This is a genomic window from Streptomyces sp. SAI-170, from assembly GCF_049739565.1.
Taxonomy (GTDB): domain Bacteria; phylum Actinomycetota; class Actinomycetes; order Streptomycetales; family Streptomycetaceae; genus Streptomyces.
Genome location: NZ_JBMGQD010000001.1, coordinates 6,920,403 through 7,034,805 on the forward strand (window position 1 = coordinate 6,920,403; position 114,403 = coordinate 7,034,805).

Annotated in this window: 103 protein-coding genes, 1 pseudogene and 1 riboswitch (2 of these 105 only partly in view); of the genes and pseudogenes, 73 read left to right on the forward strand and 31 right to left on the reverse strand. The window is 72.1% G+C overall.

The window, feature by feature from the left end; genetic code table 11:
• On the forward strand, positions 1-445 hold the final stretch of the coding sequence (locus tag RKD23_RS31160) for a replication-associated recombination protein A (protein WP_424856715.1). It extends 911 nt beyond the left edge of the window; 445 of the gene's 1,356 nt are visible here — the last part of the coding sequence; its start codon lies beyond the left edge, outside the window; it ends in the stop codon at positions 443-445.
• 292 nt (positions 446-737) lie between these two features.
• Positions 738-1,352 carry a 30S ribosomal protein S4 gene (gene rpsD, locus RKD23_RS31165; RefSeq protein WP_031161776.1) on the forward strand — a complete coding sequence of 205 codons (615 nt, stop codon included), beginning with the start codon at positions 738-740 and terminating at the stop codon, positions 1,350-1,352.
• 31 nt (positions 1,353-1,383) lie between these two features.
• Here rpsD and RKD23_RS31170 read toward each other — a convergent pair whose 3' ends face one another.
• Positions 1,384-3,564: an ATP-binding protein gene (locus tag RKD23_RS31170; RefSeq protein WP_424856716.1), complete on the reverse strand. Its 2,181-nt coding sequence runs from the start codon at positions 3,562-3,564 to the stop codon at positions 1,384-1,386.
• Between the two features lie 154 nt (positions 3,565-3,718).
• Between RKD23_RS31170 and RKD23_RS31175 the strand changes: the two genes are divergently transcribed.
• The 14 genes from RKD23_RS31175 (at position 3,719) to nusB (ending at position 18,049) form a co-directional block, all read left to right on the forward strand.
• Positions 3,719-4,174, forward strand: a complete 456-nt coding sequence (locus tag RKD23_RS31175; RefSeq protein WP_424856717.1) for a DUF948 domain-containing protein — start codon at positions 3,719-3,721, stop codon at positions 4,172-4,174.
• A 9-nt stretch (positions 4,175-4,183) separates the two neighbouring features.
• The gene (locus tag RKD23_RS31180; protein ID WP_424856718.1) at positions 4,184-4,546 is read left to right on the forward strand and encodes a hypothetical protein; all 363 of its coding nucleotides are present in this window, start codon (positions 4,184-4,186) and stop codon (positions 4,544-4,546) included.
• Positions 4,546-7,218 carry an alanine--tRNA ligase gene (alaS, locus tag RKD23_RS31185; protein ID WP_424856719.1) on the forward strand — a complete coding sequence of 891 codons (2,673 nt, stop codon included), beginning with the start codon at positions 4,546-4,548 and terminating at the stop codon, positions 7,216-7,218. Before RKD23_RS31180 ends, alaS begins: the two co-directional genes overlap by 1 nt.
• Positions 7,218-7,682: a Holliday junction resolvase RuvX gene (ruvX, locus tag RKD23_RS31190; protein WP_404043125.1), complete on the forward strand. Its 465-nt coding sequence runs from the start codon at positions 7,218-7,220 to the stop codon at positions 7,680-7,682. The genes alaS and ruvX overlap by 1 nt, the downstream gene beginning before the upstream one ends.
• A 125-nt stretch (positions 7,683-7,807) precedes the next feature.
• Positions 7,808-9,529 (forward strand): endolytic transglycosylase MltG, encoded by a 1,722-nt coding sequence (gene mltG / locus RKD23_RS31195; RefSeq protein ID WP_424856720.1) that lies wholly within the window; start codon positions 7,808-7,810, stop codon positions 9,527-9,529.
• Complete coding sequence (locus tag RKD23_RS31200) at positions 9,510-10,349, forward strand: shikimate dehydrogenase (RefSeq protein WP_424856721.1); 840 nt, start codon at positions 9,510-9,512, stop codon at positions 10,347-10,349. Before mltG ends, RKD23_RS31200 begins: the two co-directional genes overlap by 20 nt.
• Positions 10,350-10,510: 161 nt before the next feature.
• Positions 10,511-10,840, forward strand: coding sequence for a hypothetical protein (locus RKD23_RS31205; protein ID WP_424856722.1), 330 nt, complete (start codon positions 10,511-10,513; stop codon positions 10,838-10,840).
• A gap of 175 nt (positions 10,841-11,015) precedes the next feature.
• A complete protein-coding gene (gene aroC / locus RKD23_RS31210) occupies positions 11,016-12,200 on the forward strand; it encodes a chorismate synthase (protein WP_404043133.1) in 1,185 nt (394 codons plus the stop codon).
• Complete coding sequence (locus tag RKD23_RS31215) at positions 12,197-12,712, forward strand: shikimate kinase (protein ID WP_424856723.1); 516 nt, start codon at positions 12,197-12,199, stop codon at positions 12,710-12,712. The genes aroC and RKD23_RS31215 overlap by 4 nt, the downstream gene beginning before the upstream one ends.
• Complete coding sequence (aroB, locus tag RKD23_RS31220; protein WP_404043137.1) at positions 12,709-13,791, forward strand: 3-dehydroquinate synthase; 1,083 nt, start codon at positions 12,709-12,711, stop codon at positions 13,789-13,791. The genes RKD23_RS31215 and aroB overlap by 4 nt, the downstream gene beginning before the upstream one ends.
• Before the next feature lie 152 nt (positions 13,792-13,943).
• Positions 13,944-14,765 carry a Pro-rich N-terminal domain-containing protein gene (locus RKD23_RS31225; RefSeq protein ID WP_424856724.1) on the forward strand — a complete coding sequence of 274 codons (822 nt, stop codon included), beginning with the start codon at positions 13,944-13,946 and terminating at the stop codon, positions 14,763-14,765.
• A gap of 1,132 nt (positions 14,766-15,897) precedes the next feature.
• Positions 15,898-17,004, forward strand: coding sequence for an aminopeptidase P family protein (locus RKD23_RS31230; RefSeq protein WP_424856725.1), 1,107 nt, complete (start codon positions 15,898-15,900; stop codon positions 17,002-17,004).
• 47 nt (positions 17,005-17,051) lie between these two features.
• Complete coding sequence (gene efp / locus RKD23_RS31235) at positions 17,052-17,618, forward strand: elongation factor P (RefSeq protein WP_404043143.1); 567 nt, start codon at positions 17,052-17,054, stop codon at positions 17,616-17,618.
• 2 nt (positions 17,619-17,620) lie between these two features.
• Positions 17,621-18,049, forward strand: coding sequence for a transcription antitermination factor NusB (nusB, locus tag RKD23_RS31240; RefSeq protein ID WP_404043145.1), 429 nt, complete (start codon positions 17,621-17,623; stop codon positions 18,047-18,049).
• A gap of 201 nt (positions 18,050-18,250) precedes the next feature.
• On the opposite strand, the gene bldD is transcribed toward nusB, so the two are convergent.
• Positions 18,251-18,751 carry a transcriptional regulator BldD gene (gene bldD / locus RKD23_RS31245; RefSeq protein ID WP_071364425.1) on the reverse strand — a complete coding sequence of 167 codons (501 nt, stop codon included), beginning with the start codon at positions 18,749-18,751 and terminating at the stop codon, positions 18,251-18,253.
• A 253-nt stretch (positions 18,752-19,004) separates the two neighbouring features.
• Between bldD and pyrR the strand changes: the two genes are divergently transcribed.
• The 14 genes from pyrR (at position 19,005) to RKD23_RS31315 (ending at position 35,742) form a co-directional block, all read left to right on the forward strand.
• The gene (gene pyrR / locus RKD23_RS31250) at positions 19,005-19,586 is read left to right on the forward strand and encodes a bifunctional pyr operon transcriptional regulator/uracil phosphoribosyltransferase PyrR (RefSeq protein ID WP_424856726.1); all 582 of its coding nucleotides are present in this window, start codon (positions 19,005-19,007) and stop codon (positions 19,584-19,586) included.
• A 122-nt stretch (positions 19,587-19,708) separates the two neighbouring features.
• Complete coding sequence (locus tag RKD23_RS31255) at positions 19,709-20,689, forward strand: aspartate carbamoyltransferase catalytic subunit (protein WP_404043149.1); 981 nt, start codon at positions 19,709-19,711, stop codon at positions 20,687-20,689.
• 3 nt (positions 20,690-20,692) lie between these two features.
• A complete protein-coding gene (locus RKD23_RS31260) occupies positions 20,693-21,979 on the forward strand; it encodes a dihydroorotase (RefSeq protein ID WP_424856727.1) in 1,287 nt (428 codons plus the stop codon).
• Positions 21,976-22,545 (forward strand): hypothetical protein, encoded by a 570-nt coding sequence (locus RKD23_RS31265; RefSeq protein WP_424856728.1) that lies wholly within the window; start codon positions 21,976-21,978, stop codon positions 22,543-22,545. The genes RKD23_RS31260 and RKD23_RS31265 overlap by 4 nt, the downstream gene beginning before the upstream one ends.
• Positions 22,542-23,681, forward strand: coding sequence for a glutamine-hydrolyzing carbamoyl-phosphate synthase small subunit (carA, locus tag RKD23_RS31270; RefSeq protein ID WP_424856729.1), 1,140 nt, complete (start codon positions 22,542-22,544; stop codon positions 23,679-23,681). Before RKD23_RS31265 ends, carA begins: the two co-directional genes overlap by 4 nt.
• On the forward strand, positions 23,674-26,982 hold the full coding sequence (gene carB, locus RKD23_RS31275) for a carbamoyl-phosphate synthase large subunit (protein ID WP_424856730.1): 3,309 nt from the start codon (positions 23,674-23,676) through the stop codon (positions 26,980-26,982). Before carA ends, carB begins: the two co-directional genes overlap by 8 nt.
• A gap of 55 nt (positions 26,983-27,037) precedes the next feature.
• Positions 27,038-28,144, forward strand: a complete 1,107-nt coding sequence (locus tag RKD23_RS31280; RefSeq protein WP_424856731.1) for a quinone-dependent dihydroorotate dehydrogenase — start codon at positions 27,038-27,040, stop codon at positions 28,142-28,144.
• Entirely contained in the window at positions 28,141-28,986 is an 846-nt protein-coding gene (gene pyrF / locus RKD23_RS31285) for an orotidine-5'-phosphate decarboxylase (RefSeq protein ID WP_424856732.1), read from the forward strand. The genes RKD23_RS31280 and pyrF overlap by 4 nt, the downstream gene beginning before the upstream one ends.
• A 276-nt stretch (positions 28,987-29,262) precedes the next feature.
• On the forward strand, positions 29,263-29,586 hold the full coding sequence (locus RKD23_RS31290; RefSeq protein ID WP_003977346.1) for an integration host factor: 324 nt from the start codon (positions 29,263-29,265) through the stop codon (positions 29,584-29,586).
• A gap of 61 nt (positions 29,587-29,647) precedes the next feature.
• On the forward strand, positions 29,648-30,241 hold the full coding sequence (gene gmk / locus RKD23_RS31295) for a guanylate kinase (RefSeq protein ID WP_424856733.1): 594 nt from the start codon (positions 29,648-29,650) through the stop codon (positions 30,239-30,241).
• A gap of 57 nt (positions 30,242-30,298) precedes the next feature.
• Positions 30,299-30,571, forward strand: coding sequence for a DNA-directed RNA polymerase subunit omega (gene rpoZ, locus RKD23_RS31300; RefSeq protein WP_003988945.1), 273 nt, complete (start codon positions 30,299-30,301; stop codon positions 30,569-30,571).
• Between the two features lie 104 nt (positions 30,572-30,675).
• On the forward strand, positions 30,676-31,878 hold the full coding sequence (coaBC, locus tag RKD23_RS31305; protein WP_404043163.1) for a bifunctional phosphopantothenoylcysteine decarboxylase/phosphopantothenate--cysteine ligase CoaBC: 1,203 nt from the start codon (positions 30,676-30,678) through the stop codon (positions 31,876-31,878).
• 240 nt (positions 31,879-32,118) lie between these two features.
• Complete coding sequence (gene metK / locus RKD23_RS31310) at positions 32,119-33,327, forward strand: methionine adenosyltransferase (protein ID WP_404043165.1); 1,209 nt, start codon at positions 32,119-32,121, stop codon at positions 33,325-33,327.
• A gap of 261 nt (positions 33,328-33,588) precedes the next feature.
• Positions 33,589-35,742 carry a primosomal protein N' gene (locus RKD23_RS31315; RefSeq protein ID WP_424856734.1) on the forward strand — a complete coding sequence of 718 codons (2,154 nt, stop codon included), beginning with the start codon at positions 33,589-33,591 and terminating at the stop codon, positions 35,740-35,742.
• 194 nt (positions 35,743-35,936) lie between these two features.
• On the opposite strand, the gene RKD23_RS31320 is transcribed toward RKD23_RS31315, so the two are convergent.
• The gene (locus RKD23_RS31320; protein ID WP_424856735.1) at positions 35,937-36,473 is read right to left on the reverse strand and encodes a hypothetical protein; all 537 of its coding nucleotides are present in this window, start codon (positions 36,471-36,473) and stop codon (positions 35,937-35,939) included.
• Positions 36,474-36,741: 268 nt separating this feature from the next.
• On the opposite strand from RKD23_RS31320, the pseudogene RKD23_RS31325 reads away from it, so the two are divergent.
• From RKD23_RS31325 to RKD23_RS31335, 3 genes and pseudogenes are all read left to right on the forward strand, one after another.
• A pseudogene (locus RKD23_RS31325) lies at positions 36,742-37,214 on the forward strand (methionyl-tRNA formyltransferase); the annotation flags it as partial.
• Between the two features lie 69 nt (positions 37,215-37,283).
• Complete coding sequence (locus RKD23_RS31330; protein WP_424858379.1) at positions 37,284-37,676, forward strand: methionyl-tRNA formyltransferase; 393 nt, start codon at positions 37,284-37,286, stop codon at positions 37,674-37,676.
• Between the two features lie 74 nt (positions 37,677-37,750).
• Positions 37,751-39,172 (forward strand): RsmB/NOP family class I SAM-dependent RNA methyltransferase, encoded by a 1,422-nt coding sequence (locus RKD23_RS31335; protein ID WP_424856736.1) that lies wholly within the window; start codon positions 37,751-37,753, stop codon positions 39,170-39,172.
• A gap of 67 nt (positions 39,173-39,239) precedes the next feature.
• On the opposite strand, the gene RKD23_RS31340 is transcribed toward RKD23_RS31335, so the two are convergent.
• Positions 39,240-41,345 (reverse strand): MMPL family transporter, encoded by a 2,106-nt coding sequence (locus RKD23_RS31340; protein WP_424856737.1) that lies wholly within the window; start codon positions 41,343-41,345, stop codon positions 39,240-39,242.
• A gap of 59 nt (positions 41,346-41,404) precedes the next feature.
• Between RKD23_RS31340 and rpe the strand changes: the two genes are divergently transcribed.
• The 7 genes from rpe to RKD23_RS31375 all read left to right on the forward strand — a co-directional run bounded on the left by rpe (position 41,405) and on the right by RKD23_RS31375 (position 47,924).
• Positions 41,405-42,088: a ribulose-phosphate 3-epimerase gene (rpe, locus tag RKD23_RS31345; RefSeq protein WP_404043177.1), complete on the forward strand. Its 684-nt coding sequence runs from the start codon at positions 41,405-41,407 to the stop codon at positions 42,086-42,088.
• A 78-nt stretch (positions 42,089-42,166) separates the two neighbouring features.
• Positions 42,167-43,210 (forward strand): sugar-binding transcriptional regulator, encoded by a 1,044-nt coding sequence (locus tag RKD23_RS31350; protein ID WP_424856738.1) that lies wholly within the window; start codon positions 42,167-42,169, stop codon positions 43,208-43,210.
• 85 nt (positions 43,211-43,295) lie between these two features.
• Positions 43,296-43,589: a barstar family protein gene (locus RKD23_RS31355; protein ID WP_424856739.1), complete on the forward strand. Its 294-nt coding sequence runs from the start codon at positions 43,296-43,298 to the stop codon at positions 43,587-43,589.
• Between the two features lie 133 nt (positions 43,590-43,722).
• The gene (locus tag RKD23_RS31360) at positions 43,723-45,165 is read left to right on the forward strand and encodes a GuaB1 family IMP dehydrogenase-related protein (protein ID WP_404043183.1); all 1,443 of its coding nucleotides are present in this window, start codon (positions 43,723-43,725) and stop codon (positions 45,163-45,165) included.
• A gap of 79 nt (positions 45,166-45,244) precedes the next feature.
• Positions 45,245-45,763 (forward strand): GNAT family N-acetyltransferase, encoded by a 519-nt coding sequence (locus RKD23_RS31365; protein ID WP_424856740.1) that lies wholly within the window; start codon positions 45,245-45,247, stop codon positions 45,761-45,763.
• 213 nt (positions 45,764-45,976) lie between these two features.
• A complete protein-coding gene (locus RKD23_RS31370; protein ID WP_424856741.1) occupies positions 45,977-47,461 on the forward strand; it encodes an amino acid permease in 1,485 nt (494 codons plus the stop codon).
• A 10-nt stretch (positions 47,462-47,471) separates the two neighbouring features.
• On the forward strand, positions 47,472-47,924 hold the full coding sequence (locus RKD23_RS31375; RefSeq protein WP_093551890.1) for an Lrp/AsnC family transcriptional regulator: 453 nt from the start codon (positions 47,472-47,474) through the stop codon (positions 47,922-47,924).
• 56 nt (positions 47,925-47,980) lie between these two features.
• Here the strand turns inward: RKD23_RS31375 and RKD23_RS31380 are convergent, their stop codons facing one another.
• Together RKD23_RS31380 and RKD23_RS31385 are read right to left on the reverse strand one after the other, a co-directional pair.
• Positions 47,981-48,457 (reverse strand): SRPBCC family protein, encoded by a 477-nt coding sequence (locus tag RKD23_RS31380; protein ID WP_424856742.1) that lies wholly within the window; start codon positions 48,455-48,457, stop codon positions 47,981-47,983.
• 104 nt (positions 48,458-48,561) lie between these two features.
• A complete protein-coding gene (locus RKD23_RS31385; protein ID WP_424856743.1) occupies positions 48,562-49,095 on the reverse strand; it encodes a Repetin in 534 nt (177 codons plus the stop codon).
• A gap of 289 nt (positions 49,096-49,384) precedes the next feature.
• On the opposite strand from RKD23_RS31385, the gene RKD23_RS31390 reads away from it, so the two are divergent.
• Together RKD23_RS31390 and RKD23_RS31395 are read left to right on the forward strand one after the other, a co-directional pair.
• Positions 49,385-50,173, forward strand: a complete 789-nt coding sequence (locus RKD23_RS31390; RefSeq protein ID WP_424856744.1) for a carbon-nitrogen hydrolase family protein — start codon at positions 49,385-49,387, stop codon at positions 50,171-50,173.
• 44 nt (positions 50,174-50,217) lie between these two features.
• Positions 50,218-51,915, forward strand: a complete 1,698-nt coding sequence (locus tag RKD23_RS31395) for a flavin monoamine oxidase family protein (RefSeq protein ID WP_424856746.1) — start codon at positions 50,218-50,220, stop codon at positions 51,913-51,915.
• A gap of 35 nt (positions 51,916-51,950) precedes the next feature.
• On the opposite strand, the gene RKD23_RS31400 is transcribed toward RKD23_RS31395, so the two are convergent.
• From RKD23_RS31400 to RKD23_RS31410, 3 genes are all read right to left on the reverse strand, one after another.
• Complete coding sequence (locus tag RKD23_RS31400) at positions 51,951-52,880, reverse strand: LLM class F420-dependent oxidoreductase (RefSeq protein ID WP_424856747.1); 930 nt, start codon at positions 52,878-52,880, stop codon at positions 51,951-51,953.
• Between the two features lie 90 nt (positions 52,881-52,970).
• A complete protein-coding gene (locus tag RKD23_RS31405; RefSeq protein ID WP_424856748.1) occupies positions 52,971-53,657 on the reverse strand; it encodes a DUF5995 family protein in 687 nt (228 codons plus the stop codon).
• A 71-nt stretch (positions 53,658-53,728) separates the two neighbouring features.
• A complete protein-coding gene (locus RKD23_RS31410) occupies positions 53,729-55,120 on the reverse strand; it encodes a uracil-xanthine permease family protein (protein ID WP_424856749.1) in 1,392 nt (463 codons plus the stop codon).
• 116 nt (positions 55,121-55,236) lie between these two features.
• Between RKD23_RS31410 and RKD23_RS31415 the strand changes: the two genes are divergently transcribed.
• Positions 55,237-55,698 carry an acyl-CoA thioesterase gene (locus tag RKD23_RS31415; protein ID WP_424856750.1) on the forward strand — a complete coding sequence of 154 codons (462 nt, stop codon included), beginning with the start codon at positions 55,237-55,239 and terminating at the stop codon, positions 55,696-55,698.
• Here RKD23_RS31415 and RKD23_RS31420 read toward each other — a convergent pair.
• Positions 55,655-56,869, reverse strand: coding sequence for an MFS transporter (locus RKD23_RS31420; RefSeq protein ID WP_424856751.1), 1,215 nt, complete (start codon positions 56,867-56,869; stop codon positions 55,655-55,657). The two genes, RKD23_RS31415 and RKD23_RS31420, sit on opposite strands and share 44 nt — an antisense overlap.
• A 109-nt stretch (positions 56,870-56,978) precedes the next feature.
• On the opposite strand from RKD23_RS31420, the gene RKD23_RS31425 reads away from it, so the two are divergent.
• On the forward strand, positions 56,979-58,160 hold the full coding sequence (locus RKD23_RS31425) for an ROK family transcriptional regulator (RefSeq protein WP_424856752.1): 1,182 nt from the start codon (positions 56,979-56,981) through the stop codon (positions 58,158-58,160).
• A 9-nt stretch (positions 58,161-58,169) separates the two neighbouring features.
• Here RKD23_RS31425 and RKD23_RS31430 read toward each other — a convergent pair whose 3' ends face one another.
• From RKD23_RS31430 to RKD23_RS31440, 3 genes are all read right to left on the reverse strand, one after another.
• The gene (locus RKD23_RS31430; protein WP_424856753.1) at positions 58,170-58,913 is read right to left on the reverse strand and encodes an SDR family oxidoreductase; all 744 of its coding nucleotides are present in this window, start codon (positions 58,911-58,913) and stop codon (positions 58,170-58,172) included.
• 103 nt (positions 58,914-59,016) lie between these two features.
• Entirely contained in the window at positions 59,017-59,910 is an 894-nt protein-coding gene (locus tag RKD23_RS31435; RefSeq protein ID WP_424856754.1) for an RNA polymerase sigma-70 factor, read from the reverse strand.
• A 100-nt stretch (positions 59,911-60,010) separates the two neighbouring features.
• Positions 60,011-62,362 carry a chitinase C-terminal domain-containing protein gene (locus tag RKD23_RS31440; RefSeq protein WP_424856755.1) on the reverse strand — a complete coding sequence of 784 codons (2,352 nt, stop codon included), beginning with the start codon at positions 62,360-62,362 and terminating at the stop codon, positions 60,011-60,013.
• Between the two features lie 185 nt (positions 62,363-62,547).
• Positions 62,548-62,678, forward strand: a riboswitch (FMN riboswitch).
• A gap of 147 nt (positions 62,679-62,825) precedes the next feature.
• Here RKD23_RS31440 and RKD23_RS31445 point away from each other — a divergent pair.
• The 9 genes from RKD23_RS31445 (at position 62,826) to RKD23_RS31485 (ending at position 70,153) form a co-directional block, all read left to right on the forward strand.
• Positions 62,826-63,431, forward strand: a complete 606-nt coding sequence (locus RKD23_RS31445) for a riboflavin synthase (RefSeq protein ID WP_424856756.1) — start codon at positions 62,826-62,828, stop codon at positions 63,429-63,431.
• Complete coding sequence (gene pnuC / locus RKD23_RS31450) at positions 63,428-64,069, forward strand: nicotinamide riboside transporter PnuC (protein WP_404043217.1); 642 nt, start codon at positions 63,428-63,430, stop codon at positions 64,067-64,069. Before RKD23_RS31445 ends, pnuC begins: the two co-directional genes overlap by 4 nt.
• Complete coding sequence (locus tag RKD23_RS31455) at positions 64,066-65,358, forward strand: bifunctional 3,4-dihydroxy-2-butanone-4-phosphate synthase/GTP cyclohydrolase II (protein ID WP_424856757.1); 1,293 nt, start codon at positions 64,066-64,068, stop codon at positions 65,356-65,358. Before pnuC ends, RKD23_RS31455 begins: the two co-directional genes overlap by 4 nt.
• Before the next feature lie 25 nt (positions 65,359-65,383).
• On the forward strand, positions 65,384-65,869 hold the full coding sequence (gene ribH, locus RKD23_RS31460; RefSeq protein WP_424856758.1) for a 6,7-dimethyl-8-ribityllumazine synthase: 486 nt from the start codon (positions 65,384-65,386) through the stop codon (positions 65,867-65,869).
• 34 nt (positions 65,870-65,903) lie between these two features.
• The gene (locus tag RKD23_RS31465) at positions 65,904-66,176 is read left to right on the forward strand and encodes a phosphoribosyl-ATP diphosphatase (RefSeq protein ID WP_004990764.1); all 273 of its coding nucleotides are present in this window, start codon (positions 65,904-65,906) and stop codon (positions 66,174-66,176) included.
• A gap of 53 nt (positions 66,177-66,229) precedes the next feature.
• Positions 66,230-67,078 carry an ATP phosphoribosyltransferase gene (hisG, locus tag RKD23_RS31470; RefSeq protein WP_404043221.1) on the forward strand — a complete coding sequence of 283 codons (849 nt, stop codon included), beginning with the start codon at positions 66,230-66,232 and terminating at the stop codon, positions 67,076-67,078.
• Between the two features lie 15 nt (positions 67,079-67,093).
• Entirely contained in the window at positions 67,094-67,537 is a 444-nt protein-coding gene (locus tag RKD23_RS31475) for a PH domain-containing protein (protein WP_424856759.1), read from the forward strand.
• Positions 67,538-67,739: 202 nt separating this feature from the next.
• A complete protein-coding gene (locus RKD23_RS31480) occupies positions 67,740-69,065 on the forward strand; it encodes a hemolysin family protein (RefSeq protein ID WP_424856760.1) in 1,326 nt (441 codons plus the stop codon).
• Positions 69,062-70,153, forward strand: coding sequence for a hemolysin family protein (locus RKD23_RS31485; RefSeq protein WP_424856761.1), 1,092 nt, complete (start codon positions 69,062-69,064; stop codon positions 70,151-70,153). Before RKD23_RS31480 ends, RKD23_RS31485 begins: the two co-directional genes overlap by 4 nt.
• A 1-nt stretch (position 70,154) precedes the next feature.
• On the opposite strand, the gene RKD23_RS31490 is transcribed toward RKD23_RS31485, so the two are convergent.
• Together RKD23_RS31490 and RKD23_RS31495 are read right to left on the reverse strand one after the other, a co-directional pair.
• The gene (locus tag RKD23_RS31490) at positions 70,155-72,023 is read right to left on the reverse strand and encodes an AAA family ATPase (protein WP_424856762.1); all 1,869 of its coding nucleotides are present in this window, start codon (positions 72,021-72,023) and stop codon (positions 70,155-70,157) included.
• 460 nt (positions 72,024-72,483) lie between these two features.
• Positions 72,484-73,089 (reverse strand): uridine kinase family protein, encoded by a 606-nt coding sequence (locus RKD23_RS31495; RefSeq protein ID WP_424856763.1) that lies wholly within the window; start codon positions 73,087-73,089, stop codon positions 72,484-72,486.
• A 278-nt stretch (positions 73,090-73,367) separates the two neighbouring features.
• Between RKD23_RS31495 and RKD23_RS31500 the strand changes: the two genes are divergently transcribed.
• The 3 genes from RKD23_RS31500 to RKD23_RS31510 all read left to right on the forward strand — a co-directional run bounded on the left by RKD23_RS31500 (position 73,368) and on the right by RKD23_RS31510 (position 75,777).
• Positions 73,368-74,726 carry a peptidase C39 family protein gene (locus RKD23_RS31500; protein WP_424856764.1) on the forward strand — a complete coding sequence of 453 codons (1,359 nt, stop codon included), beginning with the start codon at positions 73,368-73,370 and terminating at the stop codon, positions 74,724-74,726.
• A 74-nt stretch (positions 74,727-74,800) separates the two neighbouring features.
• Positions 74,801-74,941: an SCO1431 family membrane protein gene (locus tag RKD23_RS31505; protein ID WP_424856765.1), complete on the forward strand. Its 141-nt coding sequence runs from the start codon at positions 74,801-74,803 to the stop codon at positions 74,939-74,941.
• A gap of 176 nt (positions 74,942-75,117) precedes the next feature.
• Positions 75,118-75,777, forward strand: a complete 660-nt coding sequence (locus RKD23_RS31510; RefSeq protein WP_424856766.1) for a TetR/AcrR family transcriptional regulator — start codon at positions 75,118-75,120, stop codon at positions 75,775-75,777.
• A 57-nt stretch (positions 75,778-75,834) separates the two neighbouring features.
• On the opposite strand, the gene RKD23_RS31515 is transcribed toward RKD23_RS31510, so the two are convergent.
• On the reverse strand, positions 75,835-77,064 hold the full coding sequence (locus RKD23_RS31515; RefSeq protein ID WP_424856767.1) for a glycoside hydrolase family 18 protein: 1,230 nt from the start codon (positions 77,062-77,064) through the stop codon (positions 75,835-75,837).
• A gap of 340 nt (positions 77,065-77,404) precedes the next feature.
• Here RKD23_RS31515 and RKD23_RS31520 point away from each other — a divergent pair, with 340 nt between their 5' ends.
• From RKD23_RS31520 to RKD23_RS31530, 3 genes are all read left to right on the forward strand, one after another.
• Positions 77,405-78,577, forward strand: coding sequence for an acyl-CoA dehydrogenase family protein (locus RKD23_RS31520; protein ID WP_424856768.1), 1,173 nt, complete (start codon positions 77,405-77,407; stop codon positions 78,575-78,577).
• A 377-nt stretch (positions 78,578-78,954) separates the two neighbouring features.
• The gene (locus RKD23_RS31525) at positions 78,955-80,070 is read left to right on the forward strand and encodes a hypothetical protein (protein WP_424856769.1); all 1,116 of its coding nucleotides are present in this window, start codon (positions 78,955-78,957) and stop codon (positions 80,068-80,070) included.
• 6 nt (positions 80,071-80,076) lie between these two features.
• Positions 80,077-81,165 (forward strand): phosphotransferase family protein, encoded by a 1,089-nt coding sequence (locus tag RKD23_RS31530; RefSeq protein WP_424856770.1) that lies wholly within the window; start codon positions 80,077-80,079, stop codon positions 81,163-81,165.
• A gap of 10 nt (positions 81,166-81,175) precedes the next feature.
• Here RKD23_RS31530 and RKD23_RS31535 read toward each other — a convergent pair whose 3' ends face one another.
• Positions 81,176-81,625: a hypothetical protein gene (locus RKD23_RS31535; RefSeq protein WP_424856771.1), complete on the reverse strand. Its 450-nt coding sequence runs from the start codon at positions 81,623-81,625 to the stop codon at positions 81,176-81,178.
• Between the two features lie 316 nt (positions 81,626-81,941).
• Here RKD23_RS31535 and RKD23_RS31540 point away from each other — a divergent pair, with 316 nt between their 5' ends.
• From RKD23_RS31540 to fxsA, 4 genes are all read left to right on the forward strand, one after another.
• Entirely contained in the window at positions 81,942-82,382 is a 441-nt protein-coding gene (locus tag RKD23_RS31540; RefSeq protein WP_399648219.1) for an Lrp/AsnC family transcriptional regulator, read from the forward strand.
• Between the two features lie 46 nt (positions 82,383-82,428).
• A complete protein-coding gene (locus RKD23_RS31545; RefSeq protein ID WP_424856772.1) occupies positions 82,429-84,030 on the forward strand; it encodes an amidohydrolase in 1,602 nt (533 codons plus the stop codon).
• A gap of 526 nt (positions 84,031-84,556) precedes the next feature.
• Positions 84,557-85,348, forward strand: coding sequence for a polyprenol monophosphomannose synthase (locus RKD23_RS31550; protein ID WP_424856773.1), 792 nt, complete (start codon positions 84,557-84,559; stop codon positions 85,346-85,348).
• Between the two features lie 43 nt (positions 85,349-85,391).
• On the forward strand, positions 85,392-85,940 hold the full coding sequence (fxsA, locus tag RKD23_RS31555) for an FxsA family membrane protein (RefSeq protein WP_424856774.1): 549 nt from the start codon (positions 85,392-85,394) through the stop codon (positions 85,938-85,940).
• Between the two features lie 109 nt (positions 85,941-86,049).
• Here the strand turns inward: fxsA and RKD23_RS31560 are convergent, their stop codons facing one another.
• The 4 genes from RKD23_RS31560 to RKD23_RS31575 all read right to left on the reverse strand — a co-directional run bounded on the left by RKD23_RS31560 (position 86,050) and on the right by RKD23_RS31575 (position 89,564).
• Positions 86,050-86,424 (reverse strand): RNA polymerase-binding protein RbpA, encoded by a 375-nt coding sequence (locus tag RKD23_RS31560; protein ID WP_003977404.1) that lies wholly within the window; start codon positions 86,422-86,424, stop codon positions 86,050-86,052.
• 278 nt (positions 86,425-86,702) lie between these two features.
• On the reverse strand, positions 86,703-88,085 hold the full coding sequence (locus RKD23_RS31565; RefSeq protein ID WP_424856775.1) for an MFS transporter: 1,383 nt from the start codon (positions 88,083-88,085) through the stop codon (positions 86,703-86,705).
• Between the two features lie 49 nt (positions 88,086-88,134).
• Positions 88,135-88,905, reverse strand: a complete 771-nt coding sequence (locus tag RKD23_RS31570) for a glycerophosphodiester phosphodiesterase (RefSeq protein WP_424856776.1) — start codon at positions 88,903-88,905, stop codon at positions 88,135-88,137.
• Positions 88,902-89,564: a YczE/YyaS/YitT family protein gene (locus RKD23_RS31575; RefSeq protein ID WP_424856777.1), complete on the reverse strand. Its 663-nt coding sequence runs from the start codon at positions 89,562-89,564 to the stop codon at positions 88,902-88,904. Before RKD23_RS31575 ends, RKD23_RS31570 begins: the two co-directional genes overlap by 4 nt.
• A 101-nt stretch (positions 89,565-89,665) precedes the next feature.
• Between RKD23_RS31575 and RKD23_RS31580 the strand changes: the two genes are divergently transcribed.
• Entirely contained in the window at positions 89,666-91,174 is a 1,509-nt protein-coding gene (locus RKD23_RS31580; RefSeq protein WP_424856778.1) for a PLP-dependent aminotransferase family protein, read from the forward strand.
• A gap of 75 nt (positions 91,175-91,249) precedes the next feature.
• On the opposite strand, the gene RKD23_RS31585 is transcribed toward RKD23_RS31580, so the two are convergent.
• Both RKD23_RS31585 and RKD23_RS31590 read right to left on the reverse strand, forming a co-directional pair.
• Positions 91,250-92,932 (reverse strand): hypothetical protein, encoded by a 1,683-nt coding sequence (locus RKD23_RS31585; protein ID WP_424856779.1) that lies wholly within the window; start codon positions 92,930-92,932, stop codon positions 91,250-91,252.
• Positions 92,933-92,972: 40 nt separating this feature from the next.
• A complete protein-coding gene (locus RKD23_RS31590) occupies positions 92,973-93,167 on the reverse strand; it encodes a hypothetical protein (protein ID WP_105974144.1) in 195 nt (64 codons plus the stop codon).
• Between the two features lie 262 nt (positions 93,168-93,429).
• Between RKD23_RS31590 and RKD23_RS31595 the strand changes: the two genes are divergently transcribed.
• From RKD23_RS31595 to RKD23_RS31615, 5 genes are all read left to right on the forward strand, one after another.
• On the forward strand, positions 93,430-93,822 hold the full coding sequence (locus RKD23_RS31595) for an ankyrin repeat domain-containing protein (protein WP_404043265.1): 393 nt from the start codon (positions 93,430-93,432) through the stop codon (positions 93,820-93,822).
• Positions 93,823-94,146: 324 nt separating this feature from the next.
• Entirely contained in the window at positions 94,147-95,565 is a 1,419-nt protein-coding gene (locus tag RKD23_RS31600; RefSeq protein WP_424856780.1) for a HEAT repeat domain-containing protein, read from the forward strand.
• A 323-nt stretch (positions 95,566-95,888) separates the two neighbouring features.
• Entirely contained in the window at positions 95,889-97,022 is a 1,134-nt protein-coding gene (locus RKD23_RS31605; protein ID WP_424856781.1) for a glycosyltransferase family 4 protein, read from the forward strand.
• A complete protein-coding gene (locus tag RKD23_RS31610; RefSeq protein WP_424856782.1) occupies positions 97,019-98,224 on the forward strand; it encodes a glycosyltransferase in 1,206 nt (401 codons plus the stop codon). The genes RKD23_RS31605 and RKD23_RS31610 overlap by 4 nt, the downstream gene beginning before the upstream one ends.
• The gene (locus RKD23_RS31615; RefSeq protein WP_424856783.1) at positions 98,221-99,090 is read left to right on the forward strand and encodes an SGNH/GDSL hydrolase family protein; all 870 of its coding nucleotides are present in this window, start codon (positions 98,221-98,223) and stop codon (positions 99,088-99,090) included. The genes RKD23_RS31610 and RKD23_RS31615 overlap by 4 nt, the downstream gene beginning before the upstream one ends.
• Before the next feature lie 17 nt (positions 99,091-99,107).
• On the opposite strand, the gene RKD23_RS31620 is transcribed toward RKD23_RS31615, so the two are convergent.
• From RKD23_RS31620 to RKD23_RS31645, 6 genes are all read right to left on the reverse strand, one after another.
• The gene (locus tag RKD23_RS31620) at positions 99,108-99,977 is read right to left on the reverse strand and encodes a biotin-dependent carboxyltransferase family protein (RefSeq protein WP_424856784.1); all 870 of its coding nucleotides are present in this window, start codon (positions 99,975-99,977) and stop codon (positions 99,108-99,110) included.
• Positions 99,974-100,150, reverse strand: coding sequence for a hypothetical protein (locus tag RKD23_RS31625; protein WP_424856785.1), 177 nt, complete (start codon positions 100,148-100,150; stop codon positions 99,974-99,976). Before RKD23_RS31625 ends, RKD23_RS31620 begins: the two co-directional genes overlap by 4 nt.
• A gap of 14 nt (positions 100,151-100,164) precedes the next feature.
• Positions 100,165-100,794, reverse strand: coding sequence for a 5-oxoprolinase subunit B family protein (locus RKD23_RS31630; protein WP_424856786.1), 630 nt, complete (start codon positions 100,792-100,794; stop codon positions 100,165-100,167).
• Positions 100,791-101,552, reverse strand: a complete 762-nt coding sequence (locus tag RKD23_RS31635) for a LamB/YcsF family protein (protein WP_424856787.1) — start codon at positions 101,550-101,552, stop codon at positions 100,791-100,793. Before RKD23_RS31635 ends, RKD23_RS31630 begins: the two co-directional genes overlap by 4 nt.
• 84 nt (positions 101,553-101,636) lie before the next feature.
• The gene (locus RKD23_RS31640) at positions 101,637-102,458 is read right to left on the reverse strand and encodes a putative hydro-lyase (RefSeq protein WP_424856788.1); all 822 of its coding nucleotides are present in this window, start codon (positions 102,456-102,458) and stop codon (positions 101,637-101,639) included.
• On the reverse strand, positions 102,455-103,747 hold the full coding sequence (locus tag RKD23_RS31645; RefSeq protein ID WP_424856789.1) for an MFS transporter: 1,293 nt from the start codon (positions 103,745-103,747) through the stop codon (positions 102,455-102,457). Before RKD23_RS31645 ends, RKD23_RS31640 begins: the two co-directional genes overlap by 4 nt.
• Positions 103,748-103,909: 162 nt before the next feature.
• On the opposite strand from RKD23_RS31645, the gene RKD23_RS31650 reads away from it, so the two are divergent.
• The 4 genes from RKD23_RS31650 (at position 103,910) to RKD23_RS31665 (ending at position 111,835) form a co-directional block, all read left to right on the forward strand.
• Entirely contained in the window at positions 103,910-104,602 is a 693-nt protein-coding gene (locus RKD23_RS31650; RefSeq protein WP_424856790.1) for a GntR family transcriptional regulator, read from the forward strand.
• 96 nt (positions 104,603-104,698) lie between these two features.
• Positions 104,699-106,225 (forward strand): hypothetical protein, encoded by a 1,527-nt coding sequence (locus RKD23_RS31655; RefSeq protein WP_424856791.1) that lies wholly within the window; start codon positions 104,699-104,701, stop codon positions 106,223-106,225.
• A 76-nt stretch (positions 106,226-106,301) separates the two neighbouring features.
• Positions 106,302-107,180 (forward strand): hypothetical protein, encoded by an 879-nt coding sequence (locus RKD23_RS31660; protein ID WP_404043291.1) that lies wholly within the window; start codon positions 106,302-106,304, stop codon positions 107,178-107,180.
• A 38-nt stretch (positions 107,181-107,218) separates the two neighbouring features.
• Positions 107,219-111,835: a hypothetical protein gene (locus RKD23_RS31665; RefSeq protein ID WP_424856792.1), complete on the forward strand. Its 4,617-nt coding sequence runs from the start codon at positions 107,219-107,221 to the stop codon at positions 111,833-111,835.
• A 15-nt stretch (positions 111,836-111,850) separates the two neighbouring features.
• Here the strand turns inward: RKD23_RS31665 and RKD23_RS31670 are convergent, their stop codons facing one another.
• Together RKD23_RS31670 and RKD23_RS31675 are read right to left on the reverse strand one after the other, a co-directional pair.
• Positions 111,851-113,401: a GMC family oxidoreductase gene (locus tag RKD23_RS31670; protein ID WP_424856793.1), complete on the reverse strand. Its 1,551-nt coding sequence runs from the start codon at positions 113,399-113,401 to the stop codon at positions 111,851-111,853.
• A gap of 16 nt (positions 113,402-113,417) precedes the next feature.
• Positions 113,418-114,403, reverse strand: the 3' portion of a protein-coding gene (locus RKD23_RS31675) for an APC family permease (RefSeq protein WP_424856794.1). Its footprint extends 580 nt past the window's final position; the window shows 986 of its 1,566 coding nt (coding positions 581-1,566); the start codon falls outside the window, past its right edge; it ends in the stop codon at positions 113,418-113,420.

Genomic DNA, 114,403 nt, shown 5'->3' on the forward strand with positions numbered 1-114,403 from the left:
GATGATCTCCGCCAGCGAGGACATCGGCCTCGCCGACCCGAACGCCCTGCCGATCGCGGTCGCCGCCGCCCAGGCCGTCGCCATGATCGGCTTCCCCGAGGCCGCCCTCACCCTCAGCCACGCCACGATCGCCCTCGCCCTCGCCCCGAAGTCCAACTCCGCGACCACCGCGATCGGCGCCGCCCTGGACGACGTACGCAAGGGAATGGCCGGCCCCGTGCCGCCGCATCTGCGGGACGGGCACTACAAGGGCGCGGCCAAGCTGGGGCACGCGCAGGGGTATGTGTATCCGCACGACCTCGCGGAGGGCATCGCCGAGCAGCAGTACGCGCCGGACGCCCTGAAGGACCGCGAGTACTACACCCCGACCCGGCACGGCGCGGAGGCGCGCTACGCGGACGCCGTGGAGTGGACCAGGAACCACCTCGGTCGCAGGCGGTCGTGACCACCCTGTAAACTCGCTCGGAGTGCTGAGTCCCGCGCAGTCAGAGCGGGACATCCAGCCGGAACCCCCAGCGGGTTCCAGGAGCGTCGCGCACCGTCGAACGGTGTCGCGGGCAGCCCACCACCACCCCGGAGCCCGGGACAGGTCGGTGGGCCACTCGCGTGCTGCACGTATGTGCCCAGACCAGGGGAGCGGCTGCCCACCAGGCCCGGCAACGGACCCGGAGGGTTTCCCCGGCTGCGGATGCGACCTCCCACGACTCTGACAAGCCGAATCAAGGAAATGAGAAACAGTGGCGAACCAGTCCCGCCCCAAGGTCAAGAAGTCGCGTGCCCTCGGCATCGCGCTGACCCCGAAGGCCGTCAAGTACTTCGAGGCCCGTCCCTACCCGCCGGGTGAGCACGGCCGTGGCCGCAAGCAGAACTCGGACTACAAGGTCCGTCTGCTCGAGAAGCAGCGTCTGCGCGCTCAGTACGACATCTCCGAGCGCCAGCTGGTCCGCGCCTACGAGCGTGCGTCCAAGGTCCAGGGCAAGACCGGTGAGGCCCTGATCGTCGAGCTCGAGCGCCGCCTCGACGCGCTGGTCCTGCGTTCGGGCATCGCCCGCACGATCTACCAGGCCCGCCAGATGGTCGTCCACGGCCACATCCAGGTCAACGGTCAGAAGGTCGACAAGCCGTCCTTCCGTGTCCGTCCGGACGACGTCGTGCAGGTCCGCGACCGCTCCAAGGAGAAGACCCTCTTCACGATCGCCCGTGAGGGTGGCTTCGCCCCCGAGGGTGAGACCCCGCGCTACCTCCAGGTGAACCTCAAGGCCCTGGCGTTCCGCCTGGACCGTGAGCCGAACCGCAAGGAGATCCCGGTGATCTGCGACGAGCAGCTCGTCGTCGAGTACTACGCCCGCTGATCCCAGCAGGCGTCGTACCACCAGCGGTACCTCAGCCCGTCGTCTCCCCGCCCCCGCGGGTGGGGGAGGCGGCGGGCTTCCGCGTGTCCGCGGCACCTCGCGGCGAGGGCACCGGCCCGCGGGAGGCCGGCGGCGAGCCGTCCGCGGTCGGTGACGGCGCCCCGCCCAGCGCCCGGGCCACCGCCGCCCGCCGCTCCAGCCGTCCGCCGAGCCGCACGCACTCCTCGTACCGCTCGTCGCCCAGCGCCTCACGGGCCCCGGCCTCGCACAGCTCGTGCGGCTGGTTGTAGTAGGCCGAGCCGAACAGCGGCAGCCCCACCGACGGCCACATCCCGGCCGCCGCGCCCTGCAGCACGGCCGCCTCGGCCGCGTCGCCCTCCGCCAGGGTCACCAGGGCGAGCAGCTCCACCACGAGCACCGTGCCCAGCAGGTCGTTGAAGCCGTCCGCGCCGGCCAGGCAGTCCGTCAGCAGGTCCCGGGCGCGCGCGAGCTCGCCGGCGCCCCAGGCCGCGTACGCCAGCACGAACAGGGCGTAGGAGCGGGCCCAGCGCTCCCCGTGGTCCTCGCACACCCGGCGCACGTCCTCGCTCAGCCGCACCGCGTCCGGCAGATCGCCCTGGAAGGCGCGGGCCATGGCCAGCTCCACCTGCCCCATCAGCACATTGCTGTTGAGCTCGCCGATCTCCCGGTAGCGCTCCAGCGCCGACCGCAGCAGCGTTTCTGCGCGCGGCATGTCGTCCGTGACCAGCGCGAGACAGCCTGTGCGGTGCTCGGCGTACGCCGCCGCGGTCGCGTTGCCGAGGCGCTCGGCGTCCTCCCGGCACTCGTGCAGCGCCGCCAGCGCGGCGACCGAGTCGCCCTGGAGCACGCACACATAGCCGAGCACCCACAGGGCCTTCAGCCGGGACTGCTCGTGCGTGGTCTCCTCGGCCGGCGGCAGCTCGACGCTGCGCTCCAGCCAGCGCCGGCCCTCCGACAGACGCCCGCAGCCCACCCAGCAGAACCACAGCGCCCCCGCCAGGTACTGGCCCAGATGCGCCTCGTCCGGGTCGGACAGGCTGAACTCCAGGGCGAGCCGCAGATTCGGCAGCTCCGCCTCGACGCGGGCGGCGACCTCGCCCTGCCGCCGCGAGAACCAGTCCAGCTCGCACCAGGTCGCCAGGCCCAGATACCAGTCCCGGTGCCTGCGCCGCAGCCGCTCGGCGTCGCCCATGGCCTCCAGCCACTCGGCGCCGTACTCGCGCACGGTGTCCAGCATCCGGTAGCGCACCCCGGCCGGGGTCTCCTCGCGGGCCACGACCGACTGGGCGAGCAGCGCGGTGAGCACATCGAGGACGTCGTCGGCGTGCAGTCCGTCGCCGCTGCACACGTACTCCACGGCCTCCAGGTCGAACTGCCCGGCGAACACCGAAAGACGCGACCACAGCAGCCGTTCCTCCAACGTGCACAGCTCGTGGCTCCAGCCGATCGCGGTGCGCAGCGTCTGATGGCGGGGCAGTCCGTCCGGCCCGCCGCCGGTCAGCAGCCGGAACCGGTCGTCGAGCCGGTCGAGCAACTGCGCCGGGGACAGTGCCCGCAGCCGGCCCGCGGCCAGTTCGACCGCGAGCGGGATGCCGTCCAGGCGGCGGCACAGCTCGCGCACCCGCTCGTCGGGCCGCAGCACGACCCCGTGCGCCGAGGCGCGCTCCACCAGCAGGTCCACGGCGTCGTCCGGGCCGAGCGGCGCCAGCGGGAACAGCCGCTCCCCGGCCACCCCCAGCGGCCGGCGCCCCACGGCCAGCACACTGAGGCCGGGCAGCCGCCGCAGCAGATCGCCCACCAGGGCCGTGCACGGCTCAAGCAGATGTTCGAACCCGTCCAGGAGCAGCAGCAGTTCGCGCTCGGCGAGCTGGTCGAGGAGGGTCTCGCGCGGCAGCCGCGTGGTGTGGTCCGTCAGCCGGAGCGCCTCCACGACGGCGTACTCGACGAACTCCGGATCGCGCAGCGCGGCCAGCTCCACTCGCCACACCCCGTGCGGCGGCCGCCGCCGCGCGGCCGCGTGCGCCGCGAGCCGGGACTTGCCGACCCCGCCGCCGCCCGTCACCGTCACCAGCCGCGCGGCGTCGAGCGCGGCGGCAAGCCCGGACAGTTCGGCCGTGCGGCCGACGAACGCGTCCAGCTCCGCCGGGAGGTTGCCCCGTACAGGGTCGTCGTCGCGCTGTTCCACTCGCATGGGACACGGAGCGTACTGAAGCGTAATCACTCCGTACAATCGCGTCCGGCGATCGCGGCCTCGGCAGGGCCCTAATCGGGTACGGTGCGGTACCCCCGGCGCGATAGGCTCGGTCCATTACTTATTCGATGTTCAGGCATGTTTCAGGGAGCGGGTGCGCAAGGTGTCCGGTGGAGAGGTGGCCGGGATCCTGGTGGCCGTCTTCTGGGCGATCCTGGTCTCCTTCCTCGCGGTGGCTCTCGCGAGGCTGGCCCAGACGCTCAGGGCGACCACCAAGCTGGTCGCGGATGTGACCGAACAGGCCGTCCCGCTGCTGGCCGACGCCTCCGCGACGGTGCGCTCCGCGCAGACCCAGATCGACCGGGTCGACGCGATCGCCTCCGACGTGCAGGAGGTCACGTCGAACGCGTCCGCGCTGTCGACGACCGTCGCCTCCACCTTCGGCGGCCCCCTGGTCAAGGTCGCCGCCTTCGGCTACGGCGTGCGCCGGGCCCTCGGCGGCCGCAAGGGCGACGCACCCGCCAAGGCGCCCCGACGGACCGTCGTCGTGGGCCGCACGATTCCGGCCTCCCGGCGGGACAAGCGAGACTCCAGCAGGAAGAGGGGCTGAGAGCGACCGATGTTCCGCCGTACGTTCTGGTTCAGCACGGGCGTCGCCGCCGGTGTGTGGGCCACCACCAAGGTCAACCGCAAGCTGAAGCAGCTGACGCCCGAGCATCTCGCCGTCACCGCGACGAACAAGGCGATCGAGGCCGGACACCGCCTGAAGGACCGCGCGGTCGGCTTCGCCCTCGACGTCCGCGACAACATGGCCCAGCGGGAGGCCGAACTCGAAGAGGTGCTCGGCATCCACGAGGATCCGAGCGCCCCGGAGTTTCCCGCGCCCCGGCGCTACACCGCCATCGAGAACGACCACAAGCCGAAGTACATCGAATCCACGGTGTACTGGAACAACAAGAACGACCGGAATGGGGACCACTGATGGAGTCGGCTGAGATCCGCCGCCGCTGGCTGAGCTTCTTCGAGGAGCGCGGGCACACCGTCGTCCCTTCGGCGTCGCTCATCGCGGACGACCCGACTCTGCTCCTCGTCCCCGCCGGCATGGTGCCGTTCAAGCCCTACTTCCTGGGTGAGGTCAAGCCGCCCTTCCCGCGCGCCACCAGCGTGCAGAAGTGCGTGCGCACGCCCGACATCGAAGAGGTCGGCAAGACCACGCGGCACGGCACCTTCTTCCAGATGTGCGGCAACTTCTCGTTCGGCGACTACTTCAAGGAAGGCGCCATCAAGCTCGCCTGGGAGCTGCTCACCAGCCCCCAGGACAAGGGCGGTTACGGCCTGGAGCCGGAGAAGCTCTGGATCACCGTCTACCAGGACGACGACGAGGCCGAGCAGATCTGGCACGAGGTCGTCGGCGTGCCCAAGGAGCGCATCCAGCGCCTGGGCATGAAGGACAACTTCTGGTCCATGGGCGTGCCCGGCCCGTGCGGCCCCTGCTCCGAGATCAACTACGACCGCGGACCCGAGTTCGGCGTCGAGGGCGGCCCCGCCGTCAACGACGAGCGGTACGTGGAGATCTGGAACCTCGTCTTCATGCAGTACGAGCGGGGCGAGGGCACCGGCAAGGACAAGTTCGAGATCCTCGGCGACCTGCCCAGCAAGAACATCGACACGGGCCTCGGCCTGGAGCGCCTCGCCATGATTCTGCAGGGCGTGCAGAACATGTACGAGATCGACACCTCCATGGCCGTCATCGAGAAGGCCACCGAGCTGACCGGCGTCCGCTACGGCGACGCCCACGCCTCGGACGTGTCCCTGCGCGTGGTCACCGACCACATGCGCACCGCCACCATGCTCATCGGCGACGGTGTCACCCCGGGCAACGAGGGCCGCGGCTACGTCCTGCGCCGCATCATGCGCCGCGCCATTCGCAATATGCGCCTGCTGGGCGCCACCGGTCCGGTCGTCCAGGACCTGATCGACGTCGTGATCGGCATGATGGGTCAGCAGTACCCCGAGCTGATCACCGACCGCGAGCGCATCGAGAAGGTCGCCCTCGCCGAGGAGAACGCCTTCCTCAAGACGCTGAAGGCCGGCACCAACATCCTCGACACCGCCGTGACGGAGACCAAGGCCGCCGGCTCCGCCGTGCTGCCCGGCGACAAGGCGTTCCTGCTCCACGACACCTGGGGCTTCCCGATCGACCTCACCCTGGAGATGGCCGCCGAGCAGGGCCTCTCCGTGGACGAGGACGGCTTCCGCCGCCTGATGAAGGAGCAGCGGGAGCGCGCCAAGGCCGACGCCCAGGCCAAGAAGACCGGCCACGCCGACATGGGCGCCTACCGCGAGATCGCCGACACCGCCGGCGAGACCGAGTTCATCGGCTACGGCGACACCGAGGGCGAGACCACCATCGTCGGCATCCTCGTCGACGGCGTGTCCTCCCCGGCCGCCACCGAGGGCGACGAGGTCGAGGTCGTCCTGGACCGCACCCCGTTCTACGCCGAGGGCGGCGGCCAGATCGGCGACACCGGCCGGATCAAGGTCGACTCGGGCGCCGTCATCGAGGTCCGCGACTGCCAGAAGCCGGTCCCGGGTGTGTACGTCCACAAGGGCGTCGTCCAGGTCGGCGAGGTCACCGTCGGCGCCAAGGCCCACGCCTCGATCGACAACCGTCGCCGCAAGGCCATCGCCCGCGCTCACTCGGCCACCCACCTCACCCACCAGGCGCTGCGCGACGCCCTCGGCCCGACGGCCGCCCAGGCCGGTTCGGAGAACCAGCCCGGCCGCTTCCGCTTCGACTTCGGCTCCCCGTCCGCCGTTCCCACGGCCGTGATGACCGACGTCGAGCAGAAGATCAACGAGGTCCTCGCCCGCGACCTGGACGTGCACGCGGAGGTCATGGGCATCGACGAGGCCAAGAAGCAGGGCGCCATCGCCGAGTTCGGCGAGAAGTACGGCGAGCGCGTGCGCGTGGTCACCATCGGCGACTTCTCCAAGGAGCTGTGCGGCGGCACGCACGTGCACAACACCGCCCAGCTGGGCCTGGTGAAGCTGCTCGGCGAGTCGTCCATCGGCTCGGGGGTGCGCCGTATCGAGGCCCTCGTCGGCGTGGACGCCTACAACTTCCTCGCCCGTGAGCACACGGTCGTCGCCCAGCTCCAGGAGCTGATCAAGGGCCGCCCGGAGGAGCTTCCGGAGAAGGTCTCCGCCATGCTCGGCAAGCTGAAGGACGCCGAGAAGGAGATCGAGAAGTTCCGCGCCGAGAAGGTGCTGCAGGCCGCCGCCGGTCTCGTCGAGTCCGCCAAGGACATCAACGGCGTCGCCGTCGTCACCGGTCAGGTCCCGGACGGCACCACGCCGGACGACCTGCGCAAGCTGGTCCTCGACGTGCGCGGCCGCATCCAGGGCGGACGGGCCGCGGTCGTGGCCCTGTTCACCGTGAACAACGGCAAGCCGCTGACGGTCATCGCCACCAACGAGCCCGCCCGCGAGCGCGGCCTCAAGGCCGGTGACCTGGTCCGCGCCGCCGCCAAGACCCTCGGCGGCGGCGGTGGCGGCAAGCCGGACGTCGCCCAGGGCGGCGGCCAGAACCCGGCCGCCGTCGGCGAGGCCGTCGACGCCGTCGAGCGCCTCGTCGCGGAGACGGCCAAGTAATGCGCAGAGGACGACGTCTCGCCATCGACGTCGGGGACGCCCGCATCGGGGTCGCCTCGTGCGACCCCGACGGGATCCTCGCCACGCCGGTGGAGACCGTCCCCGGCCGGGACATCCCCGCCGCCCAGCGCCGGCTGAAGCAGCTCGTCGAGGAGTACGAGCCGATCGAGGTCGTCGTCGGACTCCCTCGCTCCCTCAAGGGGGGCGAGGGCCCCGCCGCCGTCAAGGTCCGTGGCTTCACCCAGGAACTGGCCCGCATGATCGCGCCGGTTCCGGTGAGGCTCGTCGACGAGCGGATGACGACCGTGACGGCCAGTCAGGGCCTGCGCGCCTCGGGCGTGAAGTCCAAGAAGGGCCGTTCCGTCATCGATCAGGCAGCCGCTGTGATCATCCTCCAGCAGGCACTCGAATCCGAACGGGTGTCAGGTAAAGCTCCGGGCGAGGGCGTCGAAGTGGTCATCTGATCGCGATACGGTAACGTTCCGCGCGATGCGGCGGCGTTCGAACAGCCACCGCACAGCAAGAGGCGGAACGGAACCCGGGCCCCCCGAGCCCCGGCGAGCCGCCGCCTCGCGGCTCTAGGGGATCGATGACTGAGTATGGCCGGGGCCCTGGCTCCGAACCGTGGCATCCGCAGGACCCGTTGTACGGGGACGGCGGATGGGAAGGGCAGCAGGCCGCCCAACCGGGCCACCAGTCTGCCTACGGCGGCCAGCAGCAGCACTACCCGCAGCAGCCGCACCAGCCGTACGACGAGTGGGGCACCGGCCAGCAGGCCTACGGCCAGACGCAGCAGCACTACCCGCAGCAGCCGCAGCAGTACGGCGGTCAGCAGCAGCCGTACGACACCAACGGCGGCGGTCAGTCATACGACACCAACGGTGGGCAGCAGTCGTACGGCGACGGTTCCTGGGCCACGGGCACCCAGCCGCACCTGCCCTATCCCGGCGACCCGGCAGACCCCTACGGGCAGCAGGCCGCGGCCTACGGCGACCAGCAGCCGGACTTCTACCAGACACCGGACGCCTACCCGCCGCCCGAGCCGCCCGCCCGCAGGCGCCCCGAACCCGAGCCCCGTACCGACTGGGACCCGGGCCCCGACCAGGGCGAGAGCGACTTCTTCGCGAGCGGGAACGACGACGACGGCGACGACGACTTCGGGGACGAGCCGGGGGACCGGCGCGGACGCGGTGAGCGCAGGGGCCGCGGCGGCAAGGGCGGCAAGAGCAAGAAGAGCCGCAACGGCTGCGCCTGCCTGGTGGTCGCGCTGGTCTTCGGCGGCGGTCTGGCCGGTGTCGGTTACTTCGGGTATCAGTTTTACCAGGATCGTTTCGGCGCAGCCCCGGACTACGCCGGGGACGGTACGAGCCAGATGGTCACCGTGCAGATCCCCAAGGGCGCGCTCGGCTACGAGATCGGCCGACGGCTGAAGGAGGCCGGCGTCGTCAAGAGCGTCGACGCGTTCGTCTCCGCCCAGTCGCAGAACCCCGACGGCGACACCATCCAGGCCGGTGCCTATCTGCTCAGGAAGCAGATGTCCGCCGCGAGTGCCGTCGAGATGATGCTCGACCCCAAGAGCCAGAACAATGTGATGGTCGCGCCGGGGCAGCGCAACCTGCGTGTCTACAAACTGATCGACGAAAAACTCGGCCTGCCCGCGGGCACCACGAAAAAGGTCTCCGAGACGAAATACGACAGTCTCGGCATGCCGGACTGGGCGAACGACAACAAGGACATCAAGGACCCGCTCGAGGGCTTCCTCTATCCCGGCACCTATCCCGCGGCCAAGGGCATGAAGCCGGAGAGCGTCCTCAAGGAGATGGTCGGCCGCGCCACCGCGAAGTACGAGGAGTACGACCTCGCGGCGAAGGCCGAGGCGCTGAATCTGAAGGACCCGCTGGACGTCCTCACGGTCGCCAGCCTCGTCCAGGCCGAGGGCAAGACGGAGGACGACTACCGCAAGATGGCGGAGGTCATCTACAACCGTCTCAAGCCCACCAACACCGAGACGAACCAGAAGCTCCAGTTCGACTCGACGTACAACTACCTGATGAACCAGAGCGACATTCACATCGGGGAAGACGAGATCAACAGCAACCCGGACCCGTACAACACGTACAAGTACCGAGGTCTGCCGCCGGGTCCCATCGGCAACCCCGGTGAAGAGGCCATGCGGGCGACGCTGAATCCCACCGACGACGGCTGGCTCTACTTCGTGGCGACCGACGGTATGCACAACACCGAGTTCGCCAAGACGTACGCGCAACACCAAAGGCTCCTGGACAAATTCAATGCCAACACCGGAAACTGACGCCCGCCGGGCCGCCGTGCTCGGCTCGCCCATCGCCCACTCCCTCTCGCCGGTGCTGCACCGCGCCGCGTACGAGGAGCTGGGGCTCGCGCACTGGTCGTACGACCGGTTCGAGGTGGACGAGGGGGCGCTGCCGGGGTTCTTCGCGGAGCTCGGTCCCGAGTGGGCCGGGCTGTCGCTGACCATGCCGCTGAAGCGGGCGGTCATCCCGCTGCTCGACGAGATCAGCGAGACGGCTCGCTCGGTCGAGGCGGTCAACACCGTGGTGTTCACCGAGGACGGCCGTCGCGTCGGCGACAACACCGACATCCCCGGGATGGTGGCCGCGCTGCGCGAGCACGGCATCGACAAGGTCGACGCCGCCGCGATCCTCGGCGCGGGCGCCACCGCCTCCTCCGCGCTGGCCGCGCTGGCCCGCGTCTGCACCGGCGAGATCTCCGTCTACGTCCGCAGCGAGGCCCGCGCCGCCGAGATGCGCCAGTGGGCCGAGCGGCTGGAGGTGGAGGTCCGCATCGCCGACTGGGCGGACGCCGAGGAGGCCCTGCGCGCCCCGCTGGTCATCGCCACCACCCCGGCCGGCGCCACCGACGCGCTGGCCCCGCTGATCCCCGAACGCCCGGCTGCCCTCTTCGACGTCCTCTACGACCCGTGGCCCACCCAGCTCGCGGCCCGCTGGTCGGCGTACGGCGGGGCCGTGGTGAGCGGCCTCGACCTGCTGGTGCACCAGGCGGTGCTCCAGGTCGAGCAGATGACGGGCCGCTCTCCCGCACCGCTGGCGGCGATGCGGGCGGCGGGCGAGCGGAGCCTTGCCCGGGAATAGTTCCTTATGCGAATGCCCGCCTAGCGGAATCCTCACTTCCAGATGATCTGGGCGTGCAAAGGCCCCGCTTTCGGCAGACCCGGAATTTGCCGGGCGGACCCCGTGGGCCGTTAAGATCCGCGGGGTTCCGCAGGGGGCGGAACCGGGAGGGAAAACGCCGTATGTCCTTTGCTGTGCCTTTGGCGTCCGGAAAGAGCGAGATATTCGAGGCGCTGCTCAAGTTCATGCCCGATTGGGTGCAGATCACCGTGCTGGCGCTGGCGATCCTGGCCCTCGTCGTCTCCTGGGGCTTCAAGCTGAAGCGCAGGATCGACCACCGCCGCGCCCTGCGGTCGGGCGTGCCGGTCCCCGTGCCCGCACAGCGCAGCGGCGCCGACTTCCTGGGCCAGTACGCCTCGCAGCCCCAGGCCCAGGCCCAGCCGCAGCGCAGCGGCGCCGACTACTTGGGCGCCTACGCGCCTCAGCAGACCCGCCAGGACGGCACGGTCTGAGCTCCCGGCCCGTCCACGAATCGTCCGCCAGATGGACCGGCGGCCGGTTCTCGGCCGTGGACATGGGAGGATCGGAGACGGCGGGCCCCAGGCCGCGCACCGGGTCCCGCCGTCGCCGTACGCGCGCACATGCGTACGCCGGGCAGTACCGGGGCGCGAGCACTGAGGAGCACCGTTGAGCAGGTTGCGCTGGCTGACCGCGGGGGAGTCCCACGGTCCCGCACTCGTGGCGACGCTGGAGGGCCTTCCCGCCGGCGTGCCGATCACCACGGAGATGGTGGCGGACCACCTGGCCCGGCGCCGGCTCGGTTATGGACGCGGTGCCCGGATGAAGTTCGAGCGGGACGAGGTCACCTTCCTCGGCGGCGTCCGGCACGGCCTCACCCTCGGCTCCCCGGTCGCGGTCATGGTGGGCAACACCGAGTGGCCCAAGTGGGAGAAGGTCATGGCGGCCGACCCGGTCGACCCGGACGAGCTCGCCCAGCTGGCCCGCAACGCGCCGCTCACCCGGCCCCGCCCCGGCCACGCCGACCTCGCGGGCATGCAGAAGTACGGCTTCGAGGAGGCCCGCCCGATCCTGGAGCGCGCCTCCGCCCGTGAGACCGCGGCCCGGGTCGCGCTGGGCGCGGTCGCCCGCTCCTACCTCAAGGAGACGGCCGGCATCGAGATCGTCTCCCACGTCGTCGAGCTGTGCTCCGTGAAGGCCCCGCAGGGTGTCTACCCGACCCCGGCCGACGTCGAGAAGCTGGACGCCGACCCGCTGCGCTGCCTGGACGCCGACACCTCCAAGGCGATGGTGGCCGAGGTCGACCAGGCCCACAAGGACGGCGACACCCTGGGCGGTGTCGTCGAGGTCCTGGCGTACGGCGTTCCGGTCGGTCTCGGCTCGCACGTGCACTGGGACCGCAAGCTGGACGCCCGTCTGGCCGGAGCCCTCATGGGCATCCAGGCCATCAAGGGCGTCGAGATCGGCGACGGCTTCGAGATGGCGCGGGTCCCCGGCTCCAAGGCGCACGACGAGATCGTCAACACGCCCGAGGGCATCCGGCGCGTCTCCGGCCGCGCGGGCGGCACCGAGGGCGGTCTGTCCACGGGCGAGCTGCTGCGCGTGCGGGCCGCGATGAAGCCGATCGCGACCGTGCCGCGCGCCCTGCGGACGGTGGACGTCACCACCGGCGAGCCGGCCCAGGCCCACCACCAGCGCTCCGACGTCTCCGCCGTCCCGGCCGCGGGCATCGTCGCCGAGGCGATGGTCGCCCTTGTCCTGGCCGACGCGGTCGCGGAGAAGTTCGGCGGCGACAGCGTGGCCGAGACCCGCCGCAACGTCACGTCGTACCTCGACAACCTGCACATCCGATGACCGGTCCGGTGGTCGTCCTGATCGGCCCGATGGGTGTGGGCAAGTCCACCGTCGGGCAGCTCCTCGCCGACCGGCTCGGCGTCGGCTACCGGGACACCGACGACGACATCGTCACCGCCGACGGCCGTGCCATCTCCGACATCTTCGTCGAGGAGGGCGAGCCCGCCTTCCGCGCTCTGGAGAAGCAGGCCGTGGCCCGGGCGCTCGCCGAGCACGAGGGCGTCCTCGCGCTCGGCGGCGGTGCGATCCTCGACGCGGACACCCGCGCACTGCTGGCCGGCCATGCGGTCGTCTACCTCTCGATGGACGTCGAGGAGGCGGTCCGGCGCACCGGCCTGAACGTGGCCCGCCCGCTGCTCGCGGTCAACCCCCGCAAGCAGTGGCGCGAGCTGATGGAGGCGCGACGGCATCTGTACGAGGAGGTCGCCACGGCGGTGGTGCCCACGGACGGCCGTACGCCGGAAGAGGTCACCCAAGCAGCCCTGGACGCTTTGGAGTTGAAGGAAGCATGAGCGAGTCGGTGACACGGATCCACGTCGGCGGCGCCGACCCCTACGACGTCCTGGTGGGCCGTCAGCTCCTGGGTGAGCTGGGCGGGTTGATCGGCGACAAGGCCAAGCGGGTCGCCGTCGTCCACCCCGAGGCGCTGGCCGAGACCGGTGAGGCGCTGCGCGCCGACCTGGCCGGCCAGGGCTACGAGGCCGTCGCGATCCAGGTGCCGAACGCGGAGGAGGCCAAGACCGCCGAGGTCGCCGCCTACTGCTGGAAGGCGCTGGGCCAGTCCGGCTTCACCCGCACGGACGTGGTGGTCGGTGTGGGCGGCGGCGCCACCACGGACCTGGCGGGCTTCGTGGCCGCGACCTGGCTGCGCGGCGTGCGCTGGATCGCCATCCCCACCACTGTCCTGGCGATGGTGGACGCGGCCGTCGGCGGCAAGACCGGTATCAACACGGCCGAGGGCAAGAACCTGGTCGGCGCCTTCCACCCGCCGGCCGGCGTCCTGTGCGACCTGGCGGCGCTGGACTCCCTTCCCGTCAACGACTACGTCTCCGGACTGGCGGAGATCATCAAGGCCGGCTTCATCGCCGACCCGGTGATCCTCGACCTGATCGAGGCCGACCCCGAGGGCGCGCGCACCCCGGCGGGCCCCCACACGGCGGAACTCATCCAGCGCTCCATCCAGGTCAAGGCGGACGTGGTGTCCTCCGACCTGAAGGAGGCGGGCCTGCGGGAGATCCTCAACTACGGACACACCCTCGCCCACGCCATCGAGAAGAACGAGCGCTACAAGTGGCGCCACGGCGCCGCGGTCGCGGTCGGCATGCACTTCGCCGCCGAACTCGGCCGCGTGGCGGGCCGCCTGGACGACGCCACGGCGGACCGCCACCGCACGATTCTGGAGTCGGTCGGGCTGCCGCTGCACTACCGCTACGACCAGTGGCCCAAGCTGCTGGAGACGATGAAGGTCGACAAGAAGTCCCGCGGCGACCTGCTGCGCTTCATCGTGCTGGACGGTCTGGCCAAGCCCACCGTGCTGGAGGGTCCGGACCCCGCGGTGCTGCTCGCCGCGTACGGCGAAGTGGGCCAGTAAGCGGGAGTCCGCCCGATTCGCCTGCGCATCCGGGCACTTGTGACCGCCCCCGGCCGTTCACCAAAGGACGGCCGGGGGCGGTACCGTTCGGTAGGGAGCGGGCCTGCCCCGCCGCAACCGCCAATTGCCTGTACGAGACGGAGTGGCACCGGATGCAGCACGCAGTGGGGTCTCCGCTGCCGCCGCCCCACCAGCCGGGGCACGGACCGGCCGCCGACTGGGCGTCGGCCGCACACCAGCAGGGCCGTCACCACCCGGTTCCCCCACCACCCCCGGTCCCCGGCTTCAGCGCTCCGCCCCCCGGGCAGATGCCGCCCGCCCCGGTGGACACCACCGGCCATGTCGCGCTGCCGCCCGGCGGCCCGGTGCCTGTGCCGAGTCCGCCGCCTCCCGCCAACGCGGCGCCGGACCCCATGACCACCACGATGGCCGTGCTGCTCATCGGCCCCGCCGGAGCGGGCAAGACGTCCGTCGCCAAGTACTGGGCCGACCACCGCCGGGTGCCCACGGCCCACATCAGCCTCGACGACGTCCGCGAATGGGTCCGCTCCGGCTTCGCCGACCCCCGGTCCGGCTGGAACGACCACTCCGAGGCCCAGTACCGCCTCGCCCGCCGCACCTGCGGTTTCTCCGCGCGCAACTTCCTTGCCAACGGCATCTCCTGCATCCTCGACGACGCCGTCTTTCCCGACCGGCCGGTCGTCGGCCTCGGCGGCTGGAAGCGCCATGTAGGTCCCGGCCTGCTGCCGGTGGTCCTTCTTCCCGGACTCGAGATCGTCCTGGAGCGCAACGCCGAACGCTCGGGCAATCGCCGCCTCTCGGACGAGGAGGTCGCCCGCATCCACGGCCGTATGGCCGGCTGGTACGGCTCCGGCCTCCCCATCATCGACAACTCCCAACTCGACGTCCCCGGCACGGCCCGCGTCCTCGACGAGGTCCTCGCCCGCTCGATCGCCAGCCCACCCAAGTGGTGACCCCCCCGGACTCCGGCTTCCCCGCCGTCTCGCCGCTCCGCGGCCTTCTCCCACCCACGCACCACCCGTGACAGCCGGCCAAGAGGCTGGGCTCTCCTTCTGTGGTTGCTCGCCGTCGGCGGCTAGCCCGCCGTGGCGGGTCATCGCTGGTGGCCACATGCGACGATGGCGAGACAGCCCGGAGGCCACAGCGGTGGGTCGGATGCGGTGCTGACCTCACGGCGGCGGTGCGGCCGCCCATGGCAGGAGTGAAGACAATGCCACGGCGGCGGTGCGTCCGCCCACCGGCGGGACTTGGGGCGTTCGCAAGGACGGCGGTGCGGCCGCCCACCGGCGGGAGTGGGGCGTGGGGGTGCGGCGCAGCCCGGCGCTTAGCTGGTTACCACCCAAGTTCGACGCGTAGATGCCCTAGGGGCCAGACCCGCGCCGGGCTCGCCGCGCCCCCACGCCCCCGAACCCCCCACCGGCAAAGGCATCGCCCCACCGGCGCCGAGGCCGCCACCGGCGGTAGCGACGACACCCCGCACGGCCCGGAAGCCGCCCACCGGCGCCGAGCCCGCCCACCGGCACAGGCAGCGCCCCACCGGCGCCGAGGCCGCCCACCCGGGGTAGCGACGACCCCGCACGGCCTGGAAGCCCCCACCGACGCGGAGCCCGCCCACCGGCACAGGCATCGCCCCACCGGCGCCGAGGCCGCCACCGGCGGTAGCGACGGCACCCCGCACGGCCCGGAAGCCGCCCACCGGCGCCGAGCCCGCCCACCGGCACAGGCAGCGCCCCACCGGCGCCGAGGCCGCCCACCGGGGGTATCGACGACCCAGCACGGCCTGGAAGCCCCACCGGCGGGGAGCCCGCCCACCGGCACAGGCAGCGCCCCACCGGCGCCGAGGCCGCCCACCGGCGGTAGCGACGACCCCGCACGGCTCGGATGCCGCCCACCGACAAGCCGCCCCACCGGCACAGGCAGCGCCCCACCGACGCGGAGCCCGCCCACCGGCAGAAGCCCGCCCACCGGCGCCAGGCCCGGCCACCGGCGCCAAGCCCGCTCACCCGCAGAAGCGACGCCCCCCGCCCGAACCCCGTATGGCGGTCCCGACCGGCGACATCCGGCCACCCCTCGTACGCTCGGTTCATGTCAGAGGTGCACGCATCACGCCGAACGCGGCTAAGAGAGCGCTGCAACGCGGCCGGCAGCGCGGCGGCGCTGATCTCCCGCCCCGCCAATGTGCGGTACCTCGCGGGCGCGGCCCCGCAGGGTGCCGTACTCCTGCTCGGAAAGCACGAGGACCTCCTCGTCTGCACGGGCCCCCCGGACGACCGCCCCTCCGACGGCCGCCCGGACGAGGCGCTGCGCGTGCACACGCTGCCCGTCCTCACCGGCGACGCCGCGGTGGCCGCGGCCGACCTCGCGCAGAGCCAGGGCGCCGACTCCCTGGCCGTGGAGGAGCACCACCTCACCGTGGCCCGACACCGGGCCCTCCGCTCCGTGGCGCCCGAGCTCCGCCTGGCCGACCTCGGCGGAGCCGTCGAGCAGCTGAGGGTCGTCAAGGACGAGGAGGAGATCTCCTGCCTCCGCATCGGCGCCGAGATCGCCGACCAGGCGCTCGGCGAGCTGCTGGAGTCCATCCTCGTCGGCCGCACCGAACGCCACCTCGCGCTCGAACTCGAACGCCGTCTCGTCGACCACGGCGCCGACGGCCCCGCGTTCCCCACCTCCGTGGCGACCGGCCCCCACGCCGGCCGAAGGGCCCACCGCCCCACCGACCGCCGCGTCGAGGAGGGCGACTTCCTCTCGGTGTGCCTGGGTGCCACCTACCGCGGCTACCGCTGCGAGATCGGCCGCACCTTCGTCATCGGCACCACCCCGGCGGACTGGCAGATCGAGCTGTACGACCTCGTCTTCGCCGCCCAGCGCGCCGGACGGGAGAGCCTCGTGCCGGGCGCCGCGTACCGTGACGTGGACCGCGCGGCACGCCACGTACTGGACTCGGCGGGCTATGCGGAAGGCCTCCCACCGCTCACCGGTCACGGCGTGGGACTCGAAATCGACGAGGACCCTCAGCTGACCCCCGCGGCCATGGGTAAACTGGACGCTTGCGTGCCGGTCACCGTCGAACCGGGGGTCCACCTCCCGGGCCGGGGCGGCGTCCGGATCGATGACACGCTCGTCGTACGCCCTGAGGCGGACGGCGGACCCGAGCTACTCACCATCACGACCAAGGAGCTGCTCGCGCTGTAGGCGCTTGCCCCGGGGTCGTCCACGTCAGTCCAGGAGATTCCGCAACCGTGGCTTCCACGAACGACCTCAAGAACGGCATGGTGCTCAAGCTCGAAGGCGGCCAGCTCTGGTCCGTCGTCGAGTTCCAGCACGTCAAGCCCGGCAAGGGCCCGGCCTTCGTGCGCACCAAGCTCAAGAACGTGCTCTCCGGCAAGGTCGTCGACAAGACCTTCAACGCCGGCGTCAAGGTCGAGACGGCCACTGTCGACAAGCGAACCATGCAGTTCTCGTACATGGACGGCGAGTACTTCGTCTTCATGGACATGGACACCTACGACCAGCTCATGGTCGACCGCAAGGCCGTCGGCGACGCCGCGAACTTCCTGATCGAGGGCTTCGAGGCCACGGTCGCCCAGCACGAGGGCGAGGTGCTCTTCGTCGAGCTGCCGGCCGCCGTCGAGCTGACGATCCAGGAGACCGAGCCGGGCGTCCAGGGCGACCGCTCCACCGGTGGCACCAAGCCCGCCACGCTGGAGACCGGCCACCAGATCCAGGTCCCGCTCTTCATCACCACCGGTGAGAAGATCAAGGTCGACACCCGCACCAGCGACTACCTCGGCCGGGTGAACAGCTAACCGTGGCTGCCCGCAACACGGCCCGCAAGCGCGCCTTCCAGATCCTCTTCGAGGGCGACCAGCGCGGCGCCGACGTCCTGACGGTCCTCGCGGACTGGATCCGGCTCTCCCGGGCCGACACCCGGCAGCCGCCGGTGAGCGAGTACACGATGCAGCTGGTCGAGGGGTACGCCGAGCACGCGACCCGCATCGACGAGCTGATCGCGCAGTACTCGGTCGGCTGGACGCTCGACCGGATGCCGGTCGTCGACCGCAACATCCTGCGCCTCGGTGCGTACGAGCTGATCTGGGTCGACGAGACGCCGGACGCCGTGGTGCTCGACGAGATGGTGCAGCTGGCCAAGGAGTTCTCCACGGACGAGTCGCCCTCGTTCGTCAACGGCCTCCTGGGCCGCCTGAAGGAGCTCAAGCCGCAGCTCCGCCGAGGGTAGGCAGCGGCACATCAGCTAAAGGGGCGCTGGGGAGCGCCGACGGCCGCGGGTAGTCCGTGGCTGGTCGCGCGGTTCCCCGCGCCCCTTCGGCATGCCGTCCCTCGCAGCGTCACCAGCGCACACAAAACACCGCCGGGGTCGTGGGACCCGTACGGTCCCACCACCCCGGCGGTACGTTTCTGCTCAACCGGCAGAGCGCGCTCAGCTCTCCTCGTGGGAGACCGCGCGCCGCGCGTCCGCGTCCAGGACACCCCAGCTGATCAGCTGCTCGGTGAGGACCGACGGGGACTGGTCGTAGATGACGGCGAGGGTGCGCAGGTCGTCCTGGCGGATCGACAGCACCTTGCCGTTGTAGTCACCGCGCTGGGACTGGATCGTCGCCGCGTAGCGCTGCAGGGGGCCCGCCTTCTCGGCCGGCACCGTGGCCAGCCGCTCCAGGTCCAGGACCAGCTTCGGCGGGGGCTCGGCGGCGCCGCCCGGGGTCGTGCCCGGAAGCAGCTCCTGCACCGGCACGCCGTAGAAATCCGCCAACTCGGCGAGGCGCTGCACGGTCACGGCTCGGTCGCCGCGCTCGTACGAACCGACCACGACGGCCTTCCAGCGCCCCTGGGACTTCTCCTCCACACCGTGGAGGGAAAGGCCCTGCTGGGTGCGGATGGCCCGGAGCTTGGCCCCGAGCTGTTTGGCGTATTCGCTGGACATATAGCTCCCCGGCACTGGGTCGACGCGGCCGGCTTGGTTTCCGTGCCGCGCGGCTGGTAACTCACTGTGAGGTTACGCAGCGTTACTCTGCCGCGTCAAGCCGAATGGTCCGCACCGGCTCTTCCGTGGTCGTGGGGGCCCATTGGGCCAAGGGGGTGACGCGAGGTGCCCCAGGGGCCTGCTACGGTGGATGGCGCAATCTCGACGTCCTTTAAGGTCCGTCCCGTGAGGCGGAGAAGGAGGTCCGTTTCGTATGGACAAGAACGACAAGAACGACGATGCGCAAGCATCCGATGCACGGCCCGTTCTCGAAGGCCCTGACATCGCGCGGGTACTGACCCGCATCGCCCACGAGATCGTCGAACGCGCCAAGGGCGCCGACGACGTGGTGCTCCTCGGCATTCCGACCCGCGGCGTCTTCCTCGCCCAGCGGCTCGCCGTCAAACTGGAGCAGATCACCGAGCGCAAGGTCCCCGTCGGCTCGCTGGACATCACCATGTACCGCGACGACCTGCGCATGCACCCGCCGCGCGCGCTGGCCCGCACGGAGATCCCCGGCGACGGCATCGACGGCAAGCTCGTCGTCCTCGTCGACGACGTGCTCTTCTCCGGCCGCACCATCCGCGCCGCTCTCGACGCCCTGAACGACATCGGGCGCCCCCGCGCGGTGCAGCTCGCGGTCCTCGTCGACCGCGGCCATCGCGAACTGCCCATCCGCGCCGACTACGTCGGCAAGAACCTCCCCACGTCGCTGCGGGAGACGGTCAAGGTCCAGCTCGCCGAGGAGGACGGTCGCGACACCGTGCTGCTCGGTGTGAAGCCGGCCGCCCAGTAGCAGAGCAGGCGCACGGCGCGCTTCGGCGTGCCCGCGTATGCGCCGATCTGCCCTACTGCGCCCTCTGGGGGCATCCCCCAGACCCCCGGATCCCGACTTAACTGCCTTACGGAGCCTGACAGATGCAGCGTCATCTCATCTCGGCCGCCGACCTCACCCGCGACGACGCCGTCCTGATCCTCGACACCGCCGAGGAGATGGCCCGGGTCGCCGACCGGCCGATCAAGAAGCTGCCGACCCTGCGCGGCCGCACCGTCGTGAACCTCTTCTTCGAGGACTCCACCCGCACGCGTATCTCCTTCGAGGCCGCCGAGAAGCGGCTGTCGGCGGACGTCATCAACTTCACCGCCAAGGGCTCGAGCGTCTCCAAGGGCGAGTCCCTGAAGGACACCGCCCAGACGCTGGAGGCCATGGGTGTCGACGCCGTCGTCATCCGGCACGGCGCCTCCGGAGCGCCGTACCGCCTGGCCACCTCGGGCTGGATCGACGCCCACGTCATCAACGCCGGCGACGGCACCCACCAGCACCCCACCCAGGCGCTGCTCGACGCCTTCACCATGCGCCGCCGCCTGGTCGGCCGGGACGCCGGCCTCGGCCAGGACCTGTCGGGCAGGCGCATCACGATCGTCGGCGACGTCCTGCACAGCCGGGTCGCCCGCTCCAACGTGGACCTGCTGCACACCCTCGGCGCCGAGGTCACCCTGGTCGCCCCGCCCACCCTGGTGCCGGTCGGCGTCGAGACCTGGCCGTGCGAGGTGTCGTACGACCTGGACAGGACGCTTCCCAAGTCCGACGCGGTGATGATGCTGCGCGTGCAGCGCGAGCGGATGAACGCCGCCTTCTTCCCCACCGAGCGCGAGTACTCCCGCCGCTACGGCCTCGACGGCGACCGCATGGCGCGGCTGCCCGAGCACGCCATCGTGATGCACCCCGGCCCGATGGTCCGCGGCATGGAGATCACCGCCGAGGTCGCCGACTCCGACCGCTGCACCGTCGTCGAGCAGGTCGCGAACGGCGTGTCCATCCGGATGGCCGTCCTGTATCTGCTGCTCGGCGGAAACGAGCCCGCCGTCACCCACGCCCGCACCACTGAGGAGAAGTAAGACATGAGCAAGATCCTGATCCGCGGTGCGAAGGTGCTCGGTGGCGAGGCGCAGGACGTCCTGATCGACGGCGAGATCATCGCCGAGGTCGGCCAGGGCCTGTCCGCCGAGGACGCCGTGGTCGTCGAGGCGGCCGGCCAGGTGCTGCTGCCGGGCCTGGTCGACCTGCACACCCATCTGCGCGAGCCCGGCCGCGAGGACTCCGAGACCGTCCTGACCGGCACCCGCGCGGCCGCCTCCGGCGGCTACACCGCCGTGTTCGCGATGGCCAACACCTTCCCGGTCGCCGACACCGCCGGTGTGGTCGAGCAGGTCTACCGGCTCGGCCAGGAGCACGGCTACTGCGACGTGCAGCCGATCGGCGCCGTCACCGTCGGCCTGGAGGGCAAGAAGCTCGCCGAGCTGGGCGCCATGCACGAGTCGGCCGCCGGGGTCACCGTCTTCTCCGACGACGGCAAGTGCGTCGACGACGCCGTGATCATGCGCCGCGCGCTGGAGTACGTGAAGGCCTTCGGCGGAGTCGTCGCCCAGCACGCGCAGGAGCCGCGGCTGACCGAGGGCGCCCAGATGAACGAGGGCATCGTCTCCGCCGAGCTGGGCCTGGGCGGCTGGCCGGCCGTCGCCGAGGAGTCGATCATCGCCCGCGACGTGCTCCTCGCCGAGCACGTCGGCTCGCGCGTGCACATCTGCCACCTGTCGACCGCCGGCTCCGTCGAGATCGTCCGCTGGGCCAAGTCCCGCGGCATCGACGTCACCGCCGAGGTCACCCCGCACCACCTGCTCCTCACCGACGAGATGGTGCGCAGCTACAACCCCGTCTACAAGGTCAACCCGCCGCTGCGCACCGAGCGTGACGTGATGGCGCTGCGCGAGGCGCTCGCCGACGGCACGATCGACATCGTCGCCACCGACCACGCCCCCCACCCGCACGAGGACAAGGACTGCGAGTGGGCCGCCGCCGCCATGGGCATGGTCGGCCTGGAGACCGCGTTGTCAGTGGTCCAGGAGACGATGGTGAAGACGGGCCTGCTGGACTGGGCCGGGGTCGCCGACCGGATGTCCTTCAAGCCTGCCCGGATCGGGCAGGCGAGGGGCCACGGGCGTCCCGTCTCGGCTGGTGAGCCCGCCAACCTCACGCTCGTCGACACGGAATACCGTGGCCAGGTGGACCCCGCGGGCTTCGCCTCCCGCAGCCGCAACACTCCGTACGAGGGGCGTGAGCTGCCGGGCCGTGTCACGCACACGTGGCTGCGGGGCAAGGCCACCCTCGTCGACGGGAAGCTCACGTGACACCTGTAATCCTGCTGGCCGCCGAGAAGAAATCGGCCGAGGTCACCGACTGGGCCGCCCGGCTCGGCTGGGTGATCGGGCTCGCGCTCTTCGTCGCGCTCGTCTACTGGCTGATGCGCGAGGGCTGGAAGTGGCGCGGCACGCTCCAGAGCGACCTGCCGGAGCTGCCCAGCGCGCCGGAGTCGACCGGCCCGGTGAAACTGAAGCTGAGCGGCCGCTACCACGGCTCCACCACCGCGGGTCAGTGGCTCGACCGCATCGTGGCGCACGGCCTGGGCACCCGCAGCCGGGCCGAGCTCACGCTGACCGACGCGGGACTGGACGTCGTACGACCGGGAGCGACGGACTTCTTCGTCCCCCGTGAGGCGCTGCGCGAGGCCCGGCTGGACAAGGGCATCGCCGGCAAGGTCCTCACCGAGGGCGGACTGCTCGTGGTGACCTGGGCGCACAGCGGCAAGCTGCTCGACTCCGGGTTCCGCTCCGAGCACGCCGCCGAGCACAACGAGTGGGTCGCCACCCTCAACTCCATGATCGAATCCAACAGCACGGAAGGCGCCGAACGATGACGACCTCCACAAGGGGAACGAAGGTTCCCGCCGTACTCGTCCTGGAGGACGGCCGGACCTTCCGCGGCCGCGCCTACGGGGCCGTGGGGGTGACCTTCGGCGAGGCCGTGTTCTCCACCGGCATGACCGGCTACCAGGAGACCCTCACCGACCCCTCGTACCACCGCCAGGTCGTCGTGATGACGGCCCCGCACGTCGGGAACACCGGCGTCAACGACGAGGACCCCGAGTCGAAGCGCATCTGGGTCGCCGGCTACGTGGTGCGCGACCCCGCGCGCGTGCCCTCCAACTGGCGCTCCCGGCGCTCGCTGGACGAGGAGCTGCGCGAGCACGGCGTCGTCGGCATCTCCGGCGTCGACACCCGCGCCCTCACCCGCCACCTGCGCGAGCGCGGCGCCATGCGCGTCGGCATCTTCTCCGGCAACGCCCTGCCGGACGAGGGCACCATGCTCGCCGAGGTCCGCCAGGCCCCCGAGATGGAGGGCGCGAACCTGTCGGCGGAGGTCGCCACCAAGGAGGCGTACGTCGTCCCCGCGATCGGCGAGAAGAAGTTCACCGTCGCCGCCGTCGACCTCGGCATCAAGGGCATGACCCCGCACCGCATGGCCGAGCGCGGCATCGAGGTGCATGTGCTGCCCGCCACCGCGACCGCCGAGGACGTGTACGCGGTGAACCCCGACGGCGTGTTCTTCTCCAACGGACCCGGCGACCCGGCCACCGCCGACCACCCGGTCTCCGTGATGCGAGCCGTCCTGGAGCGGGGCACCCCGCTGTTCGGCATCTGCTTCGGCAACCAGATCCTCGGCCGCGCGCTCGGCTTCGGCACCTACAAGCTGAAGTACGGCCACCGCGGCATCAATCAGCCGGTGCAGGACCGTACGACCGGCAAGGTCGAGGTCACCGCGCACAACCACGGCTTCGCCGTCGACGCCCCGCTCGAGAAGGCGACCGACACCCCCTACGGCCGCGTCGAGGTCTCCCACGTCTGCCTCAACGACAACGTGGTGGAGGGTCTCCAGCTCCTCGACAAGCCGGCCTTCAGCGTCCAGTACCACCCCGAAGCGGCCGCCGGTCCCCACGACGCCGCGTACCTGTTCGACCGCTTCGTGAAGCTCATGGAGGGCCAGCGTGCCTAAGCGCACCGATATCCAGTCCGTCCTGGTCATCGGCTCCGGCCCGATCGTCATCGGCCAGGCCGCCGAGTTCGACTACTCCGGCACCCAGGCGTGCCGGGTCCTGAAGTCCGAGGGCCTGCGGGTCATCCTCGTGAACTCCAACCCGGCGACGATCATGACCGACCCGGAGATCGCCGACGCCACCTACGTCGAGCCGATCACCCCGGAGTTCGTCGAGAAGATCATCGCCAAGGAGCGGCCCGACGCCCTGCTGCCCACCCTGGGCGGCCAGACGGCCCTGAACACCGCGATCTCCATGCACGAGCAGGGTGTGCTGGAGAAGTACGGCGTCGAACTGATCGGCGCCAACGTCGAGGCCATCAACAAGGGCGAGGACCGCGACCTCTTCAAGGACGTCGTCGAGGAGGTCCGCAAGAAGATCGGGCACGGCGAGTCCGCCCGCTCGGTCATCTGCCACTCCATGGACGACGTCCTCGCGGGCGTCGAGACGCTCGGCGGCTACCCGGTCGTCGTGCGCCCCTCCTTCACCATGGGCGGCGCCGGTTCCGGCTTCGCGCACGACGAGGAGGAGCTGCGCCGCATCGCAGGCCAGGGCCTCACGCTCTCCCCGACCACCGAGGTGCTCCTGGAGGAGTCCATCCTCGGCTGGAAGGAGTACGAGCTGGAGCTGATGCGCGACAAGCACGACAACGTCGTGGTCGTCTGCTCCATCGAGAACTTCGACCCGATGGGCGTGCACACCGGTGACTCGATCACCGTCGCCCCGGCGATGACCCTCACCGACCGCGAGTACCAGGTGCTGCGCGACGTCGGCATCGCGATCATCCGCGAGGTCGGCGTCGACACCGGCGGCTGCAACATCCAGTTCGCGGTGAACCCCGAGGACGGTCGCGTGATCGTCATCGAGATGAACCCGCGCGTCTCCCGGTCGAGCGCCCTCGCCTCCAAGGCGACCGGCTTCCCGATCGCCAAGATCGCCGCCAAGCTCGCCGTCGGCTACACCCTCGACGAGATCCCGAACGACATCACGCAGGAGACCCCGGCCTCCTTCGAGCCCACGCTCGACTACGTGGTCGTCAAGGCCCCGCGCTTCGCGTTCGAGAAGTTCCCGCAGGCCGACTCCACGCTGACCACCACCATGAAGTCGGTCGGCGAGGCCATGGCCATCGGCCGCAACTTCACCGAGGCCTTCCAGAAGGCGCTGCGCTCGCTGGAGAAGAAGGGCAGCCAGTTCACCTTCGTCGGCGAGGCGGGCGACAAGGACACGCTGCTGCGCGAGTCCGTCCGCCCCACCGACGGCCGCATCAACACCGTCATGCAGGCCATCCGAGCGGGCGCCACCCCGGAGGAGATCTTCGAGTACACGAAGATCGACCCCTGGTTCGTCGACCAGCTCTTCCTCATCAAGGAGATCGCGGACGAGCTGGCCGAGGCGCCCGAGCTGACCCGCGAGCTGCTCGCCGAGGCCAAGCGACACGGCTTCTCCGACCAGCAGATCGCCGAGATCCGCGGCCTGCGCGAGGACGTCGTCCGCGAGGTCCGGCACGCCCTCGGCGTCCGCCCGGTCTACAAGACGGTCGACACCTGCGCCGCCGAGTTCGCCGCGAAGACGCCGTACTTCTACTCCTCCTACGACGAGGAGACCGAGGTCGCCCAGCGCGAGAAGCCGGCCGTCATCATCCTGGGCTCCGGCCCGAACCGCATCGGCCAGGGCATCGAGTTCGACTACTCCTGCGTCCACGCCTCCTTCGCGCTGTCCGACGCCGGGTACGAGACCGTGATGGTCAACTGCAACCCGGAGACCGTCTCCACGGACTACGACACCTCCGACCGCCTGTACTTCGAGCCGCTGACGCTGGAAGACGTGCTGGAGATCGTCCACGCCGAGCAGCAGGCCGGCCCCGTCGCGGGCGTCGTCGTGCAGCTCGGCGGCCAGACCCCGCTGGGCCTGTCGCAGGCGCTGAAGGACAACGGCGTGCCGATCGTCGGCACCTCCCCGGAGGCCATCCACGCCGCCGAGGACCGCGGCGCCTTCGGCCGCGTGCTCGCCGAGGCGGGCCTGCCCGCCCCCAAGCACGGCACCGCCACCACCTTCGCCGAGGCCAAGGCCATCGCCGACGAGATCGGCTACCCGGTCCTGGTGCGCCCGTCGTACGTCCTCGGCGGCCGTGGCATGGAGATCGTCTACGACGAGACGCGCCTGGCCAGCTACATCGCCGAGTCGACCGAGATCAGCCCCTCCCGGCCGGTCCTCGTCGACCGCTTCCTGGACGACGCGATCGAGATCGACGTCGACGCCCTCTACGACGGCCAGGAGCTGTACCTCGGCGGCGTCATGGAGCACATCGAGGAGGCCGGCATCCACTCCGGCGACTCGGCGTGCGCCCTGCCCCCGATCACCCTCGGCGGCTTCGACATCAAGCGCCTGCGCGCCTCCACCGAGGCCATCGCCAAGGGCGTCGGGGTGCGCGGTCTGATCAACATCCAGTTCGCGATGGCCGGCGACATCCTCTACGTCCTGGAGGCCAACCCGCGCGCGTCGCGCACGGTGCCCTTCACCTCCAAGGCGACCGCGGTGCCGCTGGCGAAGGCGGCCGCCCGTATCTCGCTGGGCGCGACCATCGCCGAGCTGCGCGCCGAGGGCCTGCTCCCGGCCAACGGCGACGGCGGCGAGCTGCCGCTGGACGCGCCGATCTCCGTCAAGGAGGCCGTCATGCCGTGGTCGCGCTTCCGCGACATCCACGGCCGCGGCGTGGACACCGTCCTCGGCCCGGAGATGCGCTCCACCGGTGAGGTCATGGGCATCGACTCGGTCTTCGGCACGGCGTACGCCAAGTCGCAGGCCGGCGCCTACGGCCCGCTGCCCACCAAGGGCCGCGCGTTCATCTCCGTCGCCAACCGCGACAAGCGCTCGATGATCTTCCCGGCGCGCGAGCTGGTCGCCCACGGCTTCGAGCTGCTCGCCACCTCCGGCACCGCCGAGGTCCTCAAGCGCAACGGCATCAACGCCACCGTCGTGCGCAAGCAGTCCGAGGGCACCGGCCCGAACGGCGAGAAGACCATCGTCCAGCTCATCCACGACGGCGAGGTCGACCTCATCGTCAACACGCCGTACGGCACCGGCGGCCGCCTCGACGGCTACGAGATCCGTACGGCGGCCGTGGCACGGTCGGTGCCGTGCCTGACGACGGTCCAGGCGCTCGCCGCGGCCGTCCAGGGCATCGACGCACTCAACCACGGGGACGTGGGCGTCCGATCGCTCCAGGAACACGCCGAACACCTGACCGCGGCCCGCGACTAGCAGCCAAGAGGGGGACACCGGAAACGGTGTCCCCCTCTTCATGAGGACAGACACCATGTACAAGCTTCTGTTCAACCTCCTCTTCAGGCGCATGGACCCCGAGAAGGCCCACTACCTGGCCTTCCGCTGGATCCGCCTCGCCGCCCGCATCCCGGTGCTGCGCACGTTCGTCGCGGCCGTCCTGGCACCCCGTCACAAGGAGCTGCGCACGGAGGCCTTCGGGCTGCGCATGCACGGCCCCTTCGGACTCGCGGCCGGGTTCGACAAGAACGCGGTGGCGATCGACGGGATGTCGATGCTGGGCTTCGACCACGTCGAGATCGGCACGGTCACCGGCGAGCCGCAGCCGGGCAACCCCAAGAAGCGGCTGTTCCGCCTGGTCGCCGACCGGGCGCTGATCAACCGCATGGGCTTCAACAACGACGGCTCGCTGGCCGTCGCCGCCCGCCTGGCCTCCCGCAACCCGGTCTTCAGGACGGTCGTGGGCGTCAACATCGGCAAGACCAAGGTCGTCCCCGAGGACGAGGCGGTCCTGGACTACGTGAAGTCGGCCGAGCGCCTCGCGCCGTACGCCGACTACCTGGTCGTGAACGTCTCCTCGCCCAACACGCCCGGCCTGCGCAACCTCCAGGCCACCGAGGCGCTGCGCCCGCTGCTGAGCGCCGTACGCGAGGCCGCCGACCGGATGGTCACCACGCGCCGGGTGCCGCTGCTGGTCAAGATCGCGCCGGACCTCGCCGACGAGGACATCGACGCCGTCGCCGATCTCGCGGTGGAGCTGGGCCTGGACGGGATCATCGCCACGAACACCACCATCGCGCGCGAGGGCCTCGGTTTGAAATCCGAACCCTCGCTGGTCAAGGAGACCGGCGGCCTGTCCGGCGCGCCCCTGAAGGCCCGCTCCCTGGAGGTGCTGCGCCGCCTCTACGCGCGCGTGGGCGACCGGATCACCCTGGTCGGCGTCGGCGGCATCGAGAACGCCGAGGACGCCTGGCAGCGCATCCTGGCCGGCGCCACGCTGGTCCAGGGCTACAGCGCCTTCATCTACGAGGGCCCCTTCTACAGCCGCGCCATCCACAAGGGCCTCGCCGCCCGGCTGCGCACCAGCCCGTACGCCACCCTCGCCGACGCTGTCGGCGCCGACGTGAGGAAGTCCGCATGAGCCCCCTCGAGCCCTTCGGTGCCCGACTGCGCCGCGCCATGGACGAGCGCGGCCCCCTGTGTGTGGGCATCGACCCGCACGCCTCCCTCCTGTCGGAGTGGGGCCTGAACGACGATGTGGCGGGCCTGGAGCGGTTCAGCCGTACCGTCGTGGAGGCCACGGCCGACCGGGTCGCCGTCCTCAAGCCGCAGAGTGCGTTCTTCGAGCGCTTCGGCTCGCGCGGGGTCGCCGTCCTGGAGAAGTCCGTCGAGGAGGCCCGCGCGGCCGGTGCCCTGGTCGTGATGGACGCCAAGCGCGGCGACATCGGCTCGACCATGGCCGCCTACGCCGAGGCCTTCCTGCGCAAGGACTCGCCGCTGTTCTCGGACGCGCTGACGGTGTCGCCGTACCTCGGCTACGGCTCGCTGAGCCCGGCCGTCGCGATGGCCCGGGAGACCGGCGCGGGTCTGTTCGTCCTCGCGCTGACCTCCAACCCGGAGGGCGGCGAGGTCCAGCACGCGGTGCGCGCCGACGGGAGGAACATCGGCGCGACCATGCTGCGGCACCTGGCCGCAGAGAACGCGGGGGAGGAGCCGCTGGGCTCCTTCGGCGCGGTGGTCGGCGCCACGCTGGGCGACCTGTCGTCGTACGACCTGGACATCAACGGTCCGCTCCTCGCGCCGGGCATCGGGGCTCAGGGGGCGACTCCGGCGGACCTTCCGCGGGTGTTCGGGTCGGCCGTGCGCAACGTGGTGCCGAACGTCAGCCGGGGGGTGCTGCGGCAGGGTCCCGACGTCAGCGCGCTGCGGGCGGCCGCGGACCGGTTCGCGGAGGAGATCCGGACGGCGGTCGCGGCCGGCTGAGTGCGCCTGGACGCGCGTTCGAGGGGTCGGATGAGCGGTCCGGGACGGACTTGAGCCTGGATACATTCTCAAATCCGGGGCAGTATGTCTGAAATATCCTGTCCTGACAGAGGCTGACCAGGACTTTTCCTCTGTTCTCGCTGACTCTGGCGGACTTGACCGCTAGTCTCCGACGAGAGAGCGGGCAAGCGTGTTGCTCGTGGCTCCCCAGGTGTGGGGCGACTAGGTTCCTCACCGGTCCGTATCCGACAGTTCGACATCCGAGGTGACGTAGGCGTGGCTCTTCCGCCCCTTACCCCCGAACAGCGCGCAGCCGCGCTCGAAAAGGCCGCCGCGGCTCGCCGGGAGCGGGCCGAGGTCAAGAATCGACTCAAGCACTCCGGCGCCTCCCTTCACGAGGTCATCAAGCAGGGCCAGGAGAACGACGTCATCGGCAAGATGAAGGTCTCCGCCCTGCTCGAGTCCCTGCCGGGCGTGGGCAAGGTCCGCGCCAAGCAGATCATGGAGCGACTCGGCATCTCCGAGAGCCGCCGCGTGCGTGGTCTCGGGTCCAACCAGATCGCCTCCCTGGAGCGCGAGTTCGGCAGCACCGGTTCCTGACGTTCGGGGCTCTCCGGGACCGACGTCCCGGGCACCCCGCGATTGCTGGAATAATCGCTGCATGGCTGCAACATTCCGGGGGACGACCCCCGAGCCCCCGGACGTACGTCCGCGGCTGACCGTGCTCTCCGGCCCCTCGGGGGTCGGCAAGAGCACGGTCGTCGCCCATATGCGCAAGGAACACCCCGAGGTCTGGCTCTCGGTGTCGGCGACGACCCGCAAGCCCCGCCCCGGCGAACAGCATGGTGTCCACTACTTCTTCGTCACCGACGAGGAGATGGACAAGCTGATCGCCAACGGCGAGCTGCTGGAGTGGGCCGAGTTCGCCGGCAACCGCTACGGCACCCCGCGCGCCGCGGTGCTGGAGCGCCTGGAGTCGGGCGAGCCCGTCCTCCTGGAGATCGACCTCCAGGGCGCCCGGCAGGTCCGCGAGTCGATGCCCGAGGCCCAGCTGGTGTTCCTGGCCCCGCCCTCCTGGGAGGAGCTGGTGCGCAGGCTCACCGGCCGGGGCACCGAGCCGCCCGAGGTCATCGAGCGGCGACTGGACGCGGCGAAGGTCGAACTGGCGGCCGAGCCGGAGTTCCACGAGACCCTGGTCAACACCTCCGTCGAGGATGTGGCGCGTGAGCTGCTAGCCTTGATGGATGTTGTGTGATCGTTTCCGGTCACCCTCGCTGAATCTGCATCTTTCCCATCCATCGGAAGGTAGAGCGTGTCCTCTTCCATCTCCGCGCCCGAGGGCATCATCAACCCGCCGATCGACGAGCTCCTCGAGGCCACCGACTCGAAGTACAGCCTCGTGATCTACGCGGCCAAGCGGGCCCGCCAGATCAACGCGTACTACTCGCAGCTCGGCGAGGGCCTCCTCGAGTACGTCGGTCCCCTCGTCGACACCCACGTCCACGAGAAGCCGCTCTCGATCGCCCTGCGCGAGATCAACGCGGGTCTGCTGACGTCCGAGGCCGTCGAGGGCCCGGCGCAGTAATATCAGCAGCTTGCGGCTGACTTTTCCCACAGGCCCGGCGGTGTGTCCGCCGGGCCTGTGGTGTGTCATGGGGGTTGTACGTTTCCTAGGTCCGGGGAGTGACGGTGGACAAGCCGAAGGTCGTTCTGGGGGTCAGCGGTGGCATCGCCGCCTACAAGGCGTGCGAGCTGCTCAGAAGGCTCACCGAGTCCGGCCATGACGTCCGGGTCGTGCCGACCGCCTCCGCGCTGCACTTCGTCGGCGAGGCCACCTGGTCGGCCCTGTCCGGCAACCCCGTCTCCACCGAGGTCTGGGACGCCGTCCACGAGGTGCCGCACGTCCGCATCGGGCAGCACGCCGACCTGGTCGTCGTCGCCCCCGCGACCGCCGACATGCTCGCCAAGGCCGCCCACGGCCTCGCCGACGACCTGCTGACGAACACCCTGCTCACCGCCCGCTGTCCGGTGGTCTTCGCGCCCGCCATGCACACCGAGATGTGGGAGCACCCGGCCACCCAGGAGAACGTGGCCACGCTGCGCCGCCGCGGCGCCGTCGTCGTCGAACCGGCCGTCGGCCGCCTCACCGGCGTCGACACCGGCAAGGGCCGGCTGCCCGATCCGGCCGAGATCTTCGAGGTCTGCCGCCGGGTCCTCGCCCGCGGGGTCACCGAACCGGACCTCGCCGGGCGCCATGTCGTCGTCAGCGCCGGCGGCACCCGCGAGCCCCTGGACCCGGTGCGCTTCCTCGGCAACCGCTCCTCGGGCAAGCAGGGCTACGCCCTCGCCCGTGCCGCCGCCGCGCGCGGCGCCCGCGTCACCCTGATCGCCGCCAACACCGCCCTTTCGGACCCGGCGGGTGTCGACGTCGTGCAGGTCGGCACCGCCGTCCAACTGCGCGAGGCCGTGCTGAAGGCGGCCGCCGACGCCGACGCGGTGGTGATGGCCGCGGCCGTCGCCGACTTCCGGCCCGCGGCCTACGCCTCCGGGAAGATCAAGAAGAAGGACGGCCAGGAGCCCGAGCCGATCGTGCTCGTGCGCAACCCCGACGTCCTCGCCGAGATCTCCGCCGAGCGCGCCCTGCCCGGACAGGTGGTCGTCGGCTTCGCCGCCGAGACCGACGACGTCCTCGCCAACGGCCGCGCCAAGCTGGAGCGCAAGGGCTGCGACCTGCTCGTCGTCAACGAGGTGGGGGAGCGCAAGACCTTCGGGTCGGAGGAGAACGAGGCCGTGGTCCTCGGCGCCGACGGCTCCGAGACCGCCGTACCGCACGGGCCGAAGGAGGCGTTGGCCGAAACCGTGTGGGATCTTGTGGCCGAACGCCTTCGCTGAGCGCCTCATACGCTTCAGGGCGCCCGTCGGCCACGCAACTTTGGCGCGTGGCGCCCCTGGCCAATGCCGCTCGGGATTGGGCAGAATGCCCGTGCCGCAGGTCACAGCGCTCCCGAGAGGCGAGACACGTGAGCCGGTGGCCGAGCGCGACCGATAAACTGTTCTCGGACGACGCCGGGCGCAGCCCCCAGCCCGTCCGCCCATGATCAGCCAGCAGCCGCTGCAAACCCAGGGAGCGTTGTGTCCCGTCGCCTGTTCACCTCGGAGTCCGTGACCGAGGGTCACCCCGACAAGATCGCTGACCAGATCAGCGACACCATTCTCGACGCGCTGCTGCGCGAGGACCCCACGTCCCGTGTCGCCGTCGAGACCCTCATCACCACCGGCCTCGTGCACGTGGCCGGCGAGGTCACGACCAAGGCCTACGCGCCGATCCCGCAGCTGGTCCGGGAGAAGATCCTGGAGATCGGCTACGACTCCTCGAAGAAGGGCTTCGACGGCGCCTCCTGCGGTGTGTCGGTGTCGATCGGTTCGCAGTCCCCGGACATCGCGCAGGGTGTCGACACGGCGTACGAGAACCGTGTCGAGGGCGACGACGACGAGCTGGACCGCCAGGGCGCCGGCGACCAGGGCCTGATGTTCGGCTACGCGTCCGACGAGACGCCCACCCTGATGCCGCTGCCGATCTTCCTCGCGCACCGCCTGTCCAAGCGGCTGTCCGACGTCCGCAAGAACGGCACCATCCCCTACCTGCGCCCCGACGGCAAGACGCAGGTCACCATCGAGTACGACGGCGACAAGGCCGTCCGCCTCGACACGGTCGTCGTCTCCTCGCAGCACGCGTCGGACATCGACCTGGAGTCCCTCCTCGCTCCCGACATCCGCGAGTTCGTCGTGGAGCCGGAGCTGAAGGCGCTGCTCGACGAGGGCATCAAGCTCGACACCGAGGGCTACCGCCTGCTGGTCAACCCGACCGGGCGCTTCGAGATCGGCGGCCCGATGGGCGACGCCGGCCTCACCGGCCGCAAGATCATCATCGACACCTACGGCGGCATGGCCCGCCACGGCGGCGGCGCCTTCTCCGGCAAGGACCCGTCCAAGGTCGACCGCTCCGCCGCCTACGCCATGCGCTGGGTCGCGAAGAACGTGGTGGCGGCCGGCCTGGCCTCCCGCTGCGAGGTCCAGGTCGCGTACGCGATCGGCAAGGCCGAGCCGGTCGGTCTGTTCGTCGAGACCTTCGGCACCCACAAGGTCGAGACCGAGAAGATCGAGAAGGCCATCGACGAGGTCTTCGACCTGCGTCCGGCCGCGATCATCCGCGACCTCGACCTGCTGCGCCCGATCTACGCCCAGACCGCCGCGTACGGCCACTTCGGCCGCGAGCTCCCCGACTTCACCTGGGAGCGCACGGACCGCGTGGACGCCCTGCGCAAGGCGGCCGGCCTGTAAGGCCCCGCACTGCCCGCCGAGGCCCGGCATCCCTTCGGGGGCGCCGGGCCTCGTCACGTGAACGGGCTGGCACGCCACCTGGACGATCTCTACGCTGAGGGGCGCCTCCCGGTGCGCAGGCCGCGGTTCCTTCGGTGGAGTGCGCTTCGCGCGTGCGGTGAATCCGAGTTCCTGTGACCCGCCGCCGACCTGATCTCGGGAGGCACCTTTCCCTCTCCCGTCGTGGCGCCGCTGTCAGTGGCGTTTGGTAAGAATGCAAGCGTGAGCGGGGAGAACGGGTCGGTGAGCGGCGGGGCCGAGGGAGCGCCGCCCGAGCAGCTTGCGCTGATCCGGGAGAGTGTGCGCAACGCCAAGGCGCCGCGGGCGAAGCCGCGCACCTGGCGGGGGGCCGCGCTGGCCAAGGAACTGCCGGTCGCCCGGGTGCTGGTCGACAAGGGCGTGCTGCATCTCGACCGGTACTTCGACTACGCCGTGCCCGAGGAGCTGGACGCCGAGGCGCAGCCCGGGGTGCGCGTGCGGGTGCGGTTCGGGGCCGGGCGGCATCGGGTGCGCGACGGGCGGCGTGAGGGCGGCGGGCTGATCGACGGGTTCCTCGTCGAGCGGCGGGCCGAGTCCGACTACTCCGGGCCGTTGGCCGCGCTGGCCCAGGTCGTGTCGCCGGAGCCCGTGCTGAGCGAGGAGCTGCTCGGGCTCGCCCGAGCCGTCGCCGACCGGTACGCGGGCAGTCTCGCCGACGTTCTGCAGCTCGCCGTACCGCCACGCAGTGCCCGGGCCGAGCAGCGGCCCTCGCCCGCGCCGCTGCCGCCGCCTCCACGCCCGGAGCCGGGGTCGTGGGCGCGGTACGAGCGTGGGGGCGCCTTCCTGGAGGCACTGGCCTCCGGAGGGTCTCCACGGGCCGTGTGGAACGCGCTGCCCGGGCCCCAGTGGGGCGAGGAGCTTGCCCGGGCCGTCGCCGCGACCCTCGCCTCCGGGCGCGGCGCGCTGGTCGTCGTACCGGACGGGCGGGCCGCCGCGCGGGTCGACGTCGCGCTGACCGAGGTGCTCGGTGAGGGGCGGCACGCGCTGCTCACCGCGGACGCGGGGCCGGAGAAGCGGTACCGGGAGTGGCTCGCCGTGCGGCGCGGGTCCGTGCGGGCCGTCGTGGGGACGCGGGCCGCCATGTTCGCGCCCGTCCAGGACCTCGGTCTGGTGGCCATCTGGGACGACGGCGACGACAGCCACAGCGAGCTGCACGCCCCGCAGCCCCATGCGCGCGAGGTGCTGCTGCTGCGCGCCGCGCAGGACAGGTGCGGCTTCCTGCTCGGCAGCCTGAGCTGCACGGTGGAGGCCGCGCAGCTCGTGGAGAGCGGCTGGGCCAAGCCGCTCGTCGCCACGCGCGAGCGGGTGCGGGCGCTCACGCCGCTGGTGCGGACCGTCGGGGACCAGGACCTGGCCCGGGACGAGTCCGCGCGGGCCGCCCGGCTGCCCAGCCTCGCCTGGCAGGCCGTCCGCGACGGGCTGCGGCACGGACCCGTGCTGGTGCAGGTGCCCCGGCGCGGCTACGTACCGCGGATGGCCTGCGCGCAGTGCCGTACGCCCGCCCGGTGCCGGCACTGCGCCGGGCCGCTGGAGGCACGGGACGGCGGGGCGCTGGTGTGCGGCTGGTGCGGCCGCGAGGAGACCTCCTGGCACTGCCCGGAGTGCGGGTCCTTCCGGCTGCGGGCGCAGGTCGTCGGCGCCCGGCGCACCGCCGAGGAGCTGGGGCGGGCCTTCCCCAAGGTGCCGGTGCGCACCTCGGGGCGCGAGCATGTGCTGGACACCGTGCCGGGGACGCCCGCGCTGGTGGTGAGCACGCCGGGCGCCGAGCCGGTGGCCGAGGGCGGCTATGCCGCGGCCCTGCTGCTGGACGGCTGGGCGATGCTGGGGCGGCCCGACCTGCGCGCCGGGGAGGACGCGCTGCGGCGGTGGATCGCGGCGGCGTCCCTGGTGCGGGACCGGTCGGCCGACGGCACGGTCGTCGTGGTCGCCGACCCCGCCCTGCGGCCCGTACAGGCACTGGTGCGGTGGGACCCCGTCGGGCACGCGGTGCGTGAACTCGCCGAGCGGGCCGAACTGGGCTTCCCGCCGGTCTCCCGGATGGCCGCGGTCTCCGGCGTCCCCGAGGCGGTCGCCGACTTCCTCGCCACCGCCGGCCTGCCCGGCGACGCCGAGGTGCTGGGACCGGTGCCGCTCCCCGTCACCCCGCCCGGACGCCCCCGACGGCCCGGCGCACCGCCGCCTGGCGAGCAGTGGGACCGCGCGCTGGTCCGCGTACCGCCGGGCAGCGGCGCGGCGCTGGCGGCCGCGCTGAAGGCCGCGCAGGCGGCACGGATGGCCCGCGGTGCGGGCGGTGGGGAGCCGGTGCGGGTGCGGATCGATCCGGCGGACATCGGGTGAGGTGTCCGGGAGGCGTCGGTAGGCCTGAGAGAGCATCTGAGAGCTCGGGTGGCCCGGGCGATTGCGCGGCTACTGGTTCGTCGTGGCTTGTCGCGCCCACGCGGCGGTAGCCGCAGATCGAGCACAGCCCCGCGCCCCTGAGACGCACTGCCCTCCTGGTCGGTGTGTACCAGGAGGGCAGTCGGGGAAGGAGCTCAGCCGTTGCGCGGGCCGGGGACGGCGGAGGGCCTGGGGTCGTCGCGCAGGGACGGGCTGCCCGCGGTCGGCTGGGTCGGCATGGAGCGGGCCGCGGGGACCGTGGGCGTGGGGAGGCTGGTGACGTTGAGCGTGCGGGTGCCCGACGGCTCCTGCGTGCGCTCGGCCTCGGCGGCAGCCTGGGTGGCGGCGCGGCGGGAGCCGTAACGGCGGTGCACCGCCTGCTTGGTGACGCCGAGTGCGGAGCCCACCGCGTCCCAGGAGAAGCCGAGCGAGCGGTCGAAGTCGACCGCGGCGGTGACCAGAGTCTCGACACTGTCCCGCAGTTCCTGGGCGAGGCGGACCGTGGGGGCGGGGGCGCGTCCGTAGACGACGAAGCCCGTGGACGGGCCGGAGCGGCGCGGGCGGTAGACGTTGCCCAACTGGGCGGTGAGGGTGCGCAGTGCGTCCACCTGCCGGCGGACCCGCTCGATGTCCCGCACCAGCAAGTGCAGGCTGGCCCGAGCCTGGGCGTCGTGGGTTGCGTGGTCGGCCATGAACAAGCCTCTCGAACCGGCGTTGAGGAGAAAGGATCGGGCCGCGAAGCGGCCCGTTGTGGTCAACTCTTTCTTGACCAACGCGCCTGCGCTCCGCTGGTCACGGGGTGGGGGCGCAAGGGCATATGCATACGCCCCCACAGGCCCGCGTGCGCGGGGAGCCCGGCGCCATAGACTGGTGCGCTGCCCGTGTCCGACGGGCGCGCTGCCCACGTCCGATGCGTGTGCTGTCCGCGTCAACCCCCGCCCGAGAGGCCCGAACCCACCCATGAAGCTCGTCTTCGCCGGTACCCCCGAGGTCGCTGTTCCCGCCCTGGACGCCCTGCTCGCCTCCGGGCGGCACGAGGTGGCCGCCGTCGTCACGCGCCCGGACGCGCCGGCCGGGCGAGGACGCCGGCTGATCGCGAGCCCCGTCGCCGAGCGGGCGGAGGAGGCCGGCATCGAGGTGCTGAAGCCGGTGAAGCCGCGCGACCCGGAGTTCCTGGAGCGGCTGCGCGCGATCGCGCCCGACTGCTGCCCCGTCGTCGCCTACGGCGCCCTGCTGCCGCGCGTCGCCCTCGACATCCCCGCGCACGGCTGGGTCAACCTGCACTTCTCCCTGCTGCCCGCCTGGCGCGGCGCCGCGCGCCCGTGCAGCACGCCCTCATGGCGGGCGACGAGATCACCGGCGCGTCCACCTTCCTGATCGAGGAGGGGCTGGACTCCGGGCCCGTCTACGGCACCGTCACCGAGTCGATCCGCCCCACCGACACCAGCGGCGACCTGCTCACCCGGCTCGCCTTCGCCGGTGCCGGGCTGCTCGCCGCGACCATGGACGGCATCGAGGACGGCAGCCTGAAGGCCGTACCGCAGCCCGCCGACGGCATCTCCCTCGCGCCGAAGATCACCGTCGAGGACGCCCGCGTCGACTGGGCCGCGCCCGCGCTGCGCGTCGACCGGGTCGTGCGCGGCTGCACCCCCGCGCCCGGCGCGTGGACGACCTTCCGCGGCGAGCGCCTGAAGCTCATCCAGACCGCCCTCGCGCCCGACCGCACCGACCTCACGCCCGGACAGCTCGCCGTCGGCAAGAACAGCGTCCACGTCGGCACCGGCTCGTACGCCGTGGAGCTCCTGTGGGTGCAGGCCCAGGGCAAGAAGCCGATGAAGGCCGCGGACTGGGCACGCGGGGTGCGCATCGCCGAGGGCGAGACCGTCGGGGCCTGAGGCCTCGCACGGGCGGTTCGTGGCCGACGTACGCTGGTCGGACACCGTACTTCAGAAATCCGGAGCACCTTTTCGTGAGCGACACCTCCCGTCGGCCCCGCACGTCCGGCAAGCCCTACCGGCGGCCCAAGAAGGACCCTGTCCGCATCCTCGCCTTCGACGCGCTGCGCGCCGTGGACGAACGGGACGCGTACGCCAACCTCGTGCTGCCGCCGCTGCTGCGGAAGGCCCGTGAGAACGGCGATTTCGACGGGCGGGACGCGGCGCTGGCCACCGAGCTGGTGTACGGGACGCTGCGCCGGCAGGGCACGTACGACGCGATCATCGCGCAGTGCGTCGACCGGCCGCTCCGCGAGGTCGACCCGCCCGTGCTCGACGTACTGAGCCTCGGCGCGCACCAGCTGCTGGGCACGCGCATCCCCAGCCATGCGGCCGTGTCCGCCACCGTGGAGCTGGCCCGGGTGGTGCTCGGCGACGGGCGCGCCAAGTTCGTCAACGCGGTGCTGCGCAAGATCGCGCAGAGCGACCTGGACGGCTGGCTCGCCAAGGTCGCCCCGCCGTACGACGAGGACCCCGAGGACCATCTGGCCGTCGTGCACTCCCACCCGCGCTGGGTCGTCTCCGCGCTGTGGGACTCGCTCGGCGGCGGGCGCGCGGGCATCGAGGAGCTGCTGGCCGCCGACAACGAGCGGCCCGAGGTGACCCTGGTCGCCCGGCCCGGCCGGGCCACGACCGAGGAGCTGCTCGGCGAGGAGGCGGCGGAGCCGGGCCGCTGGTCGCCGTACGCCGTGCGGCTCACCGAGGGCGGCGAGCCGGGCGCGATCGGCGCGGTGCGCGAGGGCCGGGCGGGCGTCCAGGACGAGGGCAGCCAGCTCGTGGCGCTCGCGCTGGCGAACGCGCCGCTGGACGGCCCCGACGAGAAGTGGCTCGACGGCTGTGCCGGGCCCGGCGGCAAGGCCGCGCTGCTCGGTGCCCTCGCGGCCGAGCGCGGGGCCACGCTGCTCGCGAGCGAGAAGCAGCCGCACCGGGCCGGCCTGGTCGCCAAGGCCCTCGCCGGCAATCCGGGGCCGTACCAGGTGATCGCCGCCGACGGCACCCGGCCGCCGTGGCGGGCGGGCACCTTCGACCGGGTGGTCATGGATGTGCCCTGCACCGGGCTCGGTGCGCTGCGGCGGCGGCCCGAGGCGCGGTGGCGGCGTCGGCCCGAGGACCTGGACGGGTTCGCGCCGCTGCAGCGGGGGCTGCTGCGTACCGCGTTGGAGTCGGTGCGGGTGGGGGGCGTTGTCGGTTATGCGACCTGCTCGCCGCATCTCGCCGAGACGCGAGCTGTTGTCTCCGATGTGCTGAAGCAGTTCCCCGGCGCCGAGTTGATCGATGCGCGGCCGTTGCTGCCTGGGGTGCCGGAGCTGGGGGACGGGCCTGATGTGCAGTTGTGGCCGCATGTGCATGGGACCGATGCGATGTATCTGGCCCTTGTTCGGAAGACCGCGCCGTAGGGGTTCCGTCGTCTTGTGTCCTCGCGTCCGTCGTGGTTGCTCGCGCCCGCGCGGCGGTAGCCGCAAATCAAGCACTGCCCCGCGCCCCTAGGGCACCCATGCCTGGCCACCACACCTTGTCTCCTGCATCCAGGAAAAGCGCCGTCACCAGCACCGAGCGGACGATGAAGGTGTCCAGGAGTACGCCGAGCGCCACCGCGAAGCCGATCTCCGCGAAGGCGACCATCGGCAAGGTGCCCAGGGCCGCGAAGGTGCCCGCGAGCACCAGGCCGGCCGAGGTGATGACCGCGCCGGTGGCGGCGAGGCCGGTGACCACGCCGGGGCGGGTGCCCTGGCGGGCCGCCTCCTCGCGGATGCGGGTCGTCAGGAAGATGTTGTAGTCGATGCCCAGCGCGACCAGGAACACGAAGACGAACAGCGGGAAGTCCGTCGACTCGCCCGCGTAGTCGAAGAGGTGCCGGAAGGCGAGCGCGCTGATGCCGAGGGCCGCCGCGAAGGACAGGATCACCGTGCCGATCAGCAGCAGCGGGGCGATCAGGGCGCGCAGCAGGGCACACAGAATGAGCAGCACCACGACCAGCACCAGCGGGATGATCAGCAGGTTGTCGTGCGTGGTGGCCTCGTCCATGTCCAGCAGGGCCGCCGTACCGCCGCCCACCTGAGCGTCGGCGTCCGGCACCGCGTGCACGGCGTCGCGCACCCGCTCCACGGTCTGTTTCGCGGCCTCGCTGTCTGCCGGGGCGGTCATCGTCGCCTCGAACAGCACCTTCCCGTCGACCACCGGCCTGGTGCCCGGCGGCAGCCCCAGTGAGGCCGGCACCACGCCCTCGGTCCCGGCGACGGCCCGGCCCACCTGCCGGGCCTGTTCCTGGTTCGAGATGATCACGAGCGGATCTCCGCTGCCGGCCGGGAAGTACCGCGCCGAGACCTCCTGACCGGTGATCGAGTCGGGTTTCCCGGTGAACGCGTCCGCGTTGGAGATGCCCTCCGCGCGCAGCTGGATCAGGCCCAGGGAGCAGACCGCGAGGATCACCGCGGTGACACCCCAGACCATGCGCGGGCGTGCGGCGATACGGCGGCCCATGCGCGCCCAGACGCCCCGCTCGTGCGGGTTCGGCGCGCCCAGGTGCGGGATCACCGGCCAGAAGATCCACCGGCCGAAGATCACCAGCAGGGCCGGGAACAGCGTCAGCATCGCCAGCAGCGCGACGGCCACGCCGATGGCGGCCACCGGACCCAGGCCCCTGGTGGAGTTCATCTCGGCCGCCAGCAGCACCAGCATGCTCAGGACGACGGTGGCGCCCGAGGCGATCACCGCCGGGCCCGCCCGGTGCAGGGCGAGGGCCATCGCCTCGTGCCGGTCCTCGTGGGCGCGCAGCTCCTCGCGGTAGCGGGCGACCAGCAGCAGGGCGTAGTCGGTGCCCGCGCCGAAGACGAGGACGGTGAGGATGCCCGCGCTCTGGCCGTTCACGGTCAGGCCCGCGTGCTGGGCCAGGAAGTAGATCAGCGCCTGCGCGGTGAACAGGGCGGCGATCACCCCGAGCAGTGGCACCAGCAGCAGGGTCGGGCTGCGGTAGGTGATCAGCAGCATCACGATCACGACCGCCATCGCCGACAGCAGCAGGGTGGAGTCGATGCCCTCGAATGCCTCGGAGAAGTCCGCGGAGGTGCCGCCGGGGCCGGTGATGTGCACGGCCAGGCCGTCCCGGCTTTTCCCCACGTCGTCGCGGATGGAGTCGACCGCGGGTGCGATCCGCTCCCAGCCCTTCTCGTCCATGGTGATCGGCACGTAGACCTGGGCGGCCCGCGGATCGGCCGGGCGGTCGTAGACGGGGCCGCGCGTGCGGTCGCCGATGATCCCGTGGTCGGTGAGCTGCTTCAGTTGCTGGACGTCCTGCTCGATCTCCGCCCGGTCGCGGACGGTCAGCCCGCCGTCCCGGGCGTAGATCACGACGGCCGGGATCTGCTCCGGCCGGAAGTCCTCGGACATCTCCAGCACTTGGGTCGACTCCGCGGATCCCGGCAGCCAGGACGCCGCGTCATTGTCCTGCGCGTCGGTCAGCTTCTGCGCGAAGGGCGCAGTGAGGAACAGCCCCACCAGCCACAACACCAGCACGACCCACTTCGCCCGCCGCCCGCAGACCAGATGGGCGACACCCCGGCCACGCGTCATGGGGACCACCGACCGGACGAGGACGACCCGTAGCCGAAGTAACCGCATAGTCTTGGGCCATGGCGCAGATCAACCCCAGCATCCTGTCCGCCGACTTCGCCCGCCTCGCGGCCGAGGCCGACGCCGTCCAAGGAGCCGACTGGCTCCACGTCGATGTGATGGACAACCATTTCGTCCCGAACCTCACGCTCGGCGTGCCGGTCGTGGAGTCCCTGGCCCGTGCGACGGACACTCCGCTGGACTGCCACCTGATGATCGAGGCCCCCGATCGGTGGGCGCCCCAGTACGTGGAAGCGGGTGCCTCCTCCGTCACCTTCCACGTCGAGGCGGCCGCCGCTCCGGTGCGGCTCGCCCGTGAGATCCGGGCGAAGGGCGCGCGCGCCTCCATGGCCCTGAAGCCGGCGACGCCCATCGAGCCGTACGAGGACCTGCTGCCCGAGCTCGACATGCTGCTGATCATGACGGTCGAACCGGGCTTCGGCGGCCAGGCGTTCCTCGACATCATGCTCCCGAAGATCCGCCGCACCCGCGAGTTGATCAGCAAGCACGGCCTCGAGCTCTGGCTCCAGGTCGACGGCGGTGTCTCGGCCTCGACGATCGAGCGGTGCGCCGAGGCCGGGGCCGATGTCTTCGTGGCCGGCTCCGCGGTCTACGGGGCCGACGACCCGGCCGAAGCGGTCCGTGCGCTGCGCGCTCAGGCGGAGTCGGCGACCGCCAAGGCGTCGTGGGCGTGCGACCACTGAGCGTCAGGAACATGAACGGCGCCCATCAGGGCGGATCGACCGCGCCACATCTGCAAGGATGAACGGCGAATCCAGAGTGTGAACAGCAGTGAGGAGATCGCCGTGTCGGGTATGTCGGCGGGCCGGTCAGCCATGCGGATGGGACCCGCTGAGCTGGTGCAGGCGGCGGCCATGGCCCGCCGCTTCTACCTCGAGGGCAAATCCAAGATCCAGATCGCGGAGGAGTTCGGCGTCAGCCGCTTCAAGGTGGCCCGGGTCCTGGAGACCGCCCTCGAACGGGATCTCGTACGCATCGAGATCCGCGTGCCGGCCGAACTGGACGCCGAGCGCTCCGACGCGCTCCGCGCCCGCTACGGCCTGAGGCACGCCGTCGTGGTCGAGTCCCCGCCCGAGTCCGAGGAGACCCCCGACCCCGAGAACCTCGGCGAGGTCGCCGCCGACCTGCTCGGCGAGCTCGTCAACGAGGGGGACGTCCTGGGGCTGGCCTGGGGCCGCTCCACGATCCACATGGCGGCGGCGCTGGACCGGCTGCCGCCCTGCACCGTGGTGCAGCTGACGGGCGTGTACGACGCCGGGACCGCCGAGCGCGGCTCGGTGGAGGCCGTGCGGCGTGCCGCGCAGGTCTCCGGCGGCGACGCGCACCCCATCTACGCGCCGATGCTGCTGCCGGACGAGGCCACCGCGGCCGCGCTGCGGCACCAGACCGGTATCGCCCGGGCCTTCGAGTACTTCGACAAGGTCACCGTCGCCTGTGTGTCCATCGGCTCCTGGGAGCCGGGCATCTCCACGGTGCACGACATGCTCAGCGACGAGGAGCGGGCGCACTACGCCTCGCTCGGGGTCGCCGCCGAGATGTCCGCGCACCTCTTCGACGCGCAGGGCCGCCGGGTGGGGCGCGACCTGGGGGAGCGGTGCATCACGGTCAAGGCCGACCAGCTCCGCCGTATCCCCGAGGTCGTCGCGATCGCGGGCGGACAGCGCAAGGCGGCCGCGATCGACGCCGTGCTGCGGTCCGGGCTCGTCACCTCGCTGGTGACGGACACCTCGGCCGCGGACTACCTGATGACGGCCGGCCCGACGCCGAAGCCCGCCCTGAACCGGGCCGACCCGGACGGAGCCTGACAGCGGATATCCCGGGGAGGGCCGTGGCGGCATCGACATGCTGCCGCGGTCCGTCCCCGATTCCTGCGGCGAAGGCGGTGCTCAGATGACCAAGTACGTCGTCACCCTCGACCTCGACGGAGTCACCGACAAGGCCGGCCTGATGGACCGCTGCGCCCATGACCTGCGGCTGCCGGACTGGTTCGGCCGCAACTGGGACGCGCTGGCCGACTGCCTCTCCGACCCGGGCCTGTGGCCCGAGGACGCACCCGTGCTGGTCCTCGTACGCAATTGGGGGCCGTACGCCGAGGCGCGGCCGCAGGAGTGGGAGACCGCCGTCGACGTCTTCTCGCAGGGCTCGGCGGTCACCGTGGCCCTCGCCCTCGGAGGATCCTCCTAACGCACCCTGCGTAGCCTGGATGAACTGACCGTGCACGGCATTCCTGCCGACATGGGACAATGAAGTACGTGCTCTTCGCCCCCCTGGCTGTCCTGTCCGGGGGCCACCTCTGATCGACTGGGATGTGCAGCACGTGCGTTTCCTCAACGACATCCAGCCCTCGTACGACCTGACGTACGACGACGTCTTCATGGTCCCGAGCCGCAGCTCGGTCGGCTCGCGGCAGGGTGTGGACCTCAGCTCCCCGGACGGCACGGGCACCACGATCCCGCTCGTCGTCGCCAACATGACCGCCATCGCCGGCCGCCGCATGGCCGAGACCGTGGCCCGGCGCGGTGGCCTCGTCGTCATCCCGCAGGACATCCCGATCGAGGTCGTCACCGAGGTCGTCTCCTGGGTCAAGAGCCGGCACCTGGTGCTGGACACCCCCATCGTGCTCGCCCCCCACCAGACCGTCGCCGACGCGCTGTCCCTGCTGCCGAAGCGGGCGCACAACGCCGGTGTCGTCGTGGACGAGGACCAGCGGCCCATCGGTGTCGTCACCGACCGGGACCTGTCCGGCGTCGACCGCTTCACCCAGCTCGAAGAGGTCATGTCCAAGGACCTGCTGCTGCTCGACGCGGACATGGACCCGCGCGAGGCGTTCAACACCCTGGACCACCACAACCGCCGCTACGCCCCCGCAGTCGACGGTGACGGCCGCCTCGCCGGCATCCTCACCCGCAAGGGCGCCCTGCGTGCCACGCTGTACAAGCCCGCCGTCGACGCCAAGGGCAGGCTGCGCATCGCGGCCGCCGTCGGCATCAACGGCGACGTGGCCGGCAAGGCCAAGCAGCTGCTCGACGCGGGCGTCGACACGCTCGTGATCGACACCGCGCACGGCCACCAGGAGTCGATGATCAGCGCGGTCAAGGTCGTGCGGGCGCTCGACCCGCAGGTGCCGATCGTCGCGGGCAACATCGTCTCCGCAGAGGGCGTCAAGGACCTGATCGACGCGGGCGCGGACATCATCAAGGTCGGTGTCGGCCCCGGCGCCATGTGCACCACCCGCATGATGACCGGCGTGGGCCGGCCGCAGTTCTCCGCGGTCCTTGAGTGCGCCGCCGAGGCGAAGAAGTACGGCAAGCACGTGTGGGCCGACGGCGGTGTCCGCCACCCGCGTGACGTGGCGATGGCCCTCGCGGCCGGCGCGTCCAACGTGATGGTCGGCTCCTGGTTCGCCGGCACCTACGAGTCCCCGGGCGACCTTCAGCACGACGCCCAGGGGCGCGCCTACAAGGAGTCCTTCGGCATGGCCTCCGCGCGTGCCGTGCGCAATCGCACCTCCGAGGAGTCCGCCTACGACCGCGCCCGCAAGGCGCTGTTCGAGGAGGGCATCTCCACCTCGCGGATGTTCCTCGACCCGGCCCGCCCGGGCGTCGAGGACCTGATCGACTCGATCATCGCGGGCGTCCGCTCCTCCTGCACCTACGCCGGTGCCGGCTCCCTGGAGGAGTTCGCCCAGAAGGCCATCGTCGGCATCCAGAGCGCGGCCGGCTACGCCGAGGGCAAGCCGCTGCACGCCAGCTGGAGCTGACGCGCCCTCAACTCACCTGTGGACGGCCCCCGGTGGAAAACCGGGGGCCGTTTCGCGTTCCTGTGCCTACCGTCGGGGCATGGAGATCAACGTCTGTGGTCCGGCCGACGTGGCCCTGCTGGACCGGTTCATCGGCTCGCCGGGAGCCACCTCGTTCCACGCCCGCAGGTTCGCGCGCCAGGAGGCGGGGACAAGCACGTATCTCGTGGCCTGGCTGGACGGGCGTCCCGTGGGGCACACGGAGGTGCGCTGGGGCGGCTGCGCCGACGAGCGGGTCAGGGCGGCGCGGCCCGGCTGCCCGGAGATCAACGCGCTGGCCGTGTGGCCCGAGACGCTGCGCTCGCGCGGCATCGGCAGCGCGCTGATCCGGGCGGCCGAGCGGCTCGCCCGCGAGCGCGGCCGCACGGCCATCGGCCTGGGCGTCGACGACGACAACCCGCGCGCGGCCGCCCTCTACGCGAGGCTCGGCTATCTGCCCCTGCTCGACTACGTCGACCGCTACGCGTACGAGGACCACGACGGCACGATCCACGAGTGCGCCGACCCCGCCACGTTCCTGGTCAAAGACCTGCTCAAAAACCCCGGACGCAACACTTGACAGCCGTCGCGCAACGAATGTCCACCCCTTCGCGATGAACGCAACGATCTTACGGGCGTGCGCAAGGTTGCTGCATTACGGCAGCAATGCCCTGGACCGTAGGCTCCTGCGCTGTACGAGGCGTGGCGGGGTTTCCGCTCGGTGTGCGGATCCCGCGGGACGGGGTACCGCCACACCCCCGTCCCCCTGACCGGCAGCGATAAGGAGCCGCGCGTGCTCGACCAAGGCGCACCCCCGCAAGTCCGCAGTGAAACCGTCCCCGCGTCCCCGGGGCTCGGAGCGCGCCTGATGCGCAGGAAGCCGGTAGAACGCCTGGTCGCCGAGGGTGGCCAGGGTGAGGGAGGCTCGCTGAAGCGCTCCCTCGGGCTGTGGCAGCTCACCATGATCAGCATCGGTGCCACCCTCGGCACCGGCATCTTCGTCGTCCTCGGCGACGCCGTCCCCGAGGCCGGCCCGGCCATCACGCTGGCCTTCGTCATCGCCGGTCTGACGGCCCTGTTCTCCGCCCTGTCCTACGCGGAACTGGCCGGCTCCATCCCGGTCGCCGGGTCCTCGTACTCGTACGCGTACGCAACGATGGGCGAACTCGTCGCCTGGATCTGCGGCTGGTGTCTGGTGCTGGAGTACGGCGTGTCGGTGGCCGCCGTCGCCGTCGGCTGGGGCGAGTACCTCAACGAGCTGCTCGACGGCACGATCGGCGTCACCATCCCGACCGCGCTGTCCTCCGCGCCCGGCGAGGGCGGCATCGTCAACCTGCCCGCGCTGATCGTCGTGCTGCTCGCGATGGTGTTCCTGCTCGGCGGCGCCCGCGAGTCCGCCCGCGCCAACACGATCATGGTCTGTGTGAAGATCGCCGCGCTGGTGCTGTTCTGCGCCGTCGGCTTCATGGGCTTCAAGTCCGGCAACTACGCCGACTTCATGCCGCTCGGCATGGCCGGTGTCAGCGCCGCCGGCGCCACCCTGTTCTTCTCCTACATCGGCTTCGACGCCGCCTCCACCGCCGGTGAGGAGGCCAAGGACCCCAAGAAGGACCTGCCGCGCGCGATCATGCTGTCGCTGATCATCGTGACCGCGCTGTACGTGCTGGTCGCGGGTGTCGCGGTCGGCGCCTGGCACTGGACGAAGTTCGAGGGCTCCGAGGCGTCCCTCGCCGCGATCATGAACGACGTCAGCGGCCAGACCTTCTGGGGCACGCTGCTCGCGCTCGGCGCGGTCATCTCCATCGCGAGCGTGGTGCTCACCGTGCTCTACGGCCAGACCCGCATCCTGTTCGCGATGTCCCGCGACGGACTGGTGCCCAAGGCGCTCGGCAAGGTCGACCCCAAGACCGGCACGCCGCGCCTGAACACCGTCATCGTGTCGCTGTTCTGCGGTGTCCTCGCCGCGTTCATCCCGCTCGGCAAGCTCGTCGACGCCACCAGCATCGGCACGCTGTTCGCCTTCGCCCTGGTCAACATCGCGGTGATCGTGCTGCGTTACAAGCGGCCCGAGCTGGAGCGCACCTTCCGGGTGCCGTTCGGTCCGGTGCTGCCGGTGCTGGGCTTCGCGTTCTGCGCGTACAACATGTTCAGCCTCGACACCGTCACCTGGGTCGTCTTCGGGTGCTGGATGGCCGCGGGTCTCGTGTTCTACTTCAGTTACGGCCACCGCCGTTCCCGTCTCGCGACGCCTGAGGCGTCCGTAGTTGAAGTGAAGTGAACCACCCGCAGTGCTGAACGATCTCGACGAACGCATCGTGCACGCCCTCGCCGAGGACGCCCGCCGCTCCTACGCGGACATCGGGCAGCTCGTCGGCCTGTCCGCGCCCGCCGTGAAGCGGCGCGTGGACAGGCTGCGGGCCACCGGAGCCATCACCGGGTTCACCGTGCGGGTGGACCCGGCGGCGCTCGGCTGGGAGACCGAGGGGTTCGTCGAGATCTACTGCCGGCGCAACACCTCGCCGGAGACCATCCAGCGGGGCCTGGAGCGCTACCAGGAGGTCGTGGCCGCGTCGACCGTCACCGGGGACGCGGACGCGGTCGCCCAGGTCTTCGCCTCCGACATGCGCCACTTCGAGCGGGTGCTGGAGCGGATCGCCGGGGAGCCGTTCGTGGAACGGACCAAGTCCGTGCTGGTGCTGTCGCCCTTGTTGCGGCGGTTTTCCTCCGGGTCGCCTACCTAGTACGTCGGCTGCGGGTGGTGTGTGGCCGGTCGCGCTCACGCGGCGGAGCCGCAAATTCATGCAGCCCCGCGCCCCTCAGGGGCACTCTCGCGGACCGAGTTCAGCAGTCGGCGTACGACCGCCCTGTGTGCGCCCGAGCCGATGACCAGGGCCCGGTAGACCGCCCCCGCGGGGCCGGGGAAGCGGGCCCGGGTCTCCGCTCGCAGCCGAGTCCGTGCCGGGCCCGCCTCCTCCAGGCGGAAGACCAGCGCGTACGACGAGAAGCGGTGGCTGCCGACCAGGGTCAGCTCCCGGGGCGGCTCGGCGGCCGCGACCCGGAAGCCGCCCAGGGTCGAGCCCTCGGCGAGCGGCCTCGGCCCGGACGCCGTCCGGTCGGCGACGCCGAGCAGTCGCAACGCCCCGGACCGTCGGCGGCCCGGGAAGGAACGCTCCAGTACGTCCCCCAGCGCACGCCACACGACATCGGCCCCCGCGTCGACCACCGCCGTGTGCGTGTCGACGTACGGCAGGTCATGGATCTCCGTGGCGTTCATGAAGGCTCCCTCGGCTCGACTGCCGTCAGTCTCGTGCGCGGCGCGCGTCGCCGGCCTCCTCCGCCCGGACGACCTTCATGGCCGTTCGGGGGAGGGGCGCCTCGTCACAGCGCGGGGTTCCACGGCACCACCGTGAAGTCGCCCGTGCCCTCGGCGACCTTCTCGAACGGGGCCGAGCTGACGCACTTCGGCAGGTTCCTCGGGCCGAGGTCCTTCGTCGCCGCCCAGCTGTAGCCGAGCCGGTCGTGCTCGCCGAGGTCGTGGACGGTGACACCGACCCGCCTGCCCTTGGCGCCGGGGAGGTCGCTCTCCGTGATCACCCCCGAGACGACGGCCACCTTCCCGCCGGTGACCAGGCAGTCGACCCGCGCCTTGGCCCGGGCGCCCTCGCCGTTCAGGTAGTGGCTGAACTCGAAGGAACCGGTCGCCTTCGAGGGATCGGCCGTGTCCTCGGCCGCCAGATGCGCGTCGAAGGTGAAGGTGATGTCGTCCCCGGCCGACCGGTACAGCTTCGCCGTGCCGGTGAGGGCTGCGGCCTCCCGGGCGGGCGGCGCGTCCGACGCGGTGGCGGAGGCCGCGGCCGTGGCGGTCAGCAGCAGCGCGGCGCCGAGTACAGCGGTCTTCGTACGGCGGTTCATGAGGGTCCTTTCCGCAGGTCAACGGGACGGCACCACTCTCCACGGCGCGCGCCGTCGGCACATCGCGCCGTGGGCGGCACCCGTCCTCCGCCGCGTGGGGGAGGAGACGTACGACGAGAGGCGCAACGAATCGCCGTGCATCCCTCCGCGGACGCAACGAACCGCGCACCGGCGCGCAACGGCTTCTCCTTGTCCGGCCTGGTCGCGCGCCCGTACCGTCTAGATGGCCCCCGCACCGATACGTCGAGGCGGCCCCCCCGCACCCGTCCGTCCCCGGTGAGGAACCCGTATGCGCACCGCCCTGCTCCAGAGCTCCGGCCGCCCCGGCTCGACCGTCGAGAACCTGAAGGTCCTCGACGAGGCCGCGGGCCGGGCCGCCGCCGCGGGGGCCGGGCTGCTCGTCACGCCGGAGATGTTCCTGACCGGGTACGCCATCGGCGACGACATCGCCCGGCTCGCCGAGACCGCCGACGGCGAGGCAGCCGACGCGATCGCCGAACTGGCGGCCCGGCACGGCCTGGCGATCGCCTACGGCTACCCCGAGCGCGACGGCGACACGGTGTACAACTCCGTCCAGCTGATCTCCGCCGACGGCACCCGGCCGGCCAACTACCGCAAGACCCACCTCTTCGGCTGCTTCGAGCGCGACCACTTCACGCCGGGCGACACCCCGGTCGTGCAGGCCGAGCTGAACGGTCTCACCGTCGGCCTGATGATCTGCTACGACGTGGAGTTCCCGGAGAACGTCCGCGCCCACGCCCTGGCCGGCACCGACCTGCTGCTGGTGCCCACCGCGCAGATGCACCCCTTCCAGTTCGTCGCCGAGTCGGTGGTGCCGGTGCGCGCCTTCGAGAACCAGATGTACGTCGCGTACGTCAACCGGGTCGGCGCCGAGGGCGAGTTCGAGTTCGTCGGGCTCTCCACCCTGGCCGGCCCCGACGGTGTCGCCCGCACCCGGGCCGGCCGCGCAGAGCAGCTCGTCCTCGCCGACGCCGACCCCGCCTTCCTCGCCGCCTCCCGCGAGAACAACCCGTACCTGAAGGACCGCCGCCCCGGCCTCTACGGGTCCCTCGTCTGAACCTCCCCCGCCGTTCCGCAGCAGTCGCAAGGAGTCCGTACCCCATGACGTCCACCGTGCCCAACGCCGTCGAGCACGCCGACGAGCAGCAGCCGCCGATCACCATGTTCGGCCCGGACTTCCCGTACGCGTACGACGACTTCCTCGCCCACCCGGCGGGCCTGGGCCAGATACCGGCGACCGAGCACGGCACCGAGGTGGCCGTCATCGGCGGTGGCCTGTCCGGCATCGTCGCCGCCTACGAGCTGATGAAGATGGGCCTCAAGCCCGTCGTCTACGAGGCCGACCAGATCGGCGGCCGGCTGCGCACGGTCGGCTTCGAGGGCTGCGACGACTCCCTGACGGCCGAGATGGGCGCGATGCGCTTCCCGCCGTCCTCCACCGCCCTCCAGCACTACATCGACCTGGTCGGCCTGGAGACCACGCCCTTCCCGAACCCCCTCGCCGAGGCCACCCCGTCGACCGTCGTCGACCTCAAGGGCGAGTCGCACTACGCGGAGACCGTCGACGACCTGCCCCAGGTGTACCGGGACGTGGCCGAGGCCTGGAACAAGTGCCTCGAAGAGGGCGCCGACTTCTCCGACATGAACCAGGCCATGCGCGAGCGCGATGTCCCGCGCATCCGCGAGATCTGGGCGGAGCTCGTCGAGAAGCTCGACAACCAGACCTTCTACGGCTTCCTCTGCGACTCCGAGGCCTTCAAGTCATTCCGGCACCGCGAGATCTTCGGCCAGGTCGGCTTCGGCACCGGCGGCTGGGACACCGACTTCCCGAACTCCATCCTGGAGATCCTGCGCGTCGTCTACACCGAGGCCGACGACCACCACCGCGGCATCGTCGGCGGCTCCCAGCAGCTGCCGCTGCGCCTGTGGGAGCGCGAGCCGGAGAAGATCGTCCACTGGGCGTACGGCACCTCGCTCGCCACGCTGCACGAGGGCGGTCAGCCCAAGCCGGCCGTGACCCGGCTGCACCGCACGGCGGGCAACCAGATCACGGTGACGGACGCGAACGGCGACATCCGCACCTTCAAGGCGGCCATCTTCACCGCCCAGTCCTGGATGCTGCTGTCCAAGATCGCCTGCGACGACTCGCTCTTCCCGATCGACCACTGGACGGCGATCGAGCGCACCCACTACATGGAGTCCTCCAAGCTCTTCGTGCCCGTGGACCGGCCGTTCTGGCTGGACAAGGACGAGGAGACGGGCCGGGACGTCATGTCGATGACGCTGACGGACCGCATGACCCGCGGCACCTACCTGCTGGACGACGGCCCGGACAAGCCCGCCGTCATCTGCCTCTCCTACACCTGGTGCGACGACAGCCTGAAGTGGCTGCCGCTGTCCGCGAACGAGCGGATGGAGGTGATGCTGAAGTCGCTCGGCGAGATCTACCCGAAGGTCGACATCCGCAAGCACATCATCGGCAACCCGGTGACGGTGTCCTGGGAGAACGAGCCCTACTTCATGGGCGCGTTCAAGGCCAACCTGCCGGGCCACTACCGCTACCAGCGGCGCCTGTTCACGCACTTCATGCAGGACCGGCTGCCCGAGGACAAGCGCGGCATCTTCCTCGCCGGCGACGACATCTCCTGGACGGCCGGCTGGGCCGAGGGCGCGATCCAGACCGCGCTGAACGCGGTCTGGGGCGTCATGCACCACTTCGGCGGCACCACCGACGCGGCCAACCCCGGCCCCGGTGACGTCTACGACGAGATCGCCCCGGTGGAACTGCCCGAGGACTGACCGGGCCGGACAGACCAAGGCGCGGGTGGGCGGACTCAGACTCCGGCCGCCCGCGCCTTTTCAAACACCTCGGCGGCCACCGCCTTCAGCTCCTGCGCGTCGCGCACCGAGCCCTGCAGATCGACCAGGATCTCCTCCAGGCCGACCTCGGCATGCGCGGCCAGATCCTCGACGATCTGGTCGGCGCTGCCCTGGAAGGGCTGCCGGTCGGCGGCGTCGTAGGGCTTGGGGGAGTAGCGGGTGTTGACCCGCAGCACGCTGCGCAGCGGCTCGGTGCGGCCGCGCTCGGCGGCGAGGTCCTGCAGCTCGCGCCACTGCGCGGCCAGCGCCTCGGCGCCCATGGCCACCGGCAGCCAGCCGTCGGCCCGGTCCACCAGCCGGCGGCGCGCCTTGGGGCTGAGGCCGGGCAGCAGGATCGGTATCGGCCGGGCGGGCTTGGGTCCGACCACGGCCGACGCGATCTTCGTGATGTCGCCGTCGTACGACACCGGGTCCGGGCCCCACACCGCGCGGCACACGTCGATCAGCTCGTCCAGCACCCGGCCCCGCTCCTCGAAGGGCCGCACCGAAGCCGCCGCGTACTCGTCGAGCGACCAGCCGGTGCCCAGGCCCGCCACCACCCGGCCGCCGCTCGCCGCGTCCAGCGTGGCCAGGGCCTTGGCGAGCTGGAAGGGTATGTGCAGCGGCGCCACCAGCACGCTGGTGCCCAGCCGGGCCCGCTCGGTGGCGGCCGCGGCCAGGGTGAGCGTCGTCAGCGGCTCGGCCACGCCGCGGTAGAAGTCGGGCCAGGGCAGGCCCGGTATGCCGTACAGCCCCTGGGTGGCGGGCTCGGGGAACAGCGCGCGCTCGAAGACCCACAGGCTGGTGTAGCCGATGCCCTCCGCGGTGCGGGCCACGTCGGGCACGTCCCTGCCGAGGTCGAAGTGGCGCATCTGGGGCAGTCCGAGGCCGAGCGGTGTCGCCATGCGTGAGCTCCTCGTGATCGCTGACATTGGATCAACGTCGCATGGTCACAGGGAGTTCCAGCGTCCCCGAGGCGGCTCGCCGAGGCCGGATCAGTCGGGCAGGGGCGTGAGCAGCATCCGCCCCGCGAAGCCCACGGCCGCGTCCAGTCGCTCGGTGAACTCCCCTGCCAGGTCCGGGAGTCGGCGCAGGGCCCACAGGGCGCGGGCCGCGGCCCAGGTGGCGTCCCGGGCGCGTTCCAGGCTCCAGGAGCCGAGGAGATGGGTGAGCGGGTCGGCGATCTGGAGCAGGTCGGGGCCCGGCATCAGATCCTCGCGGATGTGCTCCTCCAGCGACACGAGCAGGTCGCCCACCCGGTCGAACTCGTCCTCCAGTTCGCCCGGTTCGCACCCGAGGCTGTGACAGGCGTCCACCACGGCGAGGGCGAGATCGTGACCGATGTGGGCGTTGATGCCGGCGAGCGCGAACTGCAGCGGACGTACGCCGGGATGGCGGCGGAACTGGAACAGCGGCCGCCAGCAGGCGGGCGGGCGGCCGTCGGACGCGGCCGCGTCCACCGCGGACAGGTACCGCTCGGCGAACCGCACGTCCAGCGTGATCGCGGCTCTCGGGTCGGCGAACCGGCCCGCGTCCACCTGCCGGTCCACCGCCTCGGTGACGGCCAGGTAGACACGGTTGAAGACCGCGACCCCGTCCCGTGCGGGAAGGGCCGCGTCCAGCGCGCGCATCCGGGAGACGACCGCGTCGACGGGGGTGGTGAACTGTTCCAACTGCGCCATGGGGGCAGGGTCCCAGTCCCGGCCCGACCGCAGGGGCGGCGGGCCCGACGCTTCCCCAGAACGGGGGAACGCTACGGCTTGGCGGGCCGCTCGTCCTCGTCGTACGACGACGTGCCCTCGTCCAGGAGCGGCTCCTGCGCCTTCAGGTGCGCCGGGGCGAAGGCGCGCAGCGCGTGGTAGCCGGTGATGACGACGATCGTGCCGAGGGCGATGCCGCTGAGCGAGAAGGTGTCGGTGAACTCCATGGTGACGTTGCCGACGCCGATGATGATGCCCGCGGCGGCCGGGACGAGGTTCAGCGGGTTGCGCAGGTCGACCTTGGCGTTGAGCCAGATCTGGGCGCCGAGCAGGCCGATCATGCCGTAGAGGATGACCGTGATGCCGCCGAGCACACCGCCCGGGATGGCGGCGACGACCGCGCCGAACTTGGGGCAGAGGCCGAAGAGGAGGGCGAAGCCGGCGGCGGCCCAGTAGGCGGCGGTGGAGTAGACGCGGGTCGCGGCCATCACGCCGATGTTCTCGGAGTAGGTGGTGTTGGGCGGGCCGCCCACCGCGGTGGAGAGCATCGAGGCGACGCCGTCGGCGGAGATCGCCGTGCCCAGCTTGTCGTCGAGCTTGTCACCGGTCATCTCGCCGACCGCCTTGACGTGTCCGGCGTTCTCGGCGACCAGCGCGATCACGACCGGCAGTGCGACGAGGATCGCCGACCACTCAAAGCTCGGTCCGTGCAGGTCGGGCAGGCCGATCCAGTCGGCCTGGGAGACGGCGGAGAAGTCCAGGCGCCAGTGGTCGGTGACCTTGCCGCTGCCGTCCGCGGAGTGGATCCGGCCGAAGACCCGGTCGAAGGCCCAGGAGATGCCGTAGCCGAAGACCAGGCCCAGGAAGATCGCGATCCGGGACCAGAAACCGCGCAGACAGACGACCGCCAGGCCGGTGAACAGCATCACCAGCAGGGCCGTCCACTGGTCCTGCGGCCAGTAGGTGGAGGCGGTGACCGGGGCGAGGTTGAAGCCGATCAGCATCACGACCGCGCCGGTGACGATCGGCGGCATGGCCGCGTGGATGATCCGCGCCCCGAACCGCTGCACCGCGAGACCCACCAGGAACAGCGCCACGCCGACCACGAACACCGCGCCGGTCACGGTCGCGCTGGTGCCGCCCTGGGCCCGGATCACCGCGGCGACGCCCACGAACGACAGCGAGCAGCCGAGGTAGCTGGGCACCCGGCCGCGGGTGGCGAGCAGGAACACCACCGTCGCGACGCCGGACATCATGATCGCGAGGTTGGGGTCCAGGCCCATCAGGACCGGTGCGACGAAGGACGCCCCGAACATCGCGACCACGTGCTGGGCGCCGAGGCCGACCGTGCGCGGCCAGGACAGCCGCTCGTCGGGCCGGACCACCGCGCCGGGGGCCGGGGTGCGTCCGTCGCCGTGCAGTTTCCAGCGGACGCCGAGATCCATGGGGTTTCGCTTTCGTCGTACGGGTGGGTGCCGCGGACCATTGTCCCTGCCAGAAGGGCATGCTGAGCGCCCGCTTAGGATGGGGTCGTTGAACTATTGACCACAGGAGCCGCACCGTGACCGCCGAAGCACTGCCCATCCCCGCCCTGTCGTACGGCCGGCTCGTCCCCGTCACTGTCCACTTCGACGACCTGGACGCGCTCGGCCTGCTGCACAACGCCCGCTATCCGCTGATGGTCGAGCGGGCCTGGGCCGCGCTCTGCCAGGACCACGGCTTCCGCTTCGAGGGCGACTGGGCCGCCGCCGGTGACGCCTGCAACGCCGTCAAGGAGCTGCGGATCAGCTACGAGGCTCCGGTGACGCGGCCCGGCGAGTACGCCGTCCACCTGTGGCTGGAGCGACTCGGCAACACCGGCCTGACCTACGGCTTCCGGTTCTGCTCGGCCGACGGCGCCACGACGTACGCCCACGGCAGCCGGGTGCTGGTCCGGCTGGACGCCGACACGCTGCGCCCGGCGCCGTGGAGCGAGGGGTTCAGGACCGCGGGTCGGGCACTGCTGCGTCCGTCGGACGGCTGACCTTCGGCCGGTCCCGGTCGCCCGCCCGCAGAACCCCCGCGAACACGGCGAGTCCGCAGGCCAGCAGGGTGACCAGGCCGAACGACACCACCAGGCTGGTCGCCTGGGCCAGTCCGCCGATCGCGCTGGGGGCGACCAGGCCCGAGGTGTAGGTGATGGTGGCGACACCCGCGATGGCCTGGCTGGGGTTCGGGCCGCTGCGGCCCGCGGCGGCGAAGCACAGCGGCACGACCACCGCGATGCCGAGGCCCATCAGCGCGAACCCGGCCATCGCCGTCGCCGGGTTCGGTGCGGCGACGATGAGCAGTCCGCCGAGCGCGGCGAGGACACCGCCTGCGCGGACCGTGCGCACTGAGCCGAAACGGTCCACCACCTTGTCGCCCGCGATCCGGGCCACGGCCATGGTGAGCGTGAAGCCGGTGGTGCACGCCGCCGCCAGACCCGCCGAGGTCTCCAGCTCGTCGCGCAGATAGACCGCCGACCAGTCCAGGCTGGCCCCCTCGGCGAACACCGCGCAGAAGCCGACCGCGCCGATCAGCAGCGCCGACTTCGGCGGCAGCGCGAACCGCGGCGGCGGCTCCTCGTCCTCGGCCGGCTGGAGGTCCAGCACCCAGCCGCACGCGGCCACGCCGAGCACGGTCAGGACCGCGGCCGCCAGGAGGTGGTGCAGGCGTGCGTCGGCGCCCAGGTGCGCGGCGAGCGTGCCCGCGGCCGAGCCGATCAGGGCGCCCGCGCTCCACATGCCGTGCAGCCCGGACATGATCGAGCGGCCCAGCCGGTTCTCGACCTCGACGCCGAGGGCGTTCATCGCCACGTCCGCCATGCCCGACGTGGCGCCGTAGACGAACAGCGCCGCGCACAGGGTGAGCAGGTTCGGGGAGAGCGCGGGCAGGACGAGGGACAGCGTCCACAGGGCGATCAGGCCGCGCAGGGCGTTGCGGGCGCCGAAGGTGTGGCTGACCCGGCCCGCCAGCGGCATCGCGAGCGACGCGCCCAGCGCCGGGAACGCGAGCGCGAGACCGAGCTGCCCCGCGCTCACCCCGGCGTGGTCCTGGATCCAGGGCACCCGGGTCGCGAACGAGCCGGTCACCGCGCCGTGCACAGCGAACACGGCGGCCACGGCGTACCGGGCCCGCCGCACATCGCGCTGCTCGTAGGACACTGCCTCCATTTTCCCGCCCCTCCCGGACCCTGCAGCCCCGCTGTGCCGGTGCCTCTGCTTCGGTGTGGCCGTAAACTATCAGGAACCCTGCCTGATAGATAGCGGATAAGATGCGCCCATGCCCGCATCACCGAGCACCGCCCGGGCCATCAACGACCGGCTCGCCCTGCGGCTGCTGCAGCAGGAGGGCCCGCTGACGGCGGCCCAGCTGAAGCAGCTGACCGGACTGTCCCGGCCGACGGTCGCCGACCTCGTCGAGCGGCTGACCGCCGCCGGGCTCATCGCGGTCGTCGGAGAGGCGGGGGAGCAGCGCCGCGGCCCGAACGCCAAGCTGTACGGCATCGTCGCCGAGCGCGCCCGTCTCGCCGCCCTCGACGTGCGCACGGAGGGCGTCTCCGTGGTCGTCTCCGACCTGGTGGGGCGGGTGCTCGCCGAGGCGTCCGCGCCGATCGCGGGCGAGGCGGGGACCGGCCCCGCCGTGGAGCAGGCCGTCGCGCTGGTCGAGCGGGCCGCCAAGGAGGCCGGGGCGCAGGAGCTGCACACCGTCGGCATCGGCGCGCCCGGCCTGATCGACCCCGCGACCGGTGAACTCCGCGATTCCACCGGGCTGCCCGCCTGGCACCGCCGCCTCGTGGCCGCCCTCCAGGAACGGCTCCCCGCGGCCCGGGTGACCGTCGAGAACGAGACCAACCTCGCCGCCCTGGCCGAGCAGCGCGAGGGCGCCGCCCGCGACCGCGACACGTTCGTCCTGCTCTGGCTGGGCGCAGGCACCGGCGCGGCCGTCGTCCTGGACGGCCGCCTGCGCCGCGGCGCCTCCGGCGGCACGGGCGAGATCGGCTTCCTCCCGGTGCCGGGTACGGACGCGCTTCCCTCGGCCACGGACTGCGAGGGCGGGTTCCATTCCCTGGCCGGGGCTCAGGCGATCGAACGCCTCGCGGGGGAGTGCGGGGTGAGGGCGCGGGCCGTGGGCGAGGAACTCCCGGCTGCGGCGGCGGTCCGGGCGGCTGTGGCGGACCCGGCGGCTGCCTCCTTCCTGGACGCCCTCGCCGGCCGGCTCGCCATCGGGGTCGCCTCCGTCGTCGCCGTACTGGACCCGGGGTGTGTCGTGCTCGGCGGGGAGGTCGGCCGGGCCGGGGGCGAGGCGCTGGCCCGGCGGGTGGAGGAGCGGATCCGGCGGATGTCCCCGCTGGAGACGGAGGTCAGGGCCGGCGCCCTCGGCGGGAGCGCCGTCCTGCGCGGAGCCCTGCTGACCGCCCGGGACCGCGCGCAGGACGAGCTGTTCGGGCCGGACCGGCCCTGAGCGCGCGGCTCAGGCGCGGAAGCGTCGCTCCAGGTACTCCTCGAACGTGCCCTTGCCCACCGCCAGCTCCGGCGTGAGGTGGCCGCCTGCTCGGAAGGCGCGGTACGCCGCGCCCCACAGCGGCACCCTCACCAGTGGGCGGCGCCGGCCGGTCGCCGACAGGTAGGCGCGGGCCAGGGAGTCCAGGGAGCGCACCTCGGGGCCGCCCATGTCCGGGACGCGTCCCGCGGGAGCGCCCACGGCCAGCTCGGCGAGACGGCCCGCGACCTCGGCCACCTCGATCGGCTGGTCGCTCACCCCGGCCGGCAGCAGCATGAACGGAAGCTTGGCGAGCGGCTGGAAGACCTGCACCAGCAGGTCGTGGAACTGGGTGGTGCGCAGGGTCGTCCAGCCGAGGCCCGACTGCTCCACCAGGCGCTCCACCGCCAGCTTGGTCTTGTAGTAGCCGAACGGCACCCGGTCCACCCCGACGATGGAGATGTAGACCAGGTGCCCGACGCCCGCCCGCCGCGCCGCCTCCACGAGGTTCGCCGCCGCCCGCTCGTCCCCGCCGCGCGGCGTGCTCGCGCAGTGCACGACCGTGTCCACGCCCGCCAAGGCCGCGTCCAGCGCGCTGCCGCCCTCCCTGAGGTCCACGGCGTACGGCCGGCTGTGCCGGCTGAGCACCCGCACCTCGTGCCCGTCCGCGCGCAGCCGCTCGGTGACGAGCCTGCCGAGCACTCCGGTGCCGCCGGTCACCAGGATCGTGGTCATGCTGTTCAGCCCCTTCGGACGCCGGGCGCTCCCGAGTGGAACGCCCTTCGCCAGCTGAGACCGCGCGGCCCCCGCGGAATGTGACAGCCGACGGGGGCGACTTTCAGGGACGCCCGAGCTGGCGCTGCGCGAACTCCAGCTTGTCCGGGTTCAGCACGGTCCGTCCCTCGGTGATCAGCCCGTCGCGCAGCTCGAAGGAGGACACGCCGATGAGCCGGTCGCCGTCCCAGGCGAGCAGCGCGCTGCTGCCGTTGACCTCGGCCAGGGTGAAGCGCACCCCGTCCAGATAGCGCTCGGCGACGCCCAGCAGGAAGCGCAGGACCTTGTCGCGGCCCTCGATTCGCCTGCGGGCCGCGCTGACCTTGCCGCCGCCGTCGCTGACCCAGGTGACATCGGCGGCGAGGAGTTTCTCCAGGCCCGCCAGATCGCCCTCGCGGGCGGCGTTGAGGAAAGAGGCGACGAGCTCCTCCCGGCGCCGAGGCTCGGGGGCGAAGCGGGGCTCGTCGGCGGCCACCCGCTGCGCCGCGCGGCGGTAGAGCTGGCGGCAGTTGGCCTCGCTGAGATCGAGCACGCCCGCGATCTCCCGGTGCCCGTACCCGAACGCCTCGCGCAGCACGTACACCGCCCGCTCGGTCGGCGTCAGCCGCTCCAGCAGCACCAGCATCGCCAGCGACACGGCGTCGCGCTGCTCGGCGGACTCCAGCGGCCCGAGCGTGCCGTCGGAGGTGACGACCGGCTCGGGCAGCCAGGGCCCGGCATAGGTCTCGCGCCGCGCCCGGGCCGAGGTCAGCCGGGTGAGGCAGAGATTGGTGACGACCTTGGCGAGCCAGGCCCCAAGGTTCTCGATCCCGGCACGGTCGGCCCCGCTGAACCTCAGCCAGGCGTCCTGGACGGCGTCCTCCGCCTCGTCGGCGGAGCCGAGCAGGCGGTAGGCGAGGCCGAACAGCCGGGGGCGGTGCGTCTGGAACTCGTCGGCGAGCGCGGCGGCAGTCGTCATGCTCTCACCCTGCCAGACCCCTGCGCCGGGACGGCGTTGGGGAGACCCGGCGGCGGGCAAGGGCCGTCGTCACCGCCGCCGGGCCCGTCATCGAGGGTGGCTAGCAGGAACCGAGGTCCTGCCACACACCCCACTCGCCGGTGGTGCCGGGCTCCTCGCCCTTCGTCCACCACTTGGCCTTCCACGAGTGCCCCTTGTGGGAGACCTGAGTACCGCCGCCGTACTCCGTCGTCGCGCTCCACGCGGGCGCGGTGCAGGCACCTGGCGTCGGAGTCGGGGTCGGCGTCGGGGTCGGGTTCGTCGGGTCGGGGGAGGGGCTGGTGCCCGTGCCCGGCTCCACCACCGTCGTGCCGCGCGCCAGGTTGCCGGCCAGCTGGTACGTCGTACCGGCGATGGTCACCGTCCAGTTCCACGGCGTGGACACCGGCAGGTAGTAGTTGAACGACAGCTCCACCGACGCGCCCGGCGCCAGCGACTGCCAGCTCGGCAGCTTCAGCGACACCCGGTGGAAGTCGCCCTTCAGCCCGCCCACGTTGGACCCGGTGTGGTCGCTGCTGATCACCTTCGTGCCGAAGCCCGACTGGTCGGAGGCGTTGCCCGGTGCCGCGGTGGAGTAGTCGAACTGGAACTCCGTACCGCCCGGCAGGGTCGTCCTCGTGTTGTTGGTGATCTTCACCTTGGGCGTGATCGGGTAGTTGGAGTCGCCCAGCTTGAAGTCGCCGAACTCCACGCCGATGTCGACGGCCTTGGCGGGCAGCGCCTTGTTGGACACCTTCGCACCGTACGGCGCGGCCGACCTGAACTTGTCGTACATCAGCGAGGTGAGCGTCGAGCCGGGCTCGTACTGGCCCTTCGCCGCGTTCCAGGCGTAGTCGCCCGCCAGCTCCCACACCATCGTGCCGCCGATGCCGCGGTCGACGACGTAGTCGGCCTTCGCGGCCACCGACTGCTCGTCCTCGGTGGACAGGAACACCTTCTTCTCGGCGTTCCACAGCCACGGCGCGACCAGGGTGGAGTCGTACTTACGGGCGTAGGTGCCGGTCAGCTTGGTGCCGGCCGGGAAGCCGTACTTGGCCAGGTAGTCCCCGGCGACGCCCTTCTCCAGGTTCTTGGCGTGCCACATCGGGTTGGAACCGGCCGGCGACTCCTGGCCGTTGGTGTCCTTGTCGTGCCACAGGTTGTCGATGCCGACCGCGCCGTCACCGCACTTGGTCAGCCCGGACCCGGCCGGGCAGGTCGTCGCGGCCGCCTTGCCCCACAGGCCGTCCGTGCCGCCCTGGACGTTCTTGAAACCGCGTGTGTAGTACGGCAGGCCGATGTTGATGCGGCCGGCCGGCATCGAGCCGCGGAAGTAGTGGTAGGCCCAGTCGGTGTTGAGGTAGCCGATGCCGCCGTACTGCTGGCTGCCGTAGACGCCCGCCGCGGCGAGCTCGGCGTCCTTGCCGTCGTCGAACAGGGAGGCGTTCGGGCCGACGTACTCGTTCCAGGCGCCGTGCAGGTCGTACGACATGATGTTGACGTAGTCCAGGTACTTCTGGACCTGGAAGGTCTCCATGCCGCGCAGCAGATAGCCGGACGAAGGCGCCGCCACCGAGAGGAGGTAGTGCTTGCCGTCGGCCGCGCCCGCGCGGTCGAGCTTCTCGCGCAGGGTCTTCATCAGGGCCGCGTAGCCCTTGACCAGGCCGGCCCGGCGGGCGTTGGAGAGCGACCAGTCGAGCGGGTTGCCCGCGTCCTTCATGGTCGTCGGGTACTCGTAGTCGATGTCGACGCCGTTGAAGCCGTACTTCCTGATGAAGTCGACGGCCGAGGCCGCGAAGGTGTCGATGCCCGCCTGGTTCACCGAGCCGTCGGCGTTGGTGGCCATCGAGTAGAAGCCGCCCGAGTTCACGCGCGAGCCGTCGTCGGCGAAGTAGCCGCCGGTCTCCGCCCAACCGCCGACCGAGATCAGCGTCTTGACGTTCGGGTGCTGCTTCTTGAACTTGTTCAGCAGGTTGAAGTGGCCCTTGTAGGTGTACGCCGGGTCCATCTCGGCGCCCGCCACGCCCGGCCAGGTCATCCCGGTCGCCGCGTTGTTCGCGCCGTCCGTGCCCACGGAGAGCTTGTTGGAGCCGTCGATGTGGGCGAAGGCGTAGTTGAGGTGGGTGACCTTGTCCCAGGGGATGTCGGAGGCGAGATAGGCGGGCGTGCCGTCCTTGCCGGTCCGCCAGCCGGTGAAGTAGCCGATGACCCGGCGCTGATGGTCGGCGCCCATCTTCTCGCGCCCGTCGGCGTCGTAGACGGAGCAGTAGGGGACGTCGACGCCGGGCGTCCGGTAGAGGCCGTCGGGGCGACAGGAGTCCTGGTCGGCGGCGTGCGAGACGGTCGCCGGAAGACCGGCCAGCAGGAGACCGGCGACCGCGCCGGCGGCGGTGAGCAGTGCGGGTCTGGCGCGATTGCGTGCGGGGGACAGCAATTCGGCTCCTCTCCAAGGAAGTTGCGCAGACCCTAGGGAGGACTAGACCAATGCGTCAATAGGTATGGACCAATCTCGGGGCGGTGGCCGGCCGACCGGTTCTCGTCATGTTCATGTGAGCCACTCCACAGGGTTCACCCGCATGGACGAGTACCGTCCGTGGCACACTGGCCCTGTACCAGTAGCAGCGCACTCCGGGGTCGGTGAAAGTCCGAACCGGCGGTTACAGTCCGCGACCCGGTCGCCTCCAGCGGCCGGTTGACCAGGTGAAATTCCTGGACCGACGGTTAAAGTCCGGATGGGAGGCAGTGCGCGGCGGGCGAGCACATCCGTGCGCGCCGCCGTACCGGTTCGCCCTAGCGGCGAGCCCTGTCCGGCGTCGCCCCCGGTGTCCTTGCTCGTCCTTTCTGTCGTCATCGACAGCCCCGGAGTCCGTGCCCGAAGAGGCAGGAGGACCCGGGAAGTGTTCACCGGAATCGTCGAAGAGCTGGGCGAGATCACCGCCGTCGAGACCCTCGACGACGCCTGTCGCTTCCGGCTGCGCGGACCCGTCGTCACCGAGGGCGCGAAGCACGGCGACTCCATCGCCGTGAACGGCGTCTGCCTCACGGTCGTCGACCACGAGGGCGACGAGTTCACCGCCGACGTCATGGCCGAGACCCTCAAGCGCTCCAGCCTGGGCGTCCTCACCGTCGGCTCCCGCGTCAACCTGGAACGCCCCACCGCCGTCGGCGCCCGCCTCGGCGGCCACATCGTGCAGGGCCACGTCGACGGCACCGGCTCCGTCCTGGAGCGGACCCCCTCCGAGCACTGGGAGATCGTGAAGATCTCCCTCCCCGCGGACCTCGCCCGCTACGTCGTGGAGAAGGGCTCCATCACGGTCGACGGCATCAGCCTCACCGTCGTGGAGGCCGGGCCCGACTACTTCACCGTCAGCCTCATCCCGACGACCCTCGCCCTGACCACGCTCGGCATCAAGCAGCCCGGCGACCCGGTCAACCTCGAGGTCGATGTCATCGCCAAGTACGTCGAGCGGCTGCTCACCACCGGTCAGGGGGAACCGAAGTGAACTGGCTGAACTCCGAGGCGTTCGTCCTGCTCGACCAGCACATCATCTGGTCGGACATGATCGGCAACATCTTCGGCCTGATCGCCCTCACCCTCGGCTGGCGCCGCTCGGTGTGGACCTGGCCCGTGCAGTTCCTCGCCGGTCTGATCCTCTTCGTCGCCTTCTACGGCCATCTCACCGGCAGCGCCGGCAAGCAGGTCGTCGTCATGCTCGTCGCCCTCTACGGCTGGTGGCAGTGGCAGCGCGGCACGGGCCGGGGCGAGGACGGCCAGATCTCCGTGCGCTTCGCCAACTGGCGCGAGCGCGGCGCGATGATCGCCGCGGCCGCCGCGGGCACCGTCGCGGTGGCGCTGCTGTTCAAGGCCTACCCGAGCCTGTCCTGGGACCCCTGGCCCGACGCCTACATCTTCGTCGGCACCATCGTCGCCATGTACGCCCAGGCCAAGGGCATGGTCGAGTTCTGGTTCGCCTGGCTGCTCGTCGACGTCGTGGGCGTCCCCCTGAACTTCGCCAACGGCTACGCCTTCTCCGGCTTCGTCTACGTCATCTACGGCGCGCTCGTCCTGTGGGGCATGCGCGACTGGTGGCTGCGCTCCCGCAAGGGTCCGCAGCCCGCCCTGGAAGGAGCGCCCGCATGAGCACGGCACCTGTCCTGTACTCGACCGACGACCTCGACGACTTCGCGCTCGATCCGATCGAGCAGGCCATCGCCGACATCGCCGCCGGCCGCCCGGTCGTCGTGGTCGACGACGAGGACCGCGAGAACGAGGGCGACCTCGTCGTCGCCGCCGAGCATGTGACGCCCGAGATCGTCGCGTTCATGATGAGCGAGTGCCGCGGTCTGATCTGCGCCCCCATGGAGGGCGACGAACTGGACCGGCTCCAGCTCCCGCAGATGGTCGCCGACAACACCGAGCAGATGAAGACGGCGTTCACCGTCTCCGTCGACGCCTCAGGCGCCCACGGCGTGACCACCGGCATCTCCGCCGCCGACCGCGCGACCACGCTCCAGCTCCTGGCGAGCGGCACCGCCCAGGCCGACGACTTCGTGCGCCCCGGCCACATCTTCCCGCTGCGCGCCAAGCCCGGCGGCGTGCTCACCCGCAACGGCCACACCGAGGCCGCCGTCGACCTCGCCCGCCTCGCGGGCCTGCGCCCGGCGGGCGCGATCGTCGAGATCGCCGGCGAGGACGGCCGTATGCTGCGCCTGCCCGAGCTGATCCCCTTCGCCCGCAAGCACGGCCTGACGATCATCTCCATCGAGGACCTGATCGCCTACCGCCGCTCCAGCGAGCCCACCGTCCGCCGCGAGGCCGAGACCCGGCTGCCCACCGCCCACGGCACCTTCACGGCGTACGGCTACCGCTCCACCGTCGACGGCGTCGAGCACGTCGCCCTCGTCCACGGCGAGATCGGCGACGGTGAGAACGTCCTCGTCCGGGTCCACTCCGAATGCCTCACCGGCGACGTCTTCGGCTCCCTGCGCTGCGACTGCGGCCCCCAGCTGGACGCCTCCCTGGAGCGCATCCAGGCCGAGGGCCGGGGCGTGGTCGTCTACCTGCGCGGACACGAGGGGCGCGGCATCGGGCTGCTGTCCAAGCTGCGCGCCTACGAACTCCAGGAGCGCGGCCGCGACACCCTGGACGCCAACCTGGAACTCGGCCTGCCCGCCGACGCCCGCGACTACGGGGCGGGCGCGCAGATGCTCAAGGACCTCGGGGTGCGCAGCGTCCGGCTGCTGACCAACAACCCCGACAAGAGCGACGCGCTCGTCCGCCACGGCGTCGCCGTCACCGAGCGCGAGCCGATGCCCGTCACCGCGGGCGAGCACAACCTCCGCTACCTGCGCACCAAGCGGGACCGGATGGGCCACGACCTGCCCTGGCTGGAGACGGCTCCCGTCACCACCACCTGCGGCAACCAGTAAGAGACCACCGAGGAGACAAGAGAACGTGAGCGGCAAGGGCGCACCGGAACTGTCCGTACGCAACGTGGGTGACCTGCGGGTCGCCGTCATCGCGGCGCAGTGGCACGAGAAGGTGATGGACGGACTGGTGGACGGCGCGCTGCGCGCCCTGCACGACCTGGGCATCGACGAGCCGACCCTGCTCAGGGTCCCCGGCAGCTGGGAACTGCCGGTCGTCGCCAAGGTGCTCGCCGGACGCGGCTACGACGCGATCGTCGCGCTCGGCGTCGTCATCCGCGGCGGCACCCCCCACTTCGACTACGTGTGCCAGGGCGTCACCCAGGGCCTGACCCAGGTCTCCGTCGAGACCGGCGTGCCCGTCGGCATGGGCGTGCTCACCTGTGACACCGAGGAGCAGGCCCTGGACCGGGCGGGCCTGGAGGGCTCGAACGAGGACAAGGGGCACGAGGCGGTCACCGCCGCCGTGGCCACCGCGGCCACCCTGCGTTCAGTATCTGAACCGTGGCGCTGAGCGGGGCCGGGGACCGCGTAGGGTAAGGACCACCATGTCCAAGAAGACGTTCGAGGAGCTCTTCACCGAGCTCCAGCACAAGGCCGCCCACGGCGATCCCGCCACCTCCCGCACCGCGGAACTGGTGGACAAGGGCGTCCATGCCATCGGCAAGAAGGTCGTCGAAGAGGCCGCAGAGGTCTGGATGGCCGCCGAGTACGAGGGCAAGGAGGCAGCCGCCGAGGAGATCTCGCAGCTGCTGTACCACGTCCAGGTGATGATGGTCGCCCGCGGCATCAGCCTCGACGACGTCTACGCCCACCTGTAAGCCCCACCGCACCGATCCCGTCGTACGTACCTCACGCAAAGGAAGCCGACCTCATGCTGCGCATCGCCGTCCCCAACAAGGGTTCCCTCTCCGGCCCTGCGGCGGACATGCTGCATGAGGCCGGCTACCAGCAGCGCCGGGAGTCCAAGGAGCTGCGGATCGTCGACCCGGAGAACGAGGTCGAGTTCTTCTACCTCCGCCCCCGCGACATCGCGATCTACGTCTCCTCCGGCAAGCTCGACATCGGCATCACCGGCCGCGACCTGCTGATCGACTCGGCCGCCGACGCCGAGGAGATCCTGCCGCTGGGCTTCGCCCGCTCCACGTTCCGCTTCGCCGCCAAGCCGGGCACGGCGGACACCCTGGAGGACCTCAAGGGCAAGACGGTCGCCACCTCCTACGAGGGCATCGTCGCCGGCCACCTCGCCGACCACGGCATCGACGCCTCCGTCGTGCACCTCGACGGCGCCGTCGAGACCGCCATCGAGCTCGGTGTCGCCGAGGTCATCGCGGACGTCGTCGAGACCGGCACCTCGCTGCGCAACGCCGGCCTGGAGGTCTTCGGCGAGCCGATCATGAAGTCCGAGGCGCTGGTCGTCCGCCGCACCGGCGCCGACGCCGACGACCCCAAGGTCCAGCAGTTCCTGCGCCGACTTCAGGGAGTCCTCGTCGCCCGGACGTACGTGATGATGGACTACGACATCCGCGCCGAGCACCTGGAAGCGGCCGTCGCCATCACCCCTGGCCTGGAGGGCCCGACCGTCTCCCCGCTGCACAACGAGGGCTGGGTCGCCGTGCGCGCCATGGTCCCCACCAAGGAGGCGCAGCGGATCATGGACGACCTGTACGCCATCGGCGCGCGGGCCATCCTCACCACCGCCATCCACGCCTGCCGTCTCTGAGAGGGCCGCGGCACGATGTCGGACCTTCCCTCCCTGCCCGTCACCTTCCGGCCGAGCCGCACCCGCGCGGTGCTGCTCGGCGCGGCCGCGGCGATCTTCGTGGTCGTCTCGGCGGTCGCGCTGCTGCTGGACCGCCTCGGTCCCGGTGAGCGGCTCAGCTTCGTCTTCACCGCGGCCCTGTTCGCCGGTGGCCTGCTGATGCTGGCCCGGCCCAGGGTCGTCGCCGACGAGACCGGCGTCACCGTCGTCAATTTCGCCAGTACCCGGCGCCTGGAATGGGCCGAGATCGTCCAGGTGAACCTGCGCGTCGGCGACCCGTGGGTGTTCCTCGACCTCACCGACGGCACCAGCCTGCCCGCCATCGGCATCCAGCCCGGCATCGCCAAGGAGCAGGCCATCGCCCACGCCCGCGCCCTGCGCGCCCTGGTCGAGGCCCGCTCAGGGGACCCTCGCACCTGATGGAGCCGTTCCCCCTGACGTAGTCGGCCATGTCTTGATTAATCTGGTGACGGAGGCGTACCGAACGCGCCTCCGCCCCTGGAGTGCCGCACGGCGGCGCACAGGGGCTCCTGCTACTTGAGGAGTGACTCCCTCCAGCGATGGACGGATCGTCCTGTAGTACCTGCGCCGCCCCCGGCCCCCGCGCACGGGCGGCGGCATCATGACCACCCCCCTGCTGCTTCTGGCAGCCGCTTTCGTGCTCATCCTGGCCAACGGCTTCTTCGTGGCCGCCGAGTTCGGCCTGGTGACGGTCGAGCGGCCCGAGGCGGAGAAGGCCGCCGCCGAGGGTGACCGCCGCGCCCGTACGGTCGTGGAGTCGCTGAAGGAGCTGTCCTTCCAGCTCTCCGGCACCCAGCTCGGCATCACCATCACCTCCCTCGTGGTCGGCATGCTCGCCGAGCCCGCGCTGGCCGAGCTGCTCGACGGCCCGGTCACCTTGCTGGGTGTCCCCGAGGGCGCCGTGTCCGGTGTGGCCGTGATCATCGGCATGCTGCTGGCCTCCGCGGTGCAGATGGTCGTCGGAGAGCTGGTGCCCAAGAACTGGGCCGTGTCCCGGCCCCTGCAGGTCGCGCGCTTCGTCGCCGGCCCCCAGCACCGGTTCGCCCTGCTGTTCCGGCCGGTGATCGCCGCGCTGAACGCGGTCGCCAACCGGCTGGTGCGCGCCCTGGGCGTGGAACCCGCCGAGGAGCTGGCCTCCGCCCGCACCCCCGGCGAGCTGGTGTCGCTGGCCCAGCACTCCGCGCAGGCCGGTGCCCTGGAGCAGGACACCGCCGACCTGTTCGTGCGCACCCTGTCGCTGGCCGAGCTGACCGCCCAGCATGTGATGACCCCGCGCGTGAAGGTGAGCGCGCTGCAGTCGTCGGCGACCGCCGAGGACGTCGTCAACCTCACCCGCGCCACGGGCCTGTCCCGCTTCCCCGTCTACCGGGAGAAGATCGACGAAATCGTCGGCATGGCACACCTCAAGGACGCCCTCGCGGTGCCCGTGCACGACCGACTGCGCACCCCGGTCGCCCGCATCGCCCGGCCCGCGCTGCTCGTCCCCGAGACGCTGCCGGTCCAGCCGCTGCTCGCCCGGCTGCGCAGCGAGCAGCCCATCGCCGTCGTCGTCGACGAGTACGGCGGCACCGCCGGGGTCGTCACCCTGGAGGACATCGTCGAGGAGATCGTCGGCGAGGTCCGCGACGAGCACGACGGCCACGACACCCCCGAGCTGGCGCCCGCCCCCGCCGAGGACGGCAGGCCCGCCTGGGACGTCGACGGCAGCTGCCGCGTCGACACCCTCGCGCGCATAGGCCTGGAGGTCCCCGAGGGGCCGTACGAGACCGTCGCCGGACTCGTCGCCGACCTGCTCGGCCGCATCCCGGCCGCCGGTGACCGCGCCGAGCTGCCCGGCTGGCGGCTCTCCGTGCGCCGGGTCGGCCACTACCGCGCCGAGCGCGTCCGCCTGGTGCGGACCTCCGCCGTGCGGGAGGCCGCCCGATGAGCGTCCTGCAACTGCTGTTCGCCGCGCTGCTGGTGCTCGCGAACGGCTTCTTCGTCGGCGCCGAGTTCGCCCTGGTCTCCGTACGCCGCAGCCAGATCGAACCGCTCGGCACCACCCGCGCCCGCCAGGTGCTGTACGGCCTGGAGCGGCTGCCGCGGATGATGGCCGCCGCCCAGTTCGGCATCACCATCTGCTCCCTGACCCTGGGCGCGGTCGCCGAGCCGACCGTGGCGCAGCTGCTGGAGCCGGTCTTCGAGTGGATCCATATGCCGCACGGCATGGTCCACCCGCTCGGCTACGTCATCGCGCTCGCGGCCGTGGTCTTCTTCCACCTCGTCATCGGCGAGATGGTCCCGAAGAACCTCGCCATGGCGGCCCCCGAGAAGACCGCGCTGTGGCTCGCCCCCGGCCTGGTCGCCTTCGCCCGGGTGTGCGGGCCCGTCACCCACGCCCTCGGCGCCTGTGCCCAGGCCGTGCTGAGGCTCTTCCGGGTGGAGCCCAGGGACGAGGTCGAGGCGGTCTTCACCAGCGTCCAGCTGGGCCGGCTCGTCGAGGACTCCGGCCAGGCCGGTCTCCTCGGCCCCGAGGAGCAGGAGCGTCTGGAAGACGCCCTGGAGCTGGGCTCGCGCCCGGTGACGGACGTGCTGCTGCGCCGCGAGTCGCTGGTCACGGTCGGCCCGTCGGTCACCCCGGGCCGGATCGTGGAGCTGACGGCACGCACCGGCTACTCCCGCTTCCCGGTCGCCGCGGACAACGGCGCCTTCATGGGCTACGTCCACATCAAGGACGTCCTCGACCTGGAGCACTCCGACCGGGCCGTCCCGCAGCACGTCTGGCGCCATATGACGACCCTGCGCTCGGACCTGCCCCTGGACGACGCCCTCACGGTCATGCGCCGCGCGGGCACCCACCTCGCCCAGGTCGCGGACGCGTCGGGCCGGGTCCTCGGCCTGGTCGCCCTGGAGGACGTACTGGAACTGATCGTCGGCGAGGTCCGCGACCCGGCGCACCGGGAACAGGCCCCGCCGGAGGTACGAGTCAGCGAGCCGCGGACCAGCGGTGCCCCGGAAGAGGCGCTCGCGACCTAGTTCAGAGCGCGGAGGGATCCTGCGGCCCACGCCCCGACAGCACCTCACCGTAGGCCTGCATCAGGTCGGGCAGCCGCAGGGTCGCCAGGTCGTCCCTGCTCAGCGTTCCGGGATAGGCGGACAGCCGCAGATCCCGGTACGCGCAGCTCTTCTCGTACAGGGTGCGCAGGAACCGCCCGTTGCCCAGTTCGTCGATCCAGCCCTGGTCGACGACGTGCCCGGCGATGGAGCGCAGCTCCTCCAGCGCCTCCTCGTCCCAGGCGTCGCCGTTCTCGGCGGCCAGCACCTCGCCGATCGCGGTGAGTTCGAGGGGGCGGTAGGAGGGGAAGTCGACGCGCGTGGTGAAACGGGAGGACAGGCCCGGGTTGGCGGCGAGGAGGCGGTCCATGCCCTCCGGGTAGCCGGCCAGGATCACCACCAGGTGGTCGCGGTTGTCCTCGGCCCGCTTCAGCAGGACCTGGAGGGCCTCGTCGCCGTAGGCGTCGCCCTTGCCGTAGCCGGAGTTGGACAGCGAGTAGGCCTCGTCGACGAAGAGGACGCCGCCGAGCGCGGAGTCGATGAGCTCATTGGCCTTCACCGCGGTCTGACCCAGATACTCGCCGACCAGGTCGGCCCGCTGGGCCTCCACGAGATGGTCGCCGCCGAGCAGGCCGAGGGCGTAGAAGACGCGGCCGAGGATGCGGGCGACGGTGGTCTTGCCGGTGCCGGAGGGGCCGGAGAAGACGAAATGCCGTTTCGGCGGCTGGACGGGCAGCCCCTGACCGGCCCGCAGCCGGGCCATGTTCAGCTGCGCCGACAGCGCCTTGACCTGGCGCTTGACCGGCTCCAGGCCCACCATGCGCTCGAGCTCGGCGAGCGCCTCGTCGAGTAACCCGGGGTCCGTCGGCCCGGCGGGCAGTGACGCGGACTGCACGGCCGTCTTCTCCCGCACCGCCGGATCGCTCACCGACGGCATCGGCGCGGCGGGCGGCGGCAGCTCGGGCTCGGGCAGCCGCAGATCACGGCCGTCGACGCCGAACAGCGGATCGAGTACGTCGATCCCGTCGACGCTGTCCTGCCCGGCACCGGCGAGGCTGATCGCCGCGAGGTCGGCGGACTCGTCGTAGCCGTCGCCCTCGGAGATGGCCGCGAGCCGGGCGGCGGTGTCCATGAACGCGGGGTCGACCCGGTGCACGGCCCGGTACAGCGGCAGCGCGGCCGCCGAACGGCCGGTGCCCTCGTGCGCCCGGGCCAGCCAGTAGCGCAGCTCCTTGCGCTGCGGCTGCTCGCTGCGACAGCGCATCAGCGCCGCCGACAGCAGCGGCTCGGCCTGCCCGTACATCTCCAGGCGGACCCGGGCCATGCCGCCGAACAGCCCGGCCTCGATGCCGAGCAGGGAATCGTCGAGGAGCGGGTCGGTGTGCCGTACGAGCTGCTCCCAGTCCTTGACCAGATAGGAGCGGCAGGCGTGCAGGAAGCGCACCTGCGGGTCGGTGTCCACCGGCGGCAGTCCGGCGAGCGCCCGGTCCAGTTCGGGCACATGCCGGCCGTCGAGCCAGTGCGAGGCGTGCGCGAGCAGCAGATCGCGGGGGCTCTCCAGCACCGGCTGCACCCACCAGCCCAGCCAGTACCAGGAGTTCAGGGCGCGCGCGTGCCGGGAACGCTGCTCGCCGAACCGGTCGCGGTGCCGGAACATCCGCAGCAGCGCGGTCGTGGTGTCGACGCGCAGCGCGTGCAGTCCCAGCCAGCCGTCCGCCATGCCGGGGTCGATCCGCACCGCGGTGCGGAACTCCTCCTCGGCCTGCGGATAGGCGCCCATCGTGTAGGCGTCGACCCCGCGCAGCCAGGCGAGGTCGGCCGGGGCCTCGGGGCCCTGCGTGCCGAAGTCCATCCCGTCCCCCACAAGCCGTGCCCCCGCTGGTTCACCGCCGGGCCGTCACCCGCGGCCGCACCGCTCGAACCGCCGCGCCGCGGACCGGAGTTGCCGGTGTGCGGCGCCCGCTCGAAGGTCGCGCCGAGGGCATCGTACCTGCGCGGGCGGTGCCCGCCGAAGGGTGCGGCAGGGGCCGTTCGGGGAGGCGGGAGCGGAGGCCGACGGCTCCACTTCGGTGACCGAGGGTGAGCGCGCGGCGTCCCACGGCGCTCGCCGAAGCGGGCCCGGACAGAACGAAGCCCCCGGTCACGGGGGAACAACCGGGGGCTTCGCGTCAGTGGGTCGCCCTGGTAGGGGGCACATTGAGAACGTAAGACCTGTACGGCCCCTCGGTCAAGCGGAGTTGAGGCACTCCTGGAAGTTCCCGCGCGACGGTCTTCACAGCCCCACCACATTGTCTACAGTCGCTCACGGAGCGTCACTTCGACGTCTCGGCTGCGCGCCCCGGGAGCACCTCGTACCCCTCTGGCACCTGTCGCACCAGGAGATTCGCGTACGGCTCCGAGGGGTCCTCGGCGAAGTGCCGCGCCTCCGCCCGGACCCACCCGTCCCAGAACGCGCGCTGCTCCTCACCGTCCCGGTCCCGCCCGCGCGCCCACGCCGTCTCCCGGGGCATCCGCATCCACATCAGCCGCGCCAGATACGGCCGTAGCGCCCGGCGTCCCGCGCCGACGCCCTCGATCAGCACGACGTCCGCCGGCGGCAGCGTCCGCGGCGGCCCGAAGTGCCGGGCCCGCCAGTCGTAGGGCCGGTACACGGCCGACTCGCCGCGCCCGAGCGGCTCGACGACCTCCTCCATCAGCCGGCCCGTCCACGCGAACAGCTCCTCGTGCGTGGCGATGTCGTCCAGGCGCAGCACAGGCGCTCCGCTGAGCTCTGCGGCGAGACGCCCGGCGAAGGTGGACTTGCCGGACCCGGCGTGCCCGTCGACGGCGATCAGCCGGACGGGGCCGAGGGAGGGGGGCAGGGCCCGGAGCTGACGGGCGAGTAGGGGGAGGGAGAGAGGACGTGTCGGGGAGTGCACGTGCCCATCATCCCCGTGGTCGCCGATCGTCGCGGGCTGCGGGTGTTCGTGGGTTGCTCGCGCAGCCCCCTGGGGACGTGCCCCCCAGGGGCGCGGGGAACTGCGCGACCAGCCACGGACCACCCGCAGTCGACCACGCACGATCAGCCCGGGCGTCAGTGGTCGACACCAATATTGGTCGCCGCGGCATGCCCCGAGGTGCTGGATGGACCAGGGCCCCTGCGGCCATAGTTGGCGCACGCAGCCACCCGACGAGGACACCTGGGGGTCACACACCCATGAGCAGAGTCGAACAGCCGTCGCGCAGAACCGTCCTGGCCGCGGTGGTCGCCGCCGCGGTCACCGCCGGCGCGGCCCCGGCGGCGGGCGACACGAACGCCGCACCCCACGAGGAGGCCGTCCTCGCACGACTCGTCGACAACCGCGCCTGGACGACGTTCACCGACTGGCGTTCCGGAACGGCCCGCGGCACCCGCCCCGTCGCCGGTGTCCGCCCCGGCCTCGTGATCGACAGCCCGGCCGGCACCACCGACTACACCGACCCGCACACCGGCACCACCGCCGCCTGGGAGTACGCCACCTGGACCTCGCCCGTCCACACCCTGGCGGTCCCCGCGACCGAGGTGATCGCCTCCTGGAACGCGGCCACCCCGGCCGGCACCTGGATCGAGATCGAGCTCAAGGGCACCTACTCGGACGGCACGGACACGCCCTGGTACGTCATGGGCCGCTGGGCCTCGGGCGACCGGGACATCCGGCGGACCTCGGTCGACGACCAGAGCGACGGCAAGAGCAGCATCTGGACGGACACCTTCGCCATCGACGACGCCTCCACCGGCCTGCGCCTGACCTCGTACCGCCTGCGCCTCACCCTCCACCGCCGCCCCGGCAACAAGGCGACGCCCACCGTCTGGCGGCTCGGCGCGATGGGCTCCGACGTCCCCGACCGCTTCACCGTGCCGGCCTCCGCGCCGGGCCTGGCGAAGGAACTCGGCGTCCCGCGCTACTCGCAGGAGGTCCACAAGGGCCAGTACCCCGAGTACGACAACGGTGGCGAGGCCTGGTGCAGCCCCACCTCCTCGCAGATGATCATCGAGTACTGGGGCGGCCGGCTCACCGACGAGCAACTGTCCTGGGTCGACCCCTCCTACGCCGACCCGCAGGTGTGCCACGCGGCCCGCCACACCTACGACTTCCAGTACGCCGGCTGCGGCAACTGGCCCTTCAACGCCGCCTATGCCGCCACCTTCCGCGGCCTGCAGGGCGTGGTCACCCGGCTGCACTCCCTCACCGACCTGGAGACCCTGATCGCCGCGGGCATCCCGGCCATAACGTCCCAGTCCTTCCGCGCCGAGGAGCTGACCGGCGCCGGATACGGGACCTCGGGGCATCTGATGACGGTCATCGGCTTCACCGCCGACGGTGACGTGATCGCCAACGACCCGGCCTCGGACGACAACGAGGCGGTGCGCCGGGTCTACAAGCGGCGCGAGTGGGAGAACATCTGGCTGCGCACCAAGCGGTACGACGCGAACGGCAAGGTCAGAAGCGGCACCGGGGGCGTCTGTTACCTCTACTTCCCGGCCCGTCCGAGCCTCCAGCAGCGCCGCGCGCTGGCGGCGGTGGGGGTGCGCTGACCGCAGGGCCCTCCGGGGCGGCTGTGACCAAGCGCACGGTCGCAAAAGCCGCCCCGGGTGGCAAGGTGGACAGCATGACCACGAACGCAGCCACCGCGGCCCGGGTGACCACCGGCGGACCTCAGGAAGACGGCCCGAAGATCCTCGAGCACGTCATGGGCTGGACCCTGGTCGTGGTCGTCGCGATGCTGATCGCCCAGCTCGGCCTGCTGTGAGCGCCCAGCTCGGCCAGCTGTGACGGCCCAGCTCGGGCTGCTGTGACCGCCCGGCTCCGCCTGCTGTGAGCGCTGCCCGGCCCGCTGTGATCACTGCTCGGACAGCTGTGACCTGAGCCACCCATGACCTGACATACTGCGGGAGTCCCGCCGCCCGTCGGATATCAGGTTAGACAGTGACCATCAGCCATCAGCGTGGCGCCGCCCGGCCTCCGGTCCGCGGCACCGACCGCTCGCTGGCGCGTCGCGCCGAACTCCTCGCCATCGGGCGGAAGTTGTTCGCCGACACGCCCTACGACGCGCTCTCCATGGACGACATCGCCCGCCAGGCCCATGTCGCCAAGGGACTGATCTACTACTACTTCCACTCCAAGCGCGGCTACTACCTGGCCATAGTCCAGGACTCGGTCGCCGACCTGGTCGGCTTCGCGGCGAGCGGCCGTGAACTGCCCCCGGGGGACCGGGTGCACCGCACGATCGACGGCTATCTGCGCTACGCCGAGCACAACCACGCCTCCTACCGCACGATCGTCAGCGGCGGCGTCGGCTTCGACGCCGAGGTGCACGCCATCCGCGACGGGGTGCGCGAGGCGATCGTGACGACCATCGCCGAAGGGGCGTACGGCAGGCAGGAGATCGCTCCGCTGGCCCGCATGGGGCTGCTCGGCTGGGTGTGCGGCGTGGAGGGCGCCACCCTGGACTGGATCGACCGCCCGGGCCTCACCCGCGACGACATGCGCGAACTGCTGGTGCGGATGCTCGGCGGCACCCTGCGCGCGATCGAGGAGCTGGACCCGGCCCACCCGGCCCCGGAACCGGCCCGCCGGGACGTGTAGCCGACGGGCGGGGGCCCTTGTGGCTGTGCCCCCGCCCGGACCGCGCATCGGCCTCGATCAGTTGATCGCCCTGATCAGCTCACCGTTCGCCGTGTCCCCGCTCAGCTCCCAGAAGAAGGTGCCGCCCAGGCCCTGGTCGTTCTTGTACGTCATCTTGGTCGCGATGGTCGACGGGGTGTCGTAACTCCACCAGTTGCTGCCGCACTTGGCGTACGCGGTGCCGCCGACCGTGCCGGTGACCGGGCACTTGGTCTTGAGGACCTTGTAGTCGTCGATGCCCTGCTCGTACGTCCCCGCCGCCGGGCCGGTCGCGGTGCCGCCGGGTGCGGACTGGGTGACGCCGGTCCAGCCGCGGCCGTAGAAGCCGATGCCGAGCAGCAGCTTGGACGCCGGGATGCCGAGACCCTTGAGCTTGGCGATGGTCGCCGAGGTGTACATGTTCGCCTTGGGGATACCGCTGTAGGAGTTCAGCGGGGAGTGCGGGGCGGTCGGGCCCGTGGCGTCCCAGGCGCCGAAGTAGTCGTACGTCATCGGGTTGTACCAGTTGACGTACTGGGCGGCGCCCGCGTAGTCGGCGGCGTCGATCTTGCCGCCGGCCGTGGCGTCGGCGGTGATGGCCGCGGTGACGAGGTAGCTGGAGCCGAACTTGGCCCGCAGGGCCTGCATCAGGTTCCGGAACGCCGCCCTGCCGCTGGTGTCGCAGCTCAGACCGCAGGCGTTGGGGTACTCCCAGTCGATGTCGATGCCGTCGAAGACGTCCGCCCACTTGGAGTTCTCGACCAGGTCGTAGCAGGACTGGGCGAAGGCGGCGGGGTTGCGGGCCGCCTCGCCGAAGCCGCCGGACCACGTCCAGCCGCCGAACGACCAGAGGATCTTCAGGTTCGGGTGGAGCCGCTTGAGCTTGCGCAGCTGGTTGAAGTTGCCGCGCAGCGGCTGGTCCCAGGTGTCGGCGACGCCGTCCACCGACTCGGCGGCGGTGTAGGCGCGGTCGGTGGCGGCGTAGGCGTCGCCCATCGCGCACTTGCCGCCGGTGACGTTGCCGAAGGCGTAGTTGATGTGGGTGAGCTTCGCGCCGGAGCCGGAGGTCCGGATGTTCTTGACGAAGTACTTGCGGTCGTAGGTGCCCCATTCGGTGAAGTAGCCGACGACCTTGGAGCCGGCGGCCGCCTCGGCGGCGGGGGCGGTGGTGCTCGCGGTCGCGGTGGCGGTGCCCGCGCCGGCGAGCAGTCCGGCGCCGAGCACGGCGCTGCACAGCGCCGAGACGAGGGAACGGAAGGGGGTTCGCATCGGTGTCTCCTCGTGGGGGAGAGGGGGACATGCGCCGGCGCGCGCCCCGGTGCTTGGCATGGACGCGATGAAAAGCCGGTGATCCGACACCGTAGGAGGACTAGACCAGTGCGGTCAATGGTGCGGACCAATCCGATCCGGTCGCGGATTCTCTGAAGTAAGCGGTCGTTAACCAGTGACGCGCCGCCTCCGATCGGGCATACTCACAGCGCCGAGCCGCTGGTCAGCAGCGTCCGAGACCCGGAACTGCGAGCATCGACAACGGCACCAGAGAGACCTGGCGGAGCCGCCCCCACAACGGGCCGGGCCGCCCGTGCCCGAGAGGGAGGAGAGCGTCGCCATGCCCGACCGCGCCCCGCAGCCGGTGGATCGTCAACTGCCCACCGACGAGGCCCGGGATCTGATCTCGCTCGTCCGTGACATCGCACAGCGCGAGATCGCTCCGGCGGCGGCCGAGGAGGAGGACGCCGGGCGGTTCCCGCGCGAGATCTTCACCCTGCTCTCCCGCTCCGGCCTGCTCGGCCTGCCCTACGACGCCGAGTACGGCGGCGGCGAGCAGCCCTACGAGGTCTACCTCCAGGTCCTCGAAGAGCTGGCCATGGCCCGGCTCACCGTCGGCCTCGGGGTCAGTGTGCACACCCTGGCCTCCTACGCCCTGGCCGCCTACGGCAGCAAGGAGCAGCAGGTCGAGCATCTGCCCGCGATGCTGGGCGGCGGCCTGCTCGGCGCCTACTGCCTGTCCGAGCCGGCCTCCGGCTCCGACGCGGCCTCGCTGCGCACCAAGGCCGTGCGCGAGGGCGACGCCTGGGTGCTCACCGGCACCAAGGCGTGGATCACCCACGGCGGCATCGCCGACTTCTACACCGTGATGGCCCGCACCGGCGAGGACGGCCCGCGCGGCATCACCGCGTTCCTGGTGCCGGGCGACGCCGAGGGGCTGAGCGCCGCCGCGCCCGAGAAGAAGATGGGCATGAAGGGCTCGCCCACCGCCCAGATCCACCTCGACGGCGTCCGCGTCCCCGACAGCCGCCGTATCGGCGAGGAGGGCCAGGGCTTCACCATCGCCCTGTCCGCGCTCGACTCCGGGCGGCTCGGCATCGCCGCCTGCGCCATCGGCGTCGCCCAGGCGGCCCTCGACGAGGCCGTGGCGTACGCCCAGGACCGCCGCCAGTTCGGCAAGCCGATCGCCGACTTCCAGGGCCTGCGCTTCATGCTCGCCGACATGGCCACCCAGATCGAGGCCGGCCGCGCCCTGTACCTGGCGGCGGCACGGCTGCGCGACGCGGGGCTGCCCTTCGCCAAGCAGGCCGCGATGGCCAAGCTGCACTGCACCGACACCGCCATGAAGGTCACCACCGACGCCGTGCAGATCCTCGGCGGCTACGGCTACACCGCCGACTTCCCGGCCGAGCGCTACATGCGCGAGGCCAAGGTGCTGCAGATCGTCGAGGGCACCAACCAGATCCAGCGGATGGTCATCGCACGCCACCTCGCGGGTCCGGAGAGCCGCTGAACTGACCCGGCCGCACCACGGGCGCCGCGAGCCGTACCCACTCCGGGTCGTGGCGCCCGGGCAGCGTGCGGCCCCGGTCGGCCCAGGTGCGCAGCAGATCCAGGTAGATGGGCGGGTCCGCGGGCTGCGGCGGAGCCGTCGGGGGCGGGGCCATGGGAGGCGCCAGCGGAACCGATTCTGCGCGAGCCGGGACGAACAGTTGGTGCTGACGCCCGGTCGTGGAATAGGTGGGGGTCATACCGGGCCAACGCGGCGGTGGCGGCCCGGGTCACCGGTCGACGTAATCGGCCGTGAGTTCGCGCCCGTCCCGCACGCGGTCTGGTCATCGGAGCCGGTCTGACGTACCGTCACCTGAACCGCCGTCAGGGAGGTGCGCCTTGGCCGACGATCGCCCCGTACCGCTCGACGAGTACCCGGTCCACCAGGTGCCGCTGTCCATGAAGCACGTCGCCACCGGCGACCGCAACGCCTACGACCGCGGCATCTTCCACGTCTTCGACCACGCCGGCCGGGCTCTGCTGATCACCGGCCTCGGCGTGTACCCGAACCTCGGCGTGACCGACGCGTACGCCACCCTGCGCCTCGGCGACACCCTGTACGCCGTACGGGCGAGCGACGCCCTCGGCGACGACCGCCTGCGGCTCTCCGTCGGGCCTCTGCGCACCACCGTCGAGCGGCCGCTCGCGGAGTTCGTGCTGAGCTGCGCGCCCCCGCCGGACGACCCCGACGGCCTCTCCTTCGAGATCCACTGGTCGGCCGACTTCCCCGCGCTGTGGGAGCCGCACCATGTGCAGCGGCGCGGCGACCGGCTCACCCTGGAGGGCCGGCGTTTCGTGCAGGCGGGCCGGTGCACTGGCCGGATCCGCGCGGGCGGCCGGGAGATCCGCCTCAAGCCCGGCGAGTGGACCGGCACCCGCGACCGCAGCTGGGGCGTGCGCCCCCTGCCCGGCGAGGACGGCGGCCGGCTCGCCGCGGAACACCCCACCGAGGGCTTCCACTGGATCTGGAGCCCGGTGCGCTTCGAGGACCGGTTCCTGATGCTCGTCGTCCAGGAGGACGCCGACGGCCACCGTTCCCTGAACGACGCCACCCTCGTCACCCCGGGGCAGCGGGACCGCCAGCTCGGCTGGCCCCAGGCCGAGATCACCTACCGCCCGGGCACCCGCCACCCCGAACGCGCCGTCGTCCACCTCGGCGACGTACGCAAACCGCAGGAGCTGGAGGTGGAGATCATCGCCTCCTCGCCGCTCGCGGTCGGCGCCGGGTATCCGCCCGCCGAGGACTGGCAGCACGGCACCTGGCAGGGCCCGGGCTGGGTGGACCGCCGTACGTACGACATGGCGGCACCGCACCCCCGTGTCGCGTACGGCGTCACCGACCACGCGGCCCGCTTCCGCCTCGACGGGCGCACGGGGTACGGCATCTTCGAGCACGGTTCCTTCGGCCGCCACGACCCCAGTGGGTTCACCGGCTTCGACTCGGTCGGGCGGTGAGGCGAGATGCCTCCCGCACGCCCCCGCACCACCACCCGCGACCCCGAGGACATCGCCCGCCGCCTCACCGCCTGGCTGGACACCCGGCTCCCCGGCGCGAAGGCCACCGGCGTGCGCGTCCCCGCCTCCAACGGCATGTCCAGCGAGACCGTCCTGTTCGACATCGAGCACCCCGAACCGCCCCTGCGCGCCTGTGTGTTGCGGCTCGCGGCGGACCCGTCGGCGTACACCGTCTTCCCCGAGTACGACATGTACCGCCAGTACCGCACGATGAGACTGGTCGCCGAGCACACGGACGTGCCCGTCCCCGAGGTGCGGTGGCTGGAGCTGGACCCCGGCCCGCTCGGCGCGCCCTTCTTCGTCATGGAGCGCGTCGCGGGGCGGGTCCCGCCGGACGTGATGCCGTACACCTACGGCGGCAACTGGCTGCACGCGGCGAGCGACGCCGAGCGGGAACGCCTGGAGGCCGCCACCGTAGGGCTGTTGGCCCGGCTGCACGACCAAGTGCCGCTCGGCGAGGCCCGGTTCCTCGCCCTGCCGGGCGCGGACGCGCTGCGCGGCCATGTCACGGCCCAACGCGCCTACTACGCCTGGGTCGTGCACGGCCTGCCCCGCTCACCGCTCATCGAGGCGGCCTTCGACCGGCTGGAGGAGCTGTGGCCCGCCGAGCCGGGCACACCGGTGCTCAGCTGGGGCGACGCGCGCATCGGCAACGTCGTCTACGACGGCTTCGAGCCCGCCGCCGTCCTCGACTGGGAGATGGCCGCGCTCGCACCGCGTGAGACGGACCTGGGATGGCTGGTCTACCTGCACCGCTTCTTCCAGGACCTCACGGTCGCCTCCGGACAGCCCGGACTGCCGGACCTCCTGCGCCGCGAGAACGTCGAGGCCCGCTATGCCGAGTTGACCGGACACACCCCGCGCGACATGGACTTCCACACCCTCTACGCCGCCCTGCGGCACGCGATCGTCATGCTGCGGATCGCGTACCGCCGAGTGCACTTCGGTGAGGCGGCCCTGCCGGCGGATCCGGACACACTGATCCTGCACCACGGCAGCCTGCGGGCCATGGTGCAGGGCAGTTACTGGAACTGAGCGAAGCGGCTCAGGCGGCGTGGCGGCGCATCGACGGGACGCGCATCGGGCGCGAGCCCGGACCGCCGACGTGCGAGAAGGGCTGCGTCCGCCAGTCGAGCCCCTGAGGGAGCGTCAACAGCAGGGCCGTGTCCTGCTCCTGCGGCTCGACGGTCTCGTCGGCCGGGCGGGCGTCGGTGGCGCTGCGGCCGGTGCCCCGGCACACCGTGAGCCCGAACGGGTTCCACGGCGAGGCGCACAGCGCGTGCTCCGGCAGGGACTCCTCGTCCGCCAGCAGGGCGATCGGCTGGGCGCAGTCCGGGCAGATCACCCGGTACATCTCGAAGGTGTCGTACGCGTCGACGGCCTCGTCACCGTCATCACCGTCGAAGACGTCGGTTTCGACGCCCTCCGGCTCGGGCTCGACGACCGGCTGCTGCCGCTTGGGCACGCTACGACCAGGGCGCTTAAGACTCTGCATGGGATTCTCCCCCTCGGGCTGGGCCGTGAAGGCGCTGCGGCCTCGACCACAGCAAGCACTTCCCGTCCGGCCTCCGAGGTAATCACGAGTCCATCACGGACGTCACCCGGGACCTGTGGCGTTCGTCACACGCCGTCCGCAGGTGCCCGGAAACGGCGTGTCCCGGCCCCTCGTGCCTCCGGCGGTCCTCGAGCAGTTCTCCGGCGGACCGCGAGCCGGGGCGGACGAGGACGGGCGGGGCCCCAGGTCACGAACCGGGTATGACCGGGCTGTCGAGGTATCCGAAGAGATCAACCGCCCTGTAGGTTCTTGCGCCATGGAGGAGCTGGACCGTCAGATCGTGCAGCTGCTCGTCAAGGACGGGCGGATGAGCTACACAGACCTCGGCAAGGCCACGGGTCTGTCGACGTCGGCCGTGCACCAGCGGGTGCGCCGGCTGGAACAGCGCGGGGTCATCCGCGGCTACGCCGCGGTGGTCGACCCCGAGGCCGTCGGGCTGCCGCTGACCGCCTTCATCTCGGTCAAACCCTTCGACCCCAGCGCCCCCGACGACATCTCCGACCGGCTCGTCGGCGTCCCCGAGATCGAGGCCTGCCACAGCGTCGCGGGCGACGAGAACTACATCCTCAAGGTGCGCGTGGCCACACCGCACGAGCTGGAGGGCCTGCTGGCCCGCATCCGGTCGCTCGCCGGGGTGTCGACGCGTACGACGGTGGTGCTCTCGACGCCGTACGAGGCACGGCCGCCGCGTATCTGACGACCTGCGTGCGGTGCGCCCCGGCCGAGGCGCGAGACTGTTCCTCATGAGTGAGCGCACCGCCCCGACCGAGACCGTCCTGCTGCGCCGCGGAGAAGTGCACAGCCCCGCGGACCCCTTCGCCACCGCCATGGTCGTCGAGCACGGCCAGGTCGCCTGGGTCGGCTCGGAGGGCGCGGCCGACGCCTTCGCCGACGGCGTCGACGAGGTCGTCGACCTGGACGGGGCACTGGTCACCCCCGCGTTCACCGACGCGCACGTCCACACCACCGCCACCGGGCTGGCCCTGACCGGCCTCGACCTGTCCGCGGCCCGCGATCTGGACCAGGCCCTGACGCTCGTACGGCGGTTCGCCGCCGCCCGCCCCGACGACCGGGTCCTGCTCGGCCACGGCTGGGACGCGGCCCGCTGGCCCGGCGGCCGCCCCCCGACGCGCGCCGAGCTCGACGAGGCCACCGGCGGCCGTCCCCTCTACCTCTCCCGGATCGACGTCCACTCGGCGGTCGTCACCACGGCGCTGCTCGACATGACGCCCGGCCTCGGCCCGGTGGACGGCCCGCTCACCGCCGACGCCCATCACGCCGTACGGGCCACCGCCCTGGCCGCCGTCACCCCCGCCCAGCGCACCGAGGCCCAGCGCGCGGCCCTCGCGCACGCGGCCTCCCTCGGCATCGGCTCGGTCCACGAGTGCGGCGGCCCGGAGATCTCCTCCGAGGACGACTTCACCGGCCTGCTCCGCCTCGCCGCCGAGGAGCCCGGCCCACGGGTGGTCGGCTACTGGGCCGAGCAGGATGTGGCGAAGGCGCGTGAGCTGGGCGCGCTCGGCGCCGCGGGCGACCTGTTCGTCGACGGCGCCCTCGGCTCCCACACCGCCTGCCTGCACCAGCCGTACGCCGACGCCGGGCACACCGGCACCGCCTACCTGGACGCGGCGGCCGTCGCCGCGCATGTCGTCGCCTGCACCGAGGCCGGGCTCCAGGCGGGCTTCCACGCGATCGGCGACGCCGCCGTCAGCGCTGTCGTGGAGGGCGTGCGCGCCGCATCCGACAAGGTCGGGCTCGCCCGCGTCCGGGCCGCCCGGCATCGCGTCGAGCACGCCGAGATGCTCGACCCCGAGGCGATCGCCGCCTTCGCCGAGCTGGGTCTGACCGCGTCCGTGCAGCCGGCGTTCGACGCGCTGTGGGGCGGCGAGGACGGCATGTACGCCCAGCGGCTCGGGGTGGAGCGGGCCCGCTCGCTCAACCCGTTCGCCGCCCTGCTGCGGGCCGGTGTCCCGCTCGCCCTCGGCTCCGACAGCCCGGTCACGCCGCTCGACCCGTGGGGCACGGTCCGGGCCGCCGCCTTCCACCGCACGCCCGAGCACCGGGTCTCCGTGCGCGCCGCGTTCACCGCCCACACCCGCGGCGGCTGGCGGGCCACCGGCCGGGACGACGCGGGCGTCCTGGTGCCCGGCGCACCCGCCGACTACGCGGTCTGGCGCACCGGCGAGCTGGTGGTCCAGGCCCCCGACGACCGGGTCGCCCGCTGGTCCACCGACCCCCGCTCCGGCACCCCCGGCCTGCCCGACCTGACCCCCGGCGGCGAGCTGCCGGTGTGCCTGCGCACGGTCGTCGGCGGGCGGACGGCGTACGTACGGCCGGGCGAGTGATCTACGCCGCCGGACCCCCTCCGGCGGCTCACCGCGCGACCTGCGCATCCTCCCCGCCGACCAGCACGTTCCGAACGTATGCGCAGCTCAAAGGGGTGTTGACAGAGGACGGTCCGGGGCCGGTAGGTTCGGCGGAGTCCACCACAGGACGCCCGACGGGGGCACGTCCGCGCACTCGCCGCCGCGCCGCTGGGTCAGGGACGGTGCACCCCACCGGGCACCGCCACTGGGAGCCAGGCTCAGCGCCCGCGCCGCGGCGAGGGAACGTTCCGGCCGGTCGGGAAGGTGTGACCCGGGTGGGGCCCGGCCGCTCAGTAGACAACGGCCTCAGGTCGATCCGCAGCCAGCGGATCCCGGGCCGGCCCGAAGGGTGCCGGGCCCCCATCCGCAGCCCCGTGGGCCGCTGTCATGACTCCCGTGGGCCCCGCTGTTGTGGAATCGGCACGAGCATACGAACCGCCCGCCACGTCATCGCAGACGGCGGCCACTATGGTGGACCTCTGCGCATGAAGACGAAGGGGCAGCAGTGAACGACGGCGACGGGAGCGGGGCGGCACAGTCCCAGAGCAGGCGTTTCGGCCCGCTCGGCACGGCCCTGGTGATCATTCCGACCTACAACGAGGCGGAGAACATCAAGGGGATCGTGGGGCGGGTGCGGGCCGCCGTCCCCGCGGCGCACGTGCTCGTGGCCGACGACAACAGCCCGGACGGCACGGGCAAGCTGGCCGACGAGCTGGCCGTGGGCGACGACCAGGTGCATGTCCTGCACCGCAAGGGCAAGGAGGGCCTCGGCGCCGCCTACCTCGCGGGCTTTAGCTGGGGCCTGGAGCGGGACTACGGCGTCCTCGTCGAGATGGACGCCGACGGCTCCCACCAGCCCGAGGAACTGCCCCGGCTGCTGACCGCCCTCAAGGGCGCCGACCTGGTGCTCGGCTCGCGCTGGGTGCCGGGCGGACGCGTGGTGAACTGGCCCAAGAGCCGAGAGTTCATCTCCCGCGGCGGCAGCCTGTACTCCCGTGTCCTGCTGGACGTCCCGATCCGTGACGTCACCGGCGGCTACCGGGCCTTCCGCCGCGAGACCCTGGAAGGGCTGGGCCTGGACGAGGTCGCCTCGCAGGGCTACTGCTTCCAGGTCGACCTGGCCCGGCGGGCGATCAAGGCCGGGTACCACGTGGTCGAGGTGCCCATCACGTTCGTGGAGCGCGAGCTGGGCGACTCCAAGATGAGCCGGGACATCCTGGTCGAGGCGCTGTGGCGGGTGACGACCTGGGGCGTGGGGGAGCGGGCCGGCAAGGTCGCCAAGCGGCTTCGCCCGTAGGACGTTTATCCCGGACTGAGCTGCCGCGGGGCACACTGGACGCATGACGCAGACCTCCACGCAGCCGGCGAGGCCCCGCCGCAGCCGGCTCCGCACCTTCCTGCCCCTCGGGATAGCCGCCTGGCTCGTGCTGGAGATCTGGCTGCTGACCGTGGTCGCGGGCGCGGCGGGCGGGTTCACCGTCTTCCTGCTGCTGGTCGCCGGCATCCTGCTCGGTGCGGCCGTGGTGAAGCGGGCCGGACGCCGGGCCTTCCAGAACCTGAACCAGGCGGTGCAGCGCGGCGGCACACCGTCCGGCAGCGAGGGCAACGGCTGGCTGATGCTCGGCGGCCTGCTGCTGATGCTCCCCGGCCTGGTTTCCGACGTGCTCGGCCTGATCCTGCTGATCCCGCCCGTCCAGAAGGCCCTCGGCCGCCGCGCCGAGCGCACCTTCGAGCGCCGGCTGCGCGCCGCCGCGCCGGGCAGCTTCGGAGACGCCTTCCAGCAGGCCCGTATCCACCGCCCGGACGGGAAGGTCGTCCAGGGCGAGGTCATCCGGGACGAGCCCGGCGGGGACGCCCCGCAGGGACCGCGCCCGCCGCTGACGCACTGAGAGGCCTCGCCAGCCTTGCGGAAGACAGACCGAGGGCGCCGTACGAGATCTCGTACGGCGCCCTCGGTCATTTCGGCGTGCGCTGTCGCCGGTCAAGCCACGCTGGGGCTCATGCCGACTTGCGGCTGTCCCGGGGGTGAACCGCGATGTTCATCGCCCCGGAGCGGAGAACGGCGAGTCGCTCCTCGAGAACCTCTTCGAGTTCCTCGCGGGTGCGCCGCTCCATCAGCATGTCCCAATGCGTACGCGCGGGCTTGGCCTTCTTCTCCTCAGGGCCGTCGCCATCCACGAGGAGTGCCTGGGCCCCGCAGACCTTGCACTCCCACTCCGGCGGGATCTCCGCCTCGACCGAGAAGGGCATCTCGAAGCGGTGCCCCTTCTCGCATGCGTACTCCACGGCCTGGCGCGGGGCCAGGTCGATGCCGCGGTCCGTCTCGTAGCTGGTCACCACGAGGCGCGTGCCGCGAAGAGCTCGCTCACTCATGAATCGTGCCTCCCGGGCTTGTCGCCCACAGGACAGGTGTCGCTGTCGTCGTCATCCGGTCAACGTCCGGTCGGCGGTAAAGATTCCCGTCCCGTGTCCCGTTTCGGGTCATGCGTCGCCGTCGTAGCCGCAGCCTTGTCAACCAGTGCAGTACCCACCGGCGCCCGGTTTGTCACATCTGCTAGGAGATGTCACCCAGCGTTTTTGCATCTTTGACGCGCAGTAACGGTACGCCTGGCAGGCCAAAGGCGTACACTACCGCCCTTTCGCCCTGAGTGCTAAATCCTCTCGGGAACCGGGTTGCCCGCGTCGCCGATCGCCCGGCGCACCGGGACCCTCGCGAGCAGTACGAAGCCCAGGACGAAGAAGGCCACGAGCGAGATGATCGCGTCCCGGTAGCTCCCGGTCAGCTGGAACGTCAGCCCGAACAGCAGCGGCCCGAGCCAGCTCATCCCGCGGTCGCTCACCTCGTACGCGGCGAAGTATTCGGCCTCCTTGCCCGGCGGGACGAGGTGGGAGAACAGCGAGCGGGACAGGGCCTGGCTGCCGCCCAGGACCAGGCCGATCCCCGAGGCCAGCACGAAGAACCACACCGACTGTCCCGCGGGCAGGAAGTAGCCCGCCGCAAGGACCGCCGTCCACGCGGCCAGCGACCCGAGGATCGTGCGCTTGGCCCCGTAGATCCGCGCGAGCCGTCCCAGCGCCAGCGCGCCCGCCACCGCGAGCACCTGCACCAGCAGGACCGCGCCGATGAGGGTCGACTGGCCGAGGTCCAGCTCCTTCGAGCCGTAGACCGAGGCCTGGGAGATCACCGTCTGGATGCCGTCGTTGTAGACCAGGTAGGCCATCAGGAAGCCCAGCGTCAGCGGGTGGCGGCGCATGTCCCGGACCGTGGCGGTCAGCTGCCGCAGGCCGGGCGCGGTCGCCTCGCGCGCGGGAGGCTCGCCTTCGGACGTGGTCGCCTCGCCCGCGCGGGTGCGCCGGTCGCGCAGCCGCCGCAGCGGGATCAGCGCGAAGCCGCCCCACCACAGGCCGGCCGACGCCAGACAGATCCGGACCGCCATGCCCTCGGACAGACCGAAGCTGTCGTGGGCGAGGTAGAGGACCAGGTTGGCGACCAGGACCAGGGCGCCCGCCGCGTAGCCGAAGGCCCAGCCGCGCGAGGAGACCGCGTCGCGTTCCTCGGGCGGGGCGATCTGCGGCAGATAGGAGTTGTAGAGCATCATCGCCACCGACTGCGCGGCGTTCGCCACGATCAGCAGCACTCCGCCCAGCAGATAACGGTCGCCGGCCAGGAAGAACATGCCCGCCGTCGCCCCGGCCCCGACATAGGCGGCCGCGCCCAGGAACGGCTTCTTGCGGCCGGTGCGGTCGGCGGCGGCGCCCACCAGGGGCATCACCAGCACCGCCACGATCACCGACAGGGACACCGAATAGGCGAAGAACGACCCCGCCCGCACCGGGATGCCCAAGGGGTGGACGAAACCCTCGGCGTCGGCGGCCTCCTCGGCGACCGACGTCAGATAGGGGCCGAGGAACACGGTGAGCACGCTGGTCGAGTAGACCGAGCACGCCCAGTCGTAGAAGTACCAGCCGCGCTGCTCGCGCCGCCGGTCCGCCGCCTCGTCGGCGACCGCCGTGCGCTCGGTCTCGGTCCCCACCCGCGCCCTCGCTTCCGGTCCGACGCCGCGCGGGGGCGCGTTCCGGGGGTCAGACCCAGACGCCCCGGTCCTCCATGACCTTGCGCAGCGTGTCGATGTGATCGGTCATGATGCCATCGACACCGAGGTCCAGGAGCCTGTGCATGCGATCGGGCTCATTGATCGTCCACACATGCACCTGGAGCCCACGCGCGTGTGCCGTGCGCACGAAGCGGTGGTCGACCACCTGGATGCCCGACTGGGTCTCGGGCACCTGCGCCGCGACCGCCGAGGCGCGCAGCGCCGCAGGGACGCCCCAGGAGCGCAGCCGCAGATTGAGCACACCGCGCGTGCCGTACGACGTGGCCAGGCGCGGACCCGCCAGCCGCTGGGCGCGCACGACACGGGCCTCGGAGAACGAACCGACACAGATTCGATCCCAGGTGTTCGTTCGCTCGATCAGTTCCAGGAAGGGGTGCAGGGCGGGCTCCGCCTTGACGTCGACGTTCCAGCGCACCTGCGGGAACTCCTCCAGCAGCTCCTCGAACAGCGGTACCGGCTCCTTGCCCGCCACACGCGCGTGCCGTACGTCGGCCCAGAGCCGGTCGGCGATCCGCCCCGCGCCGTCCGTCATCCGGTCCAGCGTCGCGTCGTGGAAGGCGACCAGCTTTCCGTCGCGCGTGGCGTGGACGTCCGTCTCGATGTACCGGTAACCCAGCTCCACCGCGCGCCGGAACTGCAGCCTGGTGTTCTCCAGGCCGTCGGCCGCGCCGCCCCGGTGGGCGAACGCGATCGGGCCGGGGTGGTCGAGATAGGGGTGGCGTATCCGCGTGGTGGTCACCGACGCAGTATCGCTCCACGGGGTTGACCGGTGGCAACGACCGTGCTGCCGTCCGATGCCGTCGGGACGGCGAACACGCGCAGGAACACCTGGGCGAGCGGGCCGATCGACACCGCGTACAGCAGGGTGCCGACGCCCACGGTGCCGCCGAGCAGGAACCCGGTCACCACGACCGTGATCTCGACGACCGTGCGCACCGACCGGATCGACCACCCCGTGCGCCGGTTCAAGCCCGTCATCAGTCCGTCCCGGGGGCCGGGCCCGAAGCGCGCCGCGATGTACAGGCCGGTCGCGGCGCCGTTCAGGACGATCCCGGCCGCCATCAGCGAAATCCGGACCGCGAGGCCGTGCGCGTCGGGCACCACGGCCAGCGTGGCGTCCATCGCGGCACCGATCACCAGCACGTTGGAGACCGTGCCGAGGCCCGGCCGCTGCCGCAGCGGGATCCACAGCAGCAAGACGGCCGCGCCCACCAGGGTCAGCACCACGCCGATCGACAGCCCGGTCCGCTCCGCGAGCCCCTCATGCAGCACGTTCCAGGGCTCGAGACCGAGACCCGAGCGGATGAGGAGGGCCGAGCTGGCTCCGTACAGGGCCAGACCGCCGTACAACTGCACGAGACGCCGTAGGACGTGGTCCGGCGTGGAGGAGATGGACAAGAAGTGCCCCCCGGATGGTGGTAGTGGCCTGACGCATGTCACTCTGTGGCTTGAGGGGAAACCTCATCCATGGCCAATTCGGGGAAGGTGGACTGGTAACCATGGCGCAGTGGACTTCCGCGGTGGGGGCCGCGCAGCTCGCCCGGCTGCTCAAGTCCCAGCAGGACCGACCGGCCGGCCCCGGCACCCGCCGCCCGCCCGCCTACCGCGCACTCGCCGACGGCATCCGGCTGCTGGTGCTGGAGGGCCGCGTCCCCGTGGCCGCCCGGCTGCCCGCCGAGCGGGAGCTGGCCCTGTCGCTGGCCGTCAGCCGGACCACGGTGGCCGCCGCCTACGAGGCGCTGCGCGGCGAGGGCTTCCTCGAGTCCCGGCGCGGTGCCGGCAGCTGGACCGCCGTACCGGCCGGGAACCCGCTGCCCGCGCGGGGCCTGGAGCCGCTGCCGCCCGAGGCGCTCGGCTCGATGATCGACCTCGGCTGCGCCGCCCTGCCCGCCCCCGAGCCCTGGCTCACCCGGGCCGTGCAGGGCGCCCTGGAGGAACTGCCGCCCTACGCGCACACGCACGGCGACTACCCGGCCGGGCTGCCCGCGCTGCGCGCGATGATCGCCGAGCGGTACACCGCGCGCGGCATCCCGACCATGCCCGAGCAGATCATGGTGACGACCGGCGCGATGGGCGCCATCGACGCCATCTGCCATCTCTTCGGCGGCCGCGGCGAGCGCATCGCCGTCGAGTCGCCGTCGTACGCCAACATCCTCCAGCTCATGCGCGAGGCGGGCGCGCGGCTGGTGCCCGTCGCCATGGCCGAGGGCCTCAGCGGCTGGGACATGGACCGCTGGCGCCAGGTGCTGCGGGAGGCCGCGCCGCGCATCGCGTACGTCGTCGCCGACTTCCACAACCCGACGGGCGCCCTCGCCGACGACGACCAGCGCCGTCGGCTGGTGGAGGCCGCCCGCTCGGCGGGGACCGTGCTGGTCGCCGACGAGACGATGAGCGAGCTGTGGCTGGACGAGGAGTACGCGGGCGGCGGCATGCCGCGGCCGGTGTGCGGGTTCGACCCGGCCGGGTCCACCGTGGTCACCGTCGGCTCGGCCAGCAAGGCCTTCTGGGCCGGCATGCGCATCGGCTGGGTGCGCGCCGCCCCGGACGTCATCCGCAGCCTCGTCGCCGCCCGCGCCTACGCCGACCTGGGCACGCCCGTGCTGGAGCAGCTGGCGGTGAACTGGCTGTTCAGCACCGGCGGCTGGGAGCAGGCCGTCGAGCTGCGCCGCGCCCAGGCCCGGGAGAACCGGGACGCGCTGGTCACGGCCGTACGGCGGGAGCTGCCCGACTGGGAGTTCGAGGTGCCCGGCGGCGGTCTGACCCTGTGGGTGCGGGCCGGCGGCCTGTCGGGGTCGCGGCTCGCCGAGGCGGGGGAGCGGGTCGGCGTCCGTGTGCCCTCGGGGCCGCGCTTCGGGGTCGACGGGGCCTTCGAGGGCTACGTACGCCTGCCGTTCACGGTCGGCGGGGCGCTCGCCGAGGAGGCGGCGGTACGGCTGGCCGCGGCGGCGCGGCTGGTGGAGAGCGGCGGAACGGCCGGGGGCGAGGCCCCGCGCACCTTCGTGGCCTGATCAGAGTCGGGGCGCTACGGCGAGAGGGCCGGGTGGCTGACAGCCACCCGGCCCTCTCGCCGATGCCGTGTCCGCTCAGCTCTCCCCGGCCATCGCCTCGGTCGGCACCTTGTTCATCGGCACCTCCTCCAGCGGCGGCTTGTCCATGGGGATCTTCTCCAGCGGGATCTTCTCCAGCACCGGCTTCTCGACGGGCAGCTTCTCGATGGGCACCGCCTCGGTCGTCACGACGGCCGGCTCCGCGTCCGCCGGGGTCGTGCGCGGCGGCAGGAGGTCGAGGACGGCCTGGCGATGGGCGTCGCTGGTGGCGTCGTCGTACGGGTCGGGGGTGGCCGGCACCTGGAGACGCAGGACCGGGCCGGTGCCCAGGCGGGCGTAGCCGCGGCCGGGCGGGACAGCGGTGGTGGGAGTCGTGTGCGGCGGGGCACCCAGGACGGCCGCCAACTGCTCGGTGGTCGCCGGGCCGAGGACGACACGCGCGCGGGTGTGCTGGCGTACCGCGTCGCTGAGCAGATCCAGGTGGTCGAACTGCTCGGCCACCACGATCGTGACGTTGGCGGCGCGGCCGTGCCGCAGCGGCAGATGGAGCAGGGACTGCGGGTCCTGGTGCCCGTCGGTGCCGACGAGACCGAGGGCGATGGGGCGGTCCAGGACGATCCACAGCGGGCGCCGGGTGTCCTCGGGCGGCGCCTGCCCCGCCTGGCGCGCGCGGTTGACGGCGATGAGCCGGCGCTCGGTCTCGTGCGCGGCCCACTCCAGGCTGGCCAGTGCCCCGGCCACGGCGCACTCGACGGCGAGGACGCCGTCCCGGCCGGTGAGACAGGCGTACTCACCGGTGCCGCCGCCCTCGACGATCAGGACGTCGCCGTACTGCAGGGCCTGCAGGGCGATCGAGCGCAGCAGCGTGGAGGTGCCGCTGCCCGGCTGGCCCACGGCCAGCAGATGCGGCTCGGTGGAGCGGACGCCGGTGCGCCACACCACGGGCGGGACGTCGCGCTGCTCCTCCCCGTGGGTGAGGGGGAGCGTGCGCGGGACCTCGCCGGGGTCGGTGAAGCCCAGGACGGTCTCGCCGGGGGAGGTGACGAACCGCTGGGCGGCGATGTCGGTGGGGAGCGGGGCGAGGACGGTGACCGTGAGCTGGTTGCCCTCCTCGTCCCAGATGAAGTGGTACTCGCGGCCGCGGCCCGACTTGGCGCTCAGCAACTGCTCGATCCGCGCGCGGGCGGCCGGTTCGCCGTCGGTGAAGTACGCCGGGTAGCGGACCACCAGACTGCTGACCCGGCCGGAGTCGTCGAACTCGAAGTCGGTGAGGACCTTGTCCCACTCGCCGCCGTGGGCGTACAGCGGAGCGGGGTCCTCGGCGGTGGAGAAGTACGGGACGAGTGCCTCGTACAGCGCCTGCAGGCGCTGCGTCTGCGACTCGTCGGGGCCCTCGGGGGCCGGCGGGGTGCGGTCCCGGCCCTGCCAGGCTGCCGCCGCCATCAGGGTGATGACGGCCAGCAGCGGGCCGTACGGCACGAGGGCCACGACCAGGATCACCGACGCCATCAGGAACAGCAGCGGCCCGCGCTTGTCCTTGGGGGTGTCGGACCACTTGCGCCGCCCGGCCGAGGCCAGCCGGCGCAGCCCGCGGGTGATCGTGATCAGCGGGTGGAGGACGTCGGTGGCACTGTCGGCCGCCGTCCGGGCCAGCTCCCGGCTCCGGGCGATCTGTGCGCTGCCTGTGCTCAGGATGCGGGGGAGGGGGCGCCGGGCCACTGCTGTCTCCTGAAGGTGCGTACGGACGGGATCTGCGGCGTCAGAACTTGATGCCGCCGAGGAGGCTCGCGAGACTCTCGCCGCCGGCCTTGATGCTCGGCGCGATGGCCGTGCTCGCGAGGTAGAAGCCGAAGAGCGCCGCCACAAAGGCGTGCGATGCCTTGAGTCCGTCCTTCTTGAAGAAGAGGAAGACGATGATGCCGAGCAGGACCACGCCTGAGATGGACAGAATCATTTGAGTTCTCCTGGTTCGTGGGGACAGTCACCATGAGTACTTCCAGGATCACAGCATGTATCCATACGATAAAAGGTGCAAATGGTGGAAATTCTGGAAATTTCCCCCGTATGGCGGAGGCTTGGAGGGCCTCCCTGAGCAGGGAAGTTGCGTCGAACGGGTCTCGCGGTGATCTTTGCCTCGGGCGACTCCGGTCATGTGCGCCCACAGCCAGTACCCTGGCGATTCACCCGAACGGCTGTAAGGAGAGGTGGACCGGCCGATGACTGAAGCCCCCGACCCCGAGGTCGTGGAGCTCGCGACCAAGATCTTCGATCTGGCGCGGCAGGGGCAGACCGACGCGCTCGCCGAGTATGTGGACGCGGGCGTTCCGGCCAACCTCACCAACGACCGCGGCGACTCGCTCGTGATGCTCGCCGCCTACCACGGACACGCCGACACCGTCCGGGCCCTGCTCGCCCGAGGCGCCGAGGCGGACCGGATCAACGACCGAGGCCAGACCCCCCTCGCCGGGGCGGTCTTCAAGGGCGAGGAAGCCGTGATCCGCGCCCTCCTGGAGGGCGGAGCCGATCCGTCCGCGGGCACGCCCTCGGCCGTCGACACGGCCCGGATGTTCGGCAAGACAGACCTGCTCCAACTGTTCGGAGCGAACTGATCCGAACGCCCTGACCAGGGAAAACAAGGTCCCTGGCAGGACAGGCAACGGAAAACGGGGGAGGCGGTACAGGGCCGCCGGAAATTTCGGTCGCGGCATCGAAGAGCGCCGAGTCATCATGACGTCGTGATTCACGGACGCGATGGCTGGGCAGGTGTTGCCGCACCGCGCGGGCCGTGATGCGGCCCGCATGGGCCACCGACGAGAGGCAGAGAGAGATGGTCTACAGCAAGCATGAGACGGCGGGCGCCCCGACGCGTTGTCACGCGGCCCGGTAAAGCACGTTTTCCGGTCGCGTCGACGCTTGATGTGAGGCTGTTTCCCATGTTCGATCCGGTCATAGCGCCCAGCGGTACGCTGCTCGGCCTGCTTCAGCGAGGCCGTGGCGACGGCACGCTGCACGCGCTCACCGCCCCGCGCGCCGAGGCGCTCGCGGCGCTGAACCACTGTGTGGTGCGCGACCCGCGCCACGACTGGCAGGTGGAGAACCGCTCCCTTTACTACGCCCGTCTGTACCTCGACCTCGGCGGCGAACTCGACGCCATCGAGGCCCACCTCTTCGACACCGAGGACATCCTCGACACCGAGGAGACCCGCACCGGCCTGGCCCTCGCGGTCCTCGGCCACCTCGCCTCCTACGGCAGGCGAGACGCCCTGGAGCTGCTGCGCAGGTACGCCGCCGAGGGCTCCAACTGGGCCTGGGCCCTGGACGAGCTCGCCCTGCGCGACGACGACGCCGGGCTGCGCTCCCTCGCCGCCCCCGTCCTCGCCCGCTTCCCCGCCGACCCCGAGGGCGAGGCGGAACTCGCCGCCGCCGTGCGGGACGCCTTCGAGCCACGGCCCTGGCGGCTGTGGGCCGACGATCCGCGCGAATGGATCGCCACGCGCGTGCGTGCCGCCCAGGAGACCGGCTGCTTCGACCGCTGGCAGCGCCAGATGAACTCGTCCGGGCCCCGCCCGGGGTGGAGCGTCCAGGCGGTGTTCGACTGGGCCCAACAGGGCGTCGAACGCGGCACCGCCCTGCACGTCCCGGCCGCCCGCTGCCTGACCGCCGTCGCCGGACCCGAGGACCGGCCCGAGATCCTCGAAGCCGCCCGCACCGGCACCGAGGGCGCCCGCGCCACCGCCCTGCGCTACCTCGCCGACAGCAACGACCCCGACGCCCTCGACCTCGTCGAGCAGGCCGTCACCACCGGCCCCACGCCGGTCGTGGAGGCCGCCGTCGAGGCCTACGAGCGCATGCGCAGCGTCGCCGCCGTCGAACGCGCCCGCCGCTGGGCCCACCGCCCCGACCCGCTCGGCGCCGCCGCCGGCCGCATGCTCGCCTGCCGAGGCGGAGCCCAGGACAAGGACCTGGTCCTCGGCGCCCTGCGCGAGGCCGTCCGCGGCGAGGGGCCCGACGCACCGACCTTGTGGACCCTCGTCGACGGCGCCGGCCGGCTCGGCATCGGCTGCGCCGCCCCCGTCCTGCGGCACATCTACCGCGAGACCGCCTCCTCCCACCTCCGTGGCCGCGCCGCCCGCGCCCTGGCCGCCACGGACCCCTCCTTCCCCGCCGGATTCGCCGTCGAATGCCTGTGGGACTGCGAGGAGACCACCCGCGAAGTCGCCGCACGCCATGCCGAGACCGGCGACACCCGCGTCGTCGACCGACTCCGCAGGCTCGCCGCCGACCCGGCCGAGGAGGACGAGGTGCAGACGGCCGTACGCAGCCGCTTCGGCAGCGAGATGCCGCCTGTGTGACGGCCCGACGGTCTTGTCTGTCTTGTCTGCTTTGTCTGCGCGGGTGTGGCACGTCCGCCAGGTGAACGAGGCATGACCCGTGGGCCAGGTGCGCATGACCGGCACCTGGCCCGCGGGGGCGTGGGGGGTGTGGGGGGCGTGGGGGCCTGGGCGGGCGAGGCTCGGGGGATGCGGAGCGTAACGCTCATGGGGCTCGGTGCGCAGCGCTCATAGGGCGCGGAGCACAAAGCTCACAGGGCCCGGAGCGCAACGCTCATGGGACGTTCCCGAGCCGGAAAGATCGACGTTGATGCGTCCACGCCCGGCACGGCGACAACACCCGTATGCGTGTCGTCATCGTGACCGAATCCTTTCCCCCCGATGTGAACGGCGTGGCCCACTGCGCGTTCCAGACCGCCCGGCACCTCGTCGACCGAGGTCACGCTCCCCTGGTCGTCGCACCGGCCCCCGCCCCGACGACCGGCTCCGCGGCCGACGCCCAGGCGCCGTGCCCCGTCGTCCGGATCCCCTCCCTCCCGCTCCCGGGCTACCCCCAGGTCCGTGTCGCCCTCCCCAGCCGGCGGCTCGCCGCGGCCGTCGCCGAGCACCGCGCGGACGTCGTCCACCTGGCCAGCCCCTTCGTCCTCGGCGTGCGCGGCATGGCCGTCGCCGCCCGGCTCGGCGTCCCCGCCGTGGCCGTCTACCAGACCGACCTGGCCGGATACGCCCGCACCTACATGGGCGCCGGTGAGGCCGCCGCCTGGCGGCGCATCCGCTCCGTGCACGCCGCCGCCGACCTCACCCTCGCCCCCTCCAGCGCCGCCCGCGGCGATCTGGAGGCCCACGGGATACCCCGCGTACGGCTGTGGCCGCGGGGCGTGGACACCGTACGGTTCCGGCCAGAGCTGCGCGACGAGGCGCTGCGCCGCGAACTAGCCCCCAACGGCGAGCTGATCGTCGGCTACGTCGGCCGCCTCGCCCCCGAGAAGCACGTCGCACTGCTCGCCGAGGCGTGTGCCCTGCCCGGGGTGCGGGTCGTGATCGTGGGCGACGGGCCGAGCCGCGCGCAGCTGACCGAGGCGCTGCCCGGCGCGGTCTTCCTGGGCCGCCGTACGGGAGACGACCTGGCCCGGATCTTCGCCTCGCTGGACGTCTTCGCCCACACCGGCCCCTTCGAGACCTTCTGCCAGACCGTCCAGGAGGCCATGGCCAGCGGCGTGCCCGTCGTCGCCCCCGCCGTGGGCGGGCCCCTCGACCTCGTCGACCACGGCCGCACCGGCCTGCTCGTCCCACCGCGCGACGCCGGCGCCGTACGCGAGGCGATCGCCGCCCTCGCCGCCGACCCGGCCGCACGCGCCGCCTACGGCGCCGCCGGGCGGGCCACCGTCGAGGGCCGCACCTGGGCGGCCGTCGGCGACCGGCTCATCGAGCACTACGAGGATGTCCTGGTGGCACGGAAGGCGGTGCTGGCGGCATGAACGCACTGTCGGGGCCCGGTGAGGCCCACGGAGCCCCGGTGCGGTCGCTGCGGATCGTGCGGCTGGCGAACTTCGTCGCACCGGCCTCCGGCGGGCTGCGTACCGCGCTGCGCGAGCTCGGCAAGGGCTTCCGGGCGGCCGGTCATGAGCCGCTGCTGGTCGTGCCCGGGGAACGGCACACCGACCAGGACACCGAGCAGGGCCGGGTCATCACCCTGCCGGGGCCGCTGCTGCCCGGCACCGGCGGTTACCGCGTCCTCACCGACAAGCGGCGGGTCGCCGGCCTCCTGGAGGAACTCGCCCCCGACCGTCTGGAGGTCTCCGACCGCACCACGCTGCGCTGGACCGGCCGCTGGGCCCGGCGCGCCCGGGTGCCCTCCGTGATGGTGTCCCACGAGACCGCCGACGGGGTGCTGCGCACCTGGGGCGTCCCCGAGGGGCTGTCCCGGCGCGCGGCGGACGCCCTGAACGTCCGTACCGCGCACGTCTACTCCAAGGTCGTGTGCACCACCGAGTTCGCCGAGCGGGAGTTCGTCCGCATCGGCGCCCGCAATGTCGTACGGGCCCCACTGGGCGTCGATCTCACCGCCCGGCACCCCGCCCTGCGCTCGGCGGCGCTGCGGGCCCGGTACGCGCGCGTGGACGTGACGCTGCTGGTGATGTGCTCCCGGCTGTCCGTGGAGAAACGGCCCGGCACCGCCCTGGACGCCCTGGAGGCACTGCGGCGGCGCGGCGTGCCCGCGGTGCTGGTCGTCGCCGGGGACGGGCCGCTGCGGGCCCGGCTGGAGCAGCGCGCGCGGGACGGCGGGCTGCCGGTCACCTTCCTCGGGCACGTCTCCGACAGCGGGCTGCTGGGCGCGCTCCAGGCCTCCGCCGACGTCTGCCTGGCACCTGGTCCTGCCGAGACCTTCGGGCTCGCGGCCCTGGAGGCGCTGGCCTGCGGCACGCCCTTGGCGGTCAGCGCCTCCTCCGCGCTGCCAGAAGTGGTCGGCTCGGCCGGGGCCTCCGCGGCCGACCACGGAGAGGCCTTCGCGGACGCCGTCACCGCCCTGCTCGACCGACCCGGCCCCGAGCGACGTGAGGCGGCACGCGCGCGTGCCGAGTGCTTCGGCTGGCAGACCGCCGTGGAAGCCTTCCTCGCCGCGCACGAGGCGGCCGTGCGCACGCCCCGGAACCCGGTGCTGCCCGGAGGCCCGGCATGAGACCCGTCGTCCGGTTCGTCGCGCTCGGGGACTCGCTCAGCGAGGGGGTGGGCGATCCCGTGGGGGACGGGTGGCGCGGCTGGGCCGCGCTGCTCGCGGGCGGACTCGCGGAGGAGTCGGTCCGGTTCACCAACCTCGCCGTCAGCGGGGCCCAGACCCGGGACGTCGCGGAGTCCCAGCTGCCCGCGGCCCTCGCCCTGCGGCCCGACCTGGTGTCCGTCGTCATCGGCGTCAACGACACGCTGCGCCGCACCTTCGACATCCACGCCGTCGCCGCTCGGCTCGACCGGGTCTACGCCGCCTTGGCCGCGCAGGGCGCCATCCTGCTCACCTCGTGTCTGCCCGACCCCGGCGCGATGCTCGGCCTGCCGGGTGCCCTGGCCCGCCCGTTGGCCCGGCGCCAGCGCGCGGTCAACACCGTGGTGCACGCGCTGTCCGAGCGGTACGGGGCGGTCCATCTGCACGCCGCCGAGGGCGCCTGGCTGACCGACCGTGCCATGTGGAGCGCGGACCGGCTGCACCCGGGCGAGCGCGGGCACCGGCAGCTCGCCGTGCGCTTCCACGCGCTGCTCGCCGACGCGGGCATGGCGCGCGGGCCCGCGCCCTCGCCGGAGCCGGAGTTCCCGGCGCCGACCCGCGCGGCGAGCCTTAGGTGGCTGGCCACGGCGGGGACCGGATGGGTGGCCCGTCGCTGCACCGACCTGCTGCCTCAGCTGCTGCGGCTGGCCGCCGACGAGATGCGCCACCGGGCACGTGGCACCAGCGCCCGGCTGGACCTGGGCGCCGCCCACGCGGTGTCGGCGGCCCTCGCCGCGCTGTCGGTCTCGGCGGTGGGGGAGGGGCCGGAGGTTGCGGAGACGGCGTAAGTGGCCTGGTGGGCGTCTCAGTGGCGGCGTGCCGCCATGAAGCGGATCGGCGTGCCCGGTGCCGCCTGCGCGGCGGCCGGCAGGTCGGCGGCGCGCACGACGGCGATCACCGGATAGCCGCCGGTGGTGGGATGGTCGGCGAGGAACACCACCGGCCTGCCGTCCGGCGGCACCTGGACCGCGCCCAGCACCATGCCCTCGCTGGGCAGCTCACCAGAACGGGCCCGCTCCAGGGCGGGCCCCTCGGTGCGCAGCCCGATGCGGTTGCTCGCCGGTGAGACCCGGTACACGCGCGTGGTGAATGCGCGCAGAGCCCGCGCGGTGAACCAGTCGTCGCGCGGGCCGGGCGTCACCCGCAGCACCAGCTCGGCGGGCGGCGCCGCCTGCGGAGCGACGTCCACGCGCGCGTGGGGGCACTCTTCCCGTCCCAGAGGGAGCACGGCCCCGTCCGTCAGCGGTGCCGGGCCGAGCCCGGACAGCAGGTCGGTGGAGCGGCTGCCCAGCACCGGCTCGACGGCGACCCCGCCCGAGACGGCCACGTAGCCGCGTACGCCCCTCACGGCCGGGCCGACGTCCAGCAGCGCCCCGGCGGGCACCCGCACAGGAGCCCCCCACGCGACCGGCCGCCCGTCCACCGTCACCGCGCAGGGCGCCCCGCCGACAGCCACGGTGACCGCCGAGCGCGGGCGCAGAGCGCAGCCGGTGAGGGTGGTCTCCAGGACGGCCGCGTCGGACGGGTTGCCGACCAGCCGGTTGACCAGCCCCGCCATGGGCCCGTCCAGCGCCCCCGACCGGGGCACGCCGAGATGCGCGTACCCGGGGCGCCCCTGGTCCTGCACGGTGGTGAGCGCCCCGGCGCGTACGACGGACAGTGCGCGATCGGTCATGCGTCACCGGCCGGTACGAACAGGGTCTTGCTCGTGCGATCGGTCGATGTGTCACCGGCGGGAACGAACAGGGTCTTGCTCGTGCGATCGGTCGATGCGCCACCGGCCGGAACGAACAGCCTCATGCTCGGGCGATCAGCCATGCGTTCGCCGCCCGAAACGAACAAGCTCATGCTCATACGCTCCCTCATACGTCGTCCACCAGCTCGCCCACCGGCACGAACCGCACCCGGGCGCCCGGTGACAGCAACGAGGCCGGCACGCGCGTGTGGTCCCACAGCACGCTGTCGGTGGTGCCGATCAGTTGCCAGCCGCCGGGGGAGGAGCGCGGGTACACGCCCGTGTAGGGCCCGGCCAGTGCCACCGCCCCCGCGGGCACCGCCGTACGTGGTGTCGCCCGGCGCGGTACGTCGTAGCGCGGCGGCAGACCGGTGAGGTAGCCGAAGCCGGGCGCGAACCCGCAGAAGGCGACGCGGAACTCGGTGCCCGCGTGGATGCGCGCCACCTCCCGCTCGGCGACGCCCCAGTGCGCGGCGACATCGGCCAGGTCGGGTCCGTCGTAGCGGACGGGGAGTTCGATCACCTCACGCGCGCGTGGCGGCACCGGCGGCAGGTCCGTCGCGGTGAGCTCGGAGGCGAGCCGGGCCGGGTCGGCGAGGCCGTCCAGCAGCACCGTACGTGCGGCTGGCACCAGTTCGCGGACCCGCAGCGAGCCCTCCGCGCGGCGCCGCAGCAATTCGGCGTGCAGGGCCTCGGCCTGCTCGCCCGAGGAGACCTCGACGAGCAGCGCGTCGTCGCCGACGGGCAGGACCCTCATGCGAACGCCTCCACCCGTACGCCGGCCGCCTCCAGCCGCCGCCGCACCCGGCGGGCCAGCTCCACGGCTCCCGGGGTGTCCCCGTGCAGGCACAGCGAGCGGGCCCGCACCTCGATCGGCAGGCCGGAGTGCGAGACGACCCGGCTGTCCCGGGCGAGTCCCACCGAGCGCTCCACGACGGCCAGGGGGTCGGTGATCACCGCGCCCTCCGTGCCGCGCGGCACCAGCGTGCCGTCGTCGGTGTAGGCGCGGTCGGCGAAGGCCTCGGTGACCGCGGGCAGGCCCGCCTTCTCCGCGCGTTCCAGCAGGCGCGAGCCGGGCAGACCGAGCACGGGCAGCGCGGGGTCGGCCAGCAGCACGCCCTCGACGACCGCGCCCGCCTGCTCGTCGTCGTGCACGACCCGGTTGTAGAGCGCGCCGTGCGGCTTGACGTACGCCACGCGCGCGCCCGCGGCCCGGGCGAACACCTCCAGGGCGCCGATCTGGTAGGCCACCTCGGCCGCGAGTTCGGCGGGCGGCACGTCCATCGCGCGCCGCCCGAACCCGGCGAGGTCCCGGTAGGAGACCTGCGCGCCGATCGTCACCCCGCGCTCCGCTGCCAGCTCGCACACCCGCCGCATGGTGGCCGCGTCACCGGCGTGGAAACCGCAGGCCACATTGGCGCTGGTGACGACGGACAGCAGCTGTTCGTCGTCGGTGAGCCGCCAGCGGCCGAAGCCTTCGCCGAGGTCGGCGTTCAGGTCGATCGAGGTGGTCATGGGTCCTTCCGTGTTCTGTACGTACGTAGCGTTCTGTGCGTTTGCGTGTTCTGCGCTTGGTTTGTTCGAGTGATCAAGGTCTGTTCAGGCGACGCGATACTGCTCGTCGCGGGCGTCGGTGAGGAACATCTGTCCTGGCGCGTGGGTGAGGGCGAACGGTGGGCGGGAGGCCATCACCGCGGCCTGGGGCGTGACCCCGCAGGCCCAGAACACCGGGATGTCGTCCGGCGCGGCGGTCACCGCGTCACCGAAGTCGGGCCGGTCGAGGTCGCCGATGCCGAGCACCGCGGGATCGCCGCAGTGCACAGGACCGCCGTGCACGGCGGGCAGCAGGCTGCTCTCGCGGATCGCCGCGGCCATGTGCTCCGGCGGGACCGGCCGCATGGAGACCACCATCGGCCCGTGCAGCCGCCCACCCGGCCGGCACGCGCGGCTCGTCACGTACATCGGGACGTTGCGACCCTGTTCGACATGGCGGATGGGCACTCCGGCCGAGGACAGCGCCCACTCGAACGTGAAGCTGCACCCGATCAGGAACGACACCAGGTCGTCGCGCCAGTACGCGCGCACGTCCGTCGGCTCGTCCACCAGCTCGCCGTCCCGCCATACCCGGTAGCGCGGCAGGTCGGTGCGCAGATCGGCGCCCTCGGCGAGCACCGTCGTCCAGGACCCGGCGTCCGTGACGTCCAGCACCGGGCACGGCTTCGGATTGCGCTGGCAGAACAGCAGCATGTCGTACGCCCAGTCCGCGGGCACCGCGATCAGATTGACCTGCGTATGGCCGGCCGCTACCCCGGCGGTGGGGCCGGTGAGGCCCTCACGGAAGCGGGCGCGGGCGGTTTTCGGGCTCCACGCGTGCGCGTGCTCGTGCACGAGGGTAAGCGGGCGGTCCGTCACCTCCGTCACGTCAGCTCCCTCCCCCGTGTCTCCGGCAGCCCCAGCAGGGCCAGCGCCGCCAGGCCGTAGCCGATCGCGCCGAAGGCCAGCGCGCCGCCGACGCCCCAGCTGTCAGCCAGGAAGCCGACCGTGGTGGGGAAGACCGCGCCCACCGCACGGCCGGTGTTGTACGTGAAGCCCTGCCCCGTGCCGCGCACGGCTGTCGGGTACAGCTCGCTCAGGAACGAACCGAAGCCGCTGAAGATCGCCGACATGCAGAACCCGAGCGGGAAACCGAGCAGCAGAAGCAGGGTGTCGGCCCCGCTCGGGATGTTCGCGTACGCCAGGATGCACAGCGCCGACAGCACCGCGAACAGCCAGATGTTGCGCCGGCGGCCCAGCCGGTCGGTGAGATGGCCGCCGGTCAGATAGCCGACGAAGGCGCCCGAGATCAGGAAGGTCAGATAGCCGCCGGTGCCCACGACCGACAGGTCCCGCTCGGTCTTGAGGTACGTCGGAACCCAGGTGGCGAGCGTGTAGTAGCCGCCCTGGACACCCGTGGACAGCAGCACCGCGAAGAACGTGGTCCGCGCGAGACCCGGCTTGAAGATCTCCGCGAACGACCCCTTCGCCGGGCTCTTCTCGCGTACGGCGGCCGCCTCGGGCGCGTCCTGCACTCGGCGGCGCATCCAGATGACCAGCAGCGCGGGCAGCGCGCCGGTCCAGAACATCACGCGCCACGCCAGATCGTCGCCCAGCAGCGAGAACACCAGCGTGTAGACGATCGCCGCCAGCGCCCAGCCCACGGCCCATGAGCTCTGGACCGCGCCGAGGGTGCGCCCCCGGTGCCGTGCGCTCGCGTACTCGGCGACCAGGATCGCGCCGACCGCCCACTCGCCGCCGAATCCGAGGCCCTGCAGGGCGCGGAAGACCAGCAGCCACTCGTAGGTGGGCGCGAACCCGCAGGCGACCGTGAACACGGCGTAGGTGATCACTGTGATCATCAGCGCCCGGACTCGGCCGATGCGGTCGGCCAGCACACCCGCGAGCGCTCCGCCGACCGCGGAGACCACCAGCGTGACAGTGGTGAACAGGCCGGTCTGACCGCTGTCCAGGCCGAAGTACGCGGCCAGCGCGACCATGCTCAGCGGCAGCGTGAAGTAGTCGTACGAGTCCAGGGCATAGCCGCCGAACGCGCCGGCGAAGGCGCGCCGGCCGCGCGGCCCGAGGGCGCGCAGCCAGCCGAGCGGGCCGCCGTCGGCGACGACTGCGGCGGAGCTGGGGCGGAGGATGGCTTTCGTCGGAGGGACTGAGCTCATGGGCACCTCGCAGTGAGGGGACGGAGGGTGCGGTGCTGAGCCGTGCGGTGACCGTGCGGTGAGCGGATGGAGCCGTACAGTGATGAGCAAGGTAGAGGATCGTTGAACGATCCTTCAATACCTGTGTTGTTTCGTTCTCCTCGCTGCGGTTGAATTCCGGGCATGGCAGAGCAGTTGACGGGACTGGCCGACGACCGCGCACTTCTTGGACGTACGAGCACCGCGGAGCGCGTCGCGGACATCCTCAGGAGCCGCATCGCCGAGGGCTTCTTTCCGCCCGGCACCCGCCTTTCGGAGGACAGCATCGGCGGCGCCCTCGGCGTCTCCCGCAACACGCTCCGCGAGGCGTTCCGGCTGCTCACACATGAACGACTGCTCGTCCATGAGCTCAATCGGGGCGTTTTTGTTCGAGTGCTCACGGTGGAGGACGTCGAGGACATCTACCGCACGCGCGCGCTGGTGGAGTGCGCGGTGGTGCGGGGCCTCGGGGAGCCGCCGCCCGCGCTGGAGGGGCTCGCGGCGGCCGTGTCCGAGGGGCGGCGGGCGGTCCGCGAGGACGACTGGAAAGCGCTGGGCACGGCGAACATCCACTTCCACCGGGAACTGGTCGCGCTCGCCGGCAGTGAGCGAACGGACGAGCTGATGCGCAGTGTGTTCGCGGAGCTGCGGCTCGCCTTCCACGTCGTGGACGATCCGCGGGAGCTCCATGAGCCGTACCTCGCACGGAACGAGGAGATTCTGCTCGCTCTGGAGTCGGGGGACCGCGACGGGGCGGAGCGGTTGCTGGGGGTCTACCTGGCGGACTCGCTGGAGCGGGTCGTGGATGCGTACCGACGGCGTGTGAGCGCCCCGTAAGGGGCGCGGGGAACTGCGCGAGCAACCACAGACGACCCGCAGCCGAACGACTACCGATTTGGGTTGTTGTCAGACCCAGCACCTACTCTTTGCACCGTGACACCGCCAGCAACGACGGACCCCGTGCCGCCCCAGCTCAGCGCAGCGTCCCGCCCCGCACCGGGCCCGGCCGCCGACGAAGGGCTGGCGCGGCGCCTGCGCGCGCTCGCCTGCACCGCTCCGCTGCACGACCTCGACGCGCGCAAGGCCAACCTCGCCGGCGAGTACTCGGTGTACGGCATGGCGGAGGTGGCCCTCTCCGCCATCGACCTGGTCACACTCAACATGGACTTCGACACCGGCGCCGACCACGAGCAGGTCGTCGCCCGGCTCGTGCCCCGCATCGCCGCGCAGGCCCCGCAGCGCCCCACCGCCGAGCACGAGCGGGTGGCCCGCTGGGTGCTGGAGAATCTGATCAACGTCGGCAGCGTCGACCGCGGCTTCCGCGCGGTGTACGGCACCTTCGCCGCGGACGGCACGTATGTCCGCCGCGACTACGACTTCAAGCTGATCGAGGAGGTCCCCGGCCCCGGCGGCAGCGTCTATCTGCGGACGACGGACGAGGCGGTCAACGTCCTCGTCGGCGCCCTCGACACGGACGTCACCAGCGCGCAGATCGCCGCCGAGGTCAAGCTGGAGGTCCTGATCAACAGGGGCCGTCTCGCCGACGCACAGCTCGCCGCGGAGCAGGCCCGCTACCGGACCGTGCAGTACTCCGAGACCCTGCGCCGCGCGCTGGAGGCGACTCGGCGCAACGTCCGCGCGGTGGACTGGCTGAACGCCGTGCCCGACATGATCGCCGAGGCGCTCGACCACGTGGCCGACCGCTACCGCCACGAGAACGCGATCCTGACGAACATCCGCAAGGCACGCGACGAGTCCGAGGACCCCGAGCACAAGCGGCGGGCCGCCGAGCTGGTCGACATCGTCAAGGACTGCATCCGGCGCCACACGCAGCTGCAGTCGCGCCTGCTGGAGGCCGGGCCGCTGTTCCGCGCGGAGCAGGACCGGCAGGCCTTCGCCACGCCGATGGCCTCCGCGGGGACGGACCTGTACGGGCACCTCTTCGCGCCCGTGCTGCCACTGCCGCTGGAGCAGGCCGTCCGGGTCACCGACGCGTTCTTCGCGCAGGGGACCGGCCTGCGCACCCCGGTGTCGGTGCGGGTCGGCGACCTGGTCGACATACTGCTCACCCCGCCGATGGAGCGCGAGCACCTGGGCGCGGAGATGCCCGAGCCGGACCTCATTGCCACGCCCGACGACAGCCGCTTCAGCGAGGAGCAGCTCGCCCACGCGATGGAACTGCTCGACCTGCCCGCCGACGCGCCTCGCAGACTCTCGGGCCTGCTGGCCGAGGCCCGCGCCCGGGACCCCGAACTGCCCTATCTGGTGGCGCTGCTGGCCGTCCACGCGGCGAGCCCGGCGGTCGGCACGGCGTACCGGCAGGGCGAGGAGAAGCTGCTGTTCGCCGTGGACGACGGGACGGAGCTGGACGACCCCGAGTTCGGCGGCGCCGACCTGATAGTCGGCACCGCCCTGCTGGACGCCGCGGGGATGGCGGCGGACCGGACGGAAGCAGCATGAGTGATCGACACCCGCGACACCCGCGACATTCGCGACACCCGCGATCTTCGCGACAGCCGAGCAAGGAGCCGAAGCCGTGACCGAGCACGTCGAGTGGAGTGAGCCGGAGACTGCCGCCGCGCCGGTGAGCAGTGCCGTCACTCCCGCCGACGCCGCCGACGCGGCGCGGCTGGTCGCCTTCGGCCTGCAGCCCAAGCTGCAGCCCGCGCGGGACCAGGAGTACGCCGAGCTGCTGCGCCGCTACCGGGAGGACCCGGCGTTCGCGCGGCTCGCCGACGCCGTGGCCGCCGGCCTGGGGCTGGTCGTGCTGGAGGTGTCCCCGCGCGCGGGGATGGCCGTCACCGCCGCGGAGGACTCGGTGTTCGCCGTGCGCATGGGCGACTACGCCCGTCGCACCTCCGCCGACGGCTCGGACCGCTTCCTGCACGGGCTGGCCCACCTCGCCGTTGCCGCCATGGCGTTCCCGCGGCCGGAGGACCTCGCCGACGACGGGTACATCGGGCGGGTCAGCGTCAACGGCGTCGACGCGTTCGTCCGGCAGGCCTGCCGCCGCCTGGAGGAGCGGGCCGAGGAGCAGGGCGAGAACACGGACCCGGCGACCGACGCGCCCGGACTGGAGGCCGCCTGGCGGATCTGGGCCAGACGCAGCGCCACCGGCGCCACCAAGGACGCGCGCCGCCTCGCGGGCTCGACCACCGGCATCGTCGGCAAGGCCGTCGCCTTCCTCACCGACTCCGGCTTCCTGCAGCGCACCGGCGACGACCACGGCGGCACCTACCGCACCACGGCCCGCTACCAGCTCCAGGTCCGCGACATGGCCGGCAGCGCCGCCATGGCCGAGCTGCTCGAGCTGGGCGTCGTCCCGGTCACGGACGGCACGCCCACGCTGCTGCCGGCCGAGGACGGCGACGACCTGGACCTGGTGGCCGACGCCGGGCTGCCCTTCCACTCCTGAACCTCCCTCACCTGCAAGAAGACTGACGAGAGTCCGCCATGTACGAGCTGTCCCGGGTCCGCCTCTACTCCATCGGACCCGCCGGTGCGCGCTATGCCGACACCGTGCTTGACCTGCGGGGCGTGGGCGACGTCGTGCCCGACCCCGCGCCCACACAGGCGGAGTTCTTCGAGGAGGAGCCCGTCGGCCCGCCGCGCCGCCCGGCTCCGGCCGGTGTGCTCTTCCTGGAGAACGGCGGCGGCAAGTCCGTTCTGCTCAAGCTGATCTTCTCGGTGATGCTGCCCGGCCACCGCAACACCCTCGGCGGCGCCAGCTCCGGCGTGCTGCGCAAGTTCCTGCTCGCCGACGACTGCGGACACGTGGCCCTGGAGTGGCAGCACGTGCTGACCGGCGAGTGCGTCGTCGTCGGCAAGGTCAGCGAATGGCGCGGCCGCCAGGTCTCCAACGACCCGCGCAAGTTCGCCGAGGCCTGGTACTCCTTCCGGCCCGGCCCCGGACTCACCCTGGACAACCTCCCCGTCGCCGAGTCCACCGCCGTACGCGCGCCCGTGGAGGGCGTCTCCGGCGCGCAGGGCCGCCGCCGCACCATGAAGGGCTTCCGCGACGCCATCACCGAGGCGGGGAAGGCGTATCCGCACCTGGAGGTGCACTGGGAGGAGATCCACGACCGCTGGATCGAGCACCTCGGGGACCTCGGCCTCGACCCCGAACTCTTCCGCTACCAGCGGGAGATGAACGCCGACGAGGGCGAGGCCGCCGGCCTGTTCGCGGTGAAGAAGGACTCCGACTTCACCGACCTGCTGCTGCGCGCGGTCACCGACACCCGCGACACCGACGGACTCGCCGACCTCGTCAGCGGCTTCGGCAACAAGCTGGGCCGGCGAGCCGAGCTGATCGCCGAACGGGACTTCACCGCCGGGTCGGTCGACCTGCTCGGCCGGATCGTCGAGGCCGCCGACACCCGGGCACGCGCGCGTGAGGTGCACTCCGGCGCCGAGCGGCGCACCCGCACCCTCGCCCGACGGCTGTCCGCGCGGGGCGTGCAGGAACGGCGCAGGGCCGCCGACCTCGCCCAGCGGGTCACGGCCGCCGCCTACGCCGTCACCCACTCCGAGTCCGCGCGCGGGCGCAGCGCCCTGATCGCGTCCGAACTCGCCTACCGGCACGCCTCGCTGGCCCTCGCCGCCGCCGAGAAGTCCGCCGCCGCGCAGAAGCGCGAACTGGCCGACGCACGCACGCTGCACGCCGCCTGGCAGGCCGCCGAGGCCGTGCTGCGCCACCGCGCGGCAGCCGACCGTGTCGCGCGCGTGGCCGCCGCCATCCAGGAGGCCGAGCGGGACGCCGCTCCCGCGCTCGCCGCCCGCACCAAGGCCGCCGTGGATCTCGTACGGGCCCTGCACGCGGCCGCCGGCAGCGCCGAGGCCCTCGCCAACGAGGAGGAGGAGCGCTCCGCCGCCCTGCAGGAGGCGGGCGACGCGGCCCACCGGGACGCCACCGCCGCCGCGACCGAGGCGCAGCGCGCCCGCAGTGAGGCGGGGCATCTGCGCCAGCGCCTCACCGAGGTCGAGCAGGAGACCGCCGAGGCCGTCCGCGCGGGCTGGCTCGACGACAGCGCGCCCGACGCCGACCCGGCCCGCGCCGCGCTGGCCGCCAGCGACGCCGAGAAGACCGCCGTCGCCGCCTGGGACACCGCCCGCGAGGCCTCTCGCCGGGCCGCCGAGCACGCCCGCGAGACCGCCTCCGCCGAGTCCCGCGCGGAACTGACCGCCGCCCGCGCGGCCGACGCCGCCGTCGCCGCGGAACGCGCGTACGACGGTGAACGCCGCACCGCGCAGGCCCTCGCGGCCGAGGAGCGGCTCGCGGAGCTGCTGGGCCTCGCCGGGCACGACGTACGCGCGGGGGTTCCGCGGCCGCGCCGGGAGGAGGACGCTTCCCCGGCCGAGACCCCTCTGAGCGCCGAGGAGCTGGACCGCTTCGCCGACGAGCTGCGCGAGCTCCTCGACGACGCCGTCTCCTCCGCCGAACGCCAGCTGTTCGAGCTGCGCACCGCGGCCGCCGACGACTCCCGCATCCTCGGCGCGCTCGGCGACGGCGGACTGCTGCCGCCCGGCCCCGACGTGCTGGCCACCGTCGAGTACCTCGGCGAGCACGGCATCCCCGCCCTGCCCGGCTGGCGCTACCTCGCCCAGGCCGTCGACCCGGCCGACCACGCGCGTGTGCTCGCCGCCCGGCCCGCACTCGTCGACGGCGTGATCATCACCGACCCCGCCTCGCACGCACGCGCGCGTGAAGCGCTCAGCGACGCCGCCCTGCTGCCCCGCTCCGCCGTCGCGGTCGGCACGGCGGCGGCCCTGCTCGCACCGACTCCGGCGCCGGTGGCGGACGACGGCGACGTGTTCCTCGTACCGCCGAACCCGGCCATGCACGACGAGCACGCCGCCGACGAGGAGCGGCAGGCACTGCGCGCGCGGGCCACCGAGCGAGACGAGGAGATCCGCGCGCTCGCCGCTCGGCTCGGCAAGGACCGGGAGCTGGCCGCGCGGCTCGCCTCCTGGCGCACCGGCTGCCCGGCCGGACGGCTGCTGGAGCTGGCGGAGGCCGCCCGGGAAGCGCGTACGTTCGCCGAGGAGACCGAGGCCGAGCTGGCCGAGGCGCGCATCGCCCGCGCAGAGGCGGAGGAGACCGCCGCCGAGGCCGCCCAGGTCCGTGACGAACGGCAGGAGGTCGCGCAGAAGGCGCGGCGCGCCGCCGACGCCCTCGCCGGGCTCGCCTTCCGGCTGCGCGAACGCGCCGGCTGGCAGGTCCGCCTGCGCGAACTCGCCGACGAGGCGACCGAGTCCGAGGCCCGCGCCCAAGCCTGCCTGGAGCGCGCCCGCGCCGCCGACGAGGACCGCCGCGCCGCCCAGCGCGCCGCCGACGACGCCCGCCGCACCGCGCGGGCGCTGCGTGCCGAGCGCGCCGAGATCGCGGGCGCCCCCGACGACGTACCGGACGCCGACGCGGACGCCGGTGGGCCCAAGGCGTCCCTGCCCGCGCTGCGCGAGGCCTACCGGGCCGCCTCCCAGGTCTACGAGAAGGTCGGCGTCGGCGCCGATCTGCGGGCCGAGCAGGCCCGCGCGGAGAGCGACGAGAGCGCGGCGCGCGCCGAGCTGGACCGGCTCAGCAACAAGGTCCGCACCCGCGCCGAGCAGCTCCTGCAGTCGCCCGACGGCTCGGACGGCCCCTCCCGGCAGGCTGCCGCCGCCCGCGCGGAGGAGCTGGTGCAGCTCCTGGAGACCCGGATGTCCACCGCCAGCGAGCAGCTCGGCCGGCTGCGCGGCGAGGCCGAGCGGCACGCTCCCGAGGAGGGTGAGACGCACACCGAGCTGCCCGAGGAGACGCAGCCGCGCGACGCCGACCACGCCCAGGCCCTGCTGCGCACCGCGACCGCCGAACTCGCCTCGCGCACCGAGGCGTTGAACCAGGCCCGCGAAGCACACGCCGAGCTGCTCGATGCGCACCGCGCCGCCGAGGACGCCGCCGGCGGCTTCGACGAGATCGCAGCCCTGCTGCGTGACCTGCTGCGCGAACACGTCACCGAGGAGGAGCAGGAAGAGGCCGAGCCGTACCCGGGCAGCCTGGAGGAGGCCCGGCAGTCCGGCGCCGAGGCCCGCCGCTCGCTGCGCGGCTGCGCCGCCGACCTGTCGGCCGCCGAGGCCGCCGTGCGCGAGGCGAGCGACGTGCTCGTCCGGCATGCCAACTCCACCCGCTACGAGCAGGTCCGCACCCCCGCGCGGCAGCAGATCCGCGAGCTGCCCGCCTCTGCGCTGCCCGAGCACGCCGCGAAGTGGGCCGACGCCTTCGCGCCCCGGCTGCGTGTCCTCACCGACGAACTGGCCCAGCTCGAACGCAACCGCGACTCGATCGTCGACCGGCTGCGCGGACTGGTCGAGTCGGCCCTCGCCACCCTGCGCTCCGCCCAGCGGCTGTCCCGGCTGCCCGAGGGGCTCGGCGAGTGGTCCGGGCAGGAGTTCCTGCGCATCCGTTTCGAGGAACCCGACCAGGCGACCCTCACCGAGCGTCTCGGCGAGGTCGTCGACGAGGCGACCCGCGCGGCCGTGAAGAAGAACTCCGACCTGCGCCGCGACGGCATGTCCCTGCTGCTGCGCGGAGTCGCCGCCGCCCTCCAGCCGAAGGGCGTCGCCGTCGAGATCCTCAAGCCGGACGCCGTGCTGCGCGCCGAGCGCGTGCCCGTCGGCCAGATGGGCGACGTCTTCTCCGGCGGCCAGCTCCTCACCGCCGCCATCGCGCTGTACTGCACGATGGCCGCGCTCCGGTCGAACGACCGGGGCCGCGACAAGCACCGCCACGCGGGCACGCTGTTCCTGGACAACCCCATCGGCCGCGCCAACGCGACGTACCTGCTGGAGCTGCAGCGTGCGGTGTCCGACGCCCTCGGTGTCCAGCTCCTGTACACCACGGGCCTGTTCGACACGACCGCGCTCGCCGAGTTCCCGCTGGTCATCCGGCTGCGCAACGACGCGGACCTCAGGGCGGGCCTGAAGTACATCAGCGTCGAGGAACACCTCCGCCCGGGACTGCCGCAACAGCCCCAGGCGGGAGAAACGGTGCACAGCGAGATCACAGCGACACGGATGTTCAAACGACCGGCCTGATGATCGATCCCGGGCCTATCGGTCGGCCTTGATCAGATCCGCGCACTTCTCACCGATCATCATGGTGGTGATGCATGGATTGACGGTGACCAGGTCCGGCATCACCGAACCGTCCGCGACCCGCAGCCCCTCGACCCCCTTGACCCGCAGCCGCGCGTCGAGCGGGGCCGAGGGGTCGTCGTCCGCGCCCATCTTCACCGTGCAGGACGGGTGGTAGACGGTGTTGTGCGTCTTGTGGATGTAGTCGAGCAGTTCGTCGTCCGTACGGACATCGGGCCCGGGGGCGAGCTCGGCACCCGCCCAACCGCTCAAAGCGGACTGCCCGGCGATCGTTCGCGCAAGACGCAGCCCGTACGTCATCACCCGTACGTCGTGCTCATGCGTGAAGTACCGCGGATCGACCATGGGCTTGTCGCGGTAGTCCCGGGTGCGCAACCGCACCGTTCCGCGTGACTTCGCGCGCGTGACGTTCGGAGTGAGGCAGAAAGCATTCTCCGAGGTCGGATAGCCATGTCGGGCCGTGTTCATGTCGAACGGCACCGAGCCGTAGTGGAACATCAGGTCCGGCCGGTCCAGGCCGGGCTCGGCGTCGTAGAAGATGCCCGCCTCCCACCACTGGCTGGAGGTGGTGGTCATGGGCTGCCGGGCCTCCCACATGATGACGCCCTCGGGGTGGTCCTGGAGGTTCTCGCCCACGCCGGGCGAGTCCACGACGACCTCGACGCCGACCTCGCGCAGATGCCCCGCGGGCCCGATGCCGGACAGCATCAGCAGCTTCGGGGAGTCGATCGCCCCGCAGGAGAGGACGACCTCGCGGCGGGCTCGTACGGTACGGGTGTGGATCAGGTCGGGGTCCAGGTACTCGGCGCCCACACACCGGCGCTCCTCGAGCACGAGCCGCTTGGCGCGGACCCCGGTGCGCACCTCCAGGTTGGGCCGCCTGCCCATCACCGGGTGCAGATACGCCACCGACGACGACTGGCGGATGTTGTTCTCGTCGGAGTTGATCTGGAACCAGTTGGCGCCCCGCACCACGGTCTTGCCCGTGTTGAAGGGCACCGTCGGTATGCCGGCCTGCGCGCACGCCTCCAGCAGGGCCGTGCCGCACGGGTCGCCGCCCTTGAGCGTGCGCAGCTTCACCGGGCCGGTGCGGCCGTGGTGGTCGCCGGGGGCGTCGTTGTTCTCCAGCCGCTGGTAGAGCGGGAACACGTCGGCCGCGCTCCAGCCCGTACAGCCCTGTGCGGCCCAGTCGTCGAGGTCCTCGGCCGGTGCCCAGAAGGCGATGCAGGAGTTGTGGGAGGAACAGCCGCCGAGCACCTTGGCCCGGGCGTGACGCAGGAAGCTGTTTCCGCTGGTCTGCGGCTCCACCGGGTAGTCCCAGTCGTAGCCGGACTCCAGCAGGCCCATCCAGCGTTCCAGCTTGAGCACGTCGTCGTCGCCGACGTCGCTGGGGCCGGCCTCCAGGACGCACACCGTGACGGAAGGGTCCTCGGAGAGCCGGGCCGCCACCACGTTGCCCGCGGTGCCGCCGCCGACCACGACATAGTCGAACTCATCGGTACGCATACGCTGTTGACCTCCGTCAGTCGGCCGCGGGGGCGGTGAGGGTCGGCTCGGGAGAAGCGGGCTCCAGGCGGTGTTCGGCGAGGACACAGGTGCGGTGGCGCTGGACGAACCAGTAGTAGGCGAAGCCGCCGCCCGCGATGACCGCGACGAACAGGACGGCGCCCCACTGCAGGTACCAGTGGAAGGGCGCGGCCGCGTTGTAGACCGCCGCGCGCGGCCAGATCAGGTTGACCGTCATGCCGAGGCCCCACAGGACGGCGACGATGTTGACCGGCAGGCCCCAGCGGCCCAGCGAGAACTTCCCGTCACCCGCGGGCTGCCACTTGCCGCGCAGCCGGGCCACCAGCATGGGCGCGGTCACGCCCAGATAGGCCAGGTAGATCATGATGATGCCGATGCTGGTCACGACGGTGAAGATCTGCGGCTGACGGATGTTGACCACCAGGATCGCCAGTGCCAGCACACCGATGATCACGGCCGGCAGTACGGGCGTCTTGAACCGCGGGCTGACCCGGGCCAGCAACGAGGACGCGGGCAGGTTGTTGTCGCGGGCCATGGCGAACGCCAGCCGGATCGCCGCCGTGTGGACCGCGAGCGCACACACGGTCACCGCGATCAGCACGCACCACAGCATCGCCTTGCCGGCCGTCGACCCCAGGACGTCGAGCACGACGTACTGCAGTCCGTCCGTGGACAGCTTCTCGCCGTTCAGACTGGACACGCTCATCAATGCGAGCAACAGCACGAGGCCGCCCAGCAGGAACGACGCGACGATCGCCCGGATGATCGCACGGGGCGCGTTGCGGGACGGGTCCAGCGACTCCTCACCGAGCGAGGCGGCCGTGTCGAAGCCGTACATGACGTACGCCGACGCCAGCGAGGCCACCAGGAAGGCACCGAGGTAGCCGGTCGGGTATCCCGCCCCGGTGCCGGCGGTGTCGGTGACCACCTGCGGGCCGCGCGTGATGTGCGCCGCGAACAGGACGATCAATACGACCGTGG

Bases quoted from the DNA above. Each gene is read 5' to 3' on its own strand.
- RKD23_RS31170 (WP_424856716.1), bottom strand. From the start codon at position 3,564: ATGCGAGTGGAACAGCGCGACGACGACCCTGTACGGGGCAACCTCCCG.
- RKD23_RS31180 (WP_424856718.1), top strand. From the start codon at position 4,184: ATGTTCCGCCGTACGTTCTGGTTCAGCACGGGCGTCGCCGCCGGTGTG.
- alaS (WP_424856719.1), top strand. From the start codon at position 4,546: ATGGAGTCGGCTGAGATCCGCCGCCGCTGGCTGAGCTTCTTCGAGGAG.
- ruvX (WP_404043125.1), top strand. From the start codon at position 7,218: ATGCGCAGAGGACGACGTCTCGCCATCGACGTCGGGGACGCCCGCATC.
- mltG (WP_424856720.1), top strand. From the start codon at position 7,808: ATGACTGAGTATGGCCGGGGCCCTGGCTCCGAACCGTGGCATCCGCAG.
- RKD23_RS31200 (WP_424856721.1), top strand. From the start codon at position 9,510: ATGCCAACACCGGAAACTGACGCCCGCCGGGCCGCCGTGCTCGGCTCG.
- RKD23_RS31205 (WP_424856722.1), top strand. From the start codon at position 10,511: ATGTCCTTTGCTGTGCCTTTGGCGTCCGGAAAGAGCGAGATATTCGAG.
- RKD23_RS31215 (WP_424856723.1), top strand. From the start codon at position 12,197: ATGACCGGTCCGGTGGTCGTCCTGATCGGCCCGATGGGTGTGGGCAAG.
- aroB (WP_404043137.1), top strand. From the start codon at position 12,709: ATGAGCGAGTCGGTGACACGGATCCACGTCGGCGGCGCCGACCCCTAC.
- RKD23_RS31225 (WP_424856724.1), top strand. From the start codon at position 13,944: ATGCAGCACGCAGTGGGGTCTCCGCTGCCGCCGCCCCACCAGCCGGGG.
- RKD23_RS31230 (WP_424856725.1), top strand. From the start codon at position 15,898: ATGTCAGAGGTGCACGCATCACGCCGAACGCGGCTAAGAGAGCGCTGC.
- bldD (WP_071364425.1), bottom strand. From the start codon at position 18,751: ATGTCCAGCGAATACGCCAAACAGCTCGGGGCCAAGCTCCGGGCCATC.
- pyrR (WP_424856726.1), top strand. From the start codon at position 19,005: ATGGACAAGAACGACAAGAACGACGATGCGCAAGCATCCGATGCACGG.
- RKD23_RS31255 (WP_404043149.1), top strand. From the start codon at position 19,709: ATGCAGCGTCATCTCATCTCGGCCGCCGACCTCACCCGCGACGACGCC.
- RKD23_RS31260 (WP_424856727.1), top strand. From the start codon at position 20,693: ATGAGCAAGATCCTGATCCGCGGTGCGAAGGTGCTCGGTGGCGAGGCG.
- carA (WP_424856729.1), top strand. From the start codon at position 22,542: ATGACGACCTCCACAAGGGGAACGAAGGTTCCCGCCGTACTCGTCCTG.
- RKD23_RS31280 (WP_424856731.1), top strand. From the start codon at position 27,038: ATGTACAAGCTTCTGTTCAACCTCCTCTTCAGGCGCATGGACCCCGAG.
- pyrF (WP_424856732.1), top strand. From the start codon at position 28,141: ATGAGCCCCCTCGAGCCCTTCGGTGCCCGACTGCGCCGCGCCATGGAC.
- gmk (WP_424856733.1), top strand. From the start codon at position 29,648: ATGGCTGCAACATTCCGGGGGACGACCCCCGAGCCCCCGGACGTACGT.
- RKD23_RS31320 (WP_424856735.1), bottom strand. From the start codon at position 36,473: ATGGCCGACCACGCAACCCACGACGCCCAGGCTCGGGCCAGCCTGCAC.
- RKD23_RS31330 (WP_424858379.1), top strand. From the start codon at position 37,284: ATGGACGGCATCGAGGACGGCAGCCTGAAGGCCGTACCGCAGCCCGCC.
- RKD23_RS31340 (WP_424856737.1), bottom strand. From the start codon at position 41,345: ATGACGCGTGGCCGGGGTGTCGCCCATCTGGTCTGCGGGCGGCGGGCG.
- rpe (WP_404043177.1), top strand. From the start codon at position 41,405: ATGGCGCAGATCAACCCCAGCATCCTGTCCGCCGACTTCGCCCGCCTC.
- RKD23_RS31355 (WP_424856739.1), top strand. From the start codon at position 43,296: ATGACCAAGTACGTCGTCACCCTCGACCTCGACGGAGTCACCGACAAG.
- RKD23_RS31365 (WP_424856740.1), top strand. From the start codon at position 45,245: ATGGAGATCAACGTCTGTGGTCCGGCCGACGTGGCCCTGCTGGACCGG.
- RKD23_RS31380 (WP_424856742.1), bottom strand. From the start codon at position 48,457: ATGAACGCCACGGAGATCCATGACCTGCCGTACGTCGACACGCACACG.
- RKD23_RS31385 (WP_424856743.1), bottom strand. From the start codon at position 49,095: ATGAACCGCCGTACGAAGACCGCTGTACTCGGCGCCGCGCTGCTGCTG.
- RKD23_RS31390 (WP_424856744.1), top strand. From the start codon at position 49,385: ATGCGCACCGCCCTGCTCCAGAGCTCCGGCCGCCCCGGCTCGACCGTC.
- RKD23_RS31395 (WP_424856746.1), top strand. From the start codon at position 50,218: ATGACGTCCACCGTGCCCAACGCCGTCGAGCACGCCGACGAGCAGCAG.
- RKD23_RS31400 (WP_424856747.1), bottom strand. From the start codon at position 52,880: ATGGCGACACCGCTCGGCCTCGGACTGCCCCAGATGCGCCACTTCGAC.
- RKD23_RS31405 (WP_424856748.1), bottom strand. From the start codon at position 53,657: ATGGCGCAGTTGGAACAGTTCACCACCCCCGTCGACGCGGTCGTCTCC.
- RKD23_RS31410 (WP_424856749.1), bottom strand. From the start codon at position 55,120: ATGGATCTCGGCGTCCGCTGGAAACTGCACGGCGACGGACGCACCCCG.
- RKD23_RS31420 (WP_424856751.1), bottom strand. From the start codon at position 56,869: ATGGAGGCAGTGTCCTACGAGCAGCGCGATGTGCGGCGGGCCCGGTAC.
- RKD23_RS31425 (WP_424856752.1), top strand. From the start codon at position 56,979: ATGCCCGCATCACCGAGCACCGCCCGGGCCATCAACGACCGGCTCGCC.
- RKD23_RS31430 (WP_424856753.1), bottom strand. From the start codon at position 58,913: ATGACCACGATCCTGGTGACCGGCGGCACCGGAGTGCTCGGCAGGCTC.
- RKD23_RS31435 (WP_424856754.1), bottom strand. From the start codon at position 59,910: ATGACGACTGCCGCCGCGCTCGCCGACGAGTTCCAGACGCACCGCCCC.
- RKD23_RS31455 (WP_424856757.1), top strand. From the start codon at position 64,066: ATGAGCACGGCACCTGTCCTGTACTCGACCGACGACCTCGACGACTTC.
- RKD23_RS31465 (WP_004990764.1), top strand. From the start codon at position 65,904: ATGTCCAAGAAGACGTTCGAGGAGCTCTTCACCGAGCTCCAGCACAAG.
- hisG (WP_404043221.1), top strand. From the start codon at position 66,230: ATGCTGCGCATCGCCGTCCCCAACAAGGGTTCCCTCTCCGGCCCTGCG.
- RKD23_RS31475 (WP_424856759.1), top strand. From the start codon at position 67,094: ATGTCGGACCTTCCCTCCCTGCCCGTCACCTTCCGGCCGAGCCGCACC.
- RKD23_RS31480 (WP_424856760.1), top strand. From the start codon at position 67,740: ATGACCACCCCCCTGCTGCTTCTGGCAGCCGCTTTCGTGCTCATCCTG.
- RKD23_RS31485 (WP_424856761.1), top strand. From the start codon at position 69,062: ATGAGCGTCCTGCAACTGCTGTTCGCCGCGCTGCTGGTGCTCGCGAAC.
- RKD23_RS31490 (WP_424856762.1), bottom strand. From the start codon at position 72,023: ATGGACTTCGGCACGCAGGGCCCCGAGGCCCCGGCCGACCTCGCCTGG.
- RKD23_RS31500 (WP_424856764.1), top strand. From the start codon at position 73,368: ATGAGCAGAGTCGAACAGCCGTCGCGCAGAACCGTCCTGGCCGCGGTG.
- RKD23_RS31505 (WP_424856765.1), top strand. From the start codon at position 74,801: ATGACCACGAACGCAGCCACCGCGGCCCGGGTGACCACCGGCGGACCT.
- RKD23_RS31515 (WP_424856767.1), bottom strand. From the start codon at position 77,064: ATGCGAACCCCCTTCCGTTCCCTCGTCTCGGCGCTGTGCAGCGCCGTG.
- RKD23_RS31520 (WP_424856768.1), top strand. From the start codon at position 77,405: ATGCCCGACCGCGCCCCGCAGCCGGTGGATCGTCAACTGCCCACCGAC.
- RKD23_RS31530 (WP_424856770.1), top strand. From the start codon at position 80,077: ATGCCTCCCGCACGCCCCCGCACCACCACCCGCGACCCCGAGGACATC.
- RKD23_RS31535 (WP_424856771.1), bottom strand. From the start codon at position 81,625: ATGCAGAGTCTTAAGCGCCCTGGTCGTAGCGTGCCCAAGCGGCAGCAG.
- RKD23_RS31540 (WP_399648219.1), top strand. From the start codon at position 81,942: ATGGAGGAGCTGGACCGTCAGATCGTGCAGCTGCTCGTCAAGGACGGG.
- RKD23_RS31545 (WP_424856772.1), top strand. From the start codon at position 82,429: ATGAGTGAGCGCACCGCCCCGACCGAGACCGTCCTGCTGCGCCGCGGA.
- fxsA (WP_424856774.1), top strand. From the start codon at position 85,392: ATGACGCAGACCTCCACGCAGCCGGCGAGGCCCCGCCGCAGCCGGCTC.
- RKD23_RS31560 (WP_003977404.1), bottom strand. From the start codon at position 86,424: ATGAGTGAGCGAGCTCTTCGCGGCACGCGCCTCGTGGTGACCAGCTAC.
- RKD23_RS31580 (WP_424856778.1), top strand. From the start codon at position 89,666: ATGGCGCAGTGGACTTCCGCGGTGGGGGCCGCGCAGCTCGCCCGGCTG.
- RKD23_RS31590 (WP_105974144.1), bottom strand. From the start codon at position 93,167: ATGATTCTGTCCATCTCAGGCGTGGTCCTGCTCGGCATCATCGTCTTC.
- RKD23_RS31595 (WP_404043265.1), top strand. From the start codon at position 93,430: ATGACTGAAGCCCCCGACCCCGAGGTCGTGGAGCTCGCGACCAAGATC.
- RKD23_RS31600 (WP_424856780.1), top strand. From the start codon at position 94,147: ATGTTCGATCCGGTCATAGCGCCCAGCGGTACGCTGCTCGGCCTGCTT.
- RKD23_RS31605 (WP_424856781.1), top strand. From the start codon at position 95,889: ATGCGTGTCGTCATCGTGACCGAATCCTTTCCCCCCGATGTGAACGGC.
- RKD23_RS31610 (WP_424856782.1), top strand. From the start codon at position 97,019: ATGAACGCACTGTCGGGGCCCGGTGAGGCCCACGGAGCCCCGGTGCGG.
- RKD23_RS31615 (WP_424856783.1), top strand. From the start codon at position 98,221: ATGAGACCCGTCGTCCGGTTCGTCGCGCTCGGGGACTCGCTCAGCGAG.
- RKD23_RS31620 (WP_424856784.1), bottom strand. From the start codon at position 99,977: ATGACCGATCGCGCACTGTCCGTCGTACGCGCCGGGGCGCTCACCACC.
- RKD23_RS31625 (WP_424856785.1), bottom strand. From the start codon at position 100,150: ATGAGCTTGTTCGTTTCGGGCGGCGAACGCATGGCTGATCGCCCGAGC.
- RKD23_RS31630 (WP_424856786.1), bottom strand. From the start codon at position 100,794: ATGAGGGTCCTGCCCGTCGGCGACGACGCGCTGCTCGTCGAGGTCTCC.
- RKD23_RS31635 (WP_424856787.1), bottom strand. From the start codon at position 101,552: ATGACCACCTCGATCGACCTGAACGCCGACCTCGGCGAAGGCTTCGGC.
- RKD23_RS31645 (WP_424856789.1), bottom strand. From the start codon at position 103,747: ATGAGCTCAGTCCCTCCGACGAAAGCCATCCTCCGCCCCAGCTCCGCC.
- RKD23_RS31650 (WP_424856790.1), top strand. From the start codon at position 103,910: ATGGCAGAGCAGTTGACGGGACTGGCCGACGACCGCGCACTTCTTGGA.
- RKD23_RS31665 (WP_424856792.1), top strand. From the start codon at position 107,219: ATGTACGAGCTGTCCCGGGTCCGCCTCTACTCCATCGGACCCGCCGGT.
- RKD23_RS31670 (WP_424856793.1), bottom strand. From the start codon at position 113,401: ATGCGTACCGATGAGTTCGACTATGTCGTGGTCGGCGGCGGCACCGCG.